The 115,343-nt window shown below is 67.3% G+C and carries 100 protein-coding genes, 2 tRNA genes and 1 other RNA gene (1 of these 103 running past the window's edge); 49 read left to right on the forward strand and 54 right to left on the reverse strand.

The features are described from left to right. Positions 1-172: 172 nt before the first annotated feature. From WC815_18465 to WC815_18475, 3 genes are read left to right on the forward strand one after another with little or no spacing between them, the layout of a single operon-like run. On the forward strand, positions 173-1,597 hold the full coding sequence (locus WC815_18465; GenBank protein ID MFA5910768.1) for a TolC family protein: 1,425 nt from the start codon (positions 173-175) through the stop codon (positions 1,595-1,597). Between the two features lie 2 nt (positions 1,598-1,599). Beyond that, positions 1,600-4,740: an efflux RND transporter permease subunit gene (locus tag WC815_18470; protein ID MFA5910769.1), complete on the forward strand. Its 3,141-nt coding sequence runs from the start codon at positions 1,600-1,602 to the stop codon at positions 4,738-4,740. Then, positions 4,727-5,815 carry an efflux RND transporter periplasmic adaptor subunit gene (locus WC815_18475; protein MFA5910770.1) on the forward strand — a complete coding sequence of 363 codons (1,089 nt, stop codon included), beginning with the start codon at positions 4,727-4,729 and terminating at the stop codon, positions 5,813-5,815. The genes WC815_18470 and WC815_18475 overlap by 14 nt, the downstream gene beginning before the upstream one ends. Before the next feature lie 12 nt (positions 5,816-5,827). On the opposite strand, the gene WC815_18480 is transcribed toward WC815_18475, so the two are convergent. After that, entirely contained in the window at positions 5,828-7,078 is a 1,251-nt protein-coding gene (locus tag WC815_18480) for a hypothetical protein (GenBank protein MFA5910771.1), read from the reverse strand. A gap of 124 nt (positions 7,079-7,202) precedes the next feature. Between WC815_18480 and WC815_18485 the strand changes: the two genes are divergently transcribed. Genes WC815_18485 through WC815_18495 form a run of 3 tightly spaced genes read left to right on the forward strand, consistent with a single transcriptional unit; the run spans position 7,203 to position 9,513 of the window. After that, entirely contained in the window at positions 7,203-7,895 is a 693-nt protein-coding gene (locus tag WC815_18485) for a metalloregulator ArsR/SmtB family transcription factor (GenBank protein ID MFA5910772.1), read from the forward strand. Further along, entirely contained in the window at positions 7,892-9,154 is a 1,263-nt protein-coding gene (locus WC815_18490; GenBank protein ID MFA5910773.1) for an MFS transporter, read from the forward strand. Before WC815_18485 ends, WC815_18490 begins: the two co-directional genes overlap by 4 nt. A gap of 5 nt (positions 9,155-9,159) precedes the next feature. Continuing rightward, positions 9,160-9,513: a DsrE family protein gene (locus tag WC815_18495; protein ID MFA5910774.1), complete on the forward strand. Its 354-nt coding sequence runs from the start codon at positions 9,160-9,162 to the stop codon at positions 9,511-9,513. A gap of 22 nt (positions 9,514-9,535) precedes the next feature. On the opposite strand, the gene WC815_18500 is transcribed toward WC815_18495, so the two are convergent. Continuing rightward, positions 9,536-9,691 (reverse strand): hypothetical protein, encoded by a 156-nt coding sequence (locus tag WC815_18500; GenBank protein ID MFA5910775.1) that lies wholly within the window; start codon positions 9,689-9,691, stop codon positions 9,536-9,538. Positions 9,692-9,719: 28 nt separating this feature from the next. Here WC815_18500 and WC815_18505 point away from each other — a divergent pair, with 28 nt between their 5' ends. Then, positions 9,720-10,724, forward strand: coding sequence for an FAD/NAD(P)-binding oxidoreductase (locus tag WC815_18505; GenBank protein MFA5910776.1), 1,005 nt, complete (start codon positions 9,720-9,722; stop codon positions 10,722-10,724). Between the two features lie 43 nt (positions 10,725-10,767). Here the strand turns inward: WC815_18505 and WC815_18510 are convergent, their stop codons facing one another. The 4 genes from WC815_18510 to WC815_18525 all read right to left on the reverse strand — a co-directional run bounded on the left by WC815_18510 (position 10,768) and on the right by WC815_18525 (position 14,469). After that, the gene (locus tag WC815_18510; protein MFA5910777.1) at positions 10,768-11,478 is read right to left on the reverse strand and encodes an ABC transporter ATP-binding protein; all 711 of its coding nucleotides are present in this window, start codon (positions 11,476-11,478) and stop codon (positions 10,768-10,770) included. 1 nt (position 11,479) lies between these two features. Then, positions 11,480-12,658 carry an ABC transporter permease gene (locus WC815_18515; protein MFA5910778.1) on the reverse strand — a complete coding sequence of 393 codons (1,179 nt, stop codon included), beginning with the start codon at positions 12,656-12,658 and terminating at the stop codon, positions 11,480-11,482. Then, positions 12,655-13,845: an efflux RND transporter periplasmic adaptor subunit gene (locus WC815_18520; protein MFA5910779.1), complete on the reverse strand. Its 1,191-nt coding sequence runs from the start codon at positions 13,843-13,845 to the stop codon at positions 12,655-12,657. Before WC815_18520 ends, WC815_18515 begins: the two co-directional genes overlap by 4 nt. Positions 13,846-13,914: 69 nt before the next feature. Beyond that, positions 13,915-14,469: a hypothetical protein gene (locus tag WC815_18525; protein MFA5910780.1), complete on the reverse strand. Its 555-nt coding sequence runs from the start codon at positions 14,467-14,469 to the stop codon at positions 13,915-13,917. 156 nt (positions 14,470-14,625) lie between these two features. On the opposite strand from WC815_18525, the gene WC815_18530 reads away from it, so the two are divergent. Both WC815_18530 and WC815_18535 read left to right on the forward strand, forming a co-directional pair. Continuing rightward, positions 14,626-15,426: a nucleoside phosphorylase gene (locus WC815_18530; GenBank protein ID MFA5910781.1), complete on the forward strand. Its 801-nt coding sequence runs from the start codon at positions 14,626-14,628 to the stop codon at positions 15,424-15,426. A gap of 33 nt (positions 15,427-15,459) precedes the next feature. Further along, complete coding sequence (locus WC815_18535; GenBank protein ID MFA5910782.1) at positions 15,460-15,999, forward strand: hypothetical protein; 540 nt, start codon at positions 15,460-15,462, stop codon at positions 15,997-15,999. Between the two features lie 106 nt (positions 16,000-16,105). On the opposite strand, the gene WC815_18540 is transcribed toward WC815_18535, so the two are convergent. Next, on the reverse strand, positions 16,106-16,342 hold the full coding sequence (locus WC815_18540) for a hypothetical protein (protein ID MFA5910783.1): 237 nt from the start codon (positions 16,340-16,342) through the stop codon (positions 16,106-16,108). A 147-nt stretch (positions 16,343-16,489) separates the two neighbouring features. Between WC815_18540 and merR the strand changes: the two genes are divergently transcribed. From merR to WC815_18565, 5 genes are all read left to right on the forward strand, one after another. Beyond that, on the forward strand, positions 16,490-16,900 hold the full coding sequence (gene merR / locus WC815_18545) for an Hg(II)-responsive transcriptional regulator (GenBank protein ID MFA5910784.1): 411 nt from the start codon (positions 16,490-16,492) through the stop codon (positions 16,898-16,900). 79 nt (positions 16,901-16,979) lie between these two features. After that, positions 16,980-17,540, forward strand: coding sequence for a hypothetical protein (locus tag WC815_18550; GenBank protein ID MFA5910785.1), 561 nt, complete (start codon positions 16,980-16,982; stop codon positions 17,538-17,540). Between the two features lie 97 nt (positions 17,541-17,637). Next, a complete protein-coding gene (locus WC815_18555) occupies positions 17,638-19,602 on the forward strand; it encodes an FAD-binding protein (protein MFA5910786.1) in 1,965 nt (654 codons plus the stop codon). Then, complete coding sequence (locus WC815_18560; GenBank protein ID MFA5910787.1) at positions 19,599-19,919, forward strand: ferredoxin family protein; 321 nt, start codon at positions 19,599-19,601, stop codon at positions 19,917-19,919. Before WC815_18555 ends, WC815_18560 begins: the two co-directional genes overlap by 4 nt. A gap of 72 nt (positions 19,920-19,991) precedes the next feature. Beyond that, positions 19,992-20,867, forward strand: a complete 876-nt coding sequence (locus tag WC815_18565) for an arsenite methyltransferase (protein ID MFA5910788.1) — start codon at positions 19,992-19,994, stop codon at positions 20,865-20,867. Between the two features lie 157 nt (positions 20,868-21,024). On the opposite strand, the gene WC815_18570 is transcribed toward WC815_18565, so the two are convergent. Continuing rightward, a complete protein-coding gene (locus WC815_18570; GenBank protein MFA5910789.1) occupies positions 21,025-22,458 on the reverse strand; it encodes a sodium:solute symporter family protein in 1,434 nt (477 codons plus the stop codon). 48 nt (positions 22,459-22,506) lie between these two features. Between WC815_18570 and WC815_18575 the strand changes: the two genes are divergently transcribed. After that, on the forward strand, positions 22,507-22,935 hold the full coding sequence (locus tag WC815_18575) for a cytochrome c (GenBank protein ID MFA5910790.1): 429 nt from the start codon (positions 22,507-22,509) through the stop codon (positions 22,933-22,935). A 6-nt stretch (positions 22,936-22,941) separates the two neighbouring features. On the opposite strand, the gene WC815_18580 is transcribed toward WC815_18575, so the two are convergent. From WC815_18580 to WC815_18590, 3 genes are all read right to left on the reverse strand, one after another. Beyond that, a complete protein-coding gene (locus tag WC815_18580) occupies positions 22,942-24,618 on the reverse strand; it encodes a hypothetical protein (protein MFA5910791.1) in 1,677 nt (558 codons plus the stop codon). Between the two features lie 71 nt (positions 24,619-24,689). Further along, positions 24,690-25,847, reverse strand: a complete 1,158-nt coding sequence (locus WC815_18585; protein MFA5910792.1) for a cytochrome c — start codon at positions 25,845-25,847, stop codon at positions 24,690-24,692. A 121-nt stretch (positions 25,848-25,968) separates the two neighbouring features. Next, positions 25,969-26,811 carry a DUF2231 domain-containing protein gene (locus tag WC815_18590; GenBank protein ID MFA5910793.1) on the reverse strand — a complete coding sequence of 281 codons (843 nt, stop codon included), beginning with the start codon at positions 26,809-26,811 and terminating at the stop codon, positions 25,969-25,971. A 110-nt stretch (positions 26,812-26,921) separates the two neighbouring features. Between WC815_18590 and WC815_18595 the strand changes: the two genes are divergently transcribed. Continuing rightward, on the forward strand, positions 26,922-29,513 hold the full coding sequence (locus WC815_18595; protein ID MFA5910794.1) for a M1 family metallopeptidase: 2,592 nt from the start codon (positions 26,922-26,924) through the stop codon (positions 29,511-29,513). A 17-nt stretch (positions 29,514-29,530) separates the two neighbouring features. Here WC815_18595 and WC815_18600 read toward each other — a convergent pair whose 3' ends face one another. Together WC815_18600 and WC815_18605 are read right to left on the reverse strand one after the other, a co-directional pair. Next, positions 29,531-31,369, reverse strand: coding sequence for a hypothetical protein (locus WC815_18600; GenBank protein ID MFA5910795.1), 1,839 nt, complete (start codon positions 31,367-31,369; stop codon positions 29,531-29,533). After that, on the reverse strand, positions 31,370-34,108 hold the full coding sequence (locus WC815_18605) for a caspase family protein (GenBank protein ID MFA5910796.1): 2,739 nt from the start codon (positions 34,106-34,108) through the stop codon (positions 31,370-31,372). It abuts the gene before it with no gap. A gap of 151 nt (positions 34,109-34,259) precedes the next feature. Between WC815_18605 and WC815_18610 the strand changes: the two genes are divergently transcribed. After that, positions 34,260-34,796, forward strand: coding sequence for an outer membrane beta-barrel protein (locus WC815_18610; GenBank protein ID MFA5910797.1), 537 nt, complete (start codon positions 34,260-34,262; stop codon positions 34,794-34,796). A 2-nt stretch (positions 34,797-34,798) separates the two neighbouring features. Here the strand turns inward: WC815_18610 and WC815_18615 are convergent, their stop codons facing one another. Continuing rightward, positions 34,799-36,337, reverse strand: a complete 1,539-nt coding sequence (locus WC815_18615) for an AAA family ATPase (GenBank protein ID MFA5910798.1) — start codon at positions 36,335-36,337, stop codon at positions 34,799-34,801. Positions 36,338-36,533: 196 nt separating this feature from the next. Between WC815_18615 and WC815_18620 the strand changes: the two genes are divergently transcribed. Continuing rightward, positions 36,534-38,105, forward strand: a complete 1,572-nt coding sequence (locus tag WC815_18620; protein MFA5910799.1) for a TldD/PmbA family protein — start codon at positions 36,534-36,536, stop codon at positions 38,103-38,105. Continuing rightward, positions 38,102-39,436 (forward strand): TldD/PmbA family protein, encoded by a 1,335-nt coding sequence (locus WC815_18625; GenBank protein MFA5910800.1) that lies wholly within the window; start codon positions 38,102-38,104, stop codon positions 39,434-39,436. The genes WC815_18620 and WC815_18625 overlap by 4 nt, the downstream gene beginning before the upstream one ends. Here the strand turns inward: WC815_18625 and WC815_18630 are convergent. Then, positions 39,433-39,984 carry an ester cyclase gene (locus tag WC815_18630; GenBank protein ID MFA5910801.1) on the reverse strand — a complete coding sequence of 184 codons (552 nt, stop codon included), beginning with the start codon at positions 39,982-39,984 and terminating at the stop codon, positions 39,433-39,435. The genes WC815_18625 and WC815_18630 overlap by 4 nt on opposite strands. Positions 39,985-40,116: 132 nt before the next feature. Here WC815_18630 and WC815_18635 point away from each other — a divergent pair, with 132 nt between their 5' ends. The 4 genes from WC815_18635 (at position 40,117) to WC815_18650 (ending at position 43,818) form a co-directional block, all read left to right on the forward strand. Further along, positions 40,117-40,995 carry a VWA domain-containing protein gene (locus WC815_18635; GenBank protein ID MFA5910802.1) on the forward strand — a complete coding sequence of 293 codons (879 nt, stop codon included), beginning with the start codon at positions 40,117-40,119 and terminating at the stop codon, positions 40,993-40,995. A 147-nt stretch (positions 40,996-41,142) separates the two neighbouring features. Continuing rightward, the gene (locus WC815_18640) at positions 41,143-41,772 is read left to right on the forward strand and encodes a DUF998 domain-containing protein (GenBank protein MFA5910803.1); all 630 of its coding nucleotides are present in this window, start codon (positions 41,143-41,145) and stop codon (positions 41,770-41,772) included. Continuing rightward, positions 41,769-42,950 (forward strand): serine hydrolase domain-containing protein, encoded by a 1,182-nt coding sequence (locus WC815_18645; protein ID MFA5910804.1) that lies wholly within the window; start codon positions 41,769-41,771, stop codon positions 42,948-42,950. Before WC815_18640 ends, WC815_18645 begins: the two co-directional genes overlap by 4 nt. Positions 42,951-43,080: 130 nt before the next feature. Next, positions 43,081-43,818, forward strand: coding sequence for a sulfite exporter TauE/SafE family protein (locus WC815_18650; GenBank protein MFA5910805.1), 738 nt, complete (start codon positions 43,081-43,083; stop codon positions 43,816-43,818). Positions 43,819-43,923: 105 nt separating this feature from the next. Here the strand turns inward: WC815_18650 and WC815_18655 are convergent, their stop codons facing one another. Genes WC815_18655 through ccoN form a run of 14 tightly spaced genes read right to left on the reverse strand, consistent with a single transcriptional unit; the run spans position 43,924 to position 59,914 of the window. After that, positions 43,924-44,589, reverse strand: coding sequence for a sulfite exporter TauE/SafE family protein (locus tag WC815_18655; protein ID MFA5910806.1), 666 nt, complete (start codon positions 44,587-44,589; stop codon positions 43,924-43,926). After that, positions 44,579-45,793 (reverse strand): hypothetical protein, encoded by a 1,215-nt coding sequence (locus WC815_18660; GenBank protein ID MFA5910807.1) that lies wholly within the window; start codon positions 45,791-45,793, stop codon positions 44,579-44,581. Before WC815_18660 ends, WC815_18655 begins: the two co-directional genes overlap by 11 nt. Then, positions 45,790-46,425, reverse strand: a complete 636-nt coding sequence (locus WC815_18665; protein ID MFA5910808.1) for a cytochrome c — start codon at positions 46,423-46,425, stop codon at positions 45,790-45,792. Before WC815_18665 ends, WC815_18660 begins: the two co-directional genes overlap by 4 nt. Then, positions 46,418-46,966: a DUF3341 domain-containing protein gene (locus tag WC815_18670; protein ID MFA5910809.1), complete on the reverse strand. Its 549-nt coding sequence runs from the start codon at positions 46,964-46,966 to the stop codon at positions 46,418-46,420. Before WC815_18670 ends, WC815_18665 begins: the two co-directional genes overlap by 8 nt. After that, positions 46,963-48,459, reverse strand: a complete 1,497-nt coding sequence (gene nrfD / locus WC815_18675) for an NrfD/PsrC family molybdoenzyme membrane anchor subunit (protein MFA5910810.1) — start codon at positions 48,457-48,459, stop codon at positions 46,963-46,965. The genes WC815_18670 and nrfD overlap by 4 nt, the downstream gene beginning before the upstream one ends. Continuing rightward, positions 48,446-51,598, reverse strand: a complete 3,153-nt coding sequence (locus WC815_18680; protein MFA5910811.1) for a 4Fe-4S dicluster domain-containing protein — start codon at positions 51,596-51,598, stop codon at positions 48,446-48,448. Before WC815_18680 ends, nrfD begins: the two co-directional genes overlap by 14 nt. A 5-nt stretch (positions 51,599-51,603) precedes the next feature. Next, positions 51,604-52,227 carry a cytochrome c3 family protein gene (locus WC815_18685; protein MFA5910812.1) on the reverse strand — a complete coding sequence of 208 codons (624 nt, stop codon included), beginning with the start codon at positions 52,225-52,227 and terminating at the stop codon, positions 51,604-51,606. Then, positions 52,224-52,421, reverse strand: a complete 198-nt coding sequence (ccoS, locus tag WC815_18690; GenBank protein MFA5910813.1) for a cbb3-type cytochrome oxidase assembly protein CcoS — start codon at positions 52,419-52,421, stop codon at positions 52,224-52,226. The genes WC815_18685 and ccoS overlap by 4 nt, the downstream gene beginning before the upstream one ends. A gap of 1 nt (position 52,422) precedes the next feature. After that, on the reverse strand, positions 52,423-54,951 hold the full coding sequence (locus WC815_18695) for a heavy metal translocating P-type ATPase metal-binding domain-containing protein (protein ID MFA5910814.1): 2,529 nt from the start codon (positions 54,949-54,951) through the stop codon (positions 52,423-52,425). Continuing rightward, positions 54,948-55,484, reverse strand: coding sequence for a FixH family protein (locus WC815_18700; protein ID MFA5910815.1), 537 nt, complete (start codon positions 55,482-55,484; stop codon positions 54,948-54,950). Before WC815_18700 ends, WC815_18695 begins: the two co-directional genes overlap by 4 nt. Beyond that, on the reverse strand, positions 55,481-56,899 hold the full coding sequence (ccoG, locus tag WC815_18705) for a cytochrome c oxidase accessory protein CcoG (GenBank protein ID MFA5910816.1): 1,419 nt from the start codon (positions 56,897-56,899) through the stop codon (positions 55,481-55,483). The genes WC815_18700 and ccoG overlap by 4 nt, the downstream gene beginning before the upstream one ends. Before the next feature lie 2 nt (positions 56,900-56,901). Continuing rightward, positions 56,902-57,501 (reverse strand): c-type cytochrome, encoded by a 600-nt coding sequence (locus WC815_18710; GenBank protein MFA5910817.1) that lies wholly within the window; start codon positions 57,499-57,501, stop codon positions 56,902-56,904. Beyond that, positions 57,498-57,665, reverse strand: coding sequence for a hypothetical protein (locus WC815_18715; GenBank protein MFA5910818.1), 168 nt, complete (start codon positions 57,663-57,665; stop codon positions 57,498-57,500). The genes WC815_18710 and WC815_18715 overlap by 4 nt, the downstream gene beginning before the upstream one ends. 2 nt (positions 57,666-57,667) lie before the next feature. Then, entirely contained in the window at positions 57,668-59,914 is a 2,247-nt protein-coding gene (gene ccoN, locus WC815_18720) for a cytochrome-c oxidase, cbb3-type subunit I (protein ID MFA5910819.1), read from the reverse strand. Positions 59,915-60,119: 205 nt separating this feature from the next. On the opposite strand from ccoN, the gene WC815_18725 reads away from it, so the two are divergent. Then, positions 60,120-60,998 carry a dienelactone hydrolase family protein gene (locus WC815_18725; protein MFA5910820.1) on the forward strand — a complete coding sequence of 293 codons (879 nt, stop codon included), beginning with the start codon at positions 60,120-60,122 and terminating at the stop codon, positions 60,996-60,998. 17 nt (positions 60,999-61,015) lie between these two features. Next, complete coding sequence (locus tag WC815_18730) at positions 61,016-62,011, forward strand: hypothetical protein (GenBank protein ID MFA5910821.1); 996 nt, start codon at positions 61,016-61,018, stop codon at positions 62,009-62,011. 18 nt (positions 62,012-62,029) lie between these two features. Here WC815_18730 and WC815_18735 read toward each other — a convergent pair whose 3' ends face one another. After that, a complete protein-coding gene (locus WC815_18735) occupies positions 62,030-62,923 on the reverse strand; it encodes a creatininase family protein (GenBank protein ID MFA5910822.1) in 894 nt (297 codons plus the stop codon). An 86-nt stretch (positions 62,924-63,009) separates the two neighbouring features. On the opposite strand from WC815_18735, the gene WC815_18740 reads away from it, so the two are divergent. Further along, positions 63,010-64,185 (forward strand): hypothetical protein, encoded by a 1,176-nt coding sequence (locus WC815_18740; GenBank protein MFA5910823.1) that lies wholly within the window; start codon positions 63,010-63,012, stop codon positions 64,183-64,185. A 7-nt stretch (positions 64,186-64,192) separates the two neighbouring features. On the opposite strand, the gene WC815_18745 is transcribed toward WC815_18740, so the two are convergent. Further along, positions 64,193-65,968 carry an amidohydrolase gene (locus WC815_18745; protein ID MFA5910824.1) on the reverse strand — a complete coding sequence of 592 codons (1,776 nt, stop codon included), beginning with the start codon at positions 65,966-65,968 and terminating at the stop codon, positions 64,193-64,195. A 58-nt stretch (positions 65,969-66,026) separates the two neighbouring features. Here WC815_18745 and WC815_18750 point away from each other — a divergent pair, with 58 nt between their 5' ends. Both WC815_18750 and secD read left to right on the forward strand, forming a co-directional pair. After that, positions 66,027-66,374: a hypothetical protein gene (locus tag WC815_18750; protein MFA5910825.1), complete on the forward strand. Its 348-nt coding sequence runs from the start codon at positions 66,027-66,029 to the stop codon at positions 66,372-66,374. Positions 66,375-66,440: 66 nt separating this feature from the next. Beyond that, positions 66,441-68,768, forward strand: a complete 2,328-nt coding sequence (gene secD, locus WC815_18755) for a protein translocase subunit SecD (GenBank protein MFA5910826.1) — start codon at positions 66,441-66,443, stop codon at positions 68,766-68,768. Here secD and WC815_18760 read toward each other — a convergent pair. The 5 genes from WC815_18760 to WC815_18780 form a co-directional block, all read right to left on the reverse strand. Beyond that, positions 68,716-69,510, reverse strand: a complete 795-nt coding sequence (locus WC815_18760; protein MFA5910827.1) for a hypothetical protein — start codon at positions 69,508-69,510, stop codon at positions 68,716-68,718. The genes secD and WC815_18760 overlap by 53 nt on opposite strands. Beyond that, on the reverse strand, positions 69,507-70,289 hold the full coding sequence (locus tag WC815_18765) for a hypothetical protein (protein MFA5910828.1): 783 nt from the start codon (positions 70,287-70,289) through the stop codon (positions 69,507-69,509). Before WC815_18765 ends, WC815_18760 begins: the two co-directional genes overlap by 4 nt. Before the next feature lie 96 nt (positions 70,290-70,385). Beyond that, complete coding sequence (locus WC815_18770) at positions 70,386-71,342, reverse strand: hypothetical protein (GenBank protein MFA5910829.1); 957 nt, start codon at positions 71,340-71,342, stop codon at positions 70,386-70,388. Between the two features lie 24 nt (positions 71,343-71,366). Further along, positions 71,367-73,940 carry an ABC transporter permease gene (locus WC815_18775; protein ID MFA5910830.1) on the reverse strand — a complete coding sequence of 858 codons (2,574 nt, stop codon included), beginning with the start codon at positions 73,938-73,940 and terminating at the stop codon, positions 71,367-71,369. Continuing rightward, complete coding sequence (locus WC815_18780) at positions 73,937-74,305, reverse strand: PadR family transcriptional regulator (protein ID MFA5910831.1); 369 nt, start codon at positions 74,303-74,305, stop codon at positions 73,937-73,939. The genes WC815_18775 and WC815_18780 overlap by 4 nt, the downstream gene beginning before the upstream one ends. Before the next feature lie 155 nt (positions 74,306-74,460). Here WC815_18780 and WC815_18785 point away from each other — a divergent pair, with 155 nt between their 5' ends. After that, positions 74,461-74,712: a zinc-binding dehydrogenase gene (locus tag WC815_18785; protein MFA5910832.1), complete on the forward strand. Its 252-nt coding sequence runs from the start codon at positions 74,461-74,463 to the stop codon at positions 74,710-74,712. Positions 74,713-74,762: 50 nt separating this feature from the next. Here the strand turns inward: WC815_18785 and WC815_18790 are convergent, their stop codons facing one another. From WC815_18790 to WC815_18800, 3 genes are all read right to left on the reverse strand, one after another. Further along, positions 74,763-75,230: a TA system VapC family ribonuclease toxin gene (locus WC815_18790; GenBank protein ID MFA5910833.1), complete on the reverse strand. Its 468-nt coding sequence runs from the start codon at positions 75,228-75,230 to the stop codon at positions 74,763-74,765. Further along, the gene (locus tag WC815_18795; GenBank protein ID MFA5910834.1) at positions 75,199-75,426 is read right to left on the reverse strand and encodes a hypothetical protein; all 228 of its coding nucleotides are present in this window, start codon (positions 75,424-75,426) and stop codon (positions 75,199-75,201) included. The genes WC815_18790 and WC815_18795 overlap by 32 nt, the downstream gene beginning before the upstream one ends. 861 nt (positions 75,427-76,287) lie before the next feature. Further along, complete coding sequence (locus tag WC815_18800) at positions 76,288-76,692, reverse strand: amidase family protein (GenBank protein ID MFA5910835.1); 405 nt, start codon at positions 76,690-76,692, stop codon at positions 76,288-76,290. On the opposite strand from WC815_18800, the gene WC815_18805 reads away from it, so the two are divergent. From WC815_18805 to WC815_18835, 7 genes are all read left to right on the forward strand, one after another. Then, on the forward strand, positions 76,669-77,067 hold the full coding sequence (locus WC815_18805) for an ATP-binding protein (protein ID MFA5910836.1): 399 nt from the start codon (positions 76,669-76,671) through the stop codon (positions 77,065-77,067). The genes WC815_18800 and WC815_18805 overlap by 24 nt on opposite strands. Before the next feature lie 40 nt (positions 77,068-77,107). Beyond that, the gene (locus tag WC815_18810; GenBank protein ID MFA5910837.1) at positions 77,108-77,593 is read left to right on the forward strand and encodes a hypothetical protein; all 486 of its coding nucleotides are present in this window, start codon (positions 77,108-77,110) and stop codon (positions 77,591-77,593) included. A gap of 4 nt (positions 77,594-77,597) precedes the next feature. Next, positions 77,598-77,888, forward strand: coding sequence for a hypothetical protein (locus tag WC815_18815; protein ID MFA5910838.1), 291 nt, complete (start codon positions 77,598-77,600; stop codon positions 77,886-77,888). A 124-nt stretch (positions 77,889-78,012) separates the two neighbouring features. Continuing rightward, positions 78,013-80,139 (forward strand): hypothetical protein, encoded by a 2,127-nt coding sequence (locus WC815_18820; GenBank protein ID MFA5910839.1) that lies wholly within the window; start codon positions 78,013-78,015, stop codon positions 80,137-80,139. A gap of 1,406 nt (positions 80,140-81,545) precedes the next feature. Next, the gene (mauJ, locus tag WC815_18825) at positions 81,546-82,841 is read left to right on the forward strand and encodes a methylamine utilization protein MauJ (GenBank protein ID MFA5910840.1); all 1,296 of its coding nucleotides are present in this window, start codon (positions 81,546-81,548) and stop codon (positions 82,839-82,841) included. Positions 82,842-83,194: 353 nt separating this feature from the next. Further along, on the forward strand, positions 83,195-85,627 hold the full coding sequence (locus tag WC815_18830; GenBank protein ID MFA5910841.1) for an ABC transporter permease: 2,433 nt from the start codon (positions 83,195-83,197) through the stop codon (positions 85,625-85,627). Positions 85,628-85,841: 214 nt separating this feature from the next. Further along, positions 85,842-86,012 (forward strand): hypothetical protein, encoded by a 171-nt coding sequence (locus WC815_18835; protein MFA5910842.1) that lies wholly within the window; start codon positions 85,842-85,844, stop codon positions 86,010-86,012. 153 nt (positions 86,013-86,165) lie between these two features. On the opposite strand, the gene WC815_18840 is transcribed toward WC815_18835, so the two are convergent. Continuing rightward, positions 86,166-86,240 (reverse strand) — tRNA-Asn (locus WC815_18840). A 309-nt stretch (positions 86,241-86,549) separates the two neighbouring features. Between WC815_18840 and WC815_18845 the strand changes: the two genes are divergently transcribed. From WC815_18845 to WC815_18875, 7 genes are all read left to right on the forward strand, one after another. Continuing rightward, a complete protein-coding gene (locus WC815_18845; protein ID MFA5910843.1) occupies positions 86,550-87,941 on the forward strand; it encodes a cytochrome P450 in 1,392 nt (463 codons plus the stop codon). A 69-nt stretch (positions 87,942-88,010) separates the two neighbouring features. Further along, on the forward strand, positions 88,011-89,771 hold the full coding sequence (gene ggt, locus WC815_18850; GenBank protein ID MFA5910844.1) for a gamma-glutamyltransferase: 1,761 nt from the start codon (positions 88,011-88,013) through the stop codon (positions 89,769-89,771). 140 nt (positions 89,772-89,911) lie between these two features. Further along, positions 89,912-92,755: a TonB-dependent receptor gene (locus tag WC815_18855; GenBank protein MFA5910845.1), complete on the forward strand. Its 2,844-nt coding sequence runs from the start codon at positions 89,912-89,914 to the stop codon at positions 92,753-92,755. A gap of 40 nt (positions 92,756-92,795) precedes the next feature. Beyond that, the gene (locus WC815_18860) at positions 92,796-93,470 is read left to right on the forward strand and encodes an ABC transporter ATP-binding protein (GenBank protein MFA5910846.1); all 675 of its coding nucleotides are present in this window, start codon (positions 92,796-92,798) and stop codon (positions 93,468-93,470) included. 1 nt (position 93,471) lies between these two features. Next, positions 93,472-96,063, forward strand: coding sequence for an FtsX-like permease family protein (locus WC815_18865; GenBank protein MFA5910847.1), 2,592 nt, complete (start codon positions 93,472-93,474; stop codon positions 96,061-96,063). Next, positions 96,053-97,180, forward strand: coding sequence for a lipocalin-like domain-containing protein (locus WC815_18870; protein MFA5910848.1), 1,128 nt, complete (start codon positions 96,053-96,055; stop codon positions 97,178-97,180). Before WC815_18865 ends, WC815_18870 begins: the two co-directional genes overlap by 11 nt. Continuing rightward, a complete protein-coding gene (locus WC815_18875) occupies positions 97,177-98,133 on the forward strand; it encodes an FAD-dependent oxidoreductase (GenBank protein MFA5910849.1) in 957 nt (318 codons plus the stop codon). The genes WC815_18870 and WC815_18875 overlap by 4 nt, the downstream gene beginning before the upstream one ends. A 40-nt stretch (positions 98,134-98,173) precedes the next feature. Here WC815_18875 and WC815_18880 read toward each other — a convergent pair whose 3' ends face one another. The 5 genes from WC815_18880 to ffs all read right to left on the reverse strand — a co-directional run bounded on the left by WC815_18880 (position 98,174) and on the right by ffs (position 101,561). After that, entirely contained in the window at positions 98,174-98,821 is a 648-nt protein-coding gene (locus WC815_18880; protein ID MFA5910850.1) for a DUF4203 domain-containing protein, read from the reverse strand. A gap of 13 nt (positions 98,822-98,834) precedes the next feature. Next, a complete protein-coding gene (gene recR, locus WC815_18885) occupies positions 98,835-99,431 on the reverse strand; it encodes a recombination mediator RecR (GenBank protein MFA5910851.1) in 597 nt (198 codons plus the stop codon). Then, positions 99,431-99,727, reverse strand: a complete 297-nt coding sequence (locus WC815_18890) for a YbaB/EbfC family nucleoid-associated protein (protein ID MFA5910852.1) — start codon at positions 99,725-99,727, stop codon at positions 99,431-99,433. The genes recR and WC815_18890 overlap by 1 nt, the downstream gene beginning before the upstream one ends. Before the next feature lie 15 nt (positions 99,728-99,742). Further along, positions 99,743-101,449, reverse strand: a complete 1,707-nt coding sequence (dnaX, locus tag WC815_18895) for a DNA polymerase III subunit gamma/tau (protein MFA5910853.1) — start codon at positions 101,447-101,449, stop codon at positions 99,743-99,745. Positions 101,450-101,462: 13 nt separating this feature from the next. After that, positions 101,463-101,561: signal recognition particle sRNA small type (ffs, locus tag WC815_18900), an RNA gene on the reverse strand. Between the two features lie 156 nt (positions 101,562-101,717). Here ffs and WC815_18905 point away from each other — a divergent pair. Then, positions 101,718-102,839 (forward strand): HD domain-containing phosphohydrolase, encoded by a 1,122-nt coding sequence (locus WC815_18905; protein MFA5910854.1) that lies wholly within the window; start codon positions 101,718-101,720, stop codon positions 102,837-102,839. Here the strand turns inward: WC815_18905 and WC815_18910 are convergent. From WC815_18910 to asd, 6 genes are read right to left on the reverse strand one after another with little or no spacing between them, the layout of a single operon-like run. Further along, positions 102,797-103,804: a M20/M25/M40 family metallo-hydrolase gene (locus WC815_18910; protein MFA5910855.1), complete on the reverse strand. Its 1,008-nt coding sequence runs from the start codon at positions 103,802-103,804 to the stop codon at positions 102,797-102,799. The genes WC815_18905 and WC815_18910 overlap by 43 nt on opposite strands. Beyond that, the gene (locus WC815_18915) at positions 103,792-104,625 is read right to left on the reverse strand and encodes a 2,3,4,5-tetrahydropyridine-2,6-dicarboxylate N-succinyltransferase (protein ID MFA5910856.1); all 834 of its coding nucleotides are present in this window, start codon (positions 104,623-104,625) and stop codon (positions 103,792-103,794) included. Before WC815_18915 ends, WC815_18910 begins: the two co-directional genes overlap by 13 nt. Further along, positions 104,622-105,503, reverse strand: a complete 882-nt coding sequence (gene dapA / locus WC815_18920) for a 4-hydroxy-tetrahydrodipicolinate synthase (GenBank protein ID MFA5910857.1) — start codon at positions 105,501-105,503, stop codon at positions 104,622-104,624. Before dapA ends, WC815_18915 begins: the two co-directional genes overlap by 4 nt. A gap of 39 nt (positions 105,504-105,542) precedes the next feature. After that, positions 105,543-106,241: a dihydrodipicolinate reductase C-terminal domain-containing protein gene (locus tag WC815_18925; protein ID MFA5910858.1), complete on the reverse strand. Its 699-nt coding sequence runs from the start codon at positions 106,239-106,241 to the stop codon at positions 105,543-105,545. After that, on the reverse strand, positions 106,238-107,704 hold the full coding sequence (locus tag WC815_18930) for an aspartate kinase (GenBank protein ID MFA5910859.1): 1,467 nt from the start codon (positions 107,702-107,704) through the stop codon (positions 106,238-106,240). Before WC815_18930 ends, WC815_18925 begins: the two co-directional genes overlap by 4 nt. Positions 107,705-107,706: 2 nt before the next feature. Beyond that, a complete protein-coding gene (gene asd, locus WC815_18935; GenBank protein ID MFA5910860.1) occupies positions 107,707-108,744 on the reverse strand; it encodes an aspartate-semialdehyde dehydrogenase in 1,038 nt (345 codons plus the stop codon). A gap of 338 nt (positions 108,745-109,082) precedes the next feature. Between asd and WC815_18940 the strand changes: the two genes are divergently transcribed. The 4 genes from WC815_18940 to WC815_18955 all read left to right on the forward strand — a co-directional run bounded on the left by WC815_18940 (position 109,083) and on the right by WC815_18955 (position 110,836). Beyond that, a complete protein-coding gene (locus WC815_18940; GenBank protein MFA5910861.1) occupies positions 109,083-109,688 on the forward strand; it encodes a hypothetical protein in 606 nt (201 codons plus the stop codon). Between the two features lie 10 nt (positions 109,689-109,698). After that, the gene (locus tag WC815_18945) at positions 109,699-110,091 is read left to right on the forward strand and encodes a transcriptional regulator (GenBank protein MFA5910862.1); all 393 of its coding nucleotides are present in this window, start codon (positions 109,699-109,701) and stop codon (positions 110,089-110,091) included. Positions 110,092-110,141: 50 nt separating this feature from the next. Beyond that, positions 110,142-110,666 carry an ankyrin repeat domain-containing protein gene (locus WC815_18950; GenBank protein MFA5910863.1) on the forward strand — a complete coding sequence of 175 codons (525 nt, stop codon included), beginning with the start codon at positions 110,142-110,144 and terminating at the stop codon, positions 110,664-110,666. A gap of 80 nt (positions 110,667-110,746) precedes the next feature. Then, positions 110,747-110,836, forward strand: a tRNA-Ser gene (locus tag WC815_18955). Positions 110,837-110,998: 162 nt separating this feature from the next. On the opposite strand, the gene WC815_18960 is transcribed toward WC815_18955, so the two are convergent. After that, positions 110,999-111,307, reverse strand: coding sequence for a hypothetical protein (locus tag WC815_18960; protein MFA5910864.1), 309 nt, complete (start codon positions 111,305-111,307; stop codon positions 110,999-111,001). An 82-nt stretch (positions 111,308-111,389) separates the two neighbouring features. On the opposite strand from WC815_18960, the gene WC815_18965 reads away from it, so the two are divergent. Then, entirely contained in the window at positions 111,390-112,943 is a 1,554-nt protein-coding gene (locus tag WC815_18965; protein ID MFA5910865.1) for an ATP-binding protein, read from the forward strand. A 17-nt stretch (positions 112,944-112,960) separates the two neighbouring features. Here WC815_18965 and WC815_18970 read toward each other — a convergent pair whose 3' ends face one another. Continuing rightward, entirely contained in the window at positions 112,961-113,668 is a 708-nt protein-coding gene (locus tag WC815_18970; protein ID MFA5910866.1) for a murein L,D-transpeptidase catalytic domain family protein, read from the reverse strand. A 102-nt stretch (positions 113,669-113,770) separates the two neighbouring features. Continuing rightward, positions 113,771-115,343 carry the 3' portion of a L,D-transpeptidase family protein gene (locus WC815_18975; protein MFA5910867.1) on the reverse strand. 35 nt of this gene lie beyond the right edge of the window, so 1,573 of the gene's 1,608 nt are visible here — the last part of the coding sequence; its start codon lies off the right edge, out of view; it ends in the stop codon at positions 113,771-113,773.

Below are 115,343 nucleotides of genomic sequence, written 5' to 3' on the forward strand. Positions count from 1 at the left end.
GGTCGAAGAGGCCGCCGCGCACCGCCCGCGCAAGCCGTTCCGGTTGGCCGGCGCGACCCCTGCCGGGTCGTCCAAGGCAAGGAAGACGCGGCACAAACGGTAAGCTCACGATCGGATATCATCTACGACTATCGATATTCGCTTTTGCCTGACCGCAATCCTACGAGGTCGGATGACGCTGGTTGAAAAGACGACGGTCGGACTGCTGGCAGTGCTGGCAATGGCGTTTGGGCACGACCATGCCGCGTTTGCGCAGGTGCCGGCCACGCCCATGGCGATTGGCGAGGTCGTGGACGCGGCCAGCAAGGACCTGCCCGCCGTCGCCGAAGCCGCCGCCCGGGCAAGCGCGGCATCGGCGGCCATCGGCGAGTTCAGGGCCGCCTACCTGCCGCGCGTCGATGGCCTGTGGCAGTTGAATCGCGCGAGCCGCAACAACGTGTTCGGCCTGCTACTGCCGCAAAGCATCGTCCCCGCCATATCAGGTCCCGTACTCGGCACCGACAGCTTCGAAAGCGCCTGGGGCAGCGCCGCCGGCCTGCTGTTCTCAGCGGAAGTCTTCGACTTCGGCCGGCGATCGGCCACCGTCGACGCCGCCCGCGCCCAGGCCTCGGCCAGTGAGGCGCAGCTCAGCCTCGCGCGCCTTAACGCCGGCATCGCGGCGGCCGATGCCTACCTGGCCGCTCTCGGCGCCCAGCAAACCGTGGTGGCCGCCCGCGCCAACGTCGCTCGCCTGGAGACCCTGCAGGGCACGGTGAAGGCGCAGGTGGATGCGGAGCTGAAGCCGGGCGCCGACCAATCGCGCATCGATGCCGAAACCGCCGCCGCCCGCAACCGCCTGGTGGCGGCAGAGCAGGCATTGGCGCTCGCGAAGCTGGCGATTGCGCAGGCGGTGGGACGTCCGGATCTGGATCTCGTGCTGGTTCCCGCGAGCCTGTTGACCAATCAGCCGGCTCGCACGACTTCCGCCGAAACGGGCTCACCGGAACATCCGGCGATCACCGCCGCCACGCGAGCCGTCACCGCCGCCGAGATGAAGCGCGAAGCGACGGCCCGAGCGTTCAGGCCGCGATTCCTGTTCAATGGCGCGCTGGCGGCGCGCGCGAGCGGCGCCAGCGTCGATGGCACCATCGACAACGGGCATGGTCTGTGGCCCGATGTCCCGAACTGGGCCGCCGGCCTGACCGTCTCGTTTCCATTCCTCGACCTCACGGCGAATCGGGCGCGGCTCGCGGTCGAGGCAGCCGACACCGCCGCATCCCAGGCGCGGCTGCAGGGCGCGGTGCAACGTCGGCGCATCGAGACGCGGCAGGCGGATGTGCTGCTGGACGCCGCCGCGAAGATGGCCGCGAACATCCCGGCGCAGCTGTCGGCGGCGCGGCAGGCCGATGCGCAGGCGCGCGCCCGTTACGAGGCGGGGCTAACCGGCATTGTCGAAGTCGCCGACGCACAGCGGCTGCTGGCGCAGGCGGAAACCGAGGACGCACTGGCGTCACTGGCCGTGTGGCGCGCGCGACTCGCGCAGGCCGCCGCACACGGTGACCTGACGGCGTTTCTCACCGAGGCCGCGATGCCCACCGGGCCCCGCGTCAAACCCTGATCATGCGACTCACACTTGCGGCACTCTCCCGGCCGATCACCATCATCGTCGCCGTGCTCGGACTGGCGGTGGCGGCCGGGCTCGCCGTGCGCCGCATGCCGGTCGACATCTTCCCGACCGTCGGCGACCCCGCCGTCTACGTGGCCCAGCCCTACGGCGGCATGGACCCGGCACAGATGGACGGGTTCCTGACCTACTACTACGAGTACCACTTCCTCTACATCTCGGGCATCGAGCACATCGAGTCGAAGAGCATCCAGGGCGTCGCGCTGCTCAAGCTGGTGTTCCACCCGGGCACCGACATGAACCAGGCCATGGCGCAGGTGGTCGGCTACGTGAACCGGGCCCGCGCCTTCATGCCGCCCGGGGCCGTGCCGCCCTTCATCACGCGCTTCGATGCCGGCAGCGTGCCGATCGGCCAGCTGGTGTTCAGCAGTCCCACCCGCCTGCCGGCGGAAATGCAGGACATCGCCCTGAACCGCGTCCGGCCGCTGTTTGCCACGTTGCCTGGCGTATCCGCACCACCGCCCTTCGGTGGCAATCAACGCACCATCGTCGTACGCCTCGATCCGGAACGGCTGCAGTCGTATCGGGTGTCGCCGGAGGAGGCGATTGCCGCCGTCAATCGCGCCACCGTCGTCACGCCGTCGGGGAACGTGCGGACCGGCGACTTGAATCGCATTGCCTCCACCAACGCCACGCTTGGCGGCAACCTGTCGGAACTGCTCGAGGCGCCGGTGCGCGTGGGCTCCGGGACCACGGTCTACCTGCGAGACCTCGGGGTCGTGGAGAACGGCACCGACATCGTCTCCAGTTACGCGCACGTCAACGGCAAGCGCACCGTCTATATCCCTGTCACGAAACGCTCCGACGCCAGCACCCTCTCGGTGATCGCGGCAGTGCGGCAGAACCTGGCGGCGATGCAGGCGCTGGTACCCGAAGACGTGGAGATCCGGCTGGAGTTCGACCAGTCACGCTATGTGACCAGCGCGATCCGGAACCTGGTCACGGAGGGCCTGCTCGGCGCGCTGCTGACCGGCTTGATGGTGCTGCTGTTCCTGCGCGACTGGAAGAGCGCGCTGATTGTGGTGGCGACCATTCCCGGCGCGTTGATGGCGGCGGTGGTCGGGCTCTGGCTCGGCGGCCAGACCATGAACCTGATGACGCTGGGCGGCCTGGCCCTGGCCGTCGGTGTGCTGGTTGACGAAGCGACGGTGGCCATCGAGAGCATTCACTCGCAGTTGGGCCGTGGCGCGGCCAAGGTCGACGCGGTGATCGAGGCGAGCCGCGTGACGTCGGTGCCGCGGCTGCTCGCCATGCTGGTGGTGGTGGCGGTGTTCCTGCCGGCGTTCTCACTGGTCGGCGTGCCGCGCCAGCTGTTCGTGCCGTTGGCGCTGGCGGTAACGCTGGCGATGGCGGCATCGTATGTCCTGTCGAGCACGCTGGTGCCGGTGTTGTCGGCCTGGTGGCTGCGGACGCACGCCGACGATTCGCGGTCGTTCGCGAAGGCGCAGGCCCGCTACGCCGCCGTGCTGCACCGCGTGCTGGCCGCCCGAGGCGTGACGGTGATCGGTTACCTGGTCGCGTGCGCGGCCGTGCTCGCGGTGTTGCTGCCTCGCCTTGGTGTCGAGTTGTTCCCGGTGACCGGCAGCGATCAACTCCAGATGCGGCTGCGCGCGCCGACCGGCACGCGCATTGAACGGACCGAGCCGCTGACGCTTCGGGTGCTCGAAGCGGTCAAGAACGAGGTCGGCGCGGACAACGTCTCAATCAGCACCGCGTTCATCGGCGTGCAGCCGGCCAGTTACCCGATCAACACCATCTACCTGTGGACCTCCGGTCCGCACGAAGCGGTGCTGCTCGTGTCGCTGACGGCGGAGGCCAGCCGCGACGCCGCCGGGCTTCGCGAGCGCTTGCGGGCGCGGCTGAAGAAGGCCGTGCCAGAAATGACCGTCTCGTTCGAAGCCGGCGACATCGTCTCGCAGGTCATGAGCTTCGGTTCGCCGACACCGGTCGAAGTCGCGGTGCAGGGCCTCAACCTGCAGCAGAACCGCGAGCACGCCGCGAAGATCCAGGCCGCTCTGGCGCCGCTGCCGTTCCTTCGCGACCTGCAGATTGCCCAGCCGCTCGACTACCCGACGCTGAACGTCAACATCGATCGCGAACGGGCCGGCCAGTACGGCCTCACCATGAGCAACGTGGCGAGGTCCCTGCTCACAGCGACGGCGTCGAGCCGCTTCGTGGAACCCAACTACTGGCGTGACCCGGTGGGCGGCAACGCCTTTCAGATCCAGGTGGAGATTCCGCAGAGCCGCATCGCTTCAGCGCAGGATCTCGAGGCGCTGCCGGTGATGGCGGGGGGCACCCAGGCCACCACCCTCGGCGATGTCGCCTCCGTTGCCACGGGGGTGATGCCGGGAATGATCGAGCGCTATAACGGTCAACGCGTCGTCAGCATGACGGCCAACCTGCATGGCATGACGCTTGGCCAGGCCCTGCCGGCCATCCGCGACGCCATTGCCACCGTTGGCGAAGTGCCGCGTGGCGTGACCGTGGCGCTCAGGGGACAGGTGCCGGCGCTCGAACAGACCGTGAGTGCCCTTCAATCTGGCCTCGGCCTCTCAGTCCTGGCCATCGCATTGCTTCTGACGGCGTACTTTCAATCGTGGCGGCTCGCGCTCGCCGTGCTGGCGGCCGTGCCGGCGGCGCTCTCGGGCGTGGTGCTGATGCTCTGGGCGACGGGGACCTCGATGAACGTGCAGTCGTTCGTCGGCGCCACCATGGCCACCGGCATCGGCGTGGCCAACGCCATCCTGCTCGTCTCGTTTGCCGAAGCCGCCCGCCGGCAAGGGGAATCCAGCCTCAGCGCCGCGGCCACCGGCAGCGTCGGCCGGCTTCGCGCCGTGCTGATGACCGCCGCCGCCATGATGATTGGCATGGTCCCCATGGCGCTTGGCCTCGGCGATGGCGGCGACCAGGCGGCGCCGCTCGGCCGCGCCGTGATCGGCGGGCTGATGGCCGCCACCGCCGCCACCCTGCTCGTGGTTCCCGCGTGTTACGCCCTGCTCCAGGCCTCCGCATCAACGCGGACGGCGTCCCTCAACCCTTCGGATCTCGCGAGTGATGGTCATGCACCTTCATAGATCGTTCGTCGCCTTCAGTGCCGCCCTCGTGTTGATCAGCCCGGCAGTCGCGCGTGGGCAAGCGGTGGAGACCGCGCCGGTGACCCGGCGCGCCGACCAGCGCGTGGTGCAGTTGCCGGGCGAGCTGACGCCGTTCCAGGCCTCTGCCCTGTCGGCCCGCATCGGCGGCTTCGTTGAGCACGTGCAGGTCGATCGCGGCAGTGTCGTCAAGCAAGGCCAGGTGCTCGCCACGCTCGCGGTGCCGGAACTGACCGCGCAGTCGGCGGAGGCGCGGTCGCGGGTGTTGCTGGCCGAAGCGAGACGCGCCGAAGCCGAGTCGAAGGTGACGACGGTGGTGTCGACGCTGGAGCGGCTGAAGCGCGCCGCCTCGACACCCGGGACGGTGGCCGGCCTCGACCTGCTGCGCGCCGAGGAAGACGTGGCGTCGGCGCGCGCGGCCTTCCAGACGCAAGTCCAGGCCATCGAAGGCGCCAAGGCGGCGCTGCAGTCCGTGCTCGCGCTCGAAGAGTACCGCTCCATCGTCGCGCCCTTCGCGGGGCGGATTACCGAGCGCCTGGTGCACCCCGGCGCGTTGGTTGGGCCGACCACCGGCCCGTTATTTCGACTCGAACAAGTCTCCCGCCTGCGGTTGGTGCTGCCGGTGCCGGAACACAGCCTGGGCGTGATCGCCATGGGCCGGATCCTGGAGTTCCGGGTGCCGGCGCATCCAGGACGAACGTTCAGCGCGAAGCTCGCGCGCAGCGCCGGTTCGCTTGATTCCCGGACGCGGACGATGTCGATTGAGGCGGATGTCGATAACGCGGCCGGACTGCTGGCACCCGGCATGTTTCCCGAGGTGTCATGGACGATCGCGCGTGAAACCGCCGGAATGCTGGTACCCGCCACGGCCGTCGTGACCACCACGGAACGGACGTTCGTGATCAGGGTCACCAACGGCAAAGCCGAATGGGTCACGGTCAAGAAAGGCGCCGCCGCGGGGGATCAAGTGGAAGTGGCGGGCGACCTCAAGCCGGGCGACCTCGTGGTCAAGCGGGCGACCGACGAGATCCGTAACGGATCCGTTCTGAAGTCCTGATCGTCACCTGACTCAACCAGCCGGCCGCAAGTTGGCAAACACCCCAAAGCCCGGAGCGACGCGGCCGTTGTAGCGGGGCGCGAGCAACGCCGGCAGCATGCTGAGATTGAGATGCGCGCCGATGCCCGGCGCCCACCCCTTGATCGGTGGCAGTTGGCGCAGGTAGCCCAACTGCGCCTTCCCGACCGTGAAGATGCTGGTGATGTATTCGTGCACGTGGAGGTCGTGAGCGGGTTTGCCGACCACCTCCAGCCTGGCGAACCAATGGTGCCGGCCATTGACCGAGCGCAGGCTGGACTCGGCCAACACGGCATGGGTCGATTGCGTGAGCGTGCCCCCTGGAACGGCGCTGGTGTCGCGATTGACGCCGTAGGCGATCGTGCCGGCCCAGCCGCCGGCACCGCGCGTTGGACGGAAGTACATGGCCGACGCGGTGGCGCGGTTCACGTCCTGCCGCGGCTGGCTGCCGAGGCCGGCTTCAGCTTCGCGCAGGTGACCGGCTGACACCTGCAACGACCAGCGGTCGCTGGGGGCAACCGAGATGCGGCCCGACACCGAGTCGAGCGCGGCCATCTCCAGGCCGGCGCGCGCGTCATCCGGTTCCCGTCCGTTGAACGCCGACGCTTCGGCGCGCCATCGCGAGCCGGACACGCCGGCGGTGATCACGCCGAACGCGATGTGGGTCGCGTCGAGCCAGTGGTGCGTGATCGGCGCAATCGGGTTGGGCATCGCCGACGCGCGGTGTGGAAACGCCGGCGGCCCCAGCGCCGACTCCCCTGCCAACGCCGCGTAGCCATGGAAACGGAGACGATCGGAGAGCGGCCGCTCGTAGTCAACGGCCAGTTCCATGAACAGGTCGTGCGGATGCTGTTGATCGTGAATCGAATCGCCGTCGCAGACTTCGCCGGTGGCCAGCAGGTCCGGATACCCGCAGCCGCCAATGGTCCACGGCTCGGCGCTGAGCATCGCCCGCACGCCGACGCGGCCGCGGCCGAGCGGACGACGCGCCATGCCCATGAACCAGTTGATGCTGCCGAACTGCCGGCTGGTGCGATGGACTTCTCCGGATTCGTAGAGGAACTGCGCGAAGACGTTGGCGTGGCCCATGAACATCCAGTCGCCAACGGCGGCGTGGATGCCGGACATCGGCGTCGCCGCGGGTTGCCACGACGTCCCGGACGACTCCTCGGCGCGGTGCTGCTGGGCAGCGGCGGGCATCGCGAGGACGAGCAAGGCGGCCAGGCCGCAGGCGAACCGACTCAAGACTCCCTTTATAGCACTGGCCCGTTTGAGCCATGACGGTGAAGGATTTCTTCTGGAGCCGGGTGGGGTTGACCGGACTCCGCCGCCGCGGCATTATTCAAGCATCTATTTGAATACTTGAGCCATGCCAAAGCCCGTTCGCTTCAAGACCGCCGTCTACGACCTGATCGCCCAGGTCGGCAAGGCCGCATCGAACCCGGTGCGCCTCGAGATTCTCGACCTGCTGGCGCAGGCGCCGCGCACCGTCGAGGCCGTCGCCGGCCAGATCGAGCACAGCGTCGCCAACACCTCGCACCACCTGCAGGTGTTGCGACGCGCGCGCCTGGTCGAGACCGAGAAGGCCGGCCTCTACGTCACCTATCGCCTGGCCGACGCGCTGGTCGGCACCTTCGTGCTCCAGCTGCGGACGCTGGCCCGCGCCCGGCTGGACGAGATCGACCGAGTCCGCCGCGACTATCTCGACCACCGCGGCGCATTGGATGCCGTTGGGCAGAACGAGCTGATCCGCAAGGTGCGATCGGGCGAGGTCACCGTGGTCGACGTCCGGCCGGCCCGCGAATTCGACGCCGGCCACATCCCGGGCGCCGTCTCCATTCCCCTGGGCGAATTGAAGAAACGGCTCCGCGAACTCCCCAAGCACCGTGACATCGTCGCCTACTGCCGCGGGCCCTACTGCGTGATGTCTACTGATGCCGCCGCGCTGCTGCGGGCGAAGGGGTACCGGGCGCAGGCGATGGCGGAAGGCGTGCCGGAGTGGCGCGCCAAGGGCTGGCGCATCGACACCAGCAAGGGCCGTCGCGAGAGCGCGCGCCCATGACTGCGTCTGCGCCGACGGAAGGCGCCGCCATCCGGCTCGGGCTGCGCGAGAACCTCGGTCAGTTCTCGCTCCTGATCGTGGTCAACGCGTTCGTCGGCGCCATGGTCGGCCTGGAACGCAGCATCCTGCCGGCGATCGCGGAGCAGGAGTTCCAGCTCGCCGCCCGCACCGCCGTGCTGTCGTTCATCGTCGTCTTCGGTGTGGCGAAGGCGCTCACCAACTACGGCGCCGGCCGATTGTCCGATCGGTGGGGACGGAAGCACGTCCTCGTCGCCGGGTGGCTGGTCGCCGCTCCGGTCCCTTTCCTGCTCATGTGGGCGCCAACCTGGAACTGGATCCTGTTCGCCAACCTCCTGCTCGGCATCAGCCAGGGGCTGACCTGGTCAACGACCGTGATCATGAAGATCGACCTGGTCGGCCCGAAGCAGCGTGGGCTGGCCATGGGCCTGAACGAGTTCGCCGGCTACCTGGCGGTGGCCGCCAGCGCCCTGGCCACGGGCTGGATCGCCACGCGATACGGCGTGCGCCCGCAACCGTTCTATCTCGGCGTGGTGTACGTCATCGTCGGTCTGGCGCTGTCGGCGCTCCTCGTTCGCGAGACCCGTCATCACGTCTCGCACGAATCCGCGCTCGCCGGGGCCCTGCCGCCCGGCGGCATCCCCACGGCGCGCGAGGTGTTCTGGCGCACGACGCTGCTCGACCGCGACCTGTCGAGCATCAGCCAGGCAGGCCTCGTCAACAACCTCAACGACGGCATGGCCTGGGGTCTCTTCCCGATGGTGTTCGCGGCGGCCGGCATGAACCTGGCGCAGGTCGGACTGCTCGCCGCGGTCTATCCCGCCACGTGGGGTGTGAGCCAGTTGGTGACCGGCGCGCTGTCGGATCGCATCGGCCGCAAGCCGCTGATTGTCTGGGGCATGTGGATCCAGGCGGCCGGCATCGGCGTGGTGACGATGGCGCAGGCGTTCACCGGGTTTGTCGTGGGTGGACTGCTGCTGGGCATCGGCACGGCGATGGTCTACCCCGCACTCCTCGCGGCCATCGGCGACGTCGCCCACCCCAGGTGGCGGGCCTCCGCGGTGGGGGTGTATCGCCTGTGGCGTGACCTCGGCTATGCCATCGGTGCGCTGCTCGCGGGCATCACGGCCGACGCCTTCGGCCTCAACGTCGCGATGTGGGTGATCGCGGCGCTCACCTTCGTGTCAGGACTCGTCTCGGCGCTTCGGATGTCGGAAACACTGCAGGTTCCACGGGAGTAGGACTCATGCCGAACACACTCTTCATCTTGAATGACCCTCCGTATGGAACGGAGCGCAGCTACAACGCCCTCCGCCTCGCGGGCTCGTTGTCCAAGCGCGAAGGCGAGGACGTGAAGGTCTTCCTTCTTGGCGACGCGGCCAGCTGCGCCAAGAAGGACCAGAAGGTGCCGCAGGGGTACTACAACACGGAGCTCATGCTGCGAGCCGTCGGCCGCCACGGCGGCGAGATCGGCGTCTGCGGCACGTGCATGGATGCCAGGGGGATCGCCGACCCGGAGCTCATCGACACCACGCACCGGAGCACGCTCGAGGAGTTGACCAACTGGGTGCAGTGGGCCGATCGCGCGCTGGTGTTCTAGGCCGCAGGTTGGCGCAGATTACTCAGACTTCCAGCAGCAAAGGAGACGGCCCATGGCTGACTCGAAGACGGTTCTGATTCTCGGTGGTGGCGTCGGCGGTATCGCAACGGCGCGGGCGCTTCGCAAGCACCTGCCGAAGCAGCACCGCGTGGTGCTGGTCGATCGCGAGCGCGATCACGTGTTCGCACCCGTCACTCCTGTGGCTCATGGTCGGCCAGCGCACCGCTGGCGCGATCACCCGTCCACTGGCCCGCCTGGCCCGCAAAGGGATCGACGTCCGCATCGGCAATATCGAGCACATCGATCCTGAGCGGCGAACGGCGACGGTGGCCGGCGAGACACTCGAGGCCGATTACCTGGTCATCACGCTGGGCGCCGACCTGTCCCCGGAATCAATTCCCGGCCTCGCCGAATCGGGGCACAACTTCTACACGCGCAGCGGCGCCGAGTCACTGTGGGCGGCGCTCCGGCAGCTGCGCACTGGTCGCATCGTGGTGCTCACCGCCGCCCCGGCCTACAAGTGCCCGGCGGCGCCGTACGAAGGCGCGATGCTGATCGACGGCTGGTGCCGCGAGCAGGGACTGCGCGACGCCGTGCAGATTGATGTCTATGCCGCCGAGCCGGCGCCGATGGGCGTGGCGGGTCCCCACGTCTCGAGCGCCGTCACGCAACTGCTCGCCGCGAAGGGCATCCCCTATCACCCCGGGCATCAGGTGACGGCGGTGGATGCCAGCCGGAAGCGCCTGACCTTTGCAAACGGCGAGGAGGCCGCCTTCGACCTGCTCGCCTACGTGCCACCTCATCGCGCGCCGGCTGTGATTCGCGACAGCGGCCTGGCGAGTGACAGCGGCTGGATGTCCGTGGACCGCCACACAATGCAGACACGGTGGCCCAACGTCTACGCCATCGGCGACGTCGTCTCGATCCCGCTGACGCTCGGGAAGCCGCTACCGAAGGCCGGCGTGTTTGCCCACAGCCAGGCCAGGGTCGTCGCCGGCAACATCGCCCAGGCCATTGCCGGCCAGGTCGAATCGGCGCGCTTCGATGGCCACGGCGACTGCTTCATTGAGATTGGCGGGGGCAAGGCTGGCATGGGCGGCGGCAACTTCTACGCGGAGCCGAAGCCGGAGGTGACCCTGCGTCCACCGGCTCGGCGATGGCATCTCGGCAAGGTCTGGGTGGAGAAGTCGTGGCTCTATACCAAGCTGTAAGTGTCCGCTCGGAGCATCCCCACGCAACCGGCCGTCCGACAGGCTAGAGATGGAGGCCGGCGCCGGCCTGTTCAACCGTCCGTCCGTCGCGAATGTGATAGATGCGCTTGAACGTCGGGATGATCTTCTCGTCGTGGGTCACGACGATGATGGCCGTCTCGTACTGGGTGGCCAGTTGATGGAGGATGCGCATCACCGCCAGGCCGCGCTCGCTGTCGAGGGGCGCCGTCGGCTCGTCCGCCAGGATCACCGGCGGCCGGTTGGCCAGCGCCCGGGCAATCGACACGCGCTGCTGTTCGCCGCCCGAGAGCTCAGACGGCAGCGCGGAGGCGCGATGCGCCACATCGAGCGCCTGCAGCAGTTCCCGGGCGCGCGCACGGGACTCCCCATTCGGATGTCCCGCAAGCATCAGCAGCAACGCCACGTTGTCGGTGGCGTCGAGAAACGGAATCAGGTACGGCGCCTGGAAGATGAAGCCAATGCGGTCACGGCGGAGCACCCGGAGATCGGGGATCTTCCACCCGTGGTCGTAAATCACGGTGCCGCCCAGGGTCATGCGGCCCCGCGTGGGCTCGATCACCGCGCCCAGGCATTTGAGCAGGGTGGTCTTGCCCGATCCACTCGGGCCAATCAGGCCCACCACTTCACCTGGCGCCACCTCCATGTTGACGTCGACGAGGGCATCAACCGCGGTGTCGCCCGCGCCGTAGCGCTTGCTCAGGCCTTCGATCCGGATGCCGACGCCCGCCGCCATGTCAGCCGCCGATCGCCGTCGCCGGGTCCACCGCCAGCGCGGCGCGAATGGCCAGCGTGCTGGCCAGCACGCACACCACCATCACGATCACGAACCCGCGCACGGCATCGCCGGGCTCGAGCAGCACGTAGCGCGGAAAGATCGGGCCCCACAGCGTGGCGGCGATCTTCCCCACCGCGAAGCCAACCACGCCCAGCCCCAGAGCCTGCTGCAGGATCATGCTGGCGATGGTGCGATTGTGCGTGCCAATCAGCTTGAGCACCGCGATCTCCCGGATCTTGCCCAGCGTCATGGTGTAGATGATGAACGCCACGATCGCCGCGCTGACAATGGTCAGGATGACGAGGAACATGCCAATTTGCCGCGACGCCGTGGCGATCATCTTGGCGATCAGGATGTTTTCCATTTGCGCGCGCGTGAACACCTGCAGGTGTTTCCACCGGCGGATGCCCTGCGCGACCTCCTCGGACGAACGGCCCTCGGCCACCCGCACGAGCACCGCGTTGACGTTGTGGTTGCTGGCCTGGGAGTCGTCGAAGGCCGCCGGCACGCGATTGAGCGCCGCGGTCGCGGCCGTGCGCGCGCGCTCGTTGACGATGGCGTCGTTGTCCTTGAGGAACTGGGCCTCCTGCGCGTCCTTGAGGGGCACGAAGAACATCGGGTCGCCGCCCGACGACACCATGCGCCGGGTGAGACCCACCACCGTGTAGTCGTGGCGGCGAATGCGGACGTGCTCGCCGAGCCCGACCCCGGCGGTCACGTCGGCCACGGTCTCGTAGTGGCCGCGGGTCACGCGGCGGCCCGCAATCAGATACCCGGGCTCTCCCGGCTCTCCAGCAACGAACCCGACGACCATGGCGCGCACGTCCTGGACGCCCTTGCGCACCTGCATCGTGAAATACGTGACGTTGGCGGCTTGCGTCACGCCGGGCATGCTCAGGATGTCGCGGTAGACGTCATCGCGGATGCTCGACGCCTCGGCGTACGGACCGAGCGTGTCTTTCTGCACCACCCACAAGTCGGCGCCGCTGTTGTTCAGCAGCACCTTGGCGTCATCGACCATGCCCCTGTAGACGCCGGCCATCGTGAACGTCACGCCGATCAGCAAACCCAGTCCGAGCCCGGTGAGCACGAACCGGCCTGATGAATGCAGGATGTCTCGACCGGCGAGGCTGATCATGGCTGCGCCCCGCGCAAGGAGGGCACCACCGTGTGGCGGCTGGCGTCGGTCAGCTCGCGCTCGCTGTAGACCACGACCTGGTCACCGGCGCGAAGGCCGTCGAGCACCTGGACGCGGCCATCGAGCCCTTCGACCCCGGTCGCGACCGGCACGAACCGCAGTTGCTCGCCGTCGAGGCGCCAGACACCTGCCTGGGATCCGCGGTAGCGGATGCTGGCATTGGGCACAATCAGCGTGCCTGTCACAGCGGGCAGGTCGAGCGTGACCTCCACCATTTCCGCGATCGAAATCCCCGCTGGCAGCATGTCGAACGCGACCTTGGCCAGACGCTCTTCGGTGACGTTGTCGCTGATGGGCTCAACGCGCACTACCTTGCCGGCGAGGGACTGCAGCGGGTTGGCTCGCCGAGTGATGTGGGCCGTCAGCCCCACGGCGAGACCGGCCGACCGGCCCTGGTCGATCCGCAGCGCAATCCACAGGCTCGCGGGGTCTTGCAGCTTGAGAACCGATTGCCCGGCGATCACGGTGGAGCCCGGCTCCGCATCGCGGGAGGTGACGACGCCGTCAACCGGGGCGACCAGGCGGATGTTCGCGCGCTGCTGCTGCGCGCTCCCCCGATCCGCTTCGAGCCTGGCGAGGTCGCGTCGAGCGCCGGCCAGCGCGGCGTCCGCCGCGGCGACCTGGGCATCGGCCGCGCTCCTGGCCTGCAGCGCGCTGTCAACCACGCTCTGGCTCACGACGCCGGCCTTGCCGAGGTCCACGGCACGGCGCTCTTCGATGGTCGCCAGCTTCTGGCGGCTCTGCGTGTCCCGCAGTTGCGCCTGGGCTGCCGCCACGGCGCTCTGGCCCCGGTCCTGCGCCGACGTTGACGCGGTCACGCGCTCGTCAAGGTCAACGGGCTCCATCTCGGCCACCAGTTGGCCGGCGCGCACCGCATCCCCCACGTCCACGAGCACCCGTTTCACGCGGCCCGCCGATGTCGGCCCAATGAAATACGAGCGGCGCGCCTCGACGGTGCCGATGCCGAACAATGCAGGCGAGACGTCGCCGGTCGTGACTTCGGTGACGGTAACCTGCACCGGCGCCAGCGGACCGCTCTGCGTCGCCACCCAGCCAAGCGCCAGGAGCAACGCCACGCCAAAGACACCGAACCCAACCTGCCGCGCAACTACCCGGGAGAAGGCCATCTGTTCCTGAGAGATGCAGGATGTGGGAAAAGGTGACAGACCGCGTCACCGAATTCCCACGCCGGCCGCTCAATCCATGGGCTGAGGGGCGCCCGGCACGGTGAGGGGATCGCCAGTGGCGTGCTCGGTGATTTGATACCTGAGAAACGCGTGGAGTGCCGCCAGCGCCTCGGCGTTGGCCGTGGCGATACGAACGATGCCGCCCCGCTCGGTTTCGGCGTAAGTGTAGGAGATCTCGGCGTTGAGGCGCTGCAGCACCGGCACTCCGGGGGGCTGCTCGCTGTGGGTCATGAGCGGCTTGCCGAAGTCGCCCTGCTTGAATGCCATGGCGATTTCCTTGAGGTGCGTGCGAATCTGATCGCGACCGGCCTGATCACCCGCCGCGTTGGCATCCACCGAGATCGCTCCGCCGGTGGCCGCCAGGGTGAAGTGGTGCGTGGTCGTGTCCTGATCGAAGCCCATGGCCTGCTTGCCATGCGCCTTCATGTCCGCGTCCTTCTTCATCTGCTCCATGTGCTGCTCGTGCGTCATGCCGGCAGGCATGGGCGAGTGCTGGGCGTGCGCCAAAGGCGCGAAGACGGGGAGCAGCGCGAACGCCGCAATCGTGAGGAGGGTTCGTGTCATACACCATCGTAGACCTGGAACGATTCCAGGGTTGGCCGTTCGCGCGATGGGCCTTTGCTCGCGAAGGCCGGGCCGCCACCTCCCGCACACTACCTTGCCGGCATTCCCCATTCCACGGCCAAGGCAGGCGACGGCCGTGAGATCCTAGCTTCACCCATGACCACGACCGGCCGCAGTCCGTTACTCGACCACCCCCTTGAGGCGCCCTCGGTGTTCAGACCGGCCGATCTCATGGATGCCGTGCGGCGAGAGCGCCACCTCGACGCCACGCGGGTTCCGCCGCTCTGCGTTCTCGACTTCGACGGCGATCTGGCCGATGGTCTCGCCCGCGATGGTACGGCGACACCCTCGGCGTCGTGGGCGTGCTTTCACACCCAGATGCTGACCTTGACCATTGATGGGCTGGAATGTGGGGTCGTGCCACGAACCATTGGCGGGCCATATGCGGTACTGATCGCCGAGCAGCTTCACGCCGCCGGCGCCCGCCTCATCGTCGGGCTGACATCTGCCGGCCGGCTTCAGCCAGCACTTGCGCTTCCCAGCATTGTCGTCGTCGACGCCGCCGTCCGCGACGAGGGCACGTCGCTCCACTACTTGAAGGAATCGCCGACGGTATCGACGCCCACGCCGTCACTGGTGACGCACCTGGCCCGCGAGCTTGGAACGGTTGGCGCCGTCCACGAGGGCCTTGTGTGGACCACCGATGCGCCCTATCGTGAGACCGAGCAGCAACTGCACCGATGGGCGGAAGCGGGGGCCTTGGCGGTGGAGATGCAGGCGGCTTCGTTGTTCGCGTTCGGCGTCACGACCGGCGCCGGCATCGGCATGGTGGCGCTGGTCAGCAATAGCCCGGCCACATCGCACGAGCAATTCGATACCGGCGGACACGGCTACCGGCTTCGCGTGCTGACTGCCGTCGCCCGCGCCGCACGTGCGTTTCTTGAAGACGTGGAATGATTCGGCAATAACCTGGAGGTCATGGTGGATCACGTGAAGCACTCGCGAACCGCTCAGCTCGCAGTTGGCGTTCTCCTCTCTGGCGCGCTCCTGGGGTTCGCGGCATGCGGCGGGCCCGGCCCGTCCGGTTCCCAACCCGCGCCGCCGGCCGCCGCCAACGCCACGCCGGCCACGGCCACGGCCGCGACGGCAGAGCATCCAGAACTTGGTGAAGGCGCGGCCGTGACCGAAGACTCGCTGACGACGGCGGTGACAACGCACATGCAAGCGGAGGCCGCGCGGCAGGGCGGTTCGCTCGCGATCCAGGATCCCCAGCAGCAACGCCAGTTGCAGCTGACCCTGACCACCGTGCATCGGGAAGGCACCCGCAAGCTGCCCGACGGCCGTTACTTCGCATGCGCCGACTTCAAAGGGAGCGACGGCCACACCTACGACCTGGATGTGTTCATGAAGCCAGACCTGAACGGCTTGACCGCCGACGAAGTGACCATTCACAAGCAGGACGGCCAGCCGCGCTACAACTGGACGCAAACGGATGGGACCTGGAAGCGGGAGCCGGTGACGCCGCGGTAATGCGCAGGCGTCGGTTCTGCTCCGGACGCAGGCGCTACGGTCTGAGAATCTCGATCAGCCTCCCCTGGATCGCCGCTGAGGACGGAACTCCGCCCGGGTAGAGCCGTCACGTCGGCGAGGGGTGCGGCACCGGCGGTTCGGCCATCCCAAAGAGATCGCGGCCCAAGTACAGCACCGTCGGGGTGCCATACCCGCCGCGCGCATCCGACTCCTTCAAGGTATCGGCGTCGATGAACTGGTAGTCCGTCGCCAGCCCCATTGCCGCGAGCGCCTCGTCCAGATTGGCGCGCATCGTCTCGGTGTTGACGCAGCCGTCACGCGTCAGAAATACCAGGTCTCTCATCGACTGAATGCCGTCAGCTTTCGGTGAGGGTGTCGTGGTGGAACAGCCCGCCACGACCACCAGGAGGCCCAGAAGGGCGACAACTGCTCTTGCCGGTGCCATTCGCGGTAGGTTAGCCTCCGTACCCGGGTACGGAGTCAAGACGATATGTCGCATCAAGCTTTCCGAGGGTCGATCGGGGCCTTGGCCGAGGCCGCCGCTGTCAACGTCGAGACCATCCGCTTCTACCAGCGGAAGGGATTGCTGGCGGAACCGCCGCGCCGGCGTGGCGAGATCCGACGGTACGGACCGAACGATGTCGCGCGTGTCACGTTCATAAAGGCCGCTCAACGCCTGGGGTTCACCCTCGACGAGATTGAGGGACTGCTGCAGCTGGACGATGGGGCCCACTGCGACGAGGCGCGGGGCATGGCGGAAGGCAAGCTGAACAACGTGCGGGCGAAGCTGCGCAGCCTTCGACGCATCGAGTCTGCGCTGGAGGCATTGGTGGCAGACTGCTGCGCGACACGGAACACCATGACCTGCCCGTTGATCGCGTCGCTACACGCGCCCGAATGATGACGAACCTCGTTGCCGCCTGATCCGATAGCCGTACATGCTCGCCTGGACTCCGTTGAATAGAGCCGTTGAGGGACTTATGAGCAAGCCACTCCTGGGCATCGTAATCGGCGGGATTCTTGGCGCCGTCCTCGGCAGCGTGGCCGCCGCCGGCCAGCCGGCGCAAGCGCCGGCCTCACCCAACAATTTGAGCTCGCTCGAGTTCTTCATCGGACGTTGGCAAGGCACGTCGGAAGGCCAGCCCGGCAAAGGCACCGCGGCGCGTGACTACGTCTCGTCGCTGCGGTCGAAGATCATCCAGGCCAGGAACCGCGCGGAGTATCCGCCCCAGCCTGCCAACCCAAAGGGCGAGACCCACGAAGACACCGGCACCTACAGCTTCGACAATGGCGCGAAGCGCGTGCGCTTCCGTCAGTATCACGTTGAAGGCTTCGTCATTCACTACGTGCTCGAGCCGCAAATCAAGCCGGACACTTTCGTGTTCGTGAGCGAGGCCATCGAGAACATCCCCCCTGGCTATCGCAGTCGTGAGACGCACGTCGTGCTGGGCCCCGATGAATTCGAGGAAGTCTTCGAGTTGGCGGACCCCGGGCAGGACTTCGTCGTGTATTCGCGAACCAGGCTGAAGCGGGTGCGCTAGCCGCGCGCCAGCGCGCCCGCTCGCGAGGCGGGTGCCGGCGACGATACCGGCGGCGACGACGGTATACTTCGGTTGCCGTTTTTGCCAACCCTCCACAATGGCCAACAACACGCAGGACAACCTCTCCGGACCGCTTGAGTGGCCGTTCCCCATCGAGTGGGACAAGACCGAAGAGATCGAGACCGACGTCCTCGTGATCGGCGGCGGCGCCTCCGGCTGTTTCGCCGCGATGGGCGCGGCCAGCCGCGGCGCCCGGGTGGTGATGTGGGAGAAGGCGGCCACGCTCACGAGCGGCGCCATGGGGTCGGGCTGCGATCACTGGGAGATGGCGGCGACCAATCCCTGCTCGCGGGTGACGCCGGAAGAGCTCGCCGACGCGATGATTCGCGGCCACCACGGCTACAACAACGGCATCTCCCACTACATCGAAGCCCGGGAATCCTACGATCGCCTGCTCGACCTCGAGCACTACGGCGCCAAGATCCGCGACACCGACGACGAATTTGCCGGCGCGGATTTCCGCGACGAGGCCTCGAAGTTCCTGTTCGCCTACGACTACGTCAATCGCTTCACGCTGCGCGTGTGGGGCACCACGTTCAAGAAGGCCATGTATCGCGGCGCCAAGCGCATGAAGGCGGTGGTCGTCGATCGGACGATGGGCGCGGGCCTGCTCACCGAAGGTGGACGCATGGGCGGGCGCGTGGTGGGCGCGGTGGCCATCAACGGCCGCACCGGCAAGTTCACCGTCTGCCGGGCCAAGGCCACGGTGCTGTGCATGTCGCGGCCGACCCGCCTGTGGCTGTTCGCGCCTGGCGCCACCGGCCTCTCGGAATTCCGCCCGCCCCAGTGCACGGGCGACGGCCACGCCATGGGCTGGCGCGTCGGTGCGTCGTTCACGATGCTCGAGAAATCGGTGCGGGCCGAGTGGTCGGGCCTGCGCAGCTTCCCGCCTTACAGCACGGGCAACAACCACAACACGTGGTACGCATGCACGATGATCGACGCCGAGGGCCGGAAGATCCCGTGGCTCGATCGCGACGGCAACGAACTGAAGACCGTCGCCGAGCGCTATCGCCCCGCGGCCGGACAGAAGTTCTACATGAAGGGCGGCGGTGAACCCGACTTCCCTTTCTACGAGTTCCAGGGCCCCGAGACGCTGGGGTTCGAAGAAGCCCTGAAGCGCGGCTACAAGCTCCCCTTCTATGCCGACCTGACCGACATGCCCGAAACCGAACGGCGCGTGATCTGGGGCACCATGGTCGGCAACGAAGGCAAGACGCGGACGCCGGTGTTCAAGGCCTACAACGACGCCGGGTTCGACCCGAACCGGGACGTGCTGCAAAGCTACGGCGACGGCTGGCGTTCGGGCCAGTTCCTGCCACAGGAGCGCCAGTTCTTCGGCATCCCCGGCGGCGTCGTCAACGACTGGAAGCTGATGACCAACCTCGAGGGCCTGTTCGCCGCCGGCGACGTGCTGTTCGCGTCCGACTGCGTCGGCCACGCCGCCGCCACCGGTCATTATGCCGGCCGGCACGCCGCCGACTTCTCGGCCGCGCGTGGGCCGGTCGCGATCGATCCAGCGCAAGTGGCGGCCGAGCGCACGCGCCTGTTCGAGCCCTTGAAGCGAAAGGGCGGGGTCAGCTGGCAGGCGCTGAGCGAAGCGATCACGCGCGTGATGCAGAACTACTGCGGCGCCGTGAAGAGCGACGACCTGCTGCACGAGGGCCTGCGCGGCCTGAAGGAATTGCGCGAGAACGAAGCCACGCTCCTGTTCGCGCGCAACCCACACGATTTGCTGCGCGCGCAGGAAACGCTCAACGTCCTGACCAACGCCGAGCTGGTCATCCAGTCGTGCCTCGCGCGCAGGGCCAGTTCACACCAGCTGCAGTTTGCGCGCCTCGACTACCCCGCGATGGATCCGCCCGAGTGGCACAAGTTCGTCACCATCTGGCAGGACGCGTCGGGGGTGAAGACCGGATCGCTGCCAATCGACTACTACGGAGACCTGGCGGCCAACTACGAGCGGCACAACGCCGATCACGTGCGCGAGGCCCGGCGATGAGCAAGGTCTTCGCCATTCCGGACCAGGCGCTCGTCGATCCGATCACGATCTATCCGGACCTCTGCACGGGCTGCAACCTGTGCCTGCACGTGTGCCCGGTGGATCTGTTCCTGCCGAATGCCGAGATCGGCGGCCCGCCACACGTGATCTACCCCGGGGAGTGCTGGTACGAGGGCAGCTGCGTGGACGTGTGCCCGGAACCCGGCGCCATCACGCTCAATCGCCCGCCGGCCATGCGCGTGAACTGGAAGCCGCGCAGCGAGTGCCACACGCGCGCCCCGGTACCGGCGCCCGCATCGGAAGAAGATCCACGCTGACAGGGTCATCAGCCGGCCCCATATTCGTCTTGACATATATGTCAATCCGTCCATATATTCGTATTAGCGAATATGGCCGAACAGGCAAAGGGGTGCACCGTGGCTGAGATCAAGGACATCGTCCAACAGAAGTACGGCGAGGCGGCAATCCGGGCGCGCAGCGGCAAGACCAGCTGCGGCTGTGGCGCCTCGGGGTCGTGCGGTCCCGACCCGATCACCTCGAACCTCTACGACGCGGCCCAGTCGGCGGCGATTCCCGTCGAGGCGATGCAGGCCTCGCTCGGGTGCGGCAATCCGACGGCGCTCGCGGAGCTGAAGCCCGGCGAAGTGGTGCTGGACCTCGGCTCGGGCGGCGGCATCGATGTGCTCCTCTCGGCGCGCCGCGTCGGCCCCACCGGCAAGGCCTACGGCCTCGACATGACCGACGAGATGCTGGCGCTCGCCCGCGACAACCAGGCGAAGTCGGGCCTGACCAACGTCGAGTTCCTGCGCGGCGAAATCGAGCACATCCCGCTGCCCGACAATTCGGTGGACGTCATCATCTCCAACTGCGTGATCAACCTGTCCGCGGACAAGGATCGGGTGCTCGCCGAGGCGTTCCGCGTGCTGAAGCCGGGTGGCCGGTTTGCGGTGTCCGACGTCGTCGTGCGCGGCACCGGCATTCCCGAGGCCGTGCGGCGCAGCATGGAGCTCTGGGTCGGCTGTGTCGCCGGCGCCCTGGAAGAATCCGAATACCAGCGGAAGCTCGCCGCCGCCGGCTTCGAGTCGGTAACCGTCGAGCCGACCCGCATCTATCGCGCTGAAGACGCGCGGCAGTTCCTGGAAGAGGGCGGGCTCTTCAGCGAGGGACTCGCCGAGCAGGTTGACGGCCGCTTCATGAGCGCCTTCGTGCGCGCGGCGAAGCCGGCAGCCAAGGCCGCCTGCTGCACCACCACCTGCTGCACCTAGTGGTCCGAATCCGAATTAGCTCGGCATTCGGCTGGCGCTGCATCCCGACTGGCGGCGTTGCTCCTCCCTTACATATGCTCAATATGCTCGGTCGTCGCGCCTTGCCATTCGGGCGCATCGCCACCCTCGATGCACGAGCTAATTCGAATCCGGACCACTAGCGCGACACGAGCGGACGCGCCTCGGCGCGCGGCGCCAGGCTGACGGCGACGAACACCACGGCCGACACCGCAAACGCGATCAGCAACGCCAGGTCGATGTTGAAAAGCCCGTGGAAGGGGCCCGGCACGCCGGCGGCGAACGCCGCGATCCCAATCGCGCCGCCCACCGCCATCGCCGCGTACGCCCCCTGGCGCGTGGCCCGCGCCCACAACAGGCCGCCGAGCAGCGGCACCAGCATGCTGCCCATATAGGGGTAGTTGAAGATGATGATGGTGTCGAGAATGCCGCGCGCCTGGAGCGCCACCAGCACGCCCAGCACCAGCGACACCGCCACCGCGATCCGCGCGTAGAGCGTGGCGTTCGGCAGGTCGTCGAGCTCCGCCGACGGGTTGAGCACCATGTTGTAGAAGTCCCGGGAGAAGCATCCCGCCAGCGAGATCAGCAGCGCGTTCGCCGTGGACATGGCGGCGGCGAGGAGCGCCGACACCACCACGCCCGCCAGCACCGGCGGGAGCGTCGCCGTGACCACGTGCGTCAACACGTCGCCATTGGCCACCGCCGGAAACGCCAGCTTGCCGACCGCGCCGATCATCGCCGCGAAGAAACTGATGACAATGACCATGACGCCGGCGATGATGCAGCCCCACGTCGCGATGGTGGCCGTCCGCGCCGACTGATAGCGGATGAAGGCGTCGTACGATACCGAAATCGAGAACAGGAACGGCGTGATCAGGAACACGGCCCGGGTGCCCATGCCGGTGGGCACGAACGGCGTCGCCAGCACCTGCGCCGTGGTGCCGGGATCAACCACGCTGGCCGCGGCGGCGGCCGTCAGCGGAATGCCGACGACGATGATCGCCACCTGGAAGAAATCCGCGGCCACCACGCCCCACATGCCGCTCATGACGTTGGACAGCAGGATGATGGCGCCGATCGCGAGCACGGCCGTCGTGTACGAGATGCCCAGCCCCGACAGCACGGAGCCGGCGGCCATCATCTGCGCCGCGAAAATGCCGAGCAGGCTCGGGATGTTCGAGACCCACGCCCACATCCGCACGCCGCGATTTTCGCCGTAACGCGCGGCGAAGAAGTCAATCGGGACGATGCCGCCGATGGTGCGCAGGCGTTTGGCCGCAAACAACCCCGCCAAAATGAGGCCGGCGCCGCAGCCGAGGCCGTACCAGGTCCCGGGCCAGACGCCAGACGCCGCGCCGGTTTCGGCGCCGCCGAGCACCACGCCGGCGCCGATCTGCACCGCCGCCAGCGACGCGGTGGTGAGCGCCAGGCCCAGGTTGCGGCCCGCCACCAGGTAGTCGGAGGCCCGCTTGATTTTCGTGCTGAGCGCGGCGCCCAGAATGAACGTGCCGAGCAGGTAGGCGACGACGACGGCGATCAGCATCGGCAGAGGATACGCGGTGACGGTGGTCACGACAACCGGGCGCCTCGCTATGCTGTAAACTGGCGCAAGAGGTTACTCATGCAGCGTCTAACATTCAGCGGTTTGGGCCTGGCGATTGCGATCGCCGCTTCGCTCAGCACCGCATCGATCGTTTCCGCCCAGGAGCCCGCGGTTCCCACGTCCGTGATCATCGCCGGCTCGAACAATTTCGCCCAGTATTGCGTGGTGTGCCACGGCAAGGACGCCAAGGGCACCGGGCAGTTGGCGGCCGGCCTGACGAAGAAGCCGGCCAACCTGACCGAGCTCACCAAACGCAACGCCGGCACCTACCCGCGCGACATGGTCTTCCAGGTGATCGACGGCCGCAAGCCCGTAAAGGGCCATGGCGGCGGCGACATGCCGGAGTGGGGAGCGGCCTTCACGGCATCCACCCCGAACGACGCCGACGCGGTGAAGCGGCGCGTCGAGTCGCTGGTGGAATACCTGGCGACGCTGCAGGTCAAGTAACAGGCCCTAGCGGTCTCTCGCGACGACGGCCGGCGCGTTTGCGGACGCGGCGGTCGCCGTCGCGACGACCACCGACGAGGTCTGCGACATCGCCTTGTAATACCCAAGGAACCGCTTCGGTTCCGGCGCGTCGTACTTTTCCAGGTTGTGCGCCCATCGGTAGGCGATGGACTGATAGCGCAATTCCACCTCGATCGCGAACGGGCCGCTCGCACCGGACACGTCGGCCCGGTAGCGCACGCGATCACCCTCCGCCATGAAGTCCGGATCGCGCCGCGCCTCGCCGTAGACGGCGATGTCGGCGTGGGCCGTGGCCTTGTCGAACCCGCGCGGCAGCAGGCGGTTGTCCTTGAGGTACTGCGTCGCCGTCAGCAACCCGGTGGTCGGCTTGCCGGCGGGGTCGCCCAGGATCGGCTCGTAGATCTGCACCTGATCGGGGCTCGTGATCTCTTCGTAGTGCGGTTCGAAGCGTGATGCGTCCGCGTCACTGTCATTCCCGGCAATCGCGCCATCGGCATTGACCGCGCCCGAGTCGAACACCGCCCGGCCATTGCGATCGCGCACGGTGACGTGCAGCCACGTCCGCCGCGCCGGATAGCCGGTCGGGAACTTGTGGCCGGTCAGGTTCCTGGTGCTGACATCGAAGGCCAGCGTCGAGCCGGAAAGGTCGGGCCGGCCAATGGCGACGGTGGCGGTGTCTTCGCGCAACTGCCGCAGCGTCGCCTGGGCCGTGGCCTCGAGTTCCGACGGCAGCGCTTCCACGCCCAGCTCGGCACGGTAGCGGCTGAACAGCCGCAGCATGAACGCGTTGCCGCCGACGAAGGCGTGCTGCGACAGCCCGTCGCGGTAGTCGCCCAGCACCGACGCGATCCGGATTGGGCCCGTGGCTCGCGGCATGTGGCAGGCCTGGCAACTGGTCTGCTCGGCGTTGAACGCACTGTGCTTCCATTCCTGGTAATTCATCTGCTCGGCCAGGCGGCCGACGACCTCGCCGTTGGGACCGAAGGCCTGCGTGATCAACGTGTGGCAGGTCGCGCACAGCTCCGATTGCTTGATGTGCGGCGCCTCCACCTGCTCGTAGCCGGTCACCGACTGCATGATGCGGCGGCGGCCGGCGTCGATGGCGTACGGGCCCTGCACCTGGCGCACGCCCTGGGCATTGGGCCCGGCGATCACGAAACCGGCGTTGAAGCTTGCGGGCGTGCCGAGCTGGTCGCTCGCAATCTGGTGGCAGACGGTGCACGAGACGCCGTCGCTGGCCAGCCGGCGCTCATCGGAAAGAATCCGATCCGAGAACGGCAGCTGCGCGAACACCTCGCCCTCGTGCCCCGCCGCCTTCGACATGCGCTGCGTCATCGGCATGTGGCACGCGGCACACTCGTCCTGGATCGCCGCGGCCTGCCTGGGATGATCGATGGTCTCGCGGCGGACGCCGGCCTGCCAGTACGGATCGCGCGCGGCGTTGGCCATCATCGTCGCGCGCCACGAGGTGCCGATGGAGACGTCGGCGCCCTCCGGGGTAATCAACTGGTTGTGACACGCCACGCAGTCGGTGGAGTGCGCGAACAGCGGGACGTTGGCATGTGCCGCGGCAGGAACGGCGGCGGCGGGCGATTGGGATTGCGCGCGCGGCATGGCGACCAGCGCGACAAACACCCACAGGGCCGCCGTCACGGCCAACATCAGGGCCTGCCCTGGGCGGAGTCGAAGGGCTTGCCCTGAGCGGAGTCGAAGGGAGGTGGGCATCATCGGCATCACTTCCAGAATGAGAAGAGACCGCCGTCGAACCAGTCCCAGAGGAAATAGACGAGCACGCGCGGATGCCGCTCTTCGCGTTGGGTGATCGGCACCCGGACGCCGCCCGCGATCAACACATGCTGCAGCTTCGAGAGCGACACCTGGATCTGCGGCACCACGTCCCACTCCGACTCGCCGCCAAACGGCCGCGCCCACAGCAGTTCCACCTGCGGCGACCACGCGCGGCCGAAGCCGCGGTCTTGCGCGAACGTGGTGCCAATGGCGCTCCGCAGGTACGCCTCCCTGGTGCCCTTCTCGGAATCGGAGGGGAACTCGAGGCCGCCGTGCATCTGGAAGTAGCTGTCGCGCGGCAGCGCCTGGCCCCACATCGCGAAGGGCTCGTAGATGGCGTAGCCGTTACCGAGACCGCGGTCGGCGTTGCCGGTCGGCAACACGACCTCGGCGCCGGCGGCGGCAATCGTGCCGGTCGCCGGGCGTGACAGGAAGGTGCGACGCAGGGCAAAGGCGACATCCCCGATGCCCTTCACCCAACGCTGGTCAGCCTGCTGGAAATCCACCGGGATGATGACCTCCAGCTGGCTGCGCGCGCCGAGGCGGCGCTCGTAGATCAACTGGTTGCCCACGGCCTGGTCGCCGTGCGTTGACACGTCAGTCGTCCACACCGTCTCGTTCTCCGGAAATGCCTTCTCGGTGAAGAACGCGCGGGGGAAGTTGAGGTCGCCCACGGGCCAGGCGTCCTGATCGGCGCAGAAGGTGCGCAGGTAGTCCACGGCCTTGTCGATGTCGTCGGCGGTCAGCGCGTCGCCGAACGCCGGCATGCGGCGGTCGAGGGCACGCACCGGCCCGCCTTCGTGCACCACCGCAAACCAGTCCGGACTCGGCTCTGCCGACGCCGTGCAGTCGGTGAAGTCGCGGATGGGCGTGTCGAACCCGACCACGGACTTGGGCGCACCGCGCCCGTCACGCGCATGGCAGGTGGCGCAGGCGGCCTCGTAGACCTCCGCACCGGTGCGAACGGACGGGAGGGCATTGCCCGGCTGGGTGGGTGCGGTGGACTGCGGCCACGCGCGCAACGACACCGACCCGAGGACACTCAAGTAAAGACAGACCGCGGCGCACAATACCACCGACGGCCGGTGCAGGACGCTCTGCATCGGACTCCTAGCCATCGGACGCCGGCCGCACGACGTGCGCGACCGGCGTCAGTTGGATTCGGTCAACAGGCTACTACCGATGAGGCGTTGGCCGCTAAGTCGAGACGCGTTCTCAACTTGCCTACTTCTTGTCGAGTTCGTCGAGCCGGCGTTGGATCTGGGGGCTGGTCGGGAACTCACCCTTCAGGGTCATCAGCACCTGCCGGGCCGAGTCGACGTTGCCTTGCGCGGCCAGCGCACCCGCGCGCGCCATTGCGGCGCGGATCCGCAGCCGGTTGTCGGCCGCCGGCACGCTGATGGTGTCGAGGCGCAGCAGGGCCGCGCCGGGATCCTTCTTCACGTCGGTCGTCCATTCGACCGACATCAACTGGAGTTCGAGGTTCTGCGGGAATCGCGAGGCCGCCAGATCGATCAACGCCGCGCCATCCGGCCCCTTGCCGGATTGCCGGTCGAGCATGGCCTGGTGGTAGAGACCGGCCACCAGCAGGTTGCCGACATCCTCGGGTTTGCCGCTGCGGATGCCGACGCCGCCGGCGTGGTTGTAGACCAACTGTCCGCCGTGCTCGCCCGCTTCGTAAATCGCGCCAAGGCCGACCACGCCAATCGCCGCGGCGCCCATGGCGAAGACCCGCGCCACCGGCGGCTTGCGACTGGCCAGGGCCAGGGCAATCAACTCGAGGGCGGCGACACCGAGAAAGATGTTGCGGGCGCGGATGCCCCACTCTTCGTGCTCGATCACCATGGCGCGCGCGCCGGGCACGCGTTCCACCGGTCCATGCGCATCGGTGCCGGACTTGACGGCGAGCACGCTGGCCAGCGTCCCCATCACGATCAGCGCCGTGGCGGCCGGACCGGCGAACGCCAGGCGGCCGGTGAACCAGAGAAACCGGAACAGCACGCCAATTATGAGCAGGGCGACCGCGAAGTGGACAACTTGGGGGTGGAACGTGGCAATCGACGGCATGGCGCCCTCCTCAGGGATGCCTGATTCTACGTCCGATAGTCACACCGCCCGCCCCCATGAAGATCGGGCCCGCGATCCGGCGGCGGGCAGGGTAGTGGTACCGTGACAGGATGCGTACTTCGCTCGCCGCCCTTTTCCTTTGCCTGGCCACGCTGCCGGCCGGCGCCCAGCGCCTGCCCAGCACCGCCACCCCTCATGCCTATACCCTCTGGTTTGCGCCGGACCTCGAGCACGAGACGTTCCGCGGCCGCGAATCGATTGCGGTGACGCTGGCCGCGCCGTCCGCGTCGATCACCCTGCACGCGGCCGAGATCACGTTTGGCGACGTCACCATCGAGGACGCCGGCGGATCGCAGGCCGCGCGGGTCAGCCTCAACGCCGGGGCGGAGACGGCCACCCTGACGGTGCCCCGCCCCATCGCGCGCGGACCGGCCACCATCCGCATCACCTATACCGGCATCCTCAACGACAAGCTGCGCGGCTTTTACCTGAGCAAGGCCAACGGCCGCAAGTACGCGGTGAGCCAGATGGAGGCCACCGACGCCCGCCGCGCCTTTCCGTCGTTCGACGAGCCCGCCTACAAGGCCACCTTCGACATCACGCTGATGATCGACGCCGCCGACACCGCCATCTCGAACGGCCGCCAGGTGTCGGACACGCCGGGACCGGAGCCCGGCAAGCGCACGGTGGTGTTCGCGCCGACGCCGAAGATGTCCACTTACCTGGTGGCGTTGCTGGTGGGCGACTTCGTCTGCCGCTCGGGGTCGGCCGGCGCCACGCCGATTCGCGTTTGCGCCACGCCGGACAAGCAGCAACTGACCGCCTTTGCGCTGACCGCGGCCGAGCAGCAGGTGCGGTTCTTCAACACCTACTTCGGCATCCCCTACCCGTACGAAAAGCTCGACATCATCGGCGTGCCCGACTTCGCCGCCGGCGCCATGGAGAACGCCGGCGCCATCACCTTCCGCGAGCGGATGCTGCTGGCCGACGAGGCGACGGCGTCGATCGGCGTCCGCAAGTCGGTGGCCTCGGTGATCGCGCACGAGCTCGCCCACCAGTGGTTCGGCGATCTCGTGACCATGCAGTGGTGGGACGACATCTGGCTGAACGAAGGGTTCGCGACGTGGGCGGCCAACAAGCCGCTGGCGGCGTGGAAGCCGGAATGGAAGATGGACGTCAACGCCGCCTCGGAAACACAGGTCGCCCTGGGCCTCGACGCCCTGCGCGCGACCCGCGCCATCCACACGCAGGTGGACACCCCGGCGCAGATCAACGAGGTGTTCGACCCGATCGCCTACGAGAAGACCGCGGGCGTGCTCGGCATGATCGAGGCGTACGTCGGGCCGGAGGCGTTCCGCAAGGGCGTGTCGTCGTACCTCTCGAAGTACTCGCTGAGCAACGCCGCCGGAGAGGATTTCTGGACCGAGGTCACCCGCGTCACCGAGAAGCCGGTGAACCGCATCATGAAGAGCTTCGTGGAGCAGCCCGGCGCACCGATGCTATCGGTGGAGACCCGCTGCGTGTCGGGCCACACCGAGGTGTCGCTGAAGCAGCAGCGCTTCACCGGCTCCCCCGCGCCGGCCGCCGCCGCGGCGGCGCAGACCTGGACGCTGCCGGTGTGCGTGAAGACGGCATCGGGACCGGCCACCTGCACCATCGTCACCCAGGCCGAGCAGACCATTCGCGCGCCCGGCTGCGGCGCGGCGATGGTCAACGCCGATGCGCGCGGCTACTACTTCACCGAATACGAGCCCGCGGCCGTGGCGGCGCTGGCCACGCGCACGCCGGCGCTCACCGCGGCCGAACGCATCAGCCTGCTGGGCGACGAATGGCGAATGGTGCGCGCGGGCCGGCACGACGTCGGCACCTACCTGGACCTGGCGGCCGCGTTCGCGCGCGATGAGACGCCCGCGGTGGTCGGCGACATGGCGGGACGCGTCGGCGCGGTCATGGGCGGCATCGCCGACCCGGGCCAGCATCCGGCATTCCAGGCATGGGTGCGCGCCACGTTCCGCCCGGCGCTCGATGCCATCGGGTTCACCGACGGTCTCGGCGACAGCGATGAGACGAACAGCCGTCGCGCCATCCTCCTGCAGTTGTTGAGCAGCGATCCCGATCTGCAGCGGCGCGCGCGCGAGCTCGCGGCAGGCTACATGGCTCGCCCCGCCTCGCTGTCACCAACCCTGGTGGCCTCGGTGCTCCAGGTCGCCGCCTCGGGTGGCGATGCCGCGCTCTACGACCAATTCGTCACGCGCATGACCGCCGCGATCTCATCGCCGGAGCAGTACTACCGCTACTTCAACGCGCTGGCGGCCTTCCGCGATCCGGCGCTGGTGTCGCGCACGCAGCAGTTCGCGCTGTCGTCGCAGGCACGGTCGCAGGATGCGCCGCTGCTGTTCGCGCAGCTCCTGGGTTCGCCGGCCACGCAGGACGCGACGTGGACCTTGATCAAGGCCGAATGGCCGGCGCTGACCGCCAAGCTCGGCACCTTCCAGGGCATCCCGAACATCGTCGGGGCGCTCAGCGCGTTTTGTTCGGCGGAGCGCGCCGCCGACATCAAGGCGTTCTTCGAGGCGCATCCGGTGCCCGAAGCGGCGCGGGTGCTGCAGCAGTCGCTCGAACGGATTGCGACGTGCAGCGAGGTGAAGGCGCGGCAGGCGCCGGCGTTCACGCGCTGGCTGGCCGCACGGCCGCGGATTTAGACAGCCGCGGCTGTTCCTTATCTCCTCATCCGTGGCCGGTGCAACTGCTGGAAGCGCAAGGCGCCGGCGGGCCGGCTGTCGGAGAAGTGCACCGCGTAGCCCGGCTTGTCGCGCAGGAACTGGTCCAGTCGTTTCTCGCGTGTCTTGCTGCTCACGTTCTTCACGATCAGATAGCGGATGAAGCCCATGCCGTCGAGGATCACGGTGGCGCCGCCGTGCATCCAGCGGCCCTTCGCCGACTTGCGGCGCTGCACGACTTCGGCCACCAGGTCGAAATTGACGGTGCCATCGGGACCGACGCGCTGCAGCACGCGGACCGATTCAATCACGGGTGGCTCGATGCGCCTGGTGACACTCGGCGCGGCCAACCCAAAGTAGCAAAGGCGTTCGGGATGATCGGGGTCGGTGATGTAGTGGCCCAGGCGCGTGGCGCGCTCTTCGAGCGCATGGCGATTCTCGAGATCCACCGTCAGCGTGCCGAATTGCACGCCCAGGAGCAGGTCGTAGACGGGGTCGAGCGCGCGCTCGGGCGGGCGCCACAGCAGGGCATCCTCGCTGAGGTCTGACACCGCATCCACGGTGATGCCGTAACGGCGAAAAGCGCGGACAAACGACTCCCGGTACGCCCAGGGGTCATCCGGCACCAGGTCGAAGTCGGCGGTGATGATGGCCCGAAGGTATTCGCCGAGCCGCAGGTCCACGGGCGGACAGTAGTCCACCGCGCGAATCAGGATCTTCAGGAACTGGCCGGCGAGCTTTTCAGCCTCGATGGTGAGCAGGTCAATGAGCTCCGCCGGCATGCGGTGGCCGGGCGGCGGCGCGAGGGCCCGCAGGCGCGCCGTCTTGTTGTCGTAGATCCAGCGGAACGCGTCGAAGACCGCGCGCAGGAGCACCGCGCCCATGTCGTGGGCCTCGAGGTCGGGCGCATACTTCCCTGCCGTGACCGGGTCGTCCGGCCCGCCTTCGTGCTCGAACGCCAGGCGCAGCGGCGCCTTGCCGTCGCCGGTGGTCTCCCCGAACTGGCGGGCAATGTCGATCAGCAGGTGCGAGGTCAGCTTGCCGCCCATGGATTCGATGGCCCGGCGCACCAGCGGCCGGTAGCGGAACCGCTGGAACAGCGCGATGAGGTCGGCAAAGCCTTCGTGAAACCCGTCCACGTCGGGGTTGGTCGGGAGCATGAACCACGACCGCATCCCGTCGAGCAGCGCATGCGTCATCTCGTGAATGACGACGTCGTGCGACAGGGCGGTGAAGACCACGCCGCCCGGCTGGTTGGCCCCGGTCGCCTTGCGATTGGCGAAGGTGTAGCCGAAGCACAACTCGCCGGCGTCGGGGTCGTAGTAGGCGTTGTCTTCCTTGTGCGCATGGGGGCGGACCCGCAGCTTCACGCCTTCTTCTTCACTGCGCGCATCGAACGAGAAATCCGGCGTGCGGCCCAGCGCCTGGCGAAACTGCTCATAGGTCGTCATCGTCAGCGCGTAGCACATCTGCTGCGCGAACCGCGGATCGATGGTGGACGGCGGCAGGCCGAGCTGAAACGCCTGGTCGGCGCCGTCGAGGTCGAGCGCGCGATAGGTCTCACCGGTCGTGAGGTTGACGTCGTCCACGCAGATCACGGAGCCGGTCGGGCCCGGCAGCAGCGGCTCGTAGGGAACCAAGGCCTCGGTCACCGCCGCGTCCATGCGGGGCGACGCGGGATCGCGCGTGTAGATCTGGAGGCGGCGGTGCGACGGCAGCTTGAACTGCGCGCCGTTGGCTGCTTCCACCTGCTGCACGGCGCGGGCGTCGTACGGCCGAGCCGTCGCCAGGCGCAGCACGCGTTCGCCGAGCAGGAACCGGGCGGGCGCCTTGGCCACCTAAAGCGCCCCCGTCACGGCGGACCCGGCGGGCGCCAGCAGGGGCCGGCTCCGCATGGCCGCATCAAGCGCCATCAGTTGCGGATGCTGGCGATGCTTCGCCCCGACGGCCGCCGCCACGTCGGCCGCAAACTTCTCGTTCAGCACGCGATTCTGCACCGCGGACGCGAGCGCGCGCGCCGCCGCGCCGGTGAAGTCGCCCTGGCCCTTCGATTCCCACGCATACTCGTGGTCCTGGCAGGCGGCGAAGTGCACGATGCCCGGGAGCGACACCTCGGCACCACGCCCGAGGGCGCGCGCACCGCGCCTGGCGAAGTAGGCCTCGACGATGTCGTCGTCGAGAGGCATGAAGCGCGGCCGGTCGCCCGCGGCGGCGCGGGCCCGCATGACCGGCGCAAAGCGGCTGTTGGTGCCGGAGTGGCAGCAATCCATGAACAGCGTCATGGCGACGCCGGCCGGCAGCCCGCCCAGAATCTGCGCCAGCTCGTCGTCCACGAGCAGGGCGCCGGTGGTGTAGTCCACCGGGATCAGGGCTTCGTTGTAGCCGTCTTCTTCGCTGTCGACGCGGTTCGGCAACTGCCCGCCGTGACCGGCGTACTGCAGCACGAGCACGTCGCCGGGGGCACCGCTGCCGACGAGCGACCGAATGGCGGCTTTCATCCCTTCGTAGGTCGCATCGCCGTCGAACAGATAATCCACGCGCGCTCCCAATTGTGTGAGCGCGCTGCCCCACGTGCGCGCGTCGTTGACGCACCCGGCGAGCGGACGCTCGGGGTACTTGTCGATGCCGATGCACAAGGCGCGAACGTGTTGGCCGCCCTGGCCGGTGGGGGCGGCAGGCGCGGGCGGCGCTCCCGACGGCGGCGCCGGCGGTGGCGGGCTTCCGCCCCACGCGCCGGGAACCGCGAAGTCAAACGTCCGCGCCAGCGGCGGATACGGGAAGTCGGCTTCGCCAATGCCAGTGTCGTCATCGAGGCCGACGATGCGGCGCAACACGGCCGACATCGTCTTGGGGTCGTTGTCGAAGGCGCCGTGGGCCAGCGCGCGCGTCAGCGGGTTCTCCGGCTCGCCCCTGGCCAACGACAGGTGCAGATTCGCGGTGCCGGTGCCGTTGAGGGTGCCGTCTTCATTCATGCCGAACAGCGCGCGCAGGTCCGCGTCTTTGCGCATCGACTTGTGCAGGCCAAGAATCGGACGGCGGCGGATGCCCTCACACGCATGCGACACCAGGTAGAGCAGCGACTTGCGGTAGGCCTTGAAGCAGTTGTCCTGCCCTTCCGCCTCCTCATCCATGGTGAAGATCGACAGCGCCTTGATCTTCTTGCCGTGAACGTGACCGGCCAGGTTGTCGCGGAACAGTTCGGTGCGGGAAGCGGGCGCCAGCAAGTACAGGTGCTCGATCTCCGGCACGCCCTCGGCCAGCAGCGCGGGGATCAAGTGCGAATGAAAGATGGCGCCGGCGCTGTGCCCCACGGTGTGGATCGGCAGCGCCCCGGGCCCCAGCCGCTCGAGGAGCGCCGCGAGCTTGCGCGCGAAGAGCCGGGCGCCGCCAATCACGCCGTCGCCGATGTCGGTGGACGACGACAGCCGGGCGCTTTCTTTCATGCCGGCCCACGCCGCGGTGCCGGGCGCCTTGACGATGCCTTCGATCACGAGGTCCGAGGTCCAGTCGGCGAGGTCGCGGCGGCCGAGCACGAACTGGCCGATGATTTCGAGGAGCGACGATTCCCACACGAAGAACAGCGGGAAGACGCCGTGGTTGAGCCACCACCGGTGCATGGTCCACGCATACTCGAGCGCGCTCGATTCGCCCACCAGCCCGCCGTGCGCGTGAATCATCAGCCGCGGCGTCTCGGCGCCGGCGGCATAGTCGCGAATGGCATCAACGATGGCTTCGACGTCTGCCGGCGTGGTCGCGAATTCGCCGCCCTGCGACAGGTCGCCTTTCGCGAGGTTGATCACGTGAGGCTTCAGCACCGACCAGTCGGCGCTGCCACGGCTGGCGGTGAACACGGTGCTTCCGAGCACGCGCGGGCTCAGGCCACGGGCGCGACGCTGGGATTCCCGGGTTGCCAAACGGGCCGCTTCGTCAATCGCGGCGCCCGCGGCATCGTTCTCGGGCACCGAGGAGGCCGCAGCCGTGTCGGTGGCGGCGCCGGAACGAACGGCTTCGGCGCCCACCAGGTGCTCAACCGTGAACAGTCCGGCCGGCCTGGCCTTGGCTGCCGGCAGCGCCTTGACCGCCCGCAGGAAGTCGGCGCGCGTGATCGCGGTCCCCGGGCAGGACTTCCGTTTCGTCAATTGGTTATGGAACTTGAGGTCGGCGTCGTCGAGGCCGAACGCGCGCATCAGGTGCGCCACGGTTTCGATGGCGGCCTGGCGCTGAGGGCCGTCGAACGGATCCTGGCCGGTGTCGAAGTCGCCGACCATCTCGATCATGAACGGGCCTTCGCTGGAGGTGCCGTTATGCCCCACCGCGCTGGCCGGCGCCAGGTTCCAGTTGCGGCCGGTCCACAGCCCGCCCTGCGGGTCGATGGTCAAATGTTGTGCAATGTCGCTCCAGCCCTGGTCCATGTGAAAGCGGCGCATCGCTTCGATGGTCGCCAGCCCGCGGAAGTCTTGCCGGCGCGGCCGCCAGGTGTGGTGCAGGTGGACCGCGGCGATCGTCCGCGTAAGGTGTGAGGGAAGCGCGAGTAGCGCAAACTGCGCCGTGGTGATGCGGCGGATCGGCGTGGGCATGGTCGGACCTCGCCCTATTAGACGGCCGTACCGGGGCATATTTTCGCGACCTGCACAGTAGTATTACCGGCGGTGAACGCACCAGACCCACGCACCTGAGCCCGTGAGCCGGTTTTCCCGGTCCCTGCACATTACGGATCGAGGAGGTCACATGACCAGTGCAAGATGCGGCGGACGCACGTGGATGCGCGGAATGGCCATTGGTGCGGTGTTGGCCGGCGTGCTGACCGCCGGCGCCGAAGCCCAGGAGCGGCCGGCGCCCGCCCTCGACCTGTCGGCCGGCTGGATCGGCTTCGCCGACGACGGCATCGTGAGTGAGTTGGCGGCGGGTGGGGCTTTTCGCTGGCACCTGACCCCGCGCATCAGCGTGGGTCCCGAGATCACGTTCATCGAAGGTGAGAATCACAGCCATCAAGTGCTCACCGGCAACCTGATTGTCGATCTCCGCGCTCCAGCACCGGATGGGACGCCGCGCGTCACGCCGTTTGTCGTGATCGGCGGCGGGGTGTTCCGGACCAGCCAGTCGTTCTCCGGCCGTTCGTTCTCGTCAACCGAAGGGGCGTTCACCGTCGGCGGCGGGATCCGGGCGCCGCTGAGCGATCGGGTGGAACTCGGCGTTGATGCCCGCCTGGGCTGGGAGCCACACCTGCGGGTCGCCGGTGTGCTTGGCATCCGATTGGGACGATAGGCTCATTGGCCATCCCGCACGATCTTGTGGACCTCGTCGAGCACCCGTTGGCGGGCGCCCGACGCATCGACGCGGGTCCACTGGGCGACATCGGTTTGCTGTGCGAGCTGCCGCCGAATCACGTCGGCATCGGCATCCGAGACGTCGGGACCGCGGCCTTCCACCCGCGCGATCAGCACGGGCTCCGGGGCGTCGAGCCACAGCCCCACGAACGGCACCCCCGCCGCCGCCGCCACGTAGCGAGCCGCGTTGCGATCCTCCGTCCGCGCAAACACCGCGTCGATGATGGCGGCATGGCCACTGCGGATGACGCTGTCAGCGCGCTCCAGGGTGGCGGCATAGACCTGTTGGGATACTTCGGTGGTATAGCCTTCCGGCCCCAATGGGTCGAACGGCTTCACATGGCGCAGCTTCTTGCGGATCTCGTCACTCCTGATCACGACCGCCCCGGGCACCGCGCCCAGCGAGGGCGCCAGCGCCGTGGCCAGCGTGGACTTGCCGGATCCGGACGGTCCGCCGACGGCGACCAGGCACGGGGGCGGCGGCTCGAGCAGGGCTTCCGCCATGGCGAGGTAGTCGCACGCGAGCGCCCGCAACTCCGAACGCCGATCCCCCGCGGCCTGGAGGTTGGCCGCGGTCGCGCTGGTCTTCGCCCTCACCGCCGCGCGGCACGACAGGAACAGAGGCATCAACGCCAGGCCGTCAAAGTCCATGGTGTCGGCGAGGTAGCCGTTCCAGACCACGTTGGCGTGATGTGGGAGCCCCCGCCGCCACATGTCCATCAGCAGAAAGGCCAGGTCGTACAGAACGTCGATGCACGCAAGCTCTTCGTTGAACTCGATGGCGTCGAACAGCATGGGCTGGCCATCGATCAGCACGATGTTGCGCAGATGCAGGTCGCCGTGGCATTGGCGCACCCACCCGTCCTCGCGCCGCGAGTCGATCCGGACGTAGGCAAGGTCGAGGGCATATCGCGTGCGGTTGATCAGCCGCGCGCACCTGACCGGATCGAATAACCCGGCCCCTTCCGCGGCGAATCCGGCGGCGTTGCCGTCGATGACACGGGCCATTGCGGCCGGGCCACCTTGGTCCATTCGATATTCGGCGCCGGCATGGAATCGCGCGACCGCGTCGGCCAGCGGTTGCATCAGGTGAAGATCGAGGACCCCGGCCGCAGCCAGCCGGTCGAAGAGTCCGGCCTGATCGAATCGGGCCATCTCCACGAGCCAATCCACCGGCGCGCCGGAGCCGCCAATCACCAGGGTTCCGTCCGCCTGCTGCGTGACCGCGACCACACCACGGTAGAGGTGGGGCGCCGTCCGCCGATTGACTCGCACCTCCGCCTGGCACATGGCGCGGCGCCGATCGGCGGTCGAGTAATCGAGGTAGTCGTAGCGCACGGCGCGCTTGAGCTTCCAGGCCCGGTCACCCACCAGGAACACGAATGACGCATGGGTGTCGATGCGCTCGACGACCGCGCCGGCGTGGGTGGAGGGCGCGCTGAGAAACGCCACGACTCTCGATTGGTCTTCCGTGATCATTTGCGCGCTCCGGTGACCGGAAACGATTGGGACGAATAAGTGTCACACCTGCGTGGGGACCCCACATCTCATCCTACGCCTCCCGCGTGCCGAGGATCTCGATGCGCGTGGCATGCGCACGCGGCTGATCGCCCGATCAGCAGATTCCAATCACCACGTCGTCAAATCACCAATTCACCAAATATAATTGCGCCCAATGGCCATCCCGCCGGTATCCCGACGTCACTTCCTCGCGACGGGGAGCGCGCTGCTCGCCGCCACCTGCGTGCCCGAGTGGGCCGACGCGTTCCAGCCCGGCGCCACCGGCGATGCCCGGCGCGCCGAGGCCGCGGAGGCCGCGCTCGCCCGGGCGGCGGCGCTCGGCGCCTCGTACGCCGACATCCGCATCAACCGCTACCGGCGGGAATCGATCGCGACGCGCGAGCGGCAGGTCCAGAACGTGTCGCGGTCGACCAGCTATGGCCTCGGCTTGCGGGTGCTGGTCAACGGCACGTGGGGTTTCGCCGCGACCAACCGGGTGGACCCGGGGGCGGCCCGCGCCGCCGCGGAACAGGCGGTCGCCATCGCCCGCGCGAATGCGCTGCTGACCTCGCGAAAGGTCGTGCTCGCGACTGCCGACAAGGTGGTCACGACGTGGGCCAACCCGATCAAGCGCGACCCGTTCGAAGTGCCGCTCGAGACCAAGACCGCGTTTCTGATGAAGCTGAACGAGACGGCGATGGCGGTCCCCGGCGTGACCTTCGTCAGCTCGCAGCTGCTGTTCGTGGACGAGCAGAAGTATTTCGCCTCGAGCGAGGGCTCGCGCATCACGCAGCGGCTGGTGCGCACCTACCCGCAGTTCACCACCACCGCCGTCGATCGCGCCGCCGGAGATTCCCAGACCCGCGCGGTGGTCGATCGGGCGAAGTTGATGGGCTACGAGTACGTCGAGGACTACCCGTGGATGCAGGATGCCGAGAAGGCCGGGCACGAGGTGGTCGAAAAGCTCACCGCAAAACCAGCGGTGCCGGGCCGCTACGACATCGTCGTCGATCCGTCGCAGCTGTTCCTGGCCATCCACGAGTCGGTCGGCCACTCCACCGAACTCGATCGCTCGCTCGGGTGGGAAGCCAACATGGCGGGCACCAGCTTCCTCAAGCCCACCGATGCCGGCACGCTCCGCTTCGGATCCAGGATCGTCAACCTGGTTGGCGACCGCACGCAACCCGGCGGACTGGCGACCACTGGCTATGACGACGAAGGCGTGAAGTCGGAGCGATGGCACCTGGTGCGCGACGGCAGGTTCGTGGACTGGCAGACGACGCGCGAGCTGGCGCCGCTGGTGGGACAGCAACGATCGCACGGCTGCCTGCATTCGGATGACTGGTCGAGCGTGCCGTTTCCGCGCATGCCCAACGTGTCGCTCGAGCCGGCCGCGACGGAAGTCACGCTCGACGACCTGTTCGGCGACATCAAGCGCGGGCTATTCGTGGTGGGCCGTGGCGTCTCGTCGATCGATCAGCAGCGCTACAACTTCCAGTTCGGCGGCGCCGTGATTCGCGAGATCACCAACGGCAAGCTCGGCGCGATGGTCCGGGACGCCGCCTACCAGTCGCGGACGCCTGATTTCTGGGCGTCGTGCGACGGCCTCGGCGGTCCCGCGACCTATCAGTTGTGGGGCACGTCGGCCGACGGCAAGGGCGAGCCCGGCCAGACCAACGCGGTCAGTCACGGTTGTCCACCGGCGCGGTTCCGCAACGTGACGGTGTTGAACACGGGGGCGGCATGATGCTCACCCGCGATGAATCTCTCGCGATCTGCGACACCGTGCTCGCGCACGCCAGGGCGGCTGGCGCCGAAGACGCCGCGGTCTCGGTGCAAAGCTCGGTCGAATCGCACGCGCGGTTTGCCGACAACCGCGTTACCACCAGCGGCCGCGCCGAGGACCTCGGCATCACCGCCACGGTGTGGGTCGGCCGCAGGCGGGGCGCCGCGACCGGCAACGATTCCGACCCGGATGCGCTGAAGCAGCTGGCGCATGAAGCGGTGCAGATCGCCCGCGTGTCACCGGTGCACCGCGAGTATGTCCCGACGCTCGGACCGCTCACCTACGCGGAGGACCGCGGGTTCGCGGCCGCCACCGCCGATCCCGATCTCGCCGCGCGCGCCACGGCGCTCGAGGCGGTGCTGGCGGCCTGCCGCGCGGAGAAGGTGACCGGCGCCGGCTTTCACAGCACGAACGCGTCGGCCACGGCCGTCGCCACCGCCAACGGCAACCGGCGGTATTTCCGCTCCACCGACGCCGGGCTCAGCATCACCGCTCGCAGCGCCGACGGCACCGGATCCGGATATTACGCCGGGGACCACTTCGACCTCGCCAGGCTCGACGCCAGGCACATCGCCGAGCAGGCCGTCGGCAAGGCGGTTCGCTCGCGCACGCCGAAACCGATCGAGCCCGGCGTCTACCCGGTCATCCTCGAGCCGCAAGCGGTGGCGGATCTGATCGGCTTCCTGACCAACAGCCTCGATGCGCGGACCGCCGACGAGGGCCGCAGCGCGTTCTCCGGGAAAGACGGCAAGACGCGGGTCGGCGAGGCCATCTTCAACGAGCGGTTGAACCTCTATAGCGACCCGATGCACGCGGAGCTCCCGGCGGCGCCGAGCACCGCCGAGGGCATTCCCGCGGCGCGGCTGTCGCTGATCAAAGGCGGCGTGCTCGACAACCTCGAGTACTCACGCTTCTGGGCGCAGGAGAAGAAGCGCGACGCCACGCCCGGGCCCGTCAACTACATCATGGAGAGCACGCAGCCGCCGGCCTCACTCGACGACATGATCAAGGGCATGGCGCGTGGCCTGGTGATCTCGCGGTTCTGGTACGTGCGCCAGATCGATCCGCGCACCATCATGCTGACCGGGCTCACCCGCGACGGCCTGTGGTGGGTCGAGAAGGGCCGGATTCAGTATCCGGTGCGCAACCTGCGCTTCAACCAGAGCGTGCTGGCGATGCTGGCGCCGTGGAACGTGGAGGCGATCGGCGCGCCCGAACGCCGATCGCCGCTCATGGTGCCGGCCCTGAAGTTGTCCGGCTTCGCGTTCACCTCGATCTCCGACGCGATCTAGACAACCGCCCGCAACAGACCGAGCTGCGTCAACGCCGTGACCCCATCGTCGAGGCCGACTTCCTCGGCGATCTTGCCGTTCACCACCTTCAGCACGGTGGTGCCGGTGAATCGCATCTTGCGGCCGGAGGCCGCCGGCAGCGAGCCGGCCAGGAAGTCGCTGAACGCCGGTCCGGTGTGCGTCCCTCCGCCGATCCAGCGGCCGACGACGTAGTCGCCTTCCGCGATCAGGCTGGCGGCGCCGGCGAAGCCCAGATCCGGAAACGCCTGGCGGAAGCCGACCATGAATTCCTTCACGTCCTGCCGTCCGCGGCGGGGCGCGTGCAGCGAGTACTGCAGGAGCATGTCGGGAGCGGCGAGTTCATCAACGATCGCGGGGTTCCAGGGATTGCCCCAGAACTCCGTGAACCAGCGGCCGACAATCGCCTTGTTCCGCTCGCCCAGTGAGCCTGAAGCGGAGGGACCCTGGGCATCAAGCGGGATGGTGTTCACGGCGCCAACCGCGGCGCCGGCGGTGAGAAGTTGGCTGGCAAAGGTGCGACGAGTCATCACGGAATTCTCCTTGTTTGGCGTGGCAGCATCCCGGCCCCTGCCGTTGCTGTCGTGACGCCAAAGTAGCCGCTTGCGCAACCGCGCCGCATCCCGTTTCTTGCGTTCACATACCCTGCTAGTATTCCCGCCATGACGCGACGATGGTTCGGTGTTCTGGCTGCGGCCCTCGTGCTGATTCCGCTGACGCTGTCGGCACAGCGAACGGCCAAGCGGGTATTCGTGAGTGCGGTGGACGCGGCCGGGGCGCCAGTGCTCACCCTGACCCGCGCGGACCTCGAGGTGACGGAGAACGGCTCGCCACGCGAAATCACACGCGTGGCGCTCGGCACGGCGCCGCTGCGAGTCGTGCTGCTGGTTGACTCCAGCACGTCGATGGGACCGATGGTGAACAGCTTCCGCGCCGGGCTGCACGCGTTCGCCGACACGCTGCCGGCCCGGCACGAGATTACGTTCGTCACCACCGGCGGCCAGATCCGGGTCCGCACGCAGCCGGCCACCGACCGCGCCAAGCTCAAGCTGGAGATCGGCCGGCTGGCAAGCGACGGCGGCGCCAACGCCTTTCTCGACACGCTGATCGAATCAGACCGCCGCTTTCTCAAGACCGCACCTGGCCAGTGGCCCGTGGTCGTGATTGTGACGACCGACCGGGGTGAGACGCAGCGAGAGTTCCGCCTGGACGACTACAACAGGTTCATGAACGATTTCGTGGCGCGAGGCGGCAGCGCGCACGCGGTGATCGTGAGGGGCAAGCAGATCGGCCCCGTCACCGACCTCACGTTGAACCTCATCGACAACGTGGGCGGGCTGGCCAGCTCCATCAATACCGACAACGTGATGCCGGAGCTCATGACGGCCATCGCGGAGCGCCTCGCCGCGGATCACCAGAAGATGGCAGGCAAATACGAGGTGGATTTCACCGGCGACGCCAAGCTGCTGCAGCCCATCGTGAACGTCGTGGTCAAGCGCGAGGACGTGCAACTGCAGATGTCGCCGCGCCGTCCGTTCTAACCAGGCCTGAAACCCTCGCACCGTCAGCGTTGTTCCCTGACGGCGAACAGGTGCCGCTGCCCGCGAATCAGGATGATCCCGTCTGACGCGGCGCGGCGCTCCCGGCTCGTGTCATCATGAAGGAAGCAACTTTTCCGGGGGTGAAGAATGGGACGAAGAGTCCTGCTGGCCTGCGGCATCGCGGCGTCCCTGCTCTACGCCGCGATGAACGTCTTCATTCCAATGCAGTGGGACGGCTACAGCTCCGCCGCTCAAGCGGTCAGCGAGCTATCGGCGATTGGCGCGCCGACCAGACCGCTCTGGGTTCCGCTCGGCATCGTCTACACCCTGCTCATGGTCGCGTTCGGGTGGGGCGTCCGCGCCTCGGCTCCCCGCAACCGCCCGCTACGCGTCGCGGGAGGCTTGCTGATCGCCGGCGGGCTCATCGGCCTGTTCTGGCCGCCGATGCAGCTGCGTGGCACCGAGTTCTCGCTGACCGATGCCTTGCACATCGCCTTTACGATGGTGGCGCTGCTCTGCATGTTCCTCGAGATTGGCTTCGGGGCCGCGGCCTTCGGAAAGCGCTTCCGTCTCTACTCCATCGCAACCCTTGTGATTTTCGTCGTGTTTGGCGTGTTGACGACATTGGAGGCCCCGCGAATCGCGGCCAACCTGCCGACGCCGTGGATCGGGGTGTGGGAGCGCATCAACATCGGCGCGTTCCTGCTGTGGGTCGTGGCGCTGGCTGTCACCATCTGGCGCAACCCGGCCGCTGCGGCCGAGCGGAGCGGATCATGACGAGCCCGGTCACCATCCACGGTTCCGTGCACCGCGGGTTCGAGGCGGTGCGCGACGCCTTTGCCGGGAACTTCTCCCGCCGGAATGAGCTGGGCGGGGCCTGCTGCATCTACCACCACGGCGAGAAGGTGGTGGACTTGTGGGGCGGCATTCGGAACGCGGCCACCGGCGAGGCGTGGGAAGAGGACACGATGGTCCTGGTGCACTCGGCGACCAAGGGCTTCGCGGCGATGACCCTGGCGCTGGCGCACTCGCGCGGCTGGCTCGATTACGACGAGCGCGTGTGCGTGTATTGGCCGGAGTTCGCCCAGCAGGGCAAGGACAAGATCACGGTGAGGCAACTGCTGGCTCACCAGGCCGGCCTGTTCGCGTTCGGCGAGCCGGTGGACAAGAGCGTGGTGGCGGACCTGGACCGCCTCGCGATTGTGCTCGCTCGACAGAAGCCGGAGTGGGAGCCGGGTAGCCGGCAGGCGTACCACGCCATCAGCCTTGGATTCTACGAAGGCGAGCTGCTTCGCCGTGTCGATCCGCGGCACCGCAGCCTTGGGCAGTTCTTCCAGGATGAGATTGCCACGCCGCTCGGTCTGGACTTCTACATTCGCCTGCCCGAGTCGATTGCGACCTCCAGGCTGGCTGTGATCGAGCCGGTCAATCCGTTCAGGGCGATGCTGAGGCTCCCGTTCCCGTTGCTGCGGGCCGCGCTGAATCCACGGTCCGTCATCTACCGGGCGCTGGTCGTCAACCCTGGAGATCGCCTGCCGTTCGACGAGCAGCGCGTCTACGCGCGCAACCTCGAAGTGCCCTCCGGCGGCGGCGTCGGCACGGCTCGCGCCATGGCGCGGGCCTACAGCGAGTTCGCGACCGCAGGCCTGGCGCTCGGCCTGCGCCAGGAAACGCTGCAGGCGTTGACCGCGCCCGCCATCCCGTCGGCGCATGGGTTCTTCGACGAAGGCGTCAGGGGCGATATCGAATATTCCCTGGGCTTCATGAAGACCTGCCCGAACTGGCGGTTCGGGCACGCCGGCGCGTTCGGCGCGCCGGGCGCCGGTGGTTCGCTGGCCTTTGCCGACCCTCAAACCGGCATGGCCTACGCCTATGTCACCAGTCGCATGGGGGGCGTGACGGGGGATCCGCGGGATCTGGCGTTGAGAAATGCCCTCCCGCCGGCGCTCCAGTGACATCGCGGGACTTCTCCGCCGCGACAAACCGGAATAAACTCACCATCTCCCAGGGGCCGCATTGGGGCCTCGTTCATAAGACTTTCAGATTGTTCTGATTCCGATTACGACTGGTCACACGATGACAGAGATGTGGGTTTTGGCGTTCGGCGCCGCGATAGCGGGGCTGGTTCAGGGTATTTCGGGTTTCGCCTTCGCGATGGCGGCCATGTCGATCTGGGTGTGGGGTGTCGATCCCGCGTTGGCCGCCGTGATGGCGGTCTTTGGCGGGCTCACCGGTCAGATCATTTCCGTAATCCGGGTCCGTCGCGGGTGGCACCTGGAGTTGTTGTGGCCCTTCGTGCTGGGGAGTGCGATCGGCATCCCCATCGGCACCCGGTTGTTGCCGTTGCTGGACGCCAATCGCTTCAAGCTGGTGCTGGGCTCGATGCTGGTGGTGTGCTGCTCGGCGATGCTGGCCACCGACAACCTGCCCCACTTCAAGAGGGGCGGCCGGTTCGCCGACGCCTTCGTGGGCCTTCTCGGCGGCGTGATGGCGCCGTTGAGCGGCTTCAGCGGCCTGGCCCCTGCCTTGTGGTGCACGCTGCGCGGCTACACCAAGGACGCGCACCGCGCCGTCTTGCAGAACTTCAACCTGGTCGTGCTGGCGGCCACCTTCGCGTCGCTGGTGTATTCCGGCCGCGCGCACGCCGGCTTGCTGCCGCAAATGGGCGTCGTCGCCGGCTCGCTGGTGATCCCGTCGGTGTGGGGCTCGAAAATCTACATCGGCATGAGCCCGGCAGCCTTTCGACGAGGGGTGCTGTGGCTGTTGATTCTGGCCGGGGTGGTGATGCTGGCGGCGGCGCTCAAGAGCATGCTGGCGGCCTAGGGTTTCCCACGCCGGCACGCTATTCGAGCAGAGGCTTGTGGCAAGGCTCGATAAGGCGTGGGCGCCATGCCGCCCTTACATCACTGCGCCGGCCCGTTCCCCTGACTAAGCCGCCAGGCCCCGCCACAGGTACCACAGGCCCATCACGAGCACGAAGGCCTGCGACAGGCGGTTGAGGAATGGCCGGCGCGCGCCGAACAGCCGATCGGCGAGGGAGACGCCGAGCAGCGCCGGCGCCGTGCCGGCGCCGAAGACCGCGAGCGCCATGGCCCCCTCGAGCGCACCACCACGCGGCACGGCGGCGATGACGGCCGAATACAACAGGCCGCAGGGCAGCAGGCCGAGGAACAGACCGATCAGCAAGGGATGGGGTGGAATGCGCCCCTTGATGCGGCGCGCGACGCGCGCGAACAGCGCCCCACCGGTCTGCGCCCGGCCACGATCGAGCAGGGTCGCCAGCGCCCACGCGACCAGGGCCCCGCCCGCCAGGGCCGCCGCGGCCCGTTGCACGCCGACCAACGACCCGGCCAAATCGAGGGCCTGTCCCACGCCGCCGGCCGCCGCGCCAAGCAACGCGTAGGTGACAATCCGCCCGGCCGTATACCACAGCTGTGCCGCCGCCGCGGCGTGGCGTCCGGCCGGAACCGCGTACTGCCGCGACACCACCATCGCGAACGGCGAGCACATTCCGACGCAGTGGGCGACGCTGCCCAGCAGGCCCAGCAGCAGGAAGCCGATCAGGTCGAGGTCGAGAGGCGCGCTATGAGTCATACGCCAGGCACTCGGCCAGCGCCGGGTCCTTGAGGGGCACCGCGTCGTGGCGCGCGAGCGACCGGCCGAACACCAGCGTGAACAGGCCGAGGAACCCGATCGTCGCGCCCAACTCGATGAATGGCAGGCGGCCATGCGCCGCCTCGGCGCCGTGCCCCATCGCCGGCCCCACCATCAAGTACAGCTCCCAGAATTGCGCGAAGATGATCAGCATCGACACCGGCACCAGCCGGATCGGGTTGCGCTTGGCCTCGCGGGGCAGGAGCAGCAGGAACGGCACCACGAACTTCAACGCCGGCAGGATCAGGAAGTACGGCAGCCAGCCGTTGGCCGACCGCCGCAGGAAGTAGGCGGTTTCTTCGGGGATGTTGGCGTACCAGATCAACATGAACTGGCAGAAGTAGATGTAGGCCCAGAAGCCGGTGGCTGCGAACACCATCTTCGCCAGGCTGTGCAGGTGGCTCTGGTTGATGAAGCCCTTCAGCGCGCCGGTGGCCACCATCAGGCCTGCCACCACCGCCACAAACGCAGTGCCCGTCTGGACCACGTCGGTGAACACCAGCACGGCGAACATCGTCGAGAACCAGTGCGCGTCGAGTGACAGCAGCAGGTAGAAGCTGACGATGCTGATGGTGATCGCGAACACGACCAGGAACAGCGCTGAGACGACGCGGCTGGTGTGCGTGGGCGCGATGCCGCCGTCGCGATCCTGGCGGCGTGACGCGCGCACGAACAGCGCGGCGAAGACGACCCACAGCAACAGGCTGATGCCGACCAGCACCGTGAACATCGTCAGGTTGAGGAACGGCGCCTTGTGCGACAGCAGCTCGTCGCCGGCGACCACGTCGACGTGCGACCACTCGTAGAGGGAGTGCGCCCCGAGCCCCACGACCATCGCCAGGACGCCACCCGGCAGCAGCCACGCCGTCATCGCCTCCGGGATGCGGCGCATCGTCACCGACCAGGTCGCGCCGGCAAGGTAGAGGATGGCCAGCCACAGCGCCCCGAAGACGCCGAGGCCGAGCGTAAAAAACGCGCCAATCAAGTACGCGCTCCAGGCCAGCTGCGCCTCACCGTTGGTGACCGCCCACCCAAGCGCCGCGGCGCCGACGACCACGGCGGCGAGTGACAGGCCACGCACGGAGGCGGGCAGGGCCAGCCGGCCCGGAGCCGGCGGCCGCACGTCAGGGTGTGAGTGGCTCATGGCTTCCCTCCGGGAACCGGGGCTTGCCCCGCCGAAGCAGCCCCAGGTGCAGGGGCTGCGGAGGCGGGCGCCACGGCCTCAACCGACTGCATTTGCCGGATGTAGTGAATCACCGACCACACGTCGGTGGCATCGACCTGCCGGGCATGGCTGGGCATGGAGTTCTGGCCCCGCATCGGCCGGTGGAACAACTGCCCATCGGGCCAGTCCCGCACCTTCTGCGTCATCAGGCTGGGCGGTTTTGGGAACAGCGCAGTGAGGTGGCCGTCGCCGGCGCCACGGGGGCCGTGACACGTAATGCAGACGCCGTCGTAGACGAACTTGCCGTGCGCGATCACCGCCGGCGTGGCGGTGAGCGGATTGACGAGCTCGGCGCCGGCCTTATCGGCTTCGTTCTGCGCGTAGAGATACGGCGTCTCGCCGACGGCGACACTGCCGGCGGGCGGTGCCAGCAGGCCGGTGGCCCGGCCGCCGGACCACTGGCCGCGCTGCGGCTTCGGCTTGGGTTGATCGACCATGTCGAGACGGTTGCCCTCGTGATGCGGAGAGCGTCCCGCCGGCAGGCCGACGTCGCAGCCCGTGACGAACAGGGCGAGGGCGGCAACGGCCAGGGCGCCGCGGCGATTACGCATGGGGGCCTCCTTCGGCGCCGACCAGCCTGACGTGATCGGCGCCAAGCGAGGCGACGAAGCGCTCGGCCTCGGCGGCGTCCCACTTCGGGTCGGTGGCGGCGATCCAGAGGACGAAGCGATCGACGGTTGCGCCGGTCGCCAGCATCGCCGGCGGCTGCGTGACGGTGTCTTTCTTTCCGGCCACGATCGCGATGAACGCCGTGCCAAGCGCGGCCCAGAACACCATGGCCTCGAAGGTAATCGGGATGAAGGCCGGCCACGACGCGAACGGCTTGCCGCCGAAGTTCAGCGGCCAGTCCCACACCATCACGTAGTTCTGCAGGCCCTGCGCGAACAGGATGCCGCCGACCGCGAGTGCCGCCGAGGCCCACGGAATCCACGACCGCTTCTCGCCCATCGCTTCGTCCATCCCATGAATGGGAAACGGGGTGAGGAAATCGAAATGGGTCCAGCCCGCGGCGCGCACCTTCGCCGCCGCGGCGACGGCGTCGGCGGGCACGTAGAAGTCGCCCAGGATGCCGGCCGTTGATGTCGGCGTCATGATCGGGCCTCCCGCAACGCCGGCACGATAATCGGCCGGTCTCCTGGCGCGCGCGCGACCGTCGGATCCATCACGCCCTTCACTTCGGAGATCGCGACGACCGGCAGGAACCGCACGAACAGGAGGAACAACGTGAAGAACAGGCCAAACGACCCGAACAGGATGGCGTAGTCCCAGAACGTCAACGCGTACATCCCCCAGGATGAGGGCAGGTAATCGCGATGCAGCGAGGTGACGACGATCACGTAGCGCTCGAACCACATGCCGACGTTGACGAGAATCGACACCACGAACAGGACCCAGGTGTTGCGCCGCAGCGCCTTGAACCAGAACAGCTGCGGGATGACGGCGTTGCAGGTGAACATGATGGTGTAGGCCCACCAGTACGGACCGAACGCGCGGTTCGTGAAGACGAACCCTTCCCACTCGCTCCCCGAGTACCACGCCATGAAGAACTCGGTGGAATAGGCGAAGCCGACCAGCATGCCGGTCAGCATCAGGATCTTCGCCATGTCCTCCATGTGGTTGATGGTCACGTAGTTCTTGAGGCCGAAGTAGCCGCGCATGAAGGTCATCAGCGTGATCACCATCGCGAAGCCGGAGAAGATGGCGCCGATGACGAAGTAAGGCGGGAAGATCGTGGTGTGCCAGCCGGGCATGACGGAGGTGGCGAAGTCGAACGACACGATGGTGTGGACCGAGAACACCAGCGGCGTCGCCAGGCCGGCCAGCACCATGTAGGCCGACTCGTAATGCCGCCAGGCGCGATGGGATCCGTTCCAGCCGAAACACAGGGCGTGATAGAGCTTCTTGCGCCACGGGTGGGTGGCGCGGTCGCGCACGGTGGCGAGGTCGGGCAGCAGTCCCATGTACCAGAACGCCAGGGAGACCAGCCCGTACGTCGAGATGGCGAAGATGTCCCAGGCCAGCGGCGAGTTGAAGTTGACCCACAGCGGCCCGCGGGCGTTGGGGTACGGCACCAACCAGTAGGCAAACCACGCCCGCCCCAGGTGAATGACCGGGAAGATCCCCGCGCAGGCGACGGCAAACAGGGTCATCGCCTCAGCCGCGCGATTGATGCCGGTGCGCCACTGCTGCCGGAATAGATACAGCACCGCCGAGATCAGCGTGCCGGCATGGCCGATGCCGATCCAGAAGACGAAGTTGATGATGAACGAACCCCAGCCGACCGGCTGGTTCACGCCGGCGATGCCGATGCCGACGTAAAACAGCGTGATCAACGCGTAGACCAGCAGGCTGAGGAACGCCAGCGCGACGCCGAACGCCAGCCACCACCGCCTGGTCGGGAACTGTTCGGCGTGCATGCAGATGTCGCGGTCGACGTCGGCCCATCGCTTCGCACCGGTGACGAGCGGCTCGGGAATCTCGAGGTCGCCGCCGTACGGTCCCGCGCCGGGCAGGACGATCGGCCGGCCGGTCAGCTGGCTGTCGTCCATCACGGTCGAGTACGGACTCATCTCAGGCTTTGTCATTACGCACCTTGGTCAGGTAGGAGATCGACGGCTTGATGCCGATCGCTTCGAGCAGCTTCATCGCCCGCGGGTGAGACGCCTGGGCCGCGACGCGCGAGGCCGGATCGTTGACGTTGCCGAACGTGATGGCGCCGGTGGGGCACGCCTCCATGCACGCCGGCACCACGGCGCCGTCGGGCAGGCGGTCCTTCGACCGGCCCTCACGGGTCGCTTCCGCCCGCGCCGCGTTGATGCGCTGAACGCAGAAGGAGCATTTCTCCATGACGCCGCGGCTGCGCACCGTGACCTCCGGGTTGTTCTTCATCTGCATCGGCTCGCGGGTATTGAGCTCGGCGTTGCGGGCGATGCGGGGTACCAGCCAGCGGAAGAACGCGCTCTCCTGCGGCTTGCTGTACTCGAAGTAGTTGAAGCGCCGCACCTTGAACGGGCAGTTGTTGCCGCAATAGCGCGTGCCGACGCAGCGGTTGTAGATCTGCTGGTTCAAGCCCTCGTCGCTGTGCAGGGTCGCCACGAACGGACAGACCGTTTCGCACGGCGCGTTCTCGCAGTGCTGGCACAGCATCGGCTCGAACAGCGTGTGCGGCTCCTCGACCACCTCGAGCGGGCCGTCCCAGACATCAGCGTCCCAGCCGCCGTCTTTCCGCGGCGCGTCGTAATAGCGATCGATGCGGATCCAGGACATCTCACGGCCGGTGAGCATGCCGAGGCGGCCGACAATCGGGATGTTGTTCTCCGACTGGCAGCCGACGACGCACTTGCCGCAGCCGTTGCACTTGCTGAGGTCGATCGTCATCGCCCAGCGGGCGTTCGGGTATTCGTGGGCCGGCCACGCCGACGGTCCGGCTTCCTGCTGCTCGGTGCCCGATGCCGGGTTCTGTTCGTACGCCGACAGCGTGGTGGTCGGCACCACCGGCCGGCGGGCGCGGTCGATGACGTCGGCCCCCTGCGCGAGCGCGAGGGGTTCGCGGCCATCGACCTTGCGGATGGTCACGGGCAGGCCCGACGACACGATGTTGCCGCCGGTCACCAGGCGAAGCGTGAATGCGTTGGGCCCGATGCCGGCGCCAATCGCACCACACGCCGTCCGGCCGAGACCCAGCGGCAGCGCCACCTGGTCGGCGTGCATGCCGGCGTGGCGGTAGGCCGGCGCCACGAGCTTGCCGTGGCCGGCGTCGATCTCGACGAGGTCGCCGTTGGTGAGCTGCATCTCGTCGAAGCGCCGCGGCGCCATCGAGAGCGCGCCGCCCCACGTGATCCGCGTGATCGGGTCGGGCAGCTCGTGGAGCCAGCCGTTGTTGCCGGCGCGGCCGTCGGCGAGCGCGAGGTGCGGGTAGAGCTGCAACTCGAGGCCACGAGAGGGCCCGGGCGCGGTGGCCACCGGGGCCAGCAGCGAGAGGGCCGCCGGCGCCAGCACGCGGGCCGGCGGCGGAGGCGTTGGCCCCTGCCAGGCGCCCGAGCGCAGCACGTCCTGCCAGGCGGTCTCGAACGCAGTCGAGGCGGGGTCGAGAGCCAGCCGTGCCGCCCACAACGTGCGGAGATAGCGCCACCCGAGGCTCGTCGGGGGGGCGGGTTGGGCCGTGGCCGGCGCAGGCACCGGCGCCGCCGCCGCGGTGGCGGCGGTGACCACCGCCAGGGCGGTACCGTCGCCGAGCGCCGCCGCCCAATCGACCATCACGTCGAGCCACCCGCGCGTGTCGAACAGCGGTTGAATCACGGGCTGCTGCACGGCGAACACACCCCTGGGCAGCGCGGCGTCGCTCCAACATTCGAACGGGTGGCTGACCGGCGCCAGCAGGTCGGCGAGCATCGCCGTCTCGTCGAGTCGATCGCTCAACGAGACGATGAACGGCACCTTGGCGAGCGCGGCGGCCAGGGCGAAAGAGGCGGGCGCGTCGTAGGCCGGGTTGGCGCCGGCTACGATCAGCAGCTCGACACCCCCCCCGGTCATCTCCGCGGCCAGCGAGGCGAGCGCGGCGGTTGCGCCCGTCAGCGGTTCGACCGCGGCGGTCTCGTCGAAGAGCCCGGCATCGAAAGCGCCGAGCGTGATGTTGAGCAGCACGGCGGCGAACTCGATCGCGGGGCCCGTGGCCGATGCGCTCGCGGCACCGCCGGCGACCACCAGCGTCCGCCCCCCCGCCGCGGCGAGTTCCGCGGCCAGCGACGTCAACGCTGCCGCGTCCACGCCGGCGCGGGAGGCGACCGCCTCGACGGTAAACGGCGCCAGCGCCTGCGCGACCACCGCGTCGCCGGCGAGCGGCCCGATCTTCCGCGCCACGATGAGCTCGTGGGCGAGCGCGGCGCCGAGCGCGGCGAGGTCCGAGTCACGCACGCGGAGCCGTCGATCGGCGTTCGCGCCGGTGAGCGTCAACCGGCCCTCGATCTGGACGAACCGGCTCATACGGCCGCCGTCCGGTTGATCGGGCGATCGGCGCGCCGCGAACTCCCGTTCGAAGCCTTCGTCCGGGTGGTCGAGGAACTCCGCGCCCAGCCCGAGCAGCAGGTCGGCCTTGCCGATGCGCGGCTTCGCGATCCGGGCATCGCCGAAGGCCTGCTGCCACGCCCGGCTCGCGGCGTCGCACGCCAGCGGCGACCAGGTCACGTGCCGGAGGCCGCTGCGCGCCGAGAGGGCGGCGATCACCGACGCGAGCGCTGGGCTGTCGACGGGGCCGGTGAGCAGCACCGCCCTGGGCCCAGCGGCTTTCAACCGGGCCACCACGTCGGCGCCGATGGTGTTCCAGTTGGCGGCCACGGTCACACCGGTGCCGCGCCGCAACGACACGGGACCGCGGGCGCGATCGGGGTCGTAGAGGTCCATCAACGCGGCGTGATGCCGGGCGCTCAGCCCCCGGCCGCTCACATCGCTCGCGCTCGGCGTCACGAGGATCGGCCGCCCCTCGCGCGTGCGGACCAGGACCGGCGAGCCGTGGAGCACGGTCTGGAAGAAGCGCGCCTGCCCCATGCCGTCGACGAGCGCCTCGGGCATGTCATGGAACGGCACCGTCAGCTCCTGCGGCACCTGGCAACCGGCACTCGCAAGCGCGCCGGCAGCAGCCATGGCGGTGCTCACGCGGAGGAACTCGCGGCGGTCCAGCGCCGTCGCCTCAGGTGGGATGTCGGTCTCGTTCGGGTTCATGCTCATGTGAGTTACCGATGACAAGTGACGCAGGCGGTCGGCGCCTTCATCTCCGGCTTGCGGTGGCAATCGAGACACCACTGCATGTTGAAGGGCGTCTGTACCGACACGATCGCCATCTGATCGACCGCGCCGTGACAGGTCTGGCACGCCACCATCGGCTGCCCCTGCGCATCGGTCAGCGGCAGCTTCAAGTTACCGTTCGCGTCCCGGGCGTTCAGGTGCGCGGAGTGATCGAAGTAGACGAAATCGGGCAGGTCATGGACCTTCACCCACGGGATGGGCTCACCGCGGTCCCAGTACTCCCGCATCTTCAGCACCCATTCCCTATTCAGGCCGACGCTCGAATGGCAGTTCATGCACACCGCCGTCGACGGCAGTGTCGCGTGGCGGCCCTTGTAGGACATCGTGTGGCAGTAGAGGCAGGGAATGCCGAAGCCCCCGACATTCACCCGCACGCCCTTGTCGTCCACCTGCCACACCGGCGCCCCGGCCATGCGCGTGTGCAAGAACGGAATTGGCTGCCGCGGCTCGTAGCCCTTGCGCGAGTTGCTGAGCGCATAGGCCAGGGAGCCGATCACGGCCAGGGCCACGAGCAGGCCGAGGGCGCCGACAAACTTCCTGCTGGCGTTCATTCGTGAGCACTCCTTGTCGGGGCTGCGGTCGCCGGCGGCCGCGGCCCGCCCGGCTCCTCGTCGTCGAACAGCATGCGGACGGCGGGTGTCTCGAGGTCATCGAATTGCCCGGTCCTGGCCGCCCAGATGAAGAAGCCGACGGCAATGACCGCGATCAGCAGCGCCAGCGGGAGCAGCACGAAGATGGTCTCCACGTCAGGCCTCCCCTCGTGCCGGCCGCGCGCGACGGGCCGGGCGCGGGCGTGACGCCGCGAACGTGCGCGTCAGCGCCGACGACATGACCACGGTCAGTGAGGACACCGGCATCAGGACCGCGGCGAGGAGCGGACCGACCATGCCGGCCAGCGCCAGGGACGAGGCACCGGCGTTGTAGAACAGCGAAAACGCGATGTTGCGGCGAATCACGCGGCGCAGGCGCCGCGCGCCGTCCAGGACATCGAGCAGTGGCGCCACACCTTCACGCGTCAGGACGATGTCGGCGGCGACGATGGTCGCGCCCATGCCGCCGTCGACGGCGATGCCGACATCGGCGAGCGCCAGCGCCGCGGCGTCGTTGACGCCGTCGCCAACCATCACCACGGCCCCGGTGCGATCGGCGCCGGACACCAGCCCGGCGACAACATCCCGCTTGGCTTCCGGCGTCAGCCCGCCCTGGGCATCATCCAGCGAGAGCCCGAGCTGTGCCGCCACCCGGGCGACGATGTCGGGATGATCGCCGGACAGGATGCGCACGCGCAGGCCGCGGCGGCGAAGCGCGGCGACGGTCTCGATCGAGTCGCGGCGCAGCGCATCGCCGATACCGGCGAGGCCGGAGACGCGCCCGTCGACCGACACGAACACGGGACTGAGCCCGTCGGCCACCATCGAGGCCGCAATCCCGGTCCGCTCTTCGTCCACGGACGCATGGCCCGCTTCGATGAAGGCGCGGTTGCCGACGCGGACCTCGTGCCCGTCGAGCCGTCCGGCAATGCCGCGTCCCGGCACCTCGACGACGTCGGCCACGGACCGCACGGCGTGCAACGACCGGCCGGGGGTCGCCGTGAAGGCCCGGGCCACCGCGTGCGATGACTCGGCCTCGAGGGCGCGCGCCAGTTCCAGGACGAAGCTGTCTCCGTGCCAGCGCGAGATGGTGGCGCGGCCCTCGGTGAGCGTCCCGGTCTTGTCGAGCAGCACCGTGTCAACGGTGCGCAGCCGCTCGAGGGCGTCCGGGTTCTTGATGAAGATCCCGGCGCGCGCCGCGCGCATCAGCGCGACCGACAGGGCCAGCGGCACGGCCAGGCCCAGCGCGCACGGACACGACACCACCAGCAGCGCCACGACCCGCGTCAACGCGACGTCTGGACCGTGCTGCCACCAGGCAACGGCCAGCGTGGCGGCGGCCACGGCGAGCAGGATGTTGACGAACCGGCGGGCCATGAGGTCGGTGGTCTGCAACAGCGCCGGGCGGCGCGACGCCGCCTCCTGCACGAGGGCCAGGAGCGCGCCGACGCGCGTCCCCACGCCGACCGCATCGACCCGGACGATCAGCCGCGCGCCAAGGTTCGTGGCCCCGGCGTTCACCGCATCACCCTCACCGACGGAGAGCGGCGCGGCTTCACCGGTGAGGACCGCGTTGTCGAGCGACGAGTGTCCCGACAGGATCACGCCGTCGACCGGGACGAACTCGCCGGAGCGGACCTCAACGCGATCGCCGGGCACCAGCGCCGTCAGCGGCACCTCGACCACCGGCGCGTGCGGATCGCCGCCCTCGAGCCGCCGCGCGAATTCGAGGAAGGCCACGCCGCGCAGGCTGTCGGCGCGCTCGAGCGCGAGGCGCTGCGCGCTGCGCTGCAGCTGGCGCGCGCCGAGCAGCGCCGCGACCAGCATCGCCAGCGAGTCAAACCAGATCGGCCCGCTGCCCGCCACCGTGTTCCAGGCGCTGGCCGCGGCGGCAATGGCAATGGCGGCGGCGATCGGCAGGTCGATGTGGACGATGCCGGCGCGCAGCCCGGCGAGCGCCGTCTGGAAGAAGGGCGCGGCCGAAAAGCCGAGCACGGGCACGGCGATGAGCAACGACAGCCAGCGGAAGAAGGCCTCGTAGGGAGAAGCCATGCCGGAGTGCTCGCCGGCGTATAACGCGCCCGACACGAACATCAGGTTCATGGCGCAGGCCGCGGCGACGCCAAAGCGCGCGAGCATGGCGCGGTCTTCGACGCGGCGCGCCTCCTGGACGCGCGAGGCGCGATGCACGTGCGGGGTGTAGCCCAGGCGATCGAGGGCGCGGGCGATGGTCGACAGCCGCGTGTGCCCGGGCCGCCAGGTGACCTCGGCGACCGCGCTGCCGTAATTCAGGCGGACTTCGTCGACACCCGCGAGCACCGCCGGGAGCTTCTCGACCAGCCAGACGCAGGCGGCGCAGTGCACGCCCTCGAGGTAGAGCCGGGTGCGCCGGCGCTCGGGGCCGAGGTCATCGGTGGCCTCGGATTGCAGCCGCGCATCATCGAAGTCCTCGAAGCTGCGGCCGCTGACTCGCGCGGGCCCGGGCGTCCCTGGTTGCCGATCGACGAGCCGGTAGTAATGGTCGAATCCCCATTCGCGGACCAGCGCGTGCACCTGGCGGCAGCCGTGGCAGCAGAACTGGTCGGCATCGGCCTCGCGCACGAGGCTGAGCGGGACGGCCAGGCCGCAGTGCGCGCACGGCGGTGACGCCAGGCTGGCCGGACGCGAAGGGAAGGCGCGAATCATTGGGGCGCCTCACGGCCGGGGTCGGCATCCGCGCCCACGCTCACCCGGGCGGCATGGACGAACCGCATGGCCTGTTGCGTGGTGTCGATCCGCAGCTCCCACGCGCCGGGCTCGTCGAGCCGCACCAGCGTGCGATAGCTGCCGGCGTGCGTCGGCAGCTCGACCAACTGGCCGCGTTGATTGAGCCGCGTGTCGGCGGGACGGACGGCGAACAAGTGGCCGGCGAGCCCGGAGACGGGGCGGCCGTCGCGATCGGCCACGGTGACGTCCACCGGCCGCGGCATGCCGCGGTAGTGCGGGATGTCGCCCGGCAGGTTGTAGCGGACCGTCCACCCGAGCCGGCGGCTGGCGTCGGCGACCGCCTCGTCCGCGTCCCACCCTTGCGCCGCCTGGTAGTAGCCGGGAATCGGGCGCGGGGCGTCGGCGCCGGTGGCGACCCACACCAGCACGCCGCACGCGATCACCGACATCGCCAGGTGGCCGCCGATGTAGATCGGCCAGCGGTATTCGGAAACCAGCCGGAAGAACTTCATGGCGTCGTCCCCGCGGTGCCGAACGGTCCGAGCAGCAGGAAGTCCAGTTCCTGCCGGAAGCCGTGATCGGACGTGATCAGGTAACGCACGGTCGCCTGCCCATCGCGGAACAACGCCCGCGGCACCGTGGTCACGGCGTTCACCATGACCACCGCTTCCGGCCCCACCACGATCGGCGACTCGCTCAGCACCAGTGCCGCCCCAGCTGGGTTGGCGATGGTGACCTCGAAGCGCTGCGCCTCGTCCAGTTGGTTGGTGAAGCGGATGCGCTGCTGGTTGGCGACCTCTCCGGTCGTCAGCATCCGGTACGGCTCGCGGCCGCCGCGCACGACCTCGACCAGCGCATCCGCGCGCGTGAAGACCAGCGCGCCCAGCGTGCCCCAGGCCACCGCCATCAGCCCGAGGTAGGCGAGGTTGCGCGGGCGCCAGATGCGCCGGGCGCCGCCCTGTTGCTGGCGCTCGGAGGTGAACTTGATCAGGCCGGTGGGACGGCCCAGCTTGCGCATCACCTCATCGCAGGCGTCGACGCATTGCGCCGTGCCGATGCATTCGACCTGCAGGCCGCGCCGGATGTCGACGCCGGTTGGGCACACGCTCACGCAGGCGCCGCAGTCGATGCAGTCGCCCGCGGCCACGCCGGCCAGCTGGTGTTTCGGCTGCATCCTCGGCTCGCCCCGGGCGGTGTCGTAGGCCACCAGAATCGTGTCCTTATCGGCGATGACGCTCTGGAGGCGGCCGTACGGACACGCGATGGTGCACATCTGGTCGCGAAACCAGCCGAAGTCGAAGACGATGAGCCCGGTCAGCGCGGTGATCGTGAACAGCGCTCCGGTCCACGCCTGCGGATTCGTGGTCAGGCCGTGCACGAGCGCCGACCATCCGGTGAGATAGGCGACGAACGTTGCCGCCATGCTCACCGCGAGCACGATCCACAGCGCCCATTTCGTCGCCTTAATCGCGGCTTTTCGCGCCGACAACGGCTGCTTGTTCAGGTGCCGCTGGTTGGTCGGGCCGCCCTCCACCCAGGCTTCGATCGGGCGGAACAGGAATTCGAGATAGATGGTCTGCGGGCACGCGAACCCGCACCAGACGCGGCCGAACGTCGAGCCGACGAAGAACACGGTGACGATCACGCCGAAGCCGAATGCCACCAGCAGCAGGTTGTCGGTCGGATGGAAGGTGGCGCCGAACAGGTGGACGCGCCAGGTCGCCAGATCGAACAGCATCGCCGGCGCCCCGCCGACCGGAATCAGCGGCAACGCGAAGAACAACACGACGAGGGCGTAGGCGATGGTCCGGCGGATCCCCCAGTAGCGTCCCTTCCGCACCACCGGGTGCATGAAGCGGCGCTTGCCATCGGCGGCAATGCTGTAGAGGAGTTCTTCCTGTGGCGCGACCTCGAAAACCGAGCTCATGATCAGCGCTCCGGAATCTTCTCGGGCGTCACGGGGTCGCCCTCCGCGGGCCGGGGATTGGCCGGCATCGAGCCCTGGAGGCTCCGCACGTAGGAGACCAGGGCCGCCAGTTCCTCTGGCTTCAACGTGCGGCCCCACGGCGGCATGCCTTTCGAAGGCCAGCCCTTGGCCACGGTCTGGAAGATCTGCTCGACCGACCCGCCATGCAGCCAGCGGTCGTCGGTGAGGTTGGGGCCGATCAGCCCCTGGGCCAGGTCGCCGTGGCACGAGGCGCACGTCCGCGAGAAGCGCGCGGCGGCGAGATCGAGCACGGCCGGGTCTTTCGCGCCGGCCAGCAACTGGGCCGGCGACGGCGGGACCAGCGGATTCGCATCGAAGTAGACCTGGACCGACGTCAGTGCTTCCTGAGTCTGCGCCCGGTACTCCGCCTCCAACGACCCCTCGCCGAAGCTGAGGGCGTAGAAGATCAAGTAGCCGGCGGCGAACAGCAGCGATCCCCACCAGATGGCCAGCAGCCAGCCCGGCATGGGGTTGTCGTATTCCTTGATGCCGTCGAGTTCGTGAAGGACTTTGTCTTCGTAGTCGGCCATGATCGTCCTCACGCCTTCTCGTCGTCATCCAGCGCCATGCGCGCGTGCGCGGCGAGATCCTCGGGGCGTGCCTGGTAGAGCCGTACCACGATGAGGATGTAGGCCGCGATGAAGAACAGCAGCGACCCGATCGCCCAACCGGTGGCGCCGGAGCCGGACGCCAGTTCCTGCAGCATGGCTACCTCATTCCCCCGCCGGCGGGCCGCGCCGGCGGCACCGGCAGAGCGGCCACCGCCGGTTGCAGCTGCGGGCGCTTCCACTGGATGTCGGTGCCGAGGCGTTGCAGGTAGGCCGTGAGCGCGATGATTTCCTTGTCGTCGAGCCCGGTGGGCCCCTGCTGCAGCGCCACTTCGCCGGCAATGGCGGCGGCCTGGGTCCGCATGGCCGCCTCGGCGGTGTCGATCGCGCCCTGGCTATACGGGACGCCGAGCGAGCGCAGGGCGCGCAGCTTCGCGCCGATCAGGCTGGTGTCGAACGGGCTCGTGAGCAGGTGCGGATACCGCGGCATGATCGACCCGGGCGTCGTCGAGTCGGGCCGCGCCATGTGGCGGACGTGCCAGAGCGACGGGTACTTGCCGCCGACGCGATGCAGGTCCGGGCCGGTGCGCTTCGAGCCCCATTGGAAGGGGCGGTCGTAGATGTACTCGCCCGCCTTCGAGTACTCGCCGTAGCGTTCGGTTTCGTAGCGGAACGGCCGGACCATCTGCGAGTGACAGTTGTAGCAGCCCTCCCGCACGTAGATGTCGCGGCCGACCACCTCGAGCGGCGTGTAGGGCGTGACGCTGGCAATCTCCTTCACGTTGCCCTTGACGAAGAACATCGGCACCGTCTCGACCAGCGATCCCACGGCGAGTGCCAATACCACCAGCACGGTGAAGGTCACCAGGCGGCTCTCGAGCATGCGATGGAAGCCGTGCCGGGTCGCGTACTGCAGGCGGTAGAGCGCGTGGTCGTAGGTGCCGGGGGCGGTCACGGCGCCGGGAGCCAACATCGGCTCGAACACCAGCGGCGGCGCGTTCACTTCCGGCTCGTCCGCGAAATTGGCCGGCGCCGACTGGATGGTCTTGAACAGGTTCCAGCACATCATCAGCAGGCCGATGAAGAACACCACGCCGCCCATCAGGCGAACCCAGTAGAGTGGAACCAGCCGCACGACCGTCTCGATGAAGTCCGGGTAGACCAGCCGGCCGTCGGGCTCGAACGCGCGCCACATCGCCCACTGCGTGATGCCCGCCACCCACATCGACACCTGGTAGCTGATCAGGCCGACGGTGGCGATCCAGAAGTGCAGCGTCGCGAGCCTCGTCGAGTAGAGCCCGGTCTTCCACAGCCGAGGCACCGCCCAGTAGAGGATGGCGAACGACAGGAAGGCGTTCCAGCCGAGCGTGCCGGCGTGAACGTGGCCGATGGTCCAGTCGGTGAAGTGCGACACCGCATTCACCGACTTGATCGACATCATCGGGCCTTCGAACGTCGACATCCCGTAGTAGGTGATGGCGACGACCATGAACTTCAGGATCGGGTCCTCGCGGAGCTTGTGCCAAGCGCCGCGCAGCGTGAAGAAGCCGTTGACCATGCCGCCCCATGACGGCATCCACAAGATCAGCGAGAACAGCATGCCCAGAGTGGAGGCCCACTCGGGCACCGCGGAGTAATGCAGGTGGTGCGGCCCCGCCCAGATGTAGACGAACACCAGCGACCAGAAGTGCATGATCGACAGCCGGTAGCTGAACACCGGCCGCTCCGCCGCCTTCGGCAGGTAGTAGTACATCAGCCCCAGGAACGGCGTCGTCAGGAAGAAGGCGACGGCGTTGTGGCCGTACCACCACTGCATCAGCGCGTCCTTGACGCCGGCGTAGGCCGAGTAGCTGCCGAGCCACGAGTACGGCATCACCATGCTGTTGCCGATGTGCAGGATGGCGACGGCGACGATGGTGGCGATGTAGAACCAGATGGCGACGTAGAGGTGCTTCTCGCGGCGAATCGCGATGGTGCCGAAGAAGTTGATCGCGAACGTCACCCACAGCACGGCGATGACGATGTCGAGCAGCCACGGCAGCTCGGCGTACTCCTTGCCCTGGGTGTTGCCGGTGACGAGGGCGACGGCGGCGGCGACGATCAGCAGCTGCCAGCCCCAGAAGTGGAACTTCGACAGGGCGTCGCTGAAGAGGCGCGTTTTCAACAGCCGCTGGCTCGAGTGATAGGTGCCGGCGAAGATGATGTTGCCGCAGAACGCGAAGATGACGGCGTTGGTGTGGAGCGGACGGAGGCGGCCAAACGTCAGGTAGGGCGCCAGGTTCAGCGCCGGCATGAACAACATCGCCGCAATCAGCACGCCGACGAGCATGCCGACGACGGCCCACACCACGGCGGCCAGAAAAAACAGCCGTGGCGTGCGATCGTCGTAACGAACGGTGTTGCCCATCACGCCCTTGCGCTTTCAGGTGGGTGGTGGGGCATTCAGGACAGTCGTTCAGCAAGACTTGTTCCGTCGAGCTGGGGACCCTCCCCGGGGGAAAACGCGGGTACAAACGCGGGAAAATTCGCAGCGCTCTGGAAATCTTCGCGGTCCGGGAAGCCCGGCTGGATATACTTCGTGACAAATTGCAGCGGCCGACAGGAGGCTTCTAATGTGCGATCAGGACCATTTCGACGACGACCTGAAGGAATACATCTCGCGCGGCGCGGTGACGCGGCGTGAGCTTGGGGCGCTGGCGTTCGGCGCGGGCATGGCGTTCGTGCTGCCGCGGGCGGCCAACGCGCAGGCCGTGCGCGAGTCCGAAGTCAAGGTAACGACGCCGGACGGCGTCGCCGACTGTTACTTCGTCCACCCGGCCACCGGCGCGCATGCCGGCGTCATCGTGTGGCCCGACATTCTTGGGCTGCGTCCGGCCTTCCGGCAAATGGGCAAGCGCCTTGCCGAGTCGGGCTATTCGGTGCTGGTCGTGAACCCCTTCTATCGCCAGAAACCCGCGCCCGTCGTCCCGACCGGCGCACAGTTTTCGGATCCCGAGGTCCGCAAGACGGTGATGGGGCTGGCGGGCAACCTGAACGCCACCACGCACGTGACCGACGCCAAGGCGTTTGTCGCGTTCCTGGATGCGCAGGCTGCGGTCGACAAGCGCAAGAAGATCGGCACGACGGGTTATTGCATGGGCGGGCCCATCGTCATGCGCACCGCAGCGGCGGTTCCAGACCGCATCGGCGCCGGCGCGTCGTTCCACGGCGGCGGCCTGGTCACCACGGACCCCACCAGCCCGCACCTGCTGGTTCCCACCATGAAGGCGCAGTTCCTGTTCGCCATTGCCGAGAACGACGACCAGCGGGAACCGGATGCGAAGACCGTGTTGAAAGACACCTACGCCAAGGCCAATCTCCCCGCGGAGATCGAGGTCTACTCCGGCGCCGCGCACGGCTGGTGCCCGCCCGACTCGGCGGTCTACAACGAGAAGCAGGCCGAGCGGGCGTGGAGCCGCCTGCTGGTGCTGTTCGGCAAGGCGTTGGCGTAGACCCGTAGCTGACAGGGATGACGATCCAGTCGCCCTTCAAGCAGCCAGGACTGGGCAAAGGCACCCAGGAGTGGGAACCGCGAGGGGCCTTCGGGCGCGCGGTGAAGTCAGCACTCGAGGTTGCTGAGGTGGGCGCGATGGCACTCGTCAGCCTGGCCGCCTTTGTCTTCCAGTGGACCGTGCTCATCGCGTTCGGCGTCGTGGTGCTGGCGGCGGCGACTTACGCGGTCTGGCAGGGCGTACCCGTCGTCTGGACGGCACTGTTCGATGCGATGAGCGCCGGCGTGAACGCGGGGACAGCGATAGCGGCAGGACTCCAGATGCCGTTCACCGAGTTCATCGCCAACGCCGCCATGGGGGCGTTCGTCGGATTGGTGATCGGCGTATTGCGCTATCGCGAGCGGCGGCACTCATCGTTAGCGCAGCGGGTCGTCGAAATCCTTGGGGAGCCAGAGCTTCTGTCGGTTCAGCGCCTGGGCGTCTCCACGGTGGCCGGACACATGATCGCAGGAGTTGTCGCTGGATTTTTGATGGCGTGGCTGGGCTTTCCATCCTGGGGTTCGGCAGGGGGCCTCGAAGCCCTCCGCGATACTCCGGTTGTGGTCTGGGCGATCGGCGCCGGATCGGGGTTCGGCGGAGGTTTTGGTGGAGCGTTCCCCTTCGATTGGGCCGCGTTTATCCGGCTGATTCTCGCGGTTTTGACGATTTGCGCGGTTCTCACCGCGACGAGCCTCGCGCTCGCAACCGTAGCGGTGGCCGCAATCGCCGGCCTGATCTACGGGACGTCGCAGGCGATCACGGTGACGCTGGCCTTGGCCTTGACGCCTCAACTCCCGGACCATCCCTTTCGCGATGGGAAGGTCTACATGCCGGAGCGGGTTCACGCCGAGCTTTCGAACGACGCGGCCCGCAGCACCATGATCGGTGGCGCGGCGTACACCGGAGCGATCACCGGGCTGCTGACCGCCACGCTGATTACCGTCTGGGAGTTGCTGACGGCCTTGGCGAACTGACCGGCGCGAGGTCGAGTACTACTTACCCATCGCCTTGTTGATCGCGTCCACCGTCAGCTTGGCGCGCAGCTCGGCGATCTTCTTTCCCATCTCCAGCGTCTTGCTCATGGGCAACAGGCTGACGCCGTTGATCGTGGTGCGGTTGGCCTTGGTGCGCTCGTCGATGCGGATGGTCTTCGGGTCGTACAGCGCCATCAACGCGTCGATGCCGTACTCCTCGTGGATCTTGTCGGAGCCCTGGCTGGCGCCAATCTCGATCTGCTCGGGGATGCCGCTGGCCTGCAGCATCTTCTGCACCGACGCGTAGTCGTAGTACTCGGGGATGAAGATGAACCGGGTGCCCGCCGCCTTGAATTTCTCGTCGAGCGTGGCCGCCACTTCTTTCATGGCGCCCTGGTTGCCGCCGCTGTCGCCCATCAGGATCACTTTCGTGAAGCCCATGCCCTTGAGGCTCATGGCCATGTCGGTCAGCACGGCGCGATAGGTGGCCTGCGACAGGAACACGCTGCCGGGCGCGACGCGGTCGCCGTCGGGCCGGCCGGGTTCGAGGGTCACAATCGGCGCCACGAGGGCATTCCCCAACTTGCGCGCAATCGCATCGCCCATCACCTTGAGCACGAAGTTGTGCTTGCCGGTGGCCAGGTGCGGGCCGTTGGATTCAACGCCGCCGGTGAGGATGAGGCCCGTGGTCTTGCCCGCCTTGATGGCGTCGCGCACTTCCATCCAGGTCAGTTCCTCGGTCCACACGCTGTCGAGCGCGGCAATCGGCCGCGGGGCGATCATTTCCGCCTCGCGCCGCTTGGCGGCTTCCGCCTGCTGTTCCGGCGTGAGCTGCGGCCGCTGCGGACGCGCCCCCGGCGCCTGGGCGGCGACACTGACCGTGAACATGCAGACAGCGATGACAACGCGCACGAGTAGTTTCATAAGGGGCTCCACCGGCGATATTTTACTCACAGGACGCCACCGCCGACACAGGCAATGAGCGATAATCCCGGCTCATGACGTGCACACGCTCGTTCGCGGCCCTGGTGGCCGGCTTGCTCCTGCCCCTGGTGGCCGCCGCTCAAGGGGCGACCGCCAAGGCCGACCCCAAGTCGCCCACCTCCGATCGGCTGCCGATCTACGAGATCGATCCGACCTGGCCGCCGACGCTGCCTAACGATTGGATCCTCGGCGACATCCGCGGGTTGTTCGTGGACGATCGCGATCACCTCTGGGTGATCCACATGCCGTCGAGCCTCACCGATCAGGAGATCGGCGCGGCCTCGAAGCCGCCGATTGCCGACTGCTGCCTTCCCGCACCGCCGGTCCTCGAACTGGACGCCGAGGGCAAGGTGTTGCGCACATGGGGCGGACCCGGCGACGGCTACACCTGGTTCAAGCAGGAACACGGCATCTACATCGACCACAACGGCTTCGTCTGGATGGGCACCAGCAACGGCATGCACGTGATGAAGTTCACGCAGGACGGCAAGCACGTGATGACCATCGGCGAGCCCGGCGTCAACAAGGGCAGCAACGATCCGGATCACCTGGGTGGACCGGCCAATTTCTACGTCGAGCCGAAGACCAATGAGCTGTTCATCGCCGACGGCTACATCAACAAGCGGGTCGTGGTCTACGACGCCGCGACCGGGAAGTACAAGCGGCATTGGGGCGCCTACGGTAAGCGTCCGGACGACACGCAAAAGTACGCGTATCCGGTGAAGCCCGACAGTCCCCCGCAGCAGTACTCCACGTTGCACGGCCTCGTCGGATCCAAGGACGGCCTCATCTATGTCTCGGATCGCCGCGGCAACCGCATCCAGGTATTCCGCCAGAACGGCGAGTACCTGATGGAGCGGTTCGTGCGTCCGGAAACCGGCGGGTCGGGGAGCGGCTTCAGCCTGCAGTTTTCGCGCGACGCGGAACAGAGCCTGCTCTACCTGATCGACGGCACCAACCAGCGCGTGTGGATTCTCCGCAGGAAAGATCTCGCGATTCTCGACCGCTTCGGCAAGCCGGGACGCCAGGCCGGCGAGTTCATCCGCGCGCACATGGTCGCGATTGATTCCAAGAGCCGGATGTACACCGGCGAGGCCGGCAACGGCCGGCGCATGCAGCGCTGGATTCTCAAGGGAACCAGGCCGGCGTCGAGCGTGAAGCCGCCGGTCGCAGCCGGCACTCCGAAGTAACGGGCGACTACGCCTGGTGCGAGATCTGTCCGCCAACGACGGTGCGGACGATCTGGATGTCCTTGATCTTCTCGACATCGATCGTGTGCGGGTCGCTGGCCAGCACCACGTAGTCCGCGAGCTTGCCGGGGGTGATCGATCCCTTGATCGCCTCCTCGCCTGACGCCCACGCGCCGTTGTAGGTATTGACGGCGATCGCCTCGCTGACGCTGATGCGCTGGTTGGCGCCCCACACCTTGCCGTCCCAGCCCTTGCGCGTGACCATGCCCTGGATGCCCATCAGTGCCGCAAACGGTCCCGGGCTGAAATCCGACCCGGCGCACGCGTAGACGCTCGCGTCGAGCAGCGAGCGGAACGCCATGCAGTTCTTCATCAGCTCCTCGCCGTAGTACACGAACTTATCCGGGTTGTAGAAGGCGTAGGTCGTGAACAACGCCGGCACGGCACCGAGCGCCTTGATCCGCGCGACCAGAGCGGGATTCACCTGCGTGCAGTGCGTAATCTTCGGCCGCGCGTTGGCGCGGGGCGCGAGCGTGAGCGCGCGTTCCATGGCGGTGAGATACATGTCGATGGCGACGTCGCCGTTGGCGTGGCAGTTCACTTGAATACCGGCGCGGTGCACCCGTTCCACCCACGTGTTCAGGGTGTCTTGCGTCTCGGTGACGTTGCCCTTGTAGGGCGGCGTCACGCCAGGATACGGCGTGCTGAGCGCCATGGTGCGTTCCGAGAACGAGCCGTCCACGGTGTGTTCGGAGGTGGCGCCGAACTTGATCCACTCGTCGCCGAAGCCGGTCTGGATGCCGGCCGAGATCATCGCCTCGAGCACGCGGCCGCCGGCTTCGTAGCTGATGCGGTGCTTGAGCTCGCCTCGGGCGCGCACGTCCTGCATGGCCTGCAGGTTGCCGCCCTCGTGGTGCACGCTGGTGAGACCGTAGCGCGCGAACTGCTTCGAGATGTGGGCGATGCCGTCGCGGGCGCGCTGCTCGGCCTGCTCCGCCGTATAGGTGCGCCGGGTGCCCACCTTGTTGAACGGCGCCGACGCCAGGTCGGTGACCCGCCCGTTCAGCTGCCCGTTCGCGTCCTTGTCGTAGGTGCCGCCCATCGGGTTGGGCGTGTCCTTGGTGATGCCGGCCATGGCGAAGGCCTTGCTGTTGTAGAAATAGGTGTGGCCGCCGCGATGGCGGACGATCACCGGATGCTCGGACGACACCTCGTCCAGGTCGCGGATGGTCAACTGCCGCTTGTCGCTGACCTTGGTGTCGTCGAAGAAGTAGCCCTCGACCCACGTCCCCGGCGGCGTCGCCTGCGCCCGCTCGCGCAGCTTGCCGATGACGCTGCGGATGCTGACGAACTCGACCTCGAAGGGATTGCCGACCAGCACTTCGTTCAGCAGCACTTCCCCGCCGGCGTGGTTGTGGCAGTCGATGAAGCCCGGGACGATGGTCATGCCCTTGGCGTCGAAGGTCTGCGTGTTCTTGCCGGTGAGGCCGCGAATGTCACTGCTCGAGCCGATGGCGACGAAACGCCCGCCGGCGACGGCAAACGCCTCGGCCCGGGGCGCCCGCGGGTCCATGGTGTAGACCGTGGCATTCACCACGATCAGATCGGGATCCGGTCCGCCGGCTCCGGCAATCTGCGGCGCGGCCGCTGACTGGGCATGGGCAATCAGCTCCGGCGCCCCGGCGATGGCGGCAACGGCGGCGCTGCCGGCGTTGATGAACTGTCGGCGATCCACCTTCGCCGGCGGCTTCGGCGGGACAAGTTGGGGGCGGGTAGGCTTCATGGCGAGGCCGATCCTACACGCGTTTGACCATTATCCGGCGACGGGTCAGAATGGTTTCGTGCGCCGCCTGATACTGCTCGCGATCGGCCTGTCCGCGCTCCTGTGGACAGTGGCCGCCCGCTCGGGTCCGAACCCCTCGCAGGACCTCGTCAAGATGTCCGGGGTCGAGTCTCGCTCGGTTTCCGGCGACTCGCAGGGGCCGATCGATCCAAACCAGCAGTGGCGTGCCCAGCACGACGCCGTGGCCCCCACGGCCGAATCGGTCTGGAAGTCAGCGCCGGTGCATGCCGCTCTCGCCGCGACGCGCTCGCCGCGCACGTTCGAAACGGCCCTCGCCGTCAGCTCGCCGGATCCACCGGCTTCTCCCGCACCACCCTACCTCCGCCATACGCCGCTCCTGATCTGAACCGCCGCCGTTAGTTCGCGGTCACCCAACTACAGGTGTGTCTTCGTTCGGACAGGAGGATCGGTCATGGCTACGTCTTCATTCGGCGTGAGCACGCGCAATCGCGTGCTCACCATCATTGGTGTCATTGCGCTTTCGCTCTGGGTCATCTATCCGATTCAGAACTCGCTCAAGCTCGGCCTCGACCTGAACGGCGGCGTGCAGCTCGTGCTGCGGGTCAAGGCCGACGAGGCCCTGGCGCGGCAGCCGCAAGCCGGGGTCACACCCGCCGCCATCGTCGAGCAGGCGCTGCGCACCGTCGAGCGGCGGGTCAATGAACTGGGCGTCGCCGAACCGGTGATTCAGCGCTACACGGCGGCCGACCAGATCCTGGTGGAGCTGCCCGGCGTCTCGGACGTCGATCGCGCCAAGCAGATCATCAAGTCAACGGCGCAGTTGCGGTTGACCCTGGTCGATCAAGGACCCTTCCCAACCCGCGAGGCCGCGCTCCTGGCCTACAACAACGCGCTGCCGTCCGACCTCGAGGTATTGCCGGGACCAGCCAACCCCGGCGAACCTGACAGCACGCTGTTCTACGTCGTCCACCGAGTGCCGGCCGTGGCGGGCATTGACCTGCGCAGTGCCAGGCAGTCGCTCGACCAGAACAACCGGCCCGCGGTCGGCTTCACGCTCAAGCCCGACGCGGCGCGGCGGTTTGGCGAATTCACCGCGAGCAACATCAATCGGCCGCTGGCGACGGTGCTCGACAACCTCGTGACGTCGGTCGCGACCATCGAGTCGCGCATCGATGACGAGGGTCAGATTTCAGGCGTCAGCCGGGAGGAGATGGTCCAGCAGGTGATTACCCTGAACTCGGGCGCGCTGCCGGCGGACCTGGAATACGTCGAGGAACGCACCATTGGCGCCAGCCTTGGCGCCGCCTCCGTTCGCGCCGGCGTGCTGGCGTCGCTCGGCGGGCTCGGCCTGGTACTGGTGTTCATGCTTGGCTACTACCGCCTGGCCGGCCTCAACGCGCTGACGTCGGTGGTGTTGAACCTGCTGATCCTGCTGGCGCTGATGGCCTACCTCCCGGTGACGCTCACGCTGCCGGGCATTGCCGGGTTGATCCTGACCATTGGCATGGGCGTCGACTCGAACGTACTGATCTTCGAGCGGATCAAGGAGGAACTGGCGGCATCCCAGGCCCCGCGCGCGGCCGTGAAAGCCGCGTTCACGCGCGTGTGGCTGACGCTCGTTGACACGCACGTGACCTCGCTGATCGCGGCGGCATTCCTGTTCCAGTTCGGCACCAGTGCCATTCGCGGCTTTGCGACGACGCTCGCCATTGGCTTGCTGGCAAACGTCTTCACGTCGGTGTTCGTGTCGCGGACGATGTTCGAGGTGGCGCTCAGAGGGAAAGGAGCCGGCGGCACCCTGAGCATTGGCACCTCGCAACTGTTTGCCCACACGCGCGCCAACTTCACGCGCTGGCGCTGGCACGCCGTGGCCATCTCCCTCGCCATTGTCCTGGCCGGTGTGACGGCGGTGGCGACCAAGGGGCTTCCGCTCGGCATCGACTTCACCGGCGGCACGTTGGCCGTGGTGGAATTCAAGCAGGACGGCGTTACCGAGGAACAGGTGCGGGCGGCGGTCGCGCCGTTGCCGGGCGACGAGGTCGTGCAGCGCTACGGCGCCGCTGCCGACCGTCAGTTCATGATCCGGCTGCCGTTGGCCTCGTCTGGCGACGGTGCCCTGGAGGCAACGGTCCAGCAGATCCGACAGGCGTTGCAGACGGCGGGCCTGCCTGAGTTCACATTCCAGAAGCGGGAGTTGGTAAGCGCCATGGTCGGCGACGATCTGCAGCGCCGCGGGGTCTACGCGGTGGCCGCCTCGCTTGCGGCCATCGCGCTTTACATCGGCATCCGGTTCCGCTTCGCGTTTGCGACGGGTGCCATCGCCGCCACGTTGCACGACGTGCTGGTCACGCTGGCGTGCCTCTCGCTGGGCGGCTACGACCTGACACTGAACGTTGTCGCGGCGTTGCTGACCATCATTGGCTACTCGGTCAACGACACCATCGTGATCTTCGACCGCGTGCGCGAGAACGCGAAGCAGAAGCCCGTGCAGGGGCTCGACGCGGTGGTCAACCTGAGCGTGAACCAGACCCTGTCGCGGACCGTGATCACCGCCGGGACGACATTCCTGTCGGTCGTCGCGCTCTACGTCTTTGGCGGTGAAGCGCTGCAGGGATTTGCCTTCACGATGCTGGTCGGTATCGTGGCAGGCACTTACTCAACCGTGTTCATCGCCTCGTCGATCGCGATTCTGTTGAGCCAGCGTGTCCGGACACGTGCGCTCTCACTCAGTCGGGAAGGCGGACGACGCGAGATACCAGGGCAAGTTCAACAAGGTTGAACTCGAGGCGTGTGACGTCCCGGCCCTCGGTGAACCGCATCGACATGTGGCCACCGAGGGTCTGGCGCTCAGACACCGCGATCGCGCTGGGCAGGGTGGAGATCTCGAACCGGCGCTCACCCGCCGGGCCGCGTTCGAGCCAGAACAAGCCCAGCGACGCGTCAGCGCCAACCGACAGCCCCCGTCCCGAGAGCGCGTAGCGGGTGCCATCCCACGGACCAAACAACATCACCGCCGACAGCTCACGGCCGGTCCCCGTTTGCGTGATCAAGAGGTCGACAACGGGATTGGAGAAGTCGCCCTGTCCACAGCGCGGACCAAAGCACTCGAGCCGGCGCCAGGAACCGCGCCAGGTGCCGGCGTAGTTGGGCGCGACCCTCACGTTGACCTGCGCTTCGAATTCCGCCAACCGGGCGATCACGCTGACGTCGGCGGGACTCCGCGCGGTCAGCACGCCGCTCGGCGAAATGTCCGCGGCGGCCGCCGGGCTGACGGACCATTGCGGCTGCACCGGTACCAGCGTGCCGTCCGAGTATCGCCCGTTGGCCCGCATAACCAGGCTCGCACCAGCGACCACGAGACTCTCCGGAACGGACACGACGAGTCCGGTCAGCGTCGCCGGCGGCGGGACTGGGTCCTGGTTCTGCGGCGGTGGTGTCGGCGCGGTCGGCGTATTGCGATCGCAGCCGCCCACTGTGCTCAGCGCTGCAAGCAGGAGGAGGACGGACTGCAATCGTTTCATCGGACCCTCGTCACATCGACCAGTTCCCACTCGGTGCGGGCCGGGTCGCGCAAGCCGTGAATCAGCGTCACGCGGCCGGTCAGGCGGTCGGGCGCGGCCAGCGCGGCGCGCCAGCCGGCGATGATGAGCGGGGCCTCGAACCCGCGGCTGTCGTGGGCGGCACCCGCGAAGGCCAGGCTTCCGTCTAAGCCCACCTCCACCGTCTCGGTCAGCAACAGGGTGCTGCCGTCGAGATCCCAGTTGAACCTGACCACTGCAAACAGGCGATCCATGGTCACCGACAGTTGCAGCGGCCGCCGCGTGCCGGGAGGAAACCGCTGGGCGCAGAATGCGGCATCGGGGGAGTCGCAGCTGATCAGGCGCAGCGTTCCAGGCCAGCCGCCGCCGTAGTCGGTGGCCACGCGCACGTTCATGGTGGCCGAGACGCCCTGGTAGACAGCCACGATCGTGGCCCAGCCATTGGCCACGCCGGTGATGCGGCCCTGTGGTGCGCTGCTCAACACCGCAGGGTTGTCGCTAGTCCAAGCGGCCTCGATGTCGCTCAGGCCCTGTGGAGTGACACCGCGAACGCGCATCTGGTGCGACTGCCCGGTCACGAGTGCGGCCTGGGTGCCGCGGCCAATCGTTGAGGCGTCGATCAACAGGAACGAGACCGAGGGCCCCGATGGTGGCGGGACTGGAGCGGTCGGCGAGGTCGGCGACGCCGGCGTCGAGTTGCTACCGCAACCGACACAGGCGGCGAAGAGCACGCACGGCCACCACGACAATATTCGTAACACTACTCAGAATATGGCTTTTGACGTCGTGGGCGGCAAGGTCAGCCGTCGACGGGGTCAGGCGAGCACACTGCAGCCGCGCACGGCCGCGTCAGCGCTTCAGCGCGCCGGCGGCTTCCGCTCGGCGGCGCGGAAGCCGCGCAGCATGTTGGTCAGCGAGTAATTGCCTTCGTGGCAGGCGTATTCGTAAATCCTCTCGCCCGATCGCGTCATCGTCAGTTCGCCTTTCCAACGCTGGGTGAACGCGGTCGGGTTGTCGATCTCGAACTGGTAGAGCAGCGTATCGGCGTCGAACAGGCGAAAGCGTTCGATGACGTGCAGGTTGCGGTCCCAACCGAAGTTGCCGCCGGCGTCACCGTAGAAGCCGCCGCCATCGTTGAAGTTCGTGGTGTCGACGACCAACGTGTCGCCCTCCCAGCGTCCGATCGAGTCTCCCAACCACGAGCGCATGGCCGATGGCAGGTGCGGACGGCCGTCGAGATGAATGACTCGCGCGTCGTGGATCATTTCGGCATGAACCAGGACGGCATCCTTGGTCTGCACGATCTGGTAGTTGCTGTTGTAGGAATACGGCAGCATGGGCGGCCCGGCGGTGAGGAACGTCAGGCATTGATCCTGGAGGCCCAGGTCTTCCGGATTCTCGAACTTCTTCAGGCCGTCGAGCCGTCGCCGCTTGATCTCGGCCGCCGCCGGCGTCAGCGCGGGGATGCGGCCATCGGCAGGGTCCGTGACGATCGACGTCCGAAGCGTCTTGACCACGCGGGTCCCCCACTCGCGGTAGACCGTGTTGTAGGTTCCGGTGCCGGCGCCCTTCGCCGCGGCCTGAGGCGGAGGTTCCGCGTTCCGTTGCGCGAAGTCGTGCTCCCACCGGGCGGCCTCTTCAGGCGTAAAGAACGGCTTGTCTTTCAGCTCCCGTGGACGTTCGAGGGGCGTCGCGGTCGCCGAATTCCAGACACCCTCGAAGTCAGGCCGGCGGTCGCCGTTGCCCCGCTGGCCCGAGACCAGGGTCGAAGCCAGAACGAGGATGGCCACCAGGCGAAGACAGAACTTCCGCATGGACTAGATTCTAGGCGTTCTACCTCAAATCGTCATCGCGCGCCCTGGGTCGATCAGTGCGGCACGTCGCGCCGGCAACCAACTGGCGGCCACGACCACCACCAGGAGCACGGCAACGGCGGTCGCGAGCGTGACCGGATCCTGCGGCGCCACGCCAAAGAGCATCGTGCGCGCAAGACGGCTGCTGGCCGCCGCACCAACCATACCGATCGTGCCGCCGGCGACGGCGAGCACCAGCGATTCCATCACGATCGACCGGGCGACGCGGCGCGGTGACGCCCCGAGCGCCATCCGCAGCGCGATTTCACGACGCCGCAGCAGCACGGTGTAGGCGAGCAGGGCGTAAACGCCACCGGCCGCCGTGATCAGCCCGCCAACCGCGAACAGCGTAATCAGCAGCATGGCGAATCGATCCAGCTGCACGGCATCGCCGAGCAGCTGGTCCATCGTGGTCACCGAGTGGACGGGTTGATCGGGATCGACACGCAGCGCGGCGGCACGGGCCATCTGGGCGACGGTGTTGGGATCGAGGGTCGTGCGAGCAATCACGTTCAGGACGAGGTACGGGTTCTGCGCGTGCGGAACGAAGATCTCGGGCACCGGCTCGCTGCGCGGGCCGTCGTAACGGGCGTCGCCCACCACGCCCACCACCTCATAGGGATATGGTCCGCGTTGGTAGTCGAGAACCAGGTGGCGCCCAATCGGGTTTTCATCACCCCACGTGTTTCGCGCGAGCTTCTGATTGATGATCACCACGCGCGGCGCCTCAGCGTCATCACGGTCCGTAAACTCGCGTCCGGCCATCACGGGCAGGCCCAGCGTGCCGAAGTATCCAGGTGTCGCCATCCGGATGCTGGCGTCGGCCACCTTCCTGCCTTCAGGGCCGGCCTGCTCGGGCCAGTACGGCCGGGTGAAGTCGGAGCCGATCGTGCTCATCGGCAGGTTCGTGACCGCGGCCACGGACGTAATAGCGGGAACCTCGCGAAGTGAATCGAGCACGCGGCGGTAGTAGCCGGTGGTCTGCGCGCCAGTGCGATAGCGCGCGGCATCAGGCGTGATGCGCAGCACGAGGAGGTTGCGCGTGTCGAAGCCCACGTCCACGCGCCGCAACTCCGCAAATGTCCGGGCCAATAACCCGGCGCCGACGAGCAGCATCACGGCCGCCGCAATCTCGGCCACCACCAGTCCCGCGCGCAGCCGGCCCGCCGCGCTTGCCGAAACGGCGCCGCCGTCCTTGAGCGCACCGGCAATCGGCGTGCGGCTGGCGCGGAAGGTCGGCACGGCGTTGCCGAGCGCGGTGGCCAGCAGCGCGAGGACGGCTGCGAACGACGCCACTCGTGCGTTCATGGCCACCTCGTGCAGGCGCGGAATCCCGGCGGGCGCGATGGACAGGGCCGCGTCCACCCACCACGTGGTGAGCAGAACGGCGATGACCATGGTCACGATCGCGCTCAACGCGCTTTCGGCGATCAACTGTCGGGTGACGCGGCTCCCGCCGGCGCCGAGGGCGAGGCGGATCGCAATCTCCCTCGCGCGGGCGACCCCCCGCGCAATGGCGAGGCTGGCGACGTTGGCGCACACCAGCAACAGCAGGCAGAACATCGCCGCAAAGACGAGGAGGAGTTCCAGGCGGCTCGTTCGGGACACTTCATCCGCGAGCGGAGACAGCTGAACGGTCCAACCGGCGTTGGTGTCCGGGTGTTCGGCCGCCAGCCCGCTGGCCAGCGCCTGCATGCGCGCTTCGGCGCCGGCGATGGACATCCCGGCTTTCATCCGGCCGACGACGCGCAGAAACCGGGCGTCGCGAGGGGGGCCGTCCGGAAAACGCGGGCGGTACGACACCGGCATGTCCCACGGCGCCCAGAAGGCCGCCGCCGCGTCGGGCACCGCGAAGTCTTCGGGCATGACCCCGATCACGCTCCAGTCGCGGCCTTCGATGGAGACGGTTCGGCCAACGATCTGTGGATCGGCCCCCAGGGTCTGCCAGAGGCGATAACTCAGCACGACGACCGGTTCGCCGCTGGACGGCTGCCGCGACGTGATCGACGTCGCGCCTTCGTATTCGTCCGCGTGGAACGTGCGCCCGAGCCGTGGCTGACGACGATACACGTCGAAGAAACCGCGCGTGACATGCACCCCGGTGATCGGCGTGCCGCCGTCGCGTCCCCGCAGGGTGGCCGACACCGTCATGGCGGCGGTGATCGCATCGAACGCATCGTTGCGGGCGACCCAGTCGACGACGTTGCCCGGGGACGGCCCTTCGCGCAAGCGGTCCTGGCTGACGTTCGATTCGAACATGACGACGAGCCGACCGGGCTGATCGTAAGGCAGCGGCCGCAGCAGCCCCGCGTCAACGAAGGCGAAGAGCGTGGTCGTGGCCGCGACACCAAGTCCGAGGAGTAGTGACGTGCCGAGCGTGACTCCCGGCGAGCGAACGAGCGCCCGCAGTGCCTGTGCAAGATCGTGCCTGGCTCCGACGAAGACGAGATCCCAGAGCAGCGCGAACCACGTCGTCGCCAGGGCGACGCGCCCGCGCGCGCGGGCGGCGTTGAGCAGTCGTTCGCCGTCCTCGCGGATGTCACGCCGATCACGCGTCATGCGCGAGCCGCCTTTCGCAACGCCCGGCTCGAGCGGGCGTGAGTGACAATCGCCTCGAGGCGCCGCACCTCGGCATCCAGCACGCGCTTCCCGTGTGGGGTGAGCGCAAAGTACCGACGCCGCTCATCGTCTTCATCGGCGGCCGGCCGTTTATCCGACTCCACGATGAAGTCGGTCTTCTCGAGCTCCCGCAGCAAGCCGTACAAGGCTGCCGGCCAGAGGCGAACCTGGCCGTTGGTCCGCCCGGCCACCTCCTGCATGATGCCGTAGCCATGCCGGGGCCCATCTGCCACCGCCAACAGGATGTGGAGAACCTTGGGTTTGAGCGGCAACAGCCGGTCGACGCTTCCAGGCTTGTCTGGCATTGCGCGATATGTATATCAAAGTGTTCACAGTCGTCAATCGCAGCTGAGATTCTCGAACGAAATGGCCACAGCCGTCGCGAGAGAGGGCCGGCCGGATTGTTCAGAATGAGACAGATCTATGGCCGGGACACTGGAAGAGTCGAGCGGGCATCAAGCTGGCGCATGCCATGGGCGCGCACGTGGTGGCGTTCACGACGTCCGAATCCAAACGAGTGGCCGCCTTGGCCCTGGGGGCCAACGAGGTCGCGGTCTCGCGCAACGCCGACGAGATGACGGCCCATGCGAAGAGCTTCCACTTCATCCTCAACACCGTGGCCGCGCCGCACGACCTGGACCCGTTTTTCGGACTGCTCAAGGGCGATGTGAAGTACCGGTTTGTGATCGACAACACTTCGTTGGCAGTCTGATGGCTCCTCCGAAGTTTCCGGCGTGACCTTGACATGTGAGCGTGTACGGCTCAATTGCGATCCCCCGATGCCCTCTGCTGACCCAGGAGGATGGCCGACTTCGCCTTCGCGCGCAGTCCCCTGTCGAACGTGACCGGCGTCAACTGACCGATCGTGGCGAACGCTGCGAGGTATGAATCCGCCCAGTCCTTGGTGGCTGGCTGCCGGCGACGGGTGAGTGCCCGGAAACGAGCCTCGATTTCCGGCGGCTCGTCGACCAGCCCCACGCGGGGATCCTGCAGCCATCGGTCGTAGGCCGCCCACGCCTGCGGCTGGGTCATGACCTCGTCGCCCATCACCGCCTTCGCCGTCAACAACCGCAACAAGCCGAGTTGCGTGAGGCGGCAGAACGTCAGGGTCGCCTCCGACGACAGCGTCCCGAACCACGCGGCCGCAATCGCGTGGTGGACGTGCCCCTCGTAGGTCAGCGCCACCCAGACGTTGATGTCAGGGAAATACGATGTCGTAAATGGCGGCATTGTCGAGGGCCACGGTGCCAGGGCGCTTGGACCGGACGATCGGCAGCGACACGGGAGTTCCGACCTTCCGGCGCTCCGACTTCAGGACCTCCTTGACGCCGCGCAGGATGAGGGTTCTCGTCGAACTGCCCTCACGCGCCGCTCGCGCCTTCAGCTGGCGGTACATTCCGTCCGGAATATCGACAGTCGTGCGCATGGGACCATTCTGCCATATTTATGGCACTGGCACAGACTGTCCAACGAGGGCGCTGGAAGGTCCCTCGCACCGATCGTTGAGGCAGTTGCGGACATCGTCCAGTGCGGCCTTGTCTCCTCGGGCCAGCCTTCGCGCTGGCGCGCTACGGCCCGGCAAGCTGGACTCGCACTAAGTCGTCGGCCGAACGAGCCACCGTTAAGCGCCGTCATCATCAGTGGCGAAGTGCCGCTTTGCGAAGGCGCGGCCCGATCCAGATTTCAGATACCGCTCGAATCGACGAGCGGCCGCCTCGTTGCGGAACCCGATCTGGACAACCAGCGACCAGGGGCGGTAGCCAGTGGTGTATCCGCAAGGCCCGCGGTTATGCCAGTCCAGACGGGCGGCGATATCACTGGTGATGCCGGTGTAGTGCCGGTTCGGGTCAGCATCGCTGCGCAGGATGTAGACGAATCATTTGTCTGCGGTTCCCATGCGCTGGATGACGCAGGAATCGGGCCGCAGGGATTTCGGCCAGAATCCGTGATCGGCTATCGCGCGGTACGCAGTTCTGGCGATGATCGATGCGGATTAGTGTGGCAAAAGGTGCGCCCGAGGTGGTCCGCCTTCGCCCTCTTCGAGGGCTACGGCGAGACAGCCTTCGCCTGTCGTTGTGGTTGTGAGCGTCTGGGCCAGCCCGCAGGGCTGGCCTAGCCGAAGCTCACCAAGGAGTGCGTGAGCGAAGGCTGGCTCGCCGCACTGGACGATTTCCGCAACTGGCTCATCCGAGAGGCCGCGTGACTCCGTTCGAATCCCAGTATTCCAGCAAGCTGCGACCGCGATAGCGGCCGCACGACGCGCGCTCGTGAAGTGGCGTGAGGAGCGTCAGGCTGTTGTCACATTCGGATGCCGGACGTGCCAGTCGGTCACCTGCTCATACGCATGGGCGATGCGGCACAGCATCGACTCGCCGAGCCGTCGGCCAGTGAACTGGATGCTGTACGGCAGACCGTCCGCAGAAAAGCCGCACGGCAGGCAGATCGCGGGCACACCAGCCAGATCCATCGGCATGGTGAATTCGAAGCTACGCGGCGCGGCGGCGGACCACGCCTTGTGGTACTCCGGCAGCGAGCCGACTTGAATGGCGTGGGTGATCGGCCACGCCGGATCGCCGCCGGCCGGGCCGGCGATGGCATCGACTGATTCGAGAACCGCCGTGAACCTGACGGTGAATGCCTCGCGGCGCTCTCGAGCCGCAATCAGCTGTTGCGGCGTGACGCGCGCACCCATGGCAAGGAACTCTCGGCGATCAGTTTCAGAGTGGTCGTGAACGGCTCACGCCAGGATATCGCGCCGTTGGTTCGCGACTCGGTCTATCAAGTCGCCCGCGAAGCGATCGCCAATGCGTTTCGCCACAGCGCCGCCAGCCACATCGAAGTCGAAATCACCTACGAGGCCCGCCAGTTTCTGGTCGCCATCCGCGACGACGGCGTCGGCTTCGTCCCAGCGCTCATTGCCGCCAGCGGTCCCGATCACTGGGGCATCCAGGGCATGCGCACCAAGGCGAAGGAAAGTGGCGGCGCCCTTTCGATTTGGACTCGTGAGAAGGCAGGGACGGAGGTCCGGATCGTCTATCCCGCCCGGTTGGCCTTCGCGCGGTCATGATCTTGCGGTACTTGCCGACGCGCGTAGCGAAGGCGGCCTCGTGAATCGCCCGCGCGACTTCGCCGGCACCGGGTTCAACTGCCTTGGAGATGTCCAGCGAACCGGTGAAATAACAGACGTCCGCAACGTGATGTCGTACTGGCGCGAACGCCATGCATTCCATCATCTGGGGCTGTTCGTTGTCGATTGGTGCGATGGTTTTCAGGCGCTGAAGCTCCTTGCGGGTTTCGAGTTCGTCAATGCCATCCGGGCAGGAACACACCGGGAAGATGCACCCGATCGAAGACGCACGCGAGGAGCGTCAACGTTGGAAGCGGCGGAACCTGCGACGGAAATAGACGCCTTCTACGAGTTCAAGCTCGTTCACGAAGGGGATTGCCCCTATTACGCAATGCCCTATATCGATCTACTCGATGTTCTTCGCAATCGTCGTACGGGCTGGCGCAGGCCAGGGCGGTCAGGCGATTCACGTCCGGCCGCAGACTGCTCGACGGAGGACCTGGCCGGGTTATTCGGTGTACAATAACGCTGTGAACCGGCAGCTGCGCCTCGCACTGCTCCTCGCCGCCTTGGCGGCGGCCGGGCCGTCGGTGTCGGCGCCGCAGGCGTTCGATGCGTCGAGAACGGGCGTCACCATCGCCTGGTTCCGGGTCACGCCTGATACCCGTCCGGACTTCAAGATCGAACCGTCGGGTCTAAGACCTCGCCCCGACGGGTGGCGCGCGGCAAAGGGCCATTACTGGGCCAAGTCTGACGTCGTTCTTCCCGACCCCCTGCGCGTTCACTCGCTGTTCCAGCGGCCGCCACCTTCCCACTCCTGACGCGGCAGCGGTTCATTCCGCTGCATTCGTGTGTTCACGAGGCATCAGTGACTCTCGGTCACGAAGGGAGAATTCCATGCGTGCATGGTGGCGATCCGTTGGTACGAAGCCGCGTCCAGGCGCGGTGATTGATGAAGTGCGGCGTGCGCAAGCGGCCCTCGCCGAGTTGTCGGACGAACAGCTCGATGATTGGTTGAAACGCGCAACGAAGCTGGCCGACGTTGTCGCCGGCGCGGCGGTGCTCATCCACAAGGTGCTGGGATTCGACCTGTTCGATGTCCAACTCCAGGCCGCACTCGCCCTGGCGGACGGCAAGGTCGTCGAAATGCAAACTGGCGAAGGCAAGACGGTGGCGGCTGTGCCGGCGATTGTCTGGCTCGCGCGATCCGGACTGGGCGTTCATGTGCTGACCGCCAACGATTACCTCTCGAGGCGTGATGCTGCCTGGATGGGCGGCATCTACCGGCGCCTCGGGCTATCGGTCGGCGTGATCCAGCAGGAGATGACGAGCGTAGAGCGTCGCGCGGCCTATGGCTGCGCCATCACCTATGGGACCGCAAACGAGGTGGGCTTCGACTACCTCCGCGATCAACTGGTGCTCGACACCGCCGACCGCGTGTTGCGGCCCTTTGCCGCAGCGGTGCTGGACGAGGCAGACTCCGCGCTGATAGACGAGGCCCGCATTCCGCTCGTCATTGCTGGAGGGGCAACCAATGCGGGCGATGAAGCCTTCCGCGCCGACCGGGCCGTGCGTTGTTTGCGTCCAGGCGATTACTCCACCGATGACAGCGGCCGCAATGTGGCGCTGACGCCGTCTGGGCTTGCGGCGGTGGAGCACATGCTGGGGTGCGACCTCTACGTAATCAGGCAACCCCAGGAAGGGGTTGCCTCCACCGAGCACGACATCTTGCAACCCCAAGAAGCTGTTGCCACGACCGAGGGCGCCGGATCGTTGATGGCGGCGGTTCATGAAGCGCTCCATGCCCACGCGTTGCTGCGCCGCGACGTCGACTACGTAGTGCGTGACGGCCAAGTGCTCTCCGTCGATGAATTCAAGGGCCGCATTGTTCGCGACCGTCGCTGGCCGGGTCGATTGCAGACCGCGCTCGAGTGCAAGGAAGGTGTGGCCCGAAAAGTCCAGGGCCGCGTGCTCGGCTGCGTGACGATTGAGAACCTGATCGCGCTCTATCCGACGGTCTGCGGAATGAGCGGCACCGCGGCCACGCAGGCGCGAGACTTCCGCGAGATGTACGAGCTGGATGTCGCGGTCATTCCAACCCACCGGCCGATGATCCGCATCGATTATCCGGATAAGGTCTTCGCGACGAGGGCTGAGAAGGAGACGGCGATCGTGGCTGAAATCCGCGCGACTCACGCGAGTGGCCGACCAGTGCTCGTCGGCACGGCCAGCGTCCAGGAATCGGAAGCGCTGAGCCGTCAGCTCGCCGACATCGACCACGTTGTGCTCAACGCGCGCAACGAAGAGGCCGAAGCGGCGGTCATCGCGCGAGCCGGTGAACGCGGCGCCGTCACCATCTCCACTAACATGGCCGGTCGTGGTGTTGACATCAAGCTCGGCGACGGCGTCGCCGTCCTGGGCGGACTGCATGTCGTCGGGACCACGCGCTACGAGAGCCGGAGGGTCGATCACCAGCTGCGCGGACGCGCGGGGCGGCAAGGCGATCCCGGCAGTTCGCGGTTCTTCGTGTCGCTCGAAGACCCATTGATGGTGAAGTTCGGCGCCGACTGCGCGGCACCCGACCAGGCGCAGCGGATCGCCGAGGGACAGAATCTCGACATCCGCCTGCTGCTCCGCAAGTACGAGACCGTAGTCGAGGCTCAGCGCCGGTTGACCGGTACGCGTCGTGAGCGGGTGCTGACGGGAGAACAGCCGTGCGGGTCTGAGTTGGGGCGGTTGGTCATGCTGCACACCATCGACGAGCTGTGGTCCGACTACCTGACTGCCGTCAACAACCTGCGCGCCGATTCCGTGTGGATCTCCCTCGGCACCGCGAATCCATTTGCCAACTACATCGTGCAAGTTCACGGGATGTTCGGGGAGTTTCAACGGGCCATCGATGACGAATGGCCGAACCGACTCGAACAGGCGCAGACGGAAGGCATTGACCCCCGGCAGCGTGGCGCGACGTGGACCTACCTGACAACGGATGAGCCGTTTGGCCACGTTACCGAGCGCATCATGCGAGGCCTGCGGCAAATGGTCAGGCGCAACCTATCCGGTCAGGCATGACATGGCGATGTCGATTCTCCGATGACTGGATTGTGCCGAACCGGCGTGTGCGAATTGGCGCTTGCGGTCTGACTTGGCTGAGCGGCCGACTAATGTCGCGTCTTTCTCCCGGTTACATAAGGCCCGCGCGGTTGGCCTTCGCGCGATCATGATGCCGTGCTCCTGGCGCAATGAGCCGAGGCCCTTCGTGGGCGGTTTCAACGACTTGAGGAGACGCCGGCGGTGAGGGACAAAGACAGGCCGTTGCTAGTTTCAAGAATTGTCGTTGCCAGCTACGAACGCCCGCTCGGCAGTCTCCCAGGCCTCAAACACTCGCGTGCCCAGCTCCGTCGCCGTGTAGTAACGGCGCGGCAAACCGATACCGCCCGGCGGCAGTGGGTCTTGTCGCGAGCGTAGATATCCCTTCCGAACCATACGACCGAGTGTCACGTACGCCGTTCCACGTTTCAATCGGCCTTCGGAGAGCATGACCATCTGCAGCCCGAACAACTCCCGATGCTGAATGAGCATCTCGATGATAAGTCGCTCTGCTATCCCTAGCTTCGGAAGCGTTTCGCTCACAGATGATAGCCCGTCGTCCGAATGTGATGATCCCATGTCGGCGCGATGCGATCAATCGCCACGGAGGCCGGTCTCCGACGTGTTCCGTTATCTGCGCAGCCGGCTCACCGAGTCCACAGTTTCGCATCAGCCTTGGGAAGGACTTCCCAGTGACGACCCGACGCGTCGGTGAGACGGTTGATCCAATCGCCCATCGTCGTTCGCCCCGACAAATCGAGTTTCGGCCACCTACCGCGCTGCTCGATAAACACCCCTTGCTTTTGATCGATTGCCTCGACACTGTCCATCCCCTCACCGTTCCCCCGGTTGCGCCGAAGCCAGCGTCAACGACGTTTTTGTCGGTGAGCCCCGCGACTGTGAGAGTCAATGATGCTCGCAAGGTTACGGTTACCGGCACACTGGTCGATCGTGTCGCAGTGGTGACCGCAAATGGTCTCCGCTTGGACAGTGGTGTTGGCGCGTTAGTCGTTATTCGGTGGTTGATGGAACAACATCATTAGTGCCGACAGGCTCTCAGCAAACTAAAGTCAACGACTTAGCCTGTGGAAGTTCGATACAGCGAAATGGCTGGATCCGTAAGCTGTTGATAGCGACAGCTTTAGGAGCTGGCTCGCCGCACTGGACGATTTCCGCAACTGGTTGATACGCGGGGCGGCGTAAGTCTATTGTTTTGTGCCTGATTCTGCGACTTCAGCTTTTCGCGGAGCCGCTTCTCCCTCTTGGCGTTGCAAACCCGCGAAGCCTTGCACGGAATGGACCCGGCTATTGCTGTTGAGGGCTCGCAACCAGCAATAGCCACAACTGCGGCGCCCAAGTGTGAACCGCCACAGCCGTATGATCGGGAGATGCCGTTCGCCGTTGTCGCAGTGGAAACGCGTATTCTGTGGCCCGCCACTGATACGTCAATTCAATTCGCTGGTCAGACTCTGACTTTGAGGCCCGGCACGTCGAAACTCTATCCGACGGTTTATACGAAATACGATCCGGACACACAGGAAGCGTGGGGGGACGCGCACTCCCTCCTCCGACGTTTTCTCAGCGCGCTCGCATGGTCGGGCGAGCAGGCAGTTCGAGACGTGACTAGCGGCGGCGGAGGCTTCCCGATCAAACTCGGGCGCGCCGAGGAACTCCCGACGGAGCGCGAGCCATCGACCGAACCGTTCCGCTGGGAGCCGCCTGCTGACTACCTACCAGAGCCCTCGGATCAGCGCGCCAAGTTGGCATTGGCGCTCTACCGAGAAGCGCTCGGGCTTGAGCACGAGAATCTACCTTACGCATTTCTCGGATTCGCGAAGGTCTTGAATATCATCGGTAACGGTAAGGCGCAGGTCGCGTGGATTAACGGCGCTATTGGCGGAATCAAGGATCACGTTGCCCGCGCGCGAGTGTCCCAAATCCAAGCAGATGGGCAAGACGTTGGTGATTACCTCTATGGTTCGGGCCGCTGCGCCGTCGCGCACGCCGCCAATGATCCAGTAGTCGATCCAGACGACGCGGCCGACACGATGAGGCTCGGGAAGGATTTGCCCGTCGCAAAGGCTCTTGCCCAGCACTTTATCGAAGTTGAACTTGGGATCAAGAGTCGCTCTACGATCTACTCAGAACATTTGTACGAACTCAAAGGTTTCCATGAGCTCCTCGGCCGGGAGCTAATCACGCATATCCGAAATGTCGGCACCGCCGAGGGTGCCACTCCACCAGAAATTCCACCGATTTCTGTGAGGGTCGATCTGCACGGAAGTCAAATCGAGGCTGAGTTCTCAAACCTTCAGCCGCTAGACCTGGGAGTCGGAAAGGGACGAGCAGTACTCAATTGCCAGTCGTCAGACGGCCGCCTCCGAATCGGCCTCCTCCTCGATTTTGAAGGCGAACGGCTTGGCTTTGACCCTGAGTGTGACGTCCACATTAGCGATGACGGATCCCCAGAAGCCGTCGATCACGCCATCGCACGACTCAGATTCCTGCGCGGGATGATTTCAAATGGCAGGACCGAAGTTCGAGATGCTGCGACGGGCCGCCGGCTCGGTCGCACCGATCCGTGCATCCCCACAAACATCGATCCCGGTGGAAGTATAGAGAATATTGAGAGGCGAATCGTGCAGCTAGAAACCGAGCGAGCAACTCGAAAGACGGCAACATGAGTGAACGTCGAAGACTCGATTTCAGGATCCGTGTCTTAGACGTCGCGGAAGACGACCACTTCAAGATCGAGCTCCTCCCGCATCCTGATCGCTATGATGAAGTGGTCATCGACGGGGCACCTTGCCTCTTAGCCAATCGCCCCAACCCTCTGGCCCTTTGGGCTGGCGGCTCCAGCGCGGACCGGCGATATAGAGCGGTCGATCCATCCCGCTAATCATAGCTGGCCGACCCGGGAGTCTGTTGCCGCCCGAACGGCGCGGACGATTCGCGCATTGAGCGGAACCGCTCGGTAGGGTTCTGATTGACAATCGTTCGGCGCCTCTCCATAGTGTCCGAGTCGCAGGATGTACCGATGACTTCACCGAGTTCTCTTAGTCGCGGTTGGCGATTGTTTGCCGAAGACCTCCGATTTGCCTCTCGCCGTCTCTGGCGCGCGCGTGGGTTTGCGATCGTGGCGGTCGCAATGCTGGCGCTCGGCATCGGCGTCAACATCGCGATGTTCACCGTTGCGAACACCGCTCTGTTCAAGGGCTTTTCAGAGGTTCGCGAGAACGATCGAATCCTATATCTAACGACGACGAAGAAGGCGGTCAGCTATCCCGATTATCAGGATTGGCAGTCGCACGCGCGGTCATTCGACAGCATTGCGATGGCGCGAGGAGTTTTCACGACACTCGGTAGCGACAGTGGCGCGCCGGCAACGTACTTTACGACCCAAGTAACCGCGAACGCCTTTGCATTGCTCGGTGTAGAGCCGATTCTAGGGCGCGACTTCCTGCCATCGGATCAGCACGCTGGTGCCATGCCCGTCGTGATTCTGCGTCACGACCTCTGGAAGAGTCGGTTTGCCGGGAGTCCAACGATGATCGGCTCGGCGATCAGGCTCAATGGCGTTTCCACGGTGGTGATCGGCGTCATGCCGCCGAACTTCTCGTTCCCAGAAGACCAGTCGCTGTGGACTCCGCTTGTGCCAACCGAGGCAGCGCTCAGACGGGAATCGTTCTTTGCACGTTACGCATTCGGACGGCTTGCGCAGGGTGCGACTCGTGACAGCGCGACGGCCGAAATGGAGACCATTGGCCGCCAGCTTGCGAGTGCCTATCCAAATACAAACAGCGGTCGCTATCCCGTCGTGCATGACTTCAGGGAATTCTTCATCGGCGAGGACGGCACGAAGACGTACAAAGCGCTTTGGGGAGCGGTTGCCTTGGTGTTGCTGATCGCATCCGGGAATGTCGCTAATCTTCTCCTCAACCGATCGATGCGGCGGTCGCGCGAGATTTCGGTTTGCCTGGCACTCGGCGCACGGCGCGCACAGGTGGTTCGTTCGATCCTGCTCGAGAGCGCCCTGCTGTCAGGCGCGGCAGGCTTCGTCGGCTGGTGGATCGCCGAGCAGTGTGTGGGTGCGTATGTGTCGGCCCAAGCAGGTACGCCCACTGCCGCACTGAGCTACACCGCAGACATCCAGCTACTTGTCTACGCCGTAGTCGTCTCAATGGTCGCAGGGAGTCTCGTCGGCCTCCCTGCGGCGCTTTGGATGACGAGATCCAGCATCAATCACACATTGAATGATAACAGCCGTGGCGTGGCCGGTACCCCTCGCACCAAGAGGTTGGCTGACGTTCTGATTACAGCCGAAATCGCATTGGCACTGGTCGTCCTGACTGGCGCCGGTCTTATGGCGCGCAGTGTGTTCAATGTGTATACGGCAAACATCGGCGTCAATCCGACAAACGTATTGACGATGTCGATGTACGTTGCGCCGGAATCCTATCCTGGCAACGCCGAGCAGATTTCGTTCTATCAACGCCTCTCTGCTCGCTTGCAGCGAGTCCCCGGCGTGCAATCCTTGGCGATTGCGTCCGTCGCTCCAACCGACAGGGCGGCACACGCACCGTACGCGATAGGGAGTGCGCTATTGACTGATAAAGGAGCACAGCCGACGGTTGGCCGCATGATCGTCGGCCCTGGATACTTTGAAACGATGGAGGCGAGTATCGTTTCCGGCCGAGACTTCAACGACTTCGATGACTCTTCCGCCGCGCCGGTCGCCATCGTCAACCAGTCGTTTGTAAGACAAAACTCGGCCGCGGAGCCGGTGCTGGGCACGCGCATTCAATTGTTTCAGGATGCACACCCTCAGTCGTTCACGATTGTGGGCACAGCCAGCGATATCGTTCAGAGCGATCGCACGCGACAGGACGCTGAAGCGTTGGTGTATGTGCCATACCTGCAACGACCGCAACCGAACATGTTCGTGTTCGCGCGCACCCGGGTTCAACCAGCAGCTCTCGCAACCGCCTTCTCTACCCAAGTGGAGGCGATGGACGCGACCCTGCCCGTTCCTGGCCTGATGCCTCTTGCTGACCGTTTCGCACGCGCGTACCGATTCGAGCGCAACATGACGGCGATCTTGATGGGCTTTGCTGCGTTGGCGCTCTTACTGGCCGTGGTAGGTCTCTATGCTGTCGTCGCGCATTCAGTCGGAATGCGTAATCGCGAGATTGGCATCAGGAGAGCCCTTGGCGCCAGTACCCGGCAGATCAGAAATCTTGTGCTGCGGGAAGCGGCCGTTCCGCTGGTCGCGGGTCTGACGATCGGGGTCTCAGCATCGGCGGCGCTCGCGCCGGTGATGGAGCCCATCCTCGTGAGAGTATCCGGCGTCGATCCGGCCATTCTCGGCACCGCGTCCTTGACCCTGGCAGTCGCTGCCGTCGCTGCGTGCCTGCTTCCGGCTCGGCACGCACTGCAAATCGATCCGGCAATCATCCTCAGGCAGGAGTAAGGATGCTTCGTTGGAGTTCCATCCGCCCTGGAACGGGTATCCGCGCAGGCACAATCCCGCCACATGATGGGTCGATTTACGGAATGGTCGCGGGCACTCGCTAGCGATTTGCAATCCATTATGATGCGCATCATGACGATCAGCGCTCCGCACACAGTGTGACTCAGGACGCGCGCTAGGCGCTGCGGCACCTAAGCGACCACCAGCGTTCGCAATGGCGGCAGTCATCACCATGGGGCTCGGTATCGGCGCGAACACGGCGATGTTCACGACGCTGAATGCGATCGTGTTGAAGCGATCACCGATTACGTGCCCCGACGAGCTGATGGGGATCGCGCCCGTCAATTCATCTCGCCTCGATCGCGTGGCTGCGCTCAGGCACTGATGTCTGTTCGCTAACAGGCTGGCGGTGCCGCGATTGACCCGGGCCCAAAGTTCTTTGTTCTCTACCTGGCCTGATCAACGACTTAGCTTGTGGAAGTTCGATACAGTCAAATGGCCGGTTTCGTAAGCTATTGATAGAGCGAGCTTTAGGAGCTGGCTCCTCGGGCTGGACTCGAACCAGCAACCCTCCGGTTAACAGCCGGATGCTCTGCCATTGAGCTACCGAGGAATACAGGCAGGACTTCTCTTGGGGAGAAGAACCCCCATCGTAAGACAGAACAGGGGGCCGCCGCAAGCATTCCGGCCAACGGACCACCGAATTTCCTCGCCTAACCGCCCATGGCCGAACCATCCACCGCCCGCCTCCGCGCCCGATTCGCGCGCTACGAGCGGACTGATCGGCCCGGCGCACTCGACCCTCCGTTTGCGGCAGAATGGGGCCGTACTGCGAGGCACCCCATAAAGGGGTGCCCTACAAGGGTCCAACATAAAGGCCAGGCACCCCATGAAGGGGTGCCCTACGAGAAACTCCAAAACGATGGCGACTTCCCTCGCGCCCGACCTCCCTGCGGCCGTCCCCGGACCGTCCTTCTGGATGCCGGGCGGCGCCTTCCTGGCGTTCCGCAAGGACCCGCTCACCTTCTTCACGGGCCTCTCGCGCACCCACGGCGACATCGCCGGCTTCTCGTTCGGCCCGCAGAAGGTCTACCTCCTGAGCCGGCCGGAGTGGATCGAAGACGTGCTGGTGAAGTCGGCCGGCAAGTTCCAAAAGGGCGTGGCCCTGCAGCGCGCCAAGGCGCTGCTCGGCAACGGCCTGCTGACCGCCGAGGGACAGGAACACCTCAAGCAGCGACGGACCATCCAGCCGCTGTTCCACCGCCAGCACGTGCAGGGCTTCGCCGACGCGATGGTTCGCCACGCGTTGCGGTGGCGCGAGTCGATCACGCCCGGCGCGCGGCTCGACATCACCGCAGAAATGGGCGCCCTCACCCTCGCCATCGTCGGCGAGACGCTGTTCTCCAGCAACGTGCAGGGGGATGCGGACGAAGTGCGCGAGGCGCTGGCCGATGCCGTGCAGGGGTTCGGCATCGCCTTCCTCCCGGGCCTCGAGTACATCGAGAAGCTGCCGCTGCCGGTGTTCGTCCGCTCGCGGAAGGCACGCGATCGGCTGGACCGGGTGGTCCGCCGGATGATCGCCGAGCGACGCAGCCAGGGCGCGGGTGAGCGGCCGGATCTCGTCTCGATGCTGCTCGCGGCGCGCGATCCCGAGAACCCGAACGAAGGCGGGATGAGCGACACGCAGATCCGCGACGAGGCCATGACCATCTTTCTCGCCGGCCACGAGACGACGGCGAATGCCATGGCGTGGACGTGGCACCTGCTCGGCTCGGCGCCGGAGGTGGAGGCGCGGCTGCATGCCGAACTTGACGCCGTGCTGGGCGGCCGCACGCCGGCCGCCGAAGACGTGCCGAAGCTCGAATGGACCCGCGCCATCGTCTCGGAGTCGATGCGCCTGTTCCCGCCGGCCTGGACGATGGGACGCCGCCTGGTAGAGCCGCACACGATTGGCGGTCACGCGATCGAGAAGGGCGCGCTGGTGATCATGAGCCAGTGGGTCGTGCATCGGGATCCGAGGTGGTGGCCGGAGCCGGAGGAGTTTCGTCCGCAACGCTGGCTCACTGACGGGCGGCGGGAGCCGGGAGTCGGGAGTCGGGAGTCGAGTGACCGGCCGAAGTACTCATATTTTCCGTTCGGTGGCGGCAATCGCGTCTGCGTCGGCGAGTCGTTCGCGTGGACGGAGGCGATCCTGTTGCTGGCCACGATTGCACAGCAGTGGCGCTTTGTCCGCGGCCCTGAGCCGGCGCCCACGCCGGAGCCGAGGATCACGCTGCGCCCGAAAGGGCTGTTCATGCACGCTGCACAGCGGTAGGATGCGCCGATCGGGGCGGGGCGCACGTGAATTGTCCTGCCTGCCCGTCCCTTCCTACTGAGGTGATTCATGCGCCGGTTTGGCCTGCTCTCGACCTTGTGCCTGCTCGCAGCCCTCGGGGCCTCACCAACCGCGCAAACCTCCACGTGGCGACCCGTGGTGCTCTCCGACACGGGCATGATCGCCTCCGGGCACGCGCTCGCCTCAGAGGCAGGCATCCGCATTCTCAGGTCCGGCGGCAATGCGGTGGACGCCGCGGTGGCGGCCTGGGCTGTGCAGGGCCTCACCGAGCCGGAGATGACCGGCCTTGGCGGCGACATGTTCATACTCATTTACCTCGCCAAGACCGGCGAGGTGAAGTTCATCAACGGCAGCGGCGTCGCGCCGATGGCGGCGACCGTCGATTTCTACAAGGGCAAAGGCGGCCTGCCGAGTGACGGCATCCTGTCGGTCAGCGTTCCGGGCGCGGTGGCGGGCGCCGAGCTGGCCGCGCGCACTTACGGCACCAAGCCGCTCGCCGAGCTGATGGCGCCGGCCGCCGAGCTCGCCGAACGCGGTTTCCCAATCACCGAGTCCCTCGCCGGCGCCATTCGCGGCAGCCGGGAGAAGATGTCGGCGTCGGCGAAGAAGATCTGGTTCAACGGCACCGAGCCGCTCGGCATGGGCGACCGCGTCGTGCAGAAGGACCTCGCGGCCACGCTGCGGGAGATCGGCGCGCGGGGCAGCGCGGCGTTCTACCAGGGCCCGATCGCCGCGAAGTTCGCCGCCTACATGAAGTCGGAGGGCGGCCTGATCGATCAGAAGGACCTGGCCGCCATCAAGGCCAACGAAGACACGCCCATCCACATCAACTACAAGGGCGTCGAGGTCTACGAGTGCCCGCCCAACTCGCAGGGCTTCGTGATGCTGCAGGCGCTGAACATCCTCGAGGGGATGAACCTCCGCTACATGCGGCACAACTCCGCCCCGTACCTGCATGCGGTCACCGAATCGCTCAAGCTCGCGTTTGCCGACCGCAACAAGTACGTGGCCGACCCGGCATTCACGCCGGACCTCCCGATGCGAGAGCTGCTGTCGAAAGACTACGCGGCCCGGCGCCGCGGGTTGATCGATCCGGACAAGGCCATCGCCGGGGAAGCGCCCGCCGGGGATCCGCGCCAGCCGGCCACGTCGATGCCGCGAGGCCTGGCGTATGCCATGCCGCAACCCGGACCGGACGGCGCCACGATTCTGCAGGGCGTGGAGGACGGCCACACGACCTACCTCGCGGTGGTCGACAAGGATCGCAACATGGTCTCGGTCACCTCGTCGCTGCTCAGCCTGTTCGGCAGCGGCCACGTGGTGGAGGGCGCGGGCTTCGTCCTGAACAACCGCATGGCCTACTACGGCCTCGACGCCGACGACGTGAATGTGCTCAAGCCCGGCAAGCGGGTGCGGCAGACCATCAATCCCGCGCTGGCGCTCAAGGATGGCAAGCCCTACATGGTGTTCGGCACGCCAGGCGCCGACACCCAGCCGCAAGCGCAGCTGCAGTTCTTCCTCAACGTCGCCGAGTTCGGCATGAACGTGCAGCAGGCGATCGAGGAGGGCTCGATCGTCAGCACGTCGTTCAGGAGCTCGTACTATCCGCACCCGGCGGAGGGCAAGCTCCAGGTGCCGGCCAGCCTGCCCCGGCATGTGCTGGACGAGCTCGCGGCCATGGGCCACAAGCTCGACATCCGCAACGTCCGGGGCGTCGGCTCGGTCAAGGCGATCATCATTCACCCCAGGACGGGTGTCCTGATGGGCGGCGTGAGTCCGACGCGGGACAGTTACGTGATGGCATATTGACGACGCCGTCACACCCGTGCAAGATACGCACATCATTTGACACCCCGGACGGGTGTCGGCTCGGCACCTCCTTCATTCCGGCGGCGGCGCTCTTCTCTCGTCCGTTCCTGATCGGCCGCAACCATCCCGGAGGGGTACCTATGCGTCGTACGTTCGGCCTTGCAGTCCTGCTTATCCTCTGTTGCGCTTCCCTGTCCTATGCCCAGGCAGTCACGTCCGGCACCGGCGCCGTCAATGGCAAGGTGGCCGACGCGTCACAAGCCCTGATGCCCGGTGTCACCGTGACGCTGACGAGCCCGTCGCAGATGGGCACGCGCACCGCGGTGACCGACGCCGACGGCCTCTACCGCTTCACCGCGGTGACGCCCGGCGAATACGTCGTGCTGTTCGAGTTGGCCGGGTTCTCGACCGTTCGCAACGAAGGCATCCGCGTGAGCCTGGGCTTCACGGCGACGGTCAATGCCGAGTTGAAGGTCGCCTCGCTCTCTGAATCGATCGTGGTGACCGGCCAATCGCCCGTGGTGGACACCTCGGCGACGCAGATCGGCAACAGCTTCGACGCCAAACAGCTCTCGGCGCTGCCGACCTCGCGCGATTACTTCTCGCTGCTGGCGGGCTCCCCCGCCGTGCAGATGAGCCGCATCGACGTCGGCGGCAGCACCAACGGCACGCAGCAGGCCTTCGTCGTCTATGGCACCTCGGGGCAGGTGCGGGTCATGTTCGAGGGCCTCAATGCGACCGAAGCCACCGGCGCCTTCGGCAACTATCCGGACATTGGCGGGATGGAAGAGGTGCAGATCAACACGGCCGCGCACTCGGCCGAAGCCTCCACCCCCGGCGTGCAATCGCAGTTCATCAGCAAGTCCGGCGGCAACGAATTCCGCGGCACGTTCTACGGCGGCTACTCACACGAAAGCTGGCAGTCCAGGAACATCGACGCCGACCAGATCGCGCGCGGCCTCAGGGGCGGCGGCGGCCTCGCCGCCGAGGATGTCAACCGCCTGTCGGCGTACCAGGACGAGAACGTCGGCCTGGGCGGCTACATCGCCAAGGACCGGCTGTGGTGGTACGGGTCGTACCGGCACCAGGACATCAAGGCGCGGTTCGTCAACTTTCCGGTCAAGCCGCAGACGACGCTCCTCAACAACTACAGCGCCAAGTTCACCTACAACCTGTCGACCAACAACAAGTTCATCGCCTACACGCAGCCGTCGCAGAAGAAGCAGCCGCAGCGCTTCGACTCGTTCCTGCTGGGCGTCGACACCGGCATCAACACCTCGGAAGCGACGACGTGGAACCAGAATTTCTGGGCGTGGATCCACAAGGCGGAATGGAACGGCGTGCTCAACGACAACGCGTTCGCGGAAATCCGCGGCGGCCAGTACGGCTACGACTGGACCAACGGCGTCAACGGCACCGGCCTGCGCTACGAAGACATCGGCAACAACCTGATCACCGGCCGCAACCGCAATTGGGCGCGCGAGCGGCGGCGCAACCAGGTGCTGGGCACCCTCAGTTACTTCAAGGACGGCTGGGGCGGGAACCACAACCTGAAGGTCGGCGGCGAGGTGTTCTACGAGACCGTCACCGATATCTACACCGACGGCTACGAGGACGACATCCTGCACGTGCTGCAGAACGGCGCCAAGCTGGACGTCATCCTCTTCCAGCCGGGCGAATCCACCGGCGGGCTGTGGACCTACGGGGCCTTCGTCAACGACACCTGGCGGGTGAACGGCAAGCTGACGCTCAACGTGGGCGTGCGGATGGACCGCTATCGCGCCTTCACGCCCGAGCAGGTGCATGCGGCGGGCCGCTTCAATCCCGCCGAAATCAAGTTCGCCGCGGTCGACAAGGTGGTCGGGTGGAGCCTGCCGGCGCCGCGCATCGGCATGACCTACGACCTGTTCGGCAACGGCAAGACCGTGCTGAAGGCCAACTACGGCACCTACTGGTGGAATCCCGGCGCCGACTTCGTGTTCAACACCAGCGCGAACGCGCCCGCCTGGTGGCGGCGGTATCGCTGGACCGACGCCAACAACAACAACCGCTGGGACCCGGGTGAGCAGGGCGCCGTGCCGACGTCGCAGCGAGGCGGCGCGGCCACCGAGTCGATCGATCCCAACCTGGACAACACCAAGACCAACGAGGTCGCGACGTTCCTGGAGCGTGAGGTGATGCCGAACTTCGGTGTCCGCCTCGGCTACGTGTGGCGCGGCGTCCGCAACCAGTACACGCGCATCAACATCGCGACGCCGTACTCGGCGTTCACCGTGCCCGTGTCGGTGCCCGATCCCGGACCGGATGGACGCGCGGGAACGGCGGACGATGGCACTCCGATCGGCGCCTTCGACCTGACGCCGGCGTTCCGCGGATTGACGCCGGTCAACCAGACCACGAACGTGGACAGCGGCGACGCCGACTACCACACGTTCGAGATCACCGGCACCAAGCGCATGAGCAACAGCTGGAGCCTGCTGGCGTCCTACGGCTGGACCAAGAGCTTCGACAACGGCCTCACGACGCTCCAGGGCAACGCGCTGCGCGGCAACGCCCTGCCAGCCAATCCCAACGACAAGATCAACGCGCCCGACGGCCGCTTCGAATACACGCGGCAGACCGTCAAGCTGTCGGGCACCTGGAACTCACCGTGGTGGGGCCTCTCGGTGTCGCCGATGTTGCGCTACCAGCAGGGCATCCCGTTCGGCCGCACCTTCGCGGCCAGTCTGAGCTACGGCAGCGTGCGCTTCCTCGCCGAGCCAATGGGCACGCGCCGCCAGGACGCGGTCGCGATTGCCGACCTGCGGATCGAAAAGACCATGCGCCGGAGCAGGCGCGACCTCTCGGTGTTCTTCGACGTCTACAACCTGACCAACGACAACCCGGCGCAAAACCTGCAGTGGAGCTCCGGCACGTCCTTCGACCGCCCGCTGAGCGTGGTGTCGCCGCGGCTGGCGCGGATCGGCATGAAACTCAACTTCTAGCGCAACGGGGCGACCGGGACGGGCGTCATACTAGGTGTAGATGCCCGTCCTGGTTGCCGAAGACCTTCAGAAAACCTACACCAGCGGTGAAGCGACCGTCACGGCGCTGGCCGGCGTGACGTTTGCCGTCGACAAGGGCGACTTCGTCGCGCTGATGGGGCCGTCGGGCTGCGGCAAGTCGACGCTGCTGCACCTGTGCGGCGCCATGGACCGCGCCTCGTCCGGGACCATTCTGCTGAACGGCCGCAACCTCGCCACGCTGGGAGACGACGACCTCACCCACGTCCGGCGCGAGCAGGTGGGCTTCGTCTTCCAGTTCTTCAACCTGCTGCCGACACTGACTATCGGCGACAACATCGCACTGCCCTGCCTGCTGGCCGGCATGAAGGGCGACGCCGCGGACGCGCGGGCCCGGGCGCTCGCCGAACGCGTCGGCATTGCGCATCGCCTCTCGCACTTCCCGCAGCAGGTGTCGGGCGGCGAAATGCAGCGCGCCGCGATTGCCCGCGCGCTGGTCCACCAGCCATCGCTGCTGGTCGCCGACGAGCCCACCGGCAACCTGGATTCCGACAACGGCGCGAAGGTGCTGGCGCTGCTGTCGGAACTCAACGAAGAGATGGGCGTCACGGTGCTGCTCGCCACGCATGCCGCGGACGTCGCGGCGGCGGCGACGCGCGTGCTCAAGATGCGAGACGGGAAGTTCGTCCACCAGTAGCATGCGACTGTTCTCCCAATTCATCCTGCGGCCCCTGGCGGGCGACAAGATCCGGACGGCCACCACCGTCCTGGGCGTGGCGCTCGGCATCGCCGTGGTCGTCGCCATCCAGTTGACCAACGCCAGCTCGGTGCGTGGGTTCGAAACCGCGCTCGAGACCGTGGCCGGCAAGACCGCCGTGGAGGTGGTCGGCACCGGCGGCGTCGACGAGACCGTGCTGCCGTCGCTCGGCTGGCTGCGCGAGTACGGCGTGATGAGCCCGGTGATCGAAGGCAACGCCGCGCTCGTGGCCGGGGACCTGCGGACGCTGTCGAGACGCGACATGGAAGCGGTCCGGGTGCTGGGCGTGGACATCCTGCGCGACATGCCGTTCCGGGACTACCAACTGCTGGATATCGGCTCCCCCTCCGCGCAAGACGTTACGACCCAGAAATTCCTCGAGATCCTCACCAACGAGCGGTCGGTGGTGATCAGCGAGAAGCTGGCGAAGCGGCGCGGCCTCGTGATTGGCGGCGAGATGCGGCTGATGTTCGGCGATCGTGTCGCGCCCTACGTGGTCCGCGGCCTGCTCAAGGACGAGGGCCCGGCGCGCGTGCTTGACGGCAACTTCGTGCTCATGGACATCGCCGCCGCGCAGCTCGCCTTCGACCGGCTCGGCCGCATCGATCGGCTCGACGTGCTGCTGCCGGACGATGCCGACCTGCCCGCCTCACTCGACGCCATCGTCAGCCGGATGCCTCCCGGGCTCACCGCCCAGCGGCCGTCGCGCCGCAGCCAGCAGGTGGAGACGATGCTGGCGGCGTTCCACGCCAACCTCACCGCCCTGTCGTGGATCGCGCTGATCGTCGGGCTGTTCCTGGTCTACAACACCGTCACCATTTCGGTGGTGGCGCGGCGGCAGGAGATCGGCACGCTGCGCGCGCTCGGGCTGACGCGGCGCAAGGTGCTGTTGCTGTTCCTCGGCGAAGCGGCGGCGCTCGCCATCGCCGGCATCGGGCTGGGGCTCGGGCTCGCGCGCCTGCTCGCCGACGCCGCGGTCGCCCTGACCTCGGCCACGGTCAGCACCATCTACATCGCCGCCGCCTCGGCGCCGCCCGACATGAACTGGGGCCACGTGTGGCTGGCCGCGGCCATCGGGCTGCCGCTGTCGCTGCTGGCTGCCGCCATTCCCGCGCTCGAAGCCAGCCGCGTCGAGCCCACCGCCGCCATGCGCGGGCACGACACGCTCGACATGCGCCTGCGGCTGCGGCCGATGATGGTGATTGCGCCCGCCGCCGTGCTGCTGCTCGCGCTCGGCCTGGCGCAGCTCGGCCCGGTCGACGGCCGGCCGCTGTTCGGCTACCTGTCGTCGTTCGCCATCGTGATCGGCGCCGGGCTGATGGTGCCGGCCATCATGTTCACGCTCGCCCGCGCCGGCCGCCTGGTCCTGCGCCGCCGCCTGGGCGTGGAAGGCCTGCTGGCCCACGCCAACCTCACCTCCGCCATACCCCGGCTGTCGATTTCGGTGGCCGCCCTGTCGGTGAGCCTGTCGATGATGGTGGCGATCGCGATCATGATCGGCAGCTTCCGCGACACCGTGGTCTATTGGGTCGGGCAAACGCTGCAAGCGGACCTGTTCGTGGGCCCGGGCATCCGCCCGACGGTGGGCTCCGAGCAGACGCTGTCGGCGGATGTGATCGCCGCCCTGCAGCGGCATCCCGAGGTGCGCGCGCTCGACAGCTTCCGCAACGTGGACCTGGTCTACGAGGGCAACCTCACCGTGCTCGGCGCCGCCACGTTCGACGTGGTGCTGGCGCACGGCTCGCTGCTGTTCAAGAGCCCGGCCAACGCGCGCGAGGAGTTGCGGCGGGCCATCGGCCAGGACGCCGTGATCGTGTCGGAGCCGTTCTCGAAACGGTACGGCAAGCGCGACGGCGACACCGTGACGGTGACCACGCCACAGGGTCCTCGCGACTTCCGCGTGGCGGCGGTCTACTACGACTACTCGAACGACCGCGGCGTGGTGATCATGGACGCCGGCACCTTCCGGCAATACTTCGGCGATTTGCCGCCCACCGGCGTGGCGCTCTTCCTCAACGACGGCGCGGATCCCGATCGGGTCCGCTCCGAGATCCTCGCCTCGATGGACGAGGGCCACCGCGCCTTCATCTACAGCAACCGGACCCTCCGCAACGAGGTGCTCCGCGTCTTCGACAGCACCTTCGCCATCACCTACGCCCTCGAACTGATCGCCATCGTGGTCGGCATGCTGGGCGTAGCCGGCACGCTGCTGACGCTGGTGCTCGAGCGGCGGCGCGAACTGTCGCTGTTGCGGCTGACCGGCGCCGACCGCGGGCAGGTGCGAAAGATGGTGGTCATCGAAGCGGCGCTGATCGGCGCGGTGAGCCAGGCGATTGGCCTCACCATGGGCTTCGCGCTGTCGATGGTGTTGATCTACGTAATCAACGTGCAGAGCTTCGGGTGGACGATTCAGTTCCACCTGCCGACGGCGTTCCTGGTCCAGTCGACGATCGCGGTGATTGTGGCGACGTCGATTGCGGGCATCTACCCGGCGCGGCGGGCCGCGCAGTTGGTGCTGTCACATGACGAATAGAATCGCGGTCGTGTTGGCGATTGGCCTGGCTATCGGCACCCCTAAAGGGGTGCCCTACCTGATGGCACAGCCGAATGCGGCGTGGAAAGAAGCCACCGCCGGCTACACCTTCGCGTTCCCGCGCGACCATGCGTCCCACCCGGACTACAAGATCGAGTGGTGGTACTACACCGGCAACGTGAAGGCGAACGACGGCCGGCGGTTTGGCTACCAGGTCACCTTCTTTCGGGTCGGCATCGATGCGGCGCCGAGCAATCCGTCGAAGTGGGCCATCCGCGATCTGTTCATGACGCACCTGGCCATCAGCGATCCGTCGGGCCGGCGCTATCGCTATGCGGAGAAGCTGACACGCGGCGGGCCGGGACTGGCGGGGGCGGCGGTCGATCGCTACCAGGTGTGGAACGACGACTGGACGGCGTCGCTCAACGACCGCGGCCAGCACGTCCTGAAGGCGAACAATCCCAAGGTCGGGCTCGAGTTGACCCTCGATGAAGGCAAGGCGCCGGCCATCAACGGCATCGACGGCATCAGCCAGAAGGGCGCGGAGGCCGGCAACGCCTCGCACTACTACTCCCTCACCCGCATGCCCACGCGCGGCACGCTGGTGGTGGATGGCCAACGGTTCGAGGTCACCGGCGACAGCTGGATGGACCACGAGTTCGGCACGAGCTTCCTGGAGCCGGGCCAGCGCGGGTGGGACTGGCTGTCGATTCAACTCTCAGACAACCGCGAGCTGATGATCTACCAGCTTCGACGCGCCGACGGCAGCCGCGACCCGCGATCGAGCGGCACGCTGGTGGGCAGCGACGGCAAGACGACGCATCTCGGGGTCAACCAGTTCTCGCTGACGCCGGGACGCGCCACGTTCAAGTCGAAGAACGGCGCCGTCTACCCTACCGAGTGGTCGATCGCGATTCCGTCGGAGAAGCTGGACCTGAAGGTGACCACGCCGCTGAACGACCAGGAGCTGGCGCTCGAGCGCTCCACCGGCGTCGCCTACTGGGAAGGCGCCATCGATGTCTCCGGCACCCGTGCCGGTCAACCGGTGACCGGCGCCGGGTATCTCGAAATGACCGGCTACTTCGGCAGCTTGGGACGCGTACTCTCAGGCCGATGAAGATTGCCATCGTCGGCGCCGGGATCGCGGGACTGTCTGCCGCGCGGGCGCTTCGCGAGCGCGGCGAGGAGGTCGTCACCTTCGAGCGCTCCCACGGCCCGGGCGGGCGCGTCGCCACGAGGCACGTGAGCGGGCTCGACATGCCGAAGGGCGCCGCCGGCGCCATCCTGTCATTCGATTACGGCGCGCAGTACTTCACCGCGCGCGATCCGCGCTTTGCCGCGGTGGTGGACGGCTGGCTCCGCGATCGCATCGCCGCCAGGTGGGACGGCCGCCTGGTGAGCTTCGACGCGGAAGGCTGGGAGGACGTCGAGCCAGGCAGCGACCGCTTCGTCGGCATCCCCGGCATGAGCGCGATCGCCACCGCCCTGGCCGCCACGCTCGAGATCCGCTACCACCAGCGCATCGAGTCGATCGCGCCGCTGGCGCGCGAGTTCGATCGCGTGATTGTCGCCGTGACCGCGGACCAGGCGCGGCCGCTGGTGGCGCACATCCCCGATCTGGCGGCGGCGGTGGCCGCGGTCGTGACGCGACCGTGCTGGGCGGTGGTCGCGGCCTTCGATGAGCGGGTGCCGGCGCGGTTCGACGGCGCCTTCGTGCACGGCAGCCCGCTCGGATGGGTGGCGCGCAACCAGTCGAAGCCAAAGCGCGAGTGGAAGGTGGATGCGTGGGTCCTGCACGCGACCCCGTCCTGGAGCAGCGCGCACATCGATGACGATCCGGAGATGGTGGGCTCGTTCCTGATGGAAGCGTTCCACGACCTGATCCCGGCGGGCCTGCCGCGCGCCTTCTACGCCACGGCGCATCGCTGGCGCTACGCGGTGGCGGATCCGCCACTTGCGGTGGGCGCGATCCATGACGCGGAGTCGAGAGTCACGTTGTGTGGAGATTGGTGCCGGGGGACGCGGATTGAGGATGCGTTCCTCAGCGGGCTGTCTGCCGCCACTGCGTAGGGGTCAGACCCCTCGGCACTCCTTGCTCGGGGTCAGACCCCTATTCGTTTTTCGGAAGCCCCTTCTTCTTGTTGGGCTTGACCACGCGGCCACGATCGCCGCCGGTCCAGCGCATCTGCACGAGCGTGCCGAGGGCGCCCAACCCGAACCAGGCCCACGGCAGCCACGACAGCCCCGGCGCCGGATTCAGCGGATACGCCACCCACACATCCCCCTGCGCGGCGGCCTTGAGCGGCCCGCTGTCGCCCATCAACGCCAGGCCACCGACCAGCAGCGTCCAGGCGCCGCCGAAGGCGGTGCCCAGGATGATCACGTAGCGCTGGAGCCACGTCGCCAGCACGGCGCCGGCCACGGAGAACAGCACCACCACGAAGGGATGCGGATCGCCTTCGACCTGCGTCCAAATCAAGTTGACGATGAGGGCGCCGATGCCGGCGCCGACCAGCGCCACGCCGACGAAGTAGGCGGCCAGCAGCAGCGTCGCGCCGGCGATGCCGCCGACCAGGGCGGCAATCACCATGGGGGTGGTGTCAGTGGCGCCGAACACCGAGCTGGCGGCCAGCGCGCCGATGATGAAGCCGAAAATGGCCAGCACCACCTTGAACGAGCGGTAACCGAAGAAACACGCCAGAAACCCGCCAGCCATCAGGACGGCGGCGGCTGGAACCTGATACGCGGCTGGGAGCATGGGGTAGCCGATTCTACACTTCCCGGCGCCCGTCCATCGCTTTCCCGACCGTCAGGTCGTCGGCGTAGTCGATGTCACTGCCCACCGGGATGCCGGTGGCAATGCGGGTCACGCGGATGCCGAGGGGCTTGAGGAGGCGGGCCAGGTAAATGGCGGTGGCCTCGCCTTCCACGTTCGGATTGGTGGCAAGGATCACTTCGTCCACGCCGTCGGTGCCGATGCGGGCGAGCAGGCCCTTGATCTTCAGGTCGTCCGGGCCGACGCCCTGGAGCGGCGAGATGGCGCCCATCAGCACGTGATACACGCCCTTGAAGCCGCCGCTGCGATCGACCACGTTGACGTTCTGCGGTTCTTCGACGACGCAAATCACGCGGTGGTCGCGGGCCTCGTCGCCGCACATCAGGCAGGGGTCGGTGTCGGTGATGTTGTTGCAGGTGGTGCAGTAGGTGACGCGATCCTTGACGTCGCGAATCGCCTGGCACAACCGCTCGGCATCCTCGCGCGGCGTGCGCAGGATGTGAAACGCCAGCCGCTGCGCGCTCTTGGCGCCGACGCCGGGCAGCTTCTTGAACTGATCGACCAGCTCCTGCAGGGAGGCGGGAAGCGACATCAGAGCCCCGGCAGGCCCATGCCGCCGAGCAGGCCGCCCATCTTCTGCTTCATCGCCTCGTCCACCTTGCGGTGCGCGTCGTTGACGGCGGCGACAATCAGGTCCTGCAGCATGCCGACGTCTTCCTTCGAGACGACCTCGGGGTCGATGTGGAGGCGCTGGAGGTGCTTGTGGCCGTTCACGACCACGGTGACCATGCCGCCGCCCGCGGTCGCTTCGACCGAGAGCTCCGACATCTGCTGCTGCAGGCGCTCCTGCATCTCCTGCGCCTGCTTCATCATGTTCTTGATATCCATGGGCGTGGGGCTTGCCTACCTCTCCTCCACGGTGGTCTTCTCAACCGGGAAAATCTCCAGCACCGCCTGCACGGTGGAGTTGGCCATGGCTTCGGCCTTGACGTCATCCGAGCTGCCCGCCTTCGCCGAGGCTCCGGCGGACAAGCCGCCAGCCGCGGCCACCGGCGACCCCAAGGTCGAGGGCGCGGGAGCGGGCGGCGCGCCGGCCTCGGCGATCACAATCGACACCGGGATGGCCCGTCCGGCCACCTTTTCGGCAATCGTCGCCAGCCAGGCCTTCTGGTCTTCGCACTGCGCTTTCGCGTTCTTCTTGTTGGGCTGAAAGGCGAAGGTAATACCCGACGCCGTCGCCTCGATCGAATACGCCGAGGCCACCACGAGATTGTAGAACGTGGACTTCGCCGACTTGATCTCGGCCAGGAAGGCATCTTTCAACGACCCGTCGCTGGCACTCGCGGCCACCGCCGGTTTGGGCGCTGGAGCCGGTGGAGCCACGGCGGGAGCCATCGCGACGGGCTTCGGAGCAGCCGCGGGCCTGGCAGCAACCGCGACGGGGGCGCGCGGTGCCAACGCCGGCCGGGCCGGCGTCTTTTCCGCGAGGCCGAGTAGTTCGCCGAGCGGGACTAGCTTACGGAGGTGCATGAGGCGAAGAAGCCCCATCTCGAGGTTGTAGCGCGGCTGGTCCGACACGCGCACTTCCTGCTCCGTCTTGGTCAGCAGGTCGAAGCCGCGCAGCAAATCCTCGCGCGACCATTGACCGGCCATGGCGAGCAGGCGCTCGCGCTCGGAATCCGCCGCCACGTCCGGATCCGAGGAACGCTTGGGGTCCACGGACAGGATGAGGAGGTCCCGCGTCGCGCGGGCCAACTCGCGGCACAGCAGGCGCAGGTCGTAGCCGCGCTCGATGGCGCGTTCGACCAGCGCAAACGCCGCCGGCGCGTCTTCGCTGACCACCGCGTCGAGCATGTCGAACACCAGGTCGCGCCCGACCAGGCCGAGCACCGTGACCACGTCTTCGACGGCGATGGTGTCGCCGGCGAACGCGCGCACCTGGTCGAAGGCGCTGAGCGAGTCGCGCATGCTGCCTTCACCGGCGCGGGCCAGCAGCATCAGGCCGGCTTCGGAAATCTCGATCTTCTCTTCCGCGGCGATGGTCCGCAGTTGATCGGCGACCACCTTGGCGGAAATCGTCCGGAACTCGTAGACCTGCGAGCGCGACAGCACGGTGTCGGGAATCTTGTGCTGCTCGGTCGTCGCCATCATGAAGATGACGTGCGGCGGCGGCTCTTCAATCGACTTCAGCAGCGCATTGAACGACGACGCCGACAGCATGTGGACTTCGTCGATGATGAAGACCTTGTAGCGGTTGCGGACCGGCGCGATGGCGAGCCCCTCGATCACCACCTCGCGCACGTTGTCCACGCCGGTGTGGGTCGCGGCGTCGATCTCGAGCACGTCGATGTCGCGGCCTTCGGCAATCTCGATGCACGCGTCGCAGACGCCGCACGGGTCGGGCGTCGGCCCCTTGGCGCAGCTCAGCGCGCGCGCCAGGATGCGCGCCGTCGTGGTCTTGCCGCACCCGCGCGGGCCGGAAAACACGAACGCCTGCGCGATGCGTTTGCTCTTGAGCGCGTTCTTGAGCGTGCGCGTGACCGCCTGCTGCCCGAGGACGTCCTCGAAGCGTTGCGGTCGCCATTTTCTGGCTAGGACTTGGTAGGCCATCTGAAGGGGAAACTCGGCCCGGAGGTCCTCAGCACATCACGGAAACGACTTAGCGCTGCTGCCTTCCGGCCCTGACGCGATTCGTCGCCCTGAGATTGCCGAGGTTCCGGGCCGAACCCTCAGTGTAGCACCTGACGCCTTCGACTGTGCGGCCGCACACCGCACACCCCAACGCGCACCTGCCGGCATCCGTAAGTTGTTGACCCGAGGCCACTTGTCCTTGCCGCGGCCACGGTGCTATTCTTGCTCCGCATCGGGGTAGTTCCCCATGATTCACTTTCCACCGGACAGCCAAAGCGACTCGGAACTGTACGGCGAGCCCGACCGGCTCAGCCTGCTCATCCGGGCCGCCCACATCGTCGTCGTGGACGACGAGCCGCAGAACGTGCGGCTGCTGACCGCCACGCTCGAGCGCGGCGGCTTCCAGTCGGTTACCGGCCTGACCGATGCGCGCGAGCTCAAGGCCCTGGTCGTGTCGTCGCCGCCGGACCTGGTGATCACCGACCTCCACATGCCCGACTGCGACGGCTTTGGCGTGCTCGACATCCTGGCGCCGCTGATCAACCAGGAACGCCTCCCCGTGCTGGTGATCACCGGGGACGGCTCGCGCGACGCGCGCCAGCAGGCGCTGACCCGCGGCGCCAAGGACTTCGTCACCAAGCCCTTCGACCTGGTCGAGGTGCTGCTCCGCGTCCGCAACCTGCTCGAAAGCCGGATGCTGTTCCAGGACCTGCGCAAGCAGAACCGCACCCTGCTCGAATCGGCGATCGGCCGCACCAAGGAGCTGGAGTCCTCCCGCATCGAGATGATCGAGCGCCTCGCCCTCGCCGCCGAGTACCGGGATGACGAGACCAGCCAGCACAACCTTCGGGTCGGCGAGCTCTCGGCGAAAATGGCGGAACGGGCCGGGCTCACGCCGGAGGAAGCCGGGCTGCTCCGCCGCGCCGCCGCCCTCCACGACATCGGCAAGATTGGCATTCCCGACGCCCTGCTGCGCAAGCCGGGCGCGCTCACCGAAAGCGAGTTGCGCGTGATGCGCACGCACACCAGCATCGGCGCCCGCATCCTCGGCGGCAGCCACAGTCCGCTCCTGCAGCTGGCGGAATCGGTCGCCATGACCCACCACGAGTTTTTCGACGGCACCGGCTACCCGCGCGGGTTAGTGGGCACCGACATCCCGATCTCGGGCCGCATTGTCGCGGTGGCCGATGCGTTTGATGCGATCACCAACGATCGGCCGTATCGCCAGGCGCGGTCGGTCGAGGTGGCGCTCGCGGTCCTGCGCGAGGAATACGACCGGCACTACGAGGGCCGCCTGATCGACGCGCTCGTTGAGATTGTCGGCGGTCAGGCCGGGGTCGCGATCAAGGTCGCCGCCAGCCGCTCGTAGACCTCAACGGCCTGATCCAGTTCCGCAATCGCGACGTGTTCGCGGTCCGTGTGTGCCACGTGGATCGAGCCTGGTCCCAGCAGAAGCGGACGGCCCCAGTTCGACAGGAGCGGCACGTCGCTGACGTACGAGAACACCGCGGTCTCGAACCCGGGCACGGTGTGCAGCCGCACCGCCGGCACTTCCAGCACTTCTTCCACCTTCACCCGGTTCGCCAGCGCCGCCGCCAGCGTGGCGCGAATCGCGTCGTGATCGCCGACGCTGCGGAAGAACACTTCGGCCTCGGCATGCGCCGGGATCACGTTCGGCGCGACGCCGCCGTTGATCAGGCCCACCGTGTAGTGCGTGGTGCCGAGCAGCGGATCCGCCGGCCAGTCGGCCGCGCGCAGCGACATCAGGCAGTCGAGGAGCTTGTCGATGGCCGACTCGCCGAGCTCGGGATAGCCCGAGTGGGCGGCCGTGCCTGCGGCGGTGAGGCGGACGCGAAAGCAGCCGCGCGTCGCGGCGCCCAACCGCAGATCGGTGGGCTCGCCGTTGATCAGGAAGCGCGACTTCGAGGCGATGCGGTTGGCGGCCCTGGCGCCGTCGCTGCCCCGCTCCTCGCCGGCCACGAACACCAGGCCAATGCGCGTCTCGCCCGCGGCGCGCAGCCGTTCGGCGGCCGCGACCTGCGCCGCCAGGATGCCCTTGGCGTCGCAGGCGCCGCGCCCGTGGAGCAGGCCGCCCTCGATGCGGCTCGGGAAGAACGGCGGCACGCAGTCGAAGTGCGTGGAGAACACGACCTCCGGTTCGCCGACCGCGGCAATGACGTTGGCGCGGCCGTTGCCGAGGGGCTGCTCGAGCACCGAATAGCCGCGGTCACGCAGGAACTGCGCGAGCACGGCGGCGACCCGGCCTTCCTGGCCGGTGGTCGAGTCGATGTCGATGAGCTGTCGCGCGAGCGCGAGGTGATCTACCGGATCCACTGTTCGAGTTCCGTTTTCGCGTCGGTCCTGTCGTCGCGGTACTTCACGATCACGGGGGTCGCGAGCGACAGGCCCCAGTCCTTGCCCGCGCCCACGGTCACCGCGCGCGCGCCCGGCACCACCACCGCGCCCACCGGCACCACGAGCGGCTGTCCCGGCGACGGCCTGATGATCGTGCCGTTGACGAGATCGTAGACCGGCGTCGAGCCGGTCAGCACCGTGCCGGCGGCAATCACCGCGCGCTCCTTGATCACGGCGCCTTCGTAGATGCCGGTGTTGCCGCCCACCAGCACGTCGTCTTCGATGATCACCGGCAGCGCGCCGACCGGCTCGAGCACGCCGCCGATTTGCGCGGCGGCGCTGATGTGCACGCGCGCGCCGATCTGCGCGCAGGATCCGATCAAGGCGTGCGAGTCCACCAGCGAGCCGTCACCGACATAAGCGCCGATGTTGATGTACATGGGCGGCATGCAGATCACGCCGCGGGCCACGTAGGCGCCGCCGCGGATGGCCGAGCCGCCCGGGACAATGCGAATACCGGCGCCCACGCCCGGGGTCCGCACCGCTTGCGTGTCTTTGTCGTAGAACGGCAGGCCGGCCGACATCTCCACCAGGTCGCCGAAGCGAAAGCCAAGCAGGATGCCCTGCTTGACCCAGGTGTTGACGCGCCAGCCGCTGGGCGTCGAGTAGTCCGGTTGCGCCGCGCGCACCGTGCCGGCCTCGAGGGCCGCCTTCAGTTCGTCAAACGCCGCGCGGGCCGCCGCCTTGTTGGCGCCGGAGCCGGCGGCGACGAGTGATTCGATGTTTTCCTGGAGTGTCATGAATGTGGGAGGCCGAGCTCGGTCAGGAGCCCGCGCATCTTCTCCTTCGACGAGGGACGCGGCGACACCATGGGGAGGCGGTAGACCTCCTCGCACAGGCCCATCGCCGCCATCGCGTACTTGACCGGGCCCGGGTTGGATTCGATGAAGTTGCCCAGCATGATCGGCACCAGCTGGTGATGCAGCCGGCGGGCCGTGACATAGTCGCCGCGCTCGGCGGCTTCCACGAGTTGCGACATCTCGGCCGGGATGGCGTTGGACGCCACCGAGATCAAGCCGCGGCCGCCGATCGCCATCAGCGGCAGCGTCAGCGCGTCGTCTCCCGACAGCACGAGGAAGTCGTCCGGGACGGCCCGGCAGATCTCGATCATCTGCGTGATGTTACCGGCCGCTTCCTTGACGCCAATCACGTGAGGAATGGTGGCCAGGCGGGCGAGCGTGGGCGCCTCGATGTTGCAGCCGGTGCGGCCGGGCACGTTGTAGAGCACGATCGGGAGCGGCGTCGCCTCGGCCACTGCCGAGAAATGCGCGAACAGGCCTTCGGGCGTGGGCTTGTTGTAGTACGGCGTGACCGACAGGAGGCCGTCGACGCCGAGGCCGTGCATCTCCCTGGCGAGACGCACCACCTCGGTGGTGTCGTTGCCGCCGGCGCCGGCCATCACCGGCACCTGCCCGCGCCCCTCTTCGAGCACCAGCTCGACGACCCGGCGGCGCTCGGCCGCCGACAACGTCGGCGTCTCGCCGGTCGTGCCGCACGGCACCAGGAAGTGGACGCCGGCATCGATCTGCCGCCTCGCCAACCGCTTGATGGCCGCCTCATCAAGCGCGCCGCTCTTGGTGAACGGCGTGATCAGCGCCGTGCCAACCCCAGTGAACATAGTGCGCATAGTCGTAACCCTCGAACCTCTCGGAACCCTTCAGAACCGTTCAGAACCGTTCAGCACGTCTCGGATCGAAAACCACCCGCGCTTGCCAACCAGCCACGCCGCTGCCGTGAGGGCTCCGCGGGCGAATACTGCCCGGTCGCGCACGGTGTGGGTGAACTCAATGGTTTCGGACGGCCCGTCAAATCCAACGGTATGCGTGCCCGGCACCGACCCCACGCGCGTGGACGACACGTCGATCGGCCGCGGGTAACCCGCCGCCGCCATGCCGGCCTTCAAGGTCAGGGCCGTGCCGGACGGCGCGTCTTTCTTCATCGTGTGATGCGACTCGTGGATCCACGCCCCGAACTCCGCATGACGCGCGAAGCGGCGGCTGGCTTCTTCCACCGCGATTTGGAAGATGTTCATCCCGAGCGAGAAATTCGACGCCGCCAGCACGCCAATGCCGGCCTGCTCCGCCATGGCCCGCATGGCAGCTTCCTGCGCTTGCCAGCCCGTGGTGCCAATCACCACGTTGATCTTCCGGGCCGCCAGTTGCGGCAGGTTCTTCACCACGGCGTCGGCCACCGTGAAGTCGATGGCGACATCGACGTCGCCGAAGTCACCTTCCGCAATCGCGCGCTCGCCGGCACGCTCGTCGAGCACGCCGGCAATGGTGGCGCCGTACGACGGGGCCAGCGATTCGACGAGTTGCCCCATGCGCCCGTGGCCGAGTAACAGGACCCGCATCATGTGGCGTCCCGCTTCTTGGGCATGGCGTCCCGCATCATGTGGCGTCCGGCTCTAGCCGGACCACTACCGGGGGTCTCGCTCACCGGCGCGAAAAAGCGATCGTGCAGGCGGCCGAGGGCGGTCGGCAGGTCCGATTCGCGAATCACAAACGTGATGTTGCGGCGTGATGCGGCCTGCGACACCATTTGCAGCGGCACATCGCCGACCGAGGCCAGCACCTGCGACGCCAGCATCGGGTCGTCGTGAAGGCCGTCGCCGACCGCGCACACAATGGCCATCTGGTCTTGCCTCACCACGTCGGCAAAGCCGGACAGCCCCTCGATAATCGCCGGCAACCGCCGCGCATCGTCAATCGTGACCGAGACGCTGACTTCGGAGGTGGTGACCACGTCCACCGGCGTCTTGTGGCGCTCGAACACTTCGAACAGCCGCCGCAGAAAACCGTGGGCCATCAGCATGCGCGTGGACGTGATGTCCACCACCGTCACGCCCTTCTTCGACGCCACCGCGGTGAGCGGCCGCTCGCTCCTCGGCCGCTCGGCCGTGATCAGCGTGCCGCGCGCCTGCGGGCGATGCGAGTTGAGGATGCGCACGGGAATGTTGCGGGCCACCGCCGGCTGGATGGTCGCCGGGTGCAGCACCTTGGCGCCAAAGTAGGCCAGCTCCGACGCCTCGGCAAACGACAGGTGCGGGACCACTTGCGGCGCCTGGACGATACGCGGATCCGCCGTCAGCATGCCGTCCACGTCGGTCCAGATCTGAATCTCGTCGGCGCCGAGGCACGCCCCGACGATGGCGGCGGAGAAATCCGAGCCGCCGCGCCCCAGCGTGGTGGTGACGCCGCTGATGGTGGCGCCGACAAACCCGCCCAGCACGGGAATGCGCCCGGCGGCCAGGGGCGGGTCCGCGTACTTCATCAGTGCCGCGGTCGTGTCCTGGAACAGCGGCGCCGCCGACGTGTGTTCGCCATCGGTGACCACTGCCTTGCGGGCATCGACCCAGGTCGCCATCAGCTTGCCGGCGGTCAGCGCGGCCGCCACGATCTGGCTGCTCAGCACCTCGCCGGTGGCGGCGAGCGTGTCGAGCCATCGCGGCGACACCTCCTGCAGCACGCCCAGGGCGTGCACCACGCGTTCGAGCTCGTCGAACTCGCGATTGACCGCCTCGACCACCGCCTTGCGCAGCGCCTCGTCGGCGATCACCTCCGACACGGTGAGGTGGCGCTTCCTCAGGTCCTGGAGGCTCGTGCGCGCGCCTTCCTCGTCGCCGGATCCAGCCATCGCCGCCACGCCCAGCAGGCGATCGGTGACACCCGACAGCGCCGACACCACCACCACCGGCCCGCGCGCGTCGCCGCCCTGCTTCTGCGCTTCGGCCTGCCGCTCGGCGCGCACCAGCGCGATCAGCCGCTCGATGGCGGCGCGGTCGGCCACGGACGTGCCCCCGAACTTCATCACTTTCATGGCTAGAAGAATCCTTCGGCCTTCATCAGCTCGGCGTTGAGAATGGCGGCGCCCGCGGCGCCGCGCACCGTATTGTGACCCAGCGCCACGAACTTCGCGTGCATCACCGGGCACGGCCGGAGGCGGCCGATGCTCACGGCCATCCCGCCGCCGAGGTCGGCGTCGAGCCGCGGCTGCGGACGGTTGGGCTCCGCCATCAGGATCAGCGCGGGCTGCGGCGCCGTCGGCAGCTTCAGTTCCTGCGGGCGTCCGGCGAAGGTGCGGATGGCGTTGGCCAGCTCGTCGATCGACGGCCGGTCGTGGAAGCCCACCGACACCGTCATGGTGTGGCCGTCGATCACCGCGACGCGATTGGTGTGCGCGCTGACCGCCGCCGGATAGGGCGCGCGGCCGCCGTCGCTGCCCAGGATCTTCAGCGTCTCCAACTCCATCTTCTCTTCCTCGCCGCCGATGAACGGCACCACGTTGCCGAGGATGTCGAGCGACGGCACGCCAGGGTAACCGGCACCAGACACGGCCTGCATGGTAGACACGATCACGGAGCGGATGCCGAACTGCCGCAGCGGCGCCAGCGCCATGGCGAGCACCACGGTCGAGCAGTTGGGGTTGGTGACGATGGCGCCGGACCAGCCCTTGGCGGCGCGCTGCTCGTCGATCAGCTTCAGGTGATCGGCGTTCACTTCGGGAATGAGCAGCGGCACCAGCGGATCCATCCGGAAGTTGCGGGCGTTGCTCACTACGATGTGACCGGCGGCGGCAAAGGCGGCCTCGATGTCGCCGGCGACCGAGGCGTCGAGGCCGGAGAACACCACCTTGGGCCCGCGCCCGGGCAGGCACGGCTCGACCACGCGGCCGGCGGACTCAGCCGGCATCGGCGTGGCGAGGCGCCAGGGCGCCACCGACTGGTAGGCCTTGCCTTCCGAGCGCTCGCTGGCCGCCAGCCAGGTGAGGCGGAACCACGGGTGCCGCGCCAGCCGCGCCACAAACTGCTGCCCGACCACGCCGGTCGCGCCCAAGATGCCGACTTCGATTTCGCTCATCACCAGTCCCCTGATCGCTGATCCCTGAAAAAACAAAACCCGCCTGCGGTGTGACCGCGGCGGGTGGCTGACGAACCTTTCCGAACCTTTCCGAACCCTTCAGGACCTTCCTGAACCGTTCAGAACCTTTCTGCCAGCCGTCCGCCCCCCGCGCCAGTTCTGGCCCGCTTAGCACCGGTGTGCGTGCGCATGGGAAGGACGAACATTGCGATCGGATTATACACAACAAAACAGGAGATCAAGAGCACCGGAGGAATGCCCGCCATCTGGTTTTCGAATCCCTGTCTTTTCAATACAAAGTTCTTTGACGTAACCGCGCCATCGCGATAGGCTGGGATGTGCCCAAGGCCGCCGATTCGGACTCGTCCCCGGCGTCCCTCGGCGGCCACGCCGCGGAGAACCTGGTGTTCATCCGCCAGGCGATGGAGCGCGGCACGACCTTCACCGCCGTGCCGGGCGCCGGCGGGTGCGTCATGGGCGCGATCGCGCTGGTGGCGGCGCTGGTGGGGTCGTCGCAGCCGACCGGCGATCGTTGGCTGCTGGTGTGGCTCGCCGCGGCGGTGGCGGCGGCGGTGGCCGGGCTCGTCACCATGGCGCGCAAGGCGCGGCTGGCCGGGGCCACCCTGACCGGGGCCAACGCGCGGCGGTTCGCGGCGGGCCTGGCGGCACCGTTGGTCGCCGGCGCGGCCATCACCTACGAGCTGTGGGCGGTCCGCAACTTCACGGTGATGGCGCCGGCGTGGCTGCTGCTCTACGGCGCCGGCGTGCTGACCGGCGGCATTTTCAGCGTGCCGGCGGTCCGGCTGATGGGCGCGCTGTTCATGGCGCTCGGGCTGCTCGCCATCCTGACCCCGCCCGACTGGGGCAACATCTGGCTGGCCATCGGCTTCGGCGGCCTGCAACTCGGCTTCGGCGTTTACATTGCGAGGAACCACGGTGGCTAGAAACAGTTCAGTGCGAAAGGTCCGGGCGGAGGCGCCGGTGCGGGTTCCCGCCTTCGCCAAGGCGACGGCGGGCAAGCCGGTGTCGCCCGCCAGGCCGGCCGGCGAAATTGCCACCGGGCTCGATCGCCTGCTCCACGACCGCATGCGGCTGGGAATCGTAAGCGCGCTCGCGGCCAGCGACGACCTGTCGTTCTCGGACCTCAAGGCGGCGTTGAGCGCGACCGACGGCAACCTCAGCGTGCACGCGCGCAAGCTCGAGGATGCCGGTTACGTGTCGTGCAGCAAGGGCTTCGACGGCCGGACGCCGCGCACCAGCTACAAACTCACCGCCGCGGGGCGCCGCGCGCTCGAGAAGTACCTCGATCACATGGACGCCATCATTCGGGCAACGCGGAAGACCTAGCGGGTTTCCACCAGGTTTAGAGGCGGCGGAGGCTGGCCATGCGCTTTGTGATGCGAAGTTCTTTGTTGCTATCGGCGGTGGCGGTGAGTGGCTGCGCCATGTTCTGGGCAGTCCCGGCGACGCCGCTGCACGCGGCGGCCTGGCGCGGCGACGTCGCCGCCATCCGTCAGTTGGTGAAGGACGGCGCCGACGTCGACGCCAGCGACGACCTGGGCGGCACGACGCTCTATTGGGCGGCGCGCGGCGGGCACCCGATCGGGCCGCACCAGTGCCAGGGTGAGGCGGCCAACCGGCCCGAGGTGATTGCCACGCTGATCGCGCTGGGCGCCAACCCGAACACCCAGGACCGCCGGCCCAAGGGCTTCGGCCGCTCGTCCGGCTGGACGCCGCTGTTGGTCGCACTCCACCACGAGCAGTTCAAGAGCGCCGCGGTGCTGCTGGAGATGGGCGCCGACCCAAACATCCGCAGCGATCAAGGCATGTCGGCCATGGACATGGCGACTGTCGAAGGCGCACCGCAGGCGCTGCTGGCGCTGATGGTCGCGAAAGGGTTCAAGGAGCGGACGAGACGGTGACCCCGCCCACCGCGGCGGTCCGGCCGGTTTGGCTTTGACCGATCGACCCGTCACGATAAACTGTTGATCCCCATTCGAACGGAGAGATGTCCGAGTGGTTGAAGGAGCACGCTTGGAAAGCGTGTGTACGAGTAATCGTACCAAGGGTTCGAATCCCTTTCTCTCCGCCAGCCTTCGCTTTGAACTCAGGCGAAGGCTGCCCCGCCGTAGCCCAAAGGGCGAAGGCGGGCCCCCGCTGACAATTCAAGCTTCAGCTGGGCAAGCCAGGTGTAGCAATGTCGTCTCCATCGAGTTCGCCCCCACAGTGCGAATCCTGGCAATCCGCCATCGCATCAGATCGCCTCGATGGCCAGCGCGCGCGCGTGCACTTCCTCCTGGCCAAAGCGATCTTCGAGGGCCCCACGGTACTGGGCCCACCAGTCCCGGTCGAAGACTCCGACCACCACCTCGACCATGACCACCATGTCGCGCTCGATGGCCTCGTCCGCGCGCTTCCACAGGCCGGTGGCCGGGCTCCGCGAGTAGGCCGTCACCCCGCCGAAGCGCTCGGTGAGCTCGTTGCGCACGCGCGCAAATTGCGCGGCCTCCACCTCGGTGCCGTCGCGATGATGAGTCGGAAGCAGGATCTGGATAAGGTGCATGGCGCCACTCCAATGCCGACTATCGCACGTTGCCCGCCAGCGGCGCACCCCCACAGCGGCCGGGGTAAGATGCCGATCGGCCATGCCGTCCATCCCGAACAGCGCCGACATCCTGCTCGCCGTGATCGAGGCGACGCCGGACGCTATCTTCGTGAAGGACCTCGACGGACGCTACGTCATCGTCAACCAGGCAATGGCGCACTTCGCCGGCCGCGACGCCGCCGACATGATGGGCAAGAACGATCTCGAGTTGTACCCGGAAGAAACCGCCCGGCGCTTCATGGCCGACGACCGGGTGGTGCTGGCCAGCGGCAAGGCGATGTCGTTCGAAGGCGTCGCCAGCGGCCGGTCCGGCACGCAGGCCTATCTCGTGACCAAGGGCGTCTACCGCGACACGGCCGGCACCATCCTTGGCCTCTACGGCATCTCGCACGACATCACGGCGCTGCGCAAGGCGCAGGATTCCCTGGAGCAGACGCGCGCGGCGCTGTTCCGATCCCAGAAGATGGAAGCGGTCGGGCAGCTCACCGGCGGCATTGCCCACGACTTCAACAACATCCTCATGGTGATCCTCGGCAACCTGGAGCTGCTGAAGCTGCGGCTGCCCGAGGGTGACGACCACACCGTGGAGCTGATCGACGAAACGCTGCGCGCGACGCGGCACGGACAGGACCTCACCGGCGACCTGCTCGCCTTCTCGCGGCGCCGCCAGTTGAATCCCCAGCCCGTCGGCATCAACGCGCTGATCGAGAGCATCGTCCGCATGCTGGGGCGCACGCTCGGCACCACCATCCGGATCCAGACGGCGACCAGCCGCGATGCCGGCGTGGCGCTGGTGGACCCGGCCGCGCTCGAGGCGGCCCTCCTCAACATCGCGCTCAACGCCCGGGATGCGATGCCCGACGGCGGCACGCTCACCATCCGCACCTCGAAGGCCGACATCACGCAGGCGCCGCGCATGGACGACGACCTGCCGATCGGGCAGTACGCGATGATCGCCGTCCAGGACACTGGCACGGGCATGCCGCCGGAAGTGGCGGCGCGGGTCTTCGAACCGTTCTTCACGACCAAGACCGGGGGCCGCGGCAGCGGCCTCGGCCTCAGCATGGTCTACGGCTTCGCCAGGCAATCCGGCGGCACCGTCAACATCGCATCGGAACCGGGTCACGGGACCACGGTGATCATCTACCTGCCGCTGACCAGGAGCGAGCCGCGGGCCGCGGCGGCGCCGGCGCTGCCCATCGCGCCGCCCATCGTGGTGAAGACCATTCTCGTGGTGGAAGACGAAGCGGCGGTGCGCACCACCGTGCGGCGCCAGCTCGAGACCCTCGGACACAAGGTGATGGTGGCCGCCAGCGCCGGGGTGGCGCTGCCGCTGCTGAAAGGACCGGAACCGCCGGATGTGCTGGTGATCGACGTGGTGCTCGGCGCCGGCATGAGCGGGATTGAACTGGCCGAAGCGGCGCGCGCGGCGCGCCCGGGCCTTGCGGTGATCTTCATGTCGGGCTTCACCGCGGTGCCCGAGGCGCAGGAGCGGATCAAGGCGCTCGGTGCGCCGCTGCTCGCCAAGCCGTCAACGCTGTCGCAACTCGACCGCGCGTTGCAGGCGGTGTCTTCGGACTCCCGGTCCGCCTGAAGGCGGACGCCACATGCTCAGGCGCCGCAGCCGCCGAGGAACCGTGAGCTCTTGAGCCACTGCTGATCGGGATAGTAGGCAAACACGAGCCCGCCGCCCTTCACCCGATCGATCATTTCCCTGGCGATGTCGTTGCGAATCGCCGGGCATCCCCAGCTCCGCCCCAGCCGCCCGGTGGTCTTCACGAACTGCCGGCTCACGTACGGCGCGCCGTGCATGACAATGGCGCGCTCGCGCGCGCGGTCGTTGATGCCCTCGTCCAGCCCATCCAACCGCAGCGAATAGCCGTTCTTGCCGACGTAGGTCGTATCGGTGACGAACAAGCCCAGGCTGGTGCGGTGCGTTTCGGGCTGATTGGAGAACAGCGTCGCGGTCTGCCCGCCGCTGCCCTGTCCGTGAGCGACGAGTTCCTCGTAGAGCAGCGAGTGCGTGGCGAGGTCGATCACCCAGAGGCGTTCCTGGGTCGAAGGCCGCGAGTAGTCGATCACGGTCAGCGTCTTGGGGTTCGACACCTTGCCGGCGCGAACCGCGCAGGTCGCGGCGTTCAGGGCCAGGTCGAACACGGCGGGCTCGAGGGAGCCGAGCGAGGCACCCGCAAAGCTCTCGCGCGCAAAGGTCACATTCGCGTTCGTGGAGACGTCAAAGCCCGGCGCCGCGGCAGCCGCCATGGCACTCGAGACGAAAAGGACGACGGCAACGGTCGGAATGAAGCGGACAAGCGGCACACGTCTATTCACGCTGACTCCACTGTTGGGCTGTCGTTTACGGGGGTTCAGACAGTCTACCAGCGATCGCGCGATTTCCCAGCTCGGGCGCTTGTGGCCGCCCTAGGGGCGGTCGTATCCGTAAATGTCGGGTTGGAAGTGGAGGCCGCCCTTGTCGTCGACCCAGGACGTGAAATAGACGATATGGACCGGTACCTGTTCCTTGAGTTTCACGTGCTTTTCCGCGCCGGCGTTCATGGCCGCAAACATCGCCGGCTCGTCCCACTCGGGGAAGTCCTTCAACACGTACTTGGCCAGCTTTTCCGGTTCCTCGACGCGAACGCAGCCGTGACTGAAGGCACGGCCCGGCCGCTCGAACAGCGCGTCGGCCGGCGTGTCGTGAAGGTAGACGTTGTAGGAGTTGGGAAACAGAAACTTCACGTGGCCCAGGGCGTTGTTGGCGCCTGGCCGCTGCCGGAAGGCGAGGTTCCTCAGGGCGTCGGCATTGTCCCAATCCACGTCCGACGCCTTCAGCGTTTCGACCTTGTCACCCGACACCCGCAGCACTTCGATGTTCTGCTTCTCCAAGTACCGCGGATCGCGAGCCACCGCCGGCGCCGTCTCGCCTTCGGCGATCGAGTCGGGGATGTTCCAATACGGGCTGAACACGACCGTTTCCATTTCGTCGCTGAAAATCGGCGTGTTGTGCCCGGGCTTGCCAACCACCACGCGGATGTCCATCACGGTCTTGCCGTTCTCACGCGCGGCCATGGTGAAGTACGGAATGTTGACGATGAAGTGGCGGGCGCCCAGGTCGTTGGGCAGCCATCGCCACCGTTGAAGATTGATCGCGACCTGGCGGATGCGCGCCTCGATCGGCACGTTCAGCGCCGTCGTCGTGACCGCGTCCACCACGCCGGTGGCCTTCAGGCCGTGCAGTTCCTGGAACGACTTCACGGCCGCTTCAACATCCGTGTCGAACCGGTTCGATGGCGCTACCCCGTCGGCGGCCTTCAAGTGGCCGCTGGCCGCGAGCCGCTGGCGAAGCGCGACCACGGCGGGGCCGGACGAGCCCGGCTTCAACACCACCGCGGGCACGGCGGTCCATCCGCCCTTTTCTTTCTGCCCGTGGAGATCGTCGAGCGCCTTCTGCAGCGCCGCGTACTCGGGATGGGGCGGCCGCATCGACTCCACCCACTTCATCGGCTCGTCCACGGCCTGCGCAAACGTGGCGGCGTAGTCCGGGGCCACGCGCTGGTTCTTCCAACTGCCATCGGGCGTGTTCGGCTTGGATCGGCCCATCGCGACGTCACGCCCGAAGGCGAGCAGGCCGGCGGTGAGGCGCACATCGAACTCGGCGAGGCGCTTCAAGCGTTCGGGGGACTCCTTGTCGAGGGCCTCAACGGCCTGGCCCATGGTGAGCAGCTCGGGGGTGGCGTAGTCCGCCGGGTCGAACCCGTGCTGGCGCGCGGTGTTCAGGACCTGCAGCGCCTCGGTGCCCTTGGCGGTCGGCCGCCGCTGGTCCACCCATGCCGGGGCCTCGGCTCTTTGTGTGTAGAACGTGTGTAGATCTGTCCAAACCTCTGCCGTGATGCCGGGCGCGGGATTTGCCGCGAGAATCTCGTGGAGGGCCGGTGTGACTTCGTGTGATTTCGCGGCCTTGGCGCAGCCAGCGGCGGTCACCACGCCAACGAAG

Source organism: Vicinamibacterales bacterium (assembly GCA_041659285.1).
In the GTDB taxonomy this organism is placed as follows: domain Bacteria; phylum Acidobacteriota; class Vicinamibacteria; order Vicinamibacterales; family UBA2999; genus 12-FULL-67-14b.

Bases quoted from the DNA above. Each gene is read 5' to 3' on its own strand.
- WC815_18465 (MFA5910768.1), top strand. From the start codon at position 173: ATGACGCTGGTTGAAAAGACGACGGTCGGACTGCTGGCAGTGCTGGCA.
- WC815_18470 (MFA5910769.1), top strand. From the start codon at position 1,600: ATGCGACTCACACTTGCGGCACTCTCCCGGCCGATCACCATCATCGTC.
- WC815_18475 (MFA5910770.1), top strand. From the start codon at position 4,727: ATGCACCTTCATAGATCGTTCGTCGCCTTCAGTGCCGCCCTCGTGTTG.
- WC815_18485 (MFA5910772.1), top strand. From the start codon at position 7,203: ATGCCAAAGCCCGTTCGCTTCAAGACCGCCGTCTACGACCTGATCGCC.
- WC815_18490 (MFA5910773.1), top strand. From the start codon at position 7,892: ATGACTGCGTCTGCGCCGACGGAAGGCGCCGCCATCCGGCTCGGGCTG.
- WC815_18495 (MFA5910774.1), top strand. From the start codon at position 9,160: ATGCCGAACACACTCTTCATCTTGAATGACCCTCCGTATGGAACGGAG.
- WC815_18505 (MFA5910776.1), top strand. From the start codon at position 9,720: ATGGTCGGCCAGCGCACCGCTGGCGCGATCACCCGTCCACTGGCCCGC.
- WC815_18510 (MFA5910777.1), bottom strand. From the start codon at position 11,478: ATGGCGGCGGGCGTCGGCATCCGGATCGAAGGCCTGAGCAAGCGCTAC.
- WC815_18515 (MFA5910778.1), bottom strand. From the start codon at position 12,658: ATGATCAGCCTCGCCGGTCGAGACATCCTGCATTCATCAGGCCGGTTC.
- WC815_18520 (MFA5910779.1), bottom strand. From the start codon at position 13,845: ATGGCCTTCTCCCGGGTAGTTGCGCGGCAGGTTGGGTTCGGTGTCTTT.
- WC815_18525 (MFA5910780.1), bottom strand. From the start codon at position 14,469: ATGACACGAACCCTCCTCACGATTGCGGCGTTCGCGCTGCTCCCCGTC.
- WC815_18530 (MFA5910781.1), top strand. From the start codon at position 14,626: ATGACCACGACCGGCCGCAGTCCGTTACTCGACCACCCCCTTGAGGCG.
- WC815_18540 (MFA5910783.1), bottom strand. From the start codon at position 16,342: ATGAGAGACCTGGTATTTCTGACGCGTGACGGCTGCGTCAACACCGAG.
- merR (MFA5910784.1), top strand. From the start codon at position 16,490: ATGTCGCATCAAGCTTTCCGAGGGTCGATCGGGGCCTTGGCCGAGGCC.
- WC815_18550 (MFA5910785.1), top strand. From the start codon at position 16,980: ATGAGCAAGCCACTCCTGGGCATCGTAATCGGCGGGATTCTTGGCGCC.
- WC815_18555 (MFA5910786.1), top strand. From the start codon at position 17,638: ATGGCCAACAACACGCAGGACAACCTCTCCGGACCGCTTGAGTGGCCG.
- WC815_18560 (MFA5910787.1), top strand. From the start codon at position 19,599: ATGAGCAAGGTCTTCGCCATTCCGGACCAGGCGCTCGTCGATCCGATC.
- WC815_18565 (MFA5910788.1), top strand. From the start codon at position 19,992: ATGGCCGAACAGGCAAAGGGGTGCACCGTGGCTGAGATCAAGGACATC.
- WC815_18575 (MFA5910790.1), top strand. From the start codon at position 22,507: ATGCAGCGTCTAACATTCAGCGGTTTGGGCCTGGCGATTGCGATCGCC.
- WC815_18580 (MFA5910791.1), bottom strand. From the start codon at position 24,618: ATGTTGGCCGTGACGGCGGCCCTGTGGGTGTTTGTCGCGCTGGTCGCC.
- WC815_18585 (MFA5910792.1), bottom strand. From the start codon at position 25,847: ATGCAGAGCGTCCTGCACCGGCCGTCGGTGGTATTGTGCGCCGCGGTC.
- WC815_18590 (MFA5910793.1), bottom strand. From the start codon at position 26,811: ATGCCGTCGATTGCCACGTTCCACCCCCAAGTTGTCCACTTCGCGGTC.
- WC815_18595 (MFA5910794.1), top strand. From the start codon at position 26,922: ATGCGTACTTCGCTCGCCGCCCTTTTCCTTTGCCTGGCCACGCTGCCG.
- WC815_18605 (MFA5910796.1), bottom strand. From the start codon at position 34,108: ATGCCCACGCCGATCCGCCGCATCACCACGGCGCAGTTTGCGCTACTC.
- WC815_18610 (MFA5910797.1), top strand. From the start codon at position 34,260: ATGACCAGTGCAAGATGCGGCGGACGCACGTGGATGCGCGGAATGGCC.
- WC815_18615 (MFA5910798.1), bottom strand. From the start codon at position 36,337: ATGATCACGGAAGACCAATCGAGAGTCGTGGCGTTTCTCAGCGCGCCC.
- WC815_18620 (MFA5910799.1), top strand. From the start codon at position 36,534: ATGGCCATCCCGCCGGTATCCCGACGTCACTTCCTCGCGACGGGGAGC.
- WC815_18625 (MFA5910800.1), top strand. From the start codon at position 38,102: ATGATGCTCACCCGCGATGAATCTCTCGCGATCTGCGACACCGTGCTC.
- WC815_18630 (MFA5910801.1), bottom strand. From the start codon at position 39,984: ATGACTCGTCGCACCTTTGCCAGCCAACTTCTCACCGCCGGCGCCGCG.
- WC815_18635 (MFA5910802.1), top strand. From the start codon at position 40,117: ATGACGCGACGATGGTTCGGTGTTCTGGCTGCGGCCCTCGTGCTGATT.
- WC815_18640 (MFA5910803.1), top strand. From the start codon at position 41,143: ATGGGACGAAGAGTCCTGCTGGCCTGCGGCATCGCGGCGTCCCTGCTC.
- WC815_18645 (MFA5910804.1), top strand. From the start codon at position 41,769: ATGACGAGCCCGGTCACCATCCACGGTTCCGTGCACCGCGGGTTCGAG.
- WC815_18650 (MFA5910805.1), top strand. From the start codon at position 43,081: ATGTGGGTTTTGGCGTTCGGCGCCGCGATAGCGGGGCTGGTTCAGGGT.
- WC815_18655 (MFA5910806.1), bottom strand. From the start codon at position 44,589: ATGACTCATAGCGCGCCTCTCGACCTCGACCTGATCGGCTTCCTGCTG.
- WC815_18660 (MFA5910807.1), bottom strand. From the start codon at position 45,793: ATGAGCCACTCACACCCTGACGTGCGGCCGCCGGCTCCGGGCCGGCTG.
- WC815_18665 (MFA5910808.1), bottom strand. From the start codon at position 46,425: ATGCGTAATCGCCGCGGCGCCCTGGCCGTTGCCGCCCTCGCCCTGTTC.
- WC815_18670 (MFA5910809.1), bottom strand. From the start codon at position 46,966: ATGACGCCGACATCAACGGCCGGCATCCTGGGCGACTTCTACGTGCCC.
- nrfD (MFA5910810.1), bottom strand. From the start codon at position 48,459: ATGACAAAGCCTGAGATGAGTCCGTACTCGACCGTGATGGACGACAGC.
- WC815_18680 (MFA5910811.1), bottom strand. From the start codon at position 51,598: ATGAGCATGAACCCGAACGAGACCGACATCCCACCTGAGGCGACGGCG.
- WC815_18685 (MFA5910812.1), bottom strand. From the start codon at position 52,227: ATGAACGCCAGCAGGAAGTTTGTCGGCGCCCTCGGCCTGCTCGTGGCC.
- WC815_18695 (MFA5910814.1), bottom strand. From the start codon at position 54,951: ATGATTCGCGCCTTCCCTTCGCGTCCGGCCAGCCTGGCGTCACCGCCG.
- WC815_18700 (MFA5910815.1), bottom strand. From the start codon at position 55,484: ATGAAGTTCTTCCGGCTGGTTTCCGAATACCGCTGGCCGATCTACATC.
- ccoG (MFA5910816.1), bottom strand. From the start codon at position 56,899: ATGAGCTCGGTTTTCGAGGTCGCGCCACAGGAAGAACTCCTCTACAGC.
- WC815_18715 (MFA5910818.1), bottom strand. From the start codon at position 57,665: ATGCTGCAGGAACTGGCGTCCGGCTCCGGCGCCACCGGTTGGGCGATC.
- ccoN (MFA5910819.1), bottom strand. From the start codon at position 59,914: ATGGGCAACACCGTTCGTTACGACGATCGCACGCCACGGCTGTTTTTT.
- WC815_18725 (MFA5910820.1), top strand. From the start codon at position 60,120: ATGTGCGATCAGGACCATTTCGACGACGACCTGAAGGAATACATCTCG.
- WC815_18730 (MFA5910821.1), top strand. From the start codon at position 61,016: ATGACGATCCAGTCGCCCTTCAAGCAGCCAGGACTGGGCAAAGGCACC.
- WC815_18740 (MFA5910823.1), top strand. From the start codon at position 63,010: ATGACGTGCACACGCTCGTTCGCGGCCCTGGTGGCCGGCTTGCTCCTG.
- WC815_18745 (MFA5910824.1), bottom strand. From the start codon at position 65,968: ATGAAGCCTACCCGCCCCCAACTTGTCCCGCCGAAGCCGCCGGCGAAG.
- secD (MFA5910826.1), top strand. From the start codon at position 66,441: ATGGCTACGTCTTCATTCGGCGTGAGCACGCGCAATCGCGTGCTCACC.
- WC815_18760 (MFA5910827.1), bottom strand. From the start codon at position 69,510: ATGAAACGATTGCAGTCCGTCCTCCTCCTGCTTGCAGCGCTGAGCACA.
- WC815_18770 (MFA5910829.1), bottom strand. From the start codon at position 71,342: ATGCGGAAGTTCTGTCTTCGCCTGGTGGCCATCCTCGTTCTGGCTTCG.
- WC815_18775 (MFA5910830.1), bottom strand. From the start codon at position 73,940: ATGACGCGTGATCGGCGTGACATCCGCGAGGACGGCGAACGACTGCTC.
- WC815_18780 (MFA5910831.1), bottom strand. From the start codon at position 74,305: ATGCCAGACAAGCCTGGAAGCGTCGACCGGCTGTTGCCGCTCAAACCC.
- WC815_18790 (MFA5910833.1), bottom strand. From the start codon at position 75,230: ATGCCGCCATTTACGACATCGTATTTCCCTGACATCAACGTCTGGGTG.
- WC815_18795 (MFA5910834.1), bottom strand. From the start codon at position 75,426: ATGCGCACGACTGTCGATATTCCGGACGGAATGTACCGCCAGCTGAAG.
- WC815_18800 (MFA5910835.1), bottom strand. From the start codon at position 76,692: ATGGGTGCGCGCGTCACGCCGCAACAGCTGATTGCGGCTCGAGAGCGC.
- mauJ (MFA5910840.1), top strand. From the start codon at position 81,546: ATGCCGTTCGCCGTTGTCGCAGTGGAAACGCGTATTCTGTGGCCCGCC.
- WC815_18830 (MFA5910841.1), top strand. From the start codon at position 83,195: ATGACTTCACCGAGTTCTCTTAGTCGCGGTTGGCGATTGTTTGCCGAA.
- WC815_18835 (MFA5910842.1), top strand. From the start codon at position 85,842: ATGGCGGCAGTCATCACCATGGGGCTCGGTATCGGCGCGAACACGGCG.
- WC815_18845 (MFA5910843.1), top strand. From the start codon at position 86,550: ATGGCGACTTCCCTCGCGCCCGACCTCCCTGCGGCCGTCCCCGGACCG.
- ggt (MFA5910844.1), top strand. From the start codon at position 88,011: ATGCGCCGGTTTGGCCTGCTCTCGACCTTGTGCCTGCTCGCAGCCCTC.
- WC815_18855 (MFA5910845.1), top strand. From the start codon at position 89,912: ATGCGTCGTACGTTCGGCCTTGCAGTCCTGCTTATCCTCTGTTGCGCT.
- WC815_18860 (MFA5910846.1), top strand. From the start codon at position 92,796: ATGCCCGTCCTGGTTGCCGAAGACCTTCAGAAAACCTACACCAGCGGT.
- WC815_18865 (MFA5910847.1), top strand. From the start codon at position 93,472: ATGCGACTGTTCTCCCAATTCATCCTGCGGCCCCTGGCGGGCGACAAG.
- WC815_18870 (MFA5910848.1), top strand. From the start codon at position 96,053: ATGACGAATAGAATCGCGGTCGTGTTGGCGATTGGCCTGGCTATCGGC.
- WC815_18875 (MFA5910849.1), top strand. From the start codon at position 97,177: ATGAAGATTGCCATCGTCGGCGCCGGGATCGCGGGACTGTCTGCCGCG.
- WC815_18880 (MFA5910850.1), bottom strand. From the start codon at position 98,821: ATGCTCCCAGCCGCGTATCAGGTTCCAGCCGCCGCCGTCCTGATGGCT.
- recR (MFA5910851.1), bottom strand. From the start codon at position 99,431: ATGTCGCTTCCCGCCTCCCTGCAGGAGCTGGTCGATCAGTTCAAGAAG.
- WC815_18890 (MFA5910852.1), bottom strand. From the start codon at position 99,727: ATGGATATCAAGAACATGATGAAGCAGGCGCAGGAGATGCAGGAGCGC.
- dnaX (MFA5910853.1), bottom strand. From the start codon at position 101,449: ATGGCCTACCAAGTCCTAGCCAGAAAATGGCGACCGCAACGCTTCGAG.
- WC815_18905 (MFA5910854.1), top strand. From the start codon at position 101,718: ATGATTCACTTTCCACCGGACAGCCAAAGCGACTCGGAACTGTACGGC.
- WC815_18915 (MFA5910856.1), bottom strand. From the start codon at position 104,625: ATGACACTCCAGGAAAACATCGAATCACTCGTCGCCGCCGGCTCCGGC.
- dapA (MFA5910857.1), bottom strand. From the start codon at position 105,503: ATGTTCACTGGGGTTGGCACGGCGCTGATCACGCCGTTCACCAAGAGC.
- WC815_18925 (MFA5910858.1), bottom strand. From the start codon at position 106,241: ATGATGCGGGTCCTGTTACTCGGCCACGGGCGCATGGGGCAACTCGTC.
- WC815_18930 (MFA5910859.1), bottom strand. From the start codon at position 107,704: ATGAAAGTGATGAAGTTCGGGGGCACGTCCGTGGCCGACCGCGCCGCC.
- asd (MFA5910860.1), bottom strand. From the start codon at position 108,744: ATGAGCGAAATCGAAGTCGGCATCTTGGGCGCGACCGGCGTGGTCGGG.
- WC815_18950 (MFA5910863.1), top strand. From the start codon at position 110,142: ATGCGAAGTTCTTTGTTGCTATCGGCGGTGGCGGTGAGTGGCTGCGCC.
- WC815_18960 (MFA5910864.1), bottom strand. From the start codon at position 111,307: ATGCACCTTATCCAGATCCTGCTTCCGACTCATCATCGCGACGGCACC.
- WC815_18965 (MFA5910865.1), top strand. From the start codon at position 111,390: ATGCCGTCCATCCCGAACAGCGCCGACATCCTGCTCGCCGTGATCGAG.